74 protein-coding genes, 1 tRNA gene, 3 pseudogenes and 1 CRISPR repeat array are annotated in these 93720 nt (G+C 51.8%); of the genes and pseudogenes, 28 read left to right on the forward strand and 50 right to left on the reverse strand.

Annotated features, from left to right (window positions below):
* The first annotated feature begins 160 nt into the window (after positions 1-160).
* Entirely contained in the window at positions 161-1159 is a 999-nt protein-coding gene (locus EYB48_RS02790) for a helix-turn-helix domain-containing protein (protein WP_162018743.1), read from the forward strand.
* Positions 1160-1169: 10 nt separating this feature from the next.
* Here EYB48_RS02790 and EYB48_RS02795 read toward each other — a convergent pair whose 3' ends face one another.
* Both EYB48_RS02795 and EYB48_RS02800 read right to left on the reverse strand, forming a co-directional pair.
* Entirely contained in the window at positions 1170-1874 is a 705-nt protein-coding gene (locus tag EYB48_RS02795) for a hypothetical protein (RefSeq protein WP_162018744.1), read from the reverse strand.
* Positions 1871-2416 carry a hypothetical protein gene (locus tag EYB48_RS02800; RefSeq protein WP_162018745.1) on the reverse strand — a complete coding sequence of 182 codons (546 nt, stop codon included), beginning with the start codon at positions 2414-2416 and terminating at the stop codon, positions 1871-1873. The genes EYB48_RS02795 and EYB48_RS02800 overlap by 4 nt, the downstream gene beginning before the upstream one ends.
* A gap of 738 nt (positions 2417-3154) precedes the next feature.
* Between EYB48_RS02800 and EYB48_RS02805 the strand changes: the two genes are divergently transcribed.
* Complete coding sequence (locus tag EYB48_RS02805; RefSeq protein WP_162018746.1) at positions 3155-5707, forward strand: GGDEF domain-containing phosphodiesterase; 2553 nt, start codon at positions 3155-3157, stop codon at positions 5705-5707.
* 31 nt (positions 5708-5738) lie between these two features.
* Here the strand turns inward: EYB48_RS02805 and EYB48_RS02810 are convergent, their stop codons facing one another.
* Positions 5739-7703 (reverse strand): alkyl/aryl-sulfatase, encoded by a 1965-nt coding sequence (locus EYB48_RS02810; protein WP_162018747.1) that lies wholly within the window; start codon positions 7701-7703, stop codon positions 5739-5741.
* A gap of 241 nt (positions 7704-7944) precedes the next feature.
* Between EYB48_RS02810 and EYB48_RS02815 the strand changes: the two are divergent.
* A pseudogene (locus EYB48_RS02815) lies at positions 7945-8118 on the forward strand (helix-turn-helix domain-containing protein); the annotation flags it as partial.
* Between the two features lie 62 nt (positions 8119-8180).
* Positions 8181-12664: a CRISPR direct-repeat array (repeat unit 29 nt; unit sequence CGGTTCATCCCCATGGGCATGGGGAACGC).
* Positions 12665-12765: 101 nt separating this feature from the next.
* On the opposite strand, the gene cas2e reads toward EYB48_RS02815, so the two are convergent.
* The 9 genes from cas2e to cas3 all read right to left on the reverse strand — a co-directional run bounded on the left by cas2e (position 12766) and on the right by cas3 (position 22117).
* Positions 12766-13068: a type I-E CRISPR-associated endoribonuclease Cas2e gene (gene cas2e / locus EYB48_RS02820; protein ID WP_162018748.1), complete on the reverse strand. Its 303-nt coding sequence runs from the start codon at positions 13066-13068 to the stop codon at positions 12766-12768.
* Positions 13049-13960 carry a type I-E CRISPR-associated endonuclease Cas1e gene (gene cas1e / locus EYB48_RS02825; protein WP_162018749.1) on the reverse strand — a complete coding sequence of 304 codons (912 nt, stop codon included), beginning with the start codon at positions 13958-13960 and terminating at the stop codon, positions 13049-13051. The genes cas2e and cas1e overlap by 20 nt, the downstream gene beginning before the upstream one ends.
* Entirely contained in the window at positions 13960-14667 is a 708-nt protein-coding gene (gene cas6e, locus EYB48_RS02830; protein WP_162018750.1) for a type I-E CRISPR-associated protein Cas6/Cse3/CasE, read from the reverse strand. Before cas6e ends, cas1e begins: the two co-directional genes overlap by 1 nt.
* Positions 14664-15425: a type I-E CRISPR-associated protein Cas5/CasD gene (cas5e, locus tag EYB48_RS02835; RefSeq protein WP_162018751.1), complete on the reverse strand. Its 762-nt coding sequence runs from the start codon at positions 15423-15425 to the stop codon at positions 14664-14666. The genes cas6e and cas5e overlap by 4 nt, the downstream gene beginning before the upstream one ends.
* Before the next feature lie 3 nt (positions 15426-15428).
* Entirely contained in the window at positions 15429-16484 is a 1056-nt protein-coding gene (gene cas7e / locus EYB48_RS02840; RefSeq protein WP_162018752.1) for a type I-E CRISPR-associated protein Cas7/Cse4/CasC, read from the reverse strand.
* A 46-nt stretch (positions 16485-16530) separates the two neighbouring features.
* Positions 16531-17046, reverse strand: a complete 516-nt coding sequence (gene casB, locus EYB48_RS02845; protein WP_162018753.1) for a type I-E CRISPR-associated protein Cse2/CasB — start codon at positions 17044-17046, stop codon at positions 16531-16533.
* 137 nt (positions 17047-17183) lie between these two features.
* Positions 17184-18842: a type I-E CRISPR-associated protein Cse1/CasA gene (gene casA, locus EYB48_RS02850; RefSeq protein ID WP_328823219.1), complete on the reverse strand. Its 1659-nt coding sequence runs from the start codon at positions 18840-18842 to the stop codon at positions 17184-17186.
* Entirely contained in the window at positions 18839-19135 is a 297-nt protein-coding gene (locus EYB48_RS02855) for a hypothetical protein (protein ID WP_162018755.1), read from the reverse strand. Before EYB48_RS02855 ends, casA begins: the two co-directional genes overlap by 4 nt.
* Before the next feature lie 210 nt (positions 19136-19345).
* Positions 19346-22117 (reverse strand): CRISPR-associated helicase Cas3', encoded by a 2772-nt coding sequence (gene cas3 / locus EYB48_RS02860; RefSeq protein ID WP_162018756.1) that lies wholly within the window; start codon positions 22115-22117, stop codon positions 19346-19348.
* Between the two features lie 632 nt (positions 22118-22749).
* On the opposite strand from cas3, the gene EYB48_RS02865 reads away from it, so the two are divergent.
* Positions 22750-23493 carry a LemA family protein gene (locus tag EYB48_RS02865; RefSeq protein ID WP_162018757.1) on the forward strand — a complete coding sequence of 248 codons (744 nt, stop codon included), beginning with the start codon at positions 22750-22752 and terminating at the stop codon, positions 23491-23493.
* Positions 23490-25247: an MAG1210 family protein gene (locus tag EYB48_RS02870; protein WP_162018758.1), complete on the forward strand. Its 1758-nt coding sequence runs from the start codon at positions 23490-23492 to the stop codon at positions 25245-25247. Before EYB48_RS02865 ends, EYB48_RS02870 begins: the two co-directional genes overlap by 4 nt.
* 270 nt (positions 25248-25517) lie before the next feature.
* Here EYB48_RS02870 and EYB48_RS19410 read toward each other — a convergent pair whose 3' ends face one another.
* The 6 genes from EYB48_RS19410 to EYB48_RS19415 all read right to left on the reverse strand — a co-directional run bounded on the left by EYB48_RS19410 (position 25518) and on the right by EYB48_RS19415 (position 31663).
* Positions 25518-26414, reverse strand: coding sequence for a beta/gamma crystallin-related protein (locus tag EYB48_RS19410; protein ID WP_328823220.1), 897 nt, complete (start codon positions 26412-26414; stop codon positions 25518-25520).
* A 115-nt stretch (positions 26415-26529) separates the two neighbouring features.
* On the reverse strand, positions 26530-27075 hold the full coding sequence (locus EYB48_RS02880) for a hypothetical protein (RefSeq protein ID WP_162018759.1): 546 nt from the start codon (positions 27073-27075) through the stop codon (positions 26530-26532).
* A 647-nt stretch (positions 27076-27722) separates the two neighbouring features.
* Positions 27723-28127: a PRC-barrel domain-containing protein gene (locus EYB48_RS02885; protein WP_162018760.1), complete on the reverse strand. Its 405-nt coding sequence runs from the start codon at positions 28125-28127 to the stop codon at positions 27723-27725.
* Between the two features lie 733 nt (positions 28128-28860).
* The gene (locus tag EYB48_RS02890) at positions 28861-29331 is read right to left on the reverse strand and encodes a plasmid recombination protein (RefSeq protein ID WP_162018761.1); all 471 of its coding nucleotides are present in this window, start codon (positions 29329-29331) and stop codon (positions 28861-28863) included.
* A gap of 372 nt (positions 29332-29703) precedes the next feature.
* Positions 29704-29780: transfer RNA gene (locus tag EYB48_RS02895), tRNA-Pro, on the reverse strand.
* A 245-nt stretch (positions 29781-30025) separates the two neighbouring features.
* A complete protein-coding gene (locus EYB48_RS19415) occupies positions 30026-31663 on the reverse strand; it encodes a methyl-accepting chemotaxis protein (RefSeq protein WP_162018762.1) in 1638 nt (545 codons plus the stop codon).
* Positions 31664-31922: 259 nt separating this feature from the next.
* Here EYB48_RS19415 and EYB48_RS02905 point away from each other — a divergent pair, with 259 nt between their 5' ends.
* A complete protein-coding gene (locus tag EYB48_RS02905; RefSeq protein WP_162018763.1) occupies positions 31923-32858 on the forward strand; it encodes a histone deacetylase family protein in 936 nt (311 codons plus the stop codon).
* A gap of 33 nt (positions 32859-32891) precedes the next feature.
* Entirely contained in the window at positions 32892-35594 is a 2703-nt protein-coding gene (locus EYB48_RS02910) for a bifunctional acetate--CoA ligase family protein/GNAT family N-acetyltransferase (RefSeq protein WP_162018764.1), read from the forward strand.
* A gap of 68 nt (positions 35595-35662) precedes the next feature.
* Here the strand turns inward: EYB48_RS02910 and EYB48_RS02915 are convergent, their stop codons facing one another.
* From EYB48_RS02915 to EYB48_RS02930, 4 genes are all read right to left on the reverse strand, one after another.
* Positions 35663-36874: an SGNH/GDSL hydrolase family protein gene (locus EYB48_RS02915; protein WP_162018765.1), complete on the reverse strand. Its 1212-nt coding sequence runs from the start codon at positions 36872-36874 to the stop codon at positions 35663-35665.
* A 17-nt stretch (positions 36875-36891) separates the two neighbouring features.
* Positions 36892-38310 (reverse strand): SGNH/GDSL hydrolase family protein, encoded by a 1419-nt coding sequence (locus EYB48_RS02920; protein WP_162018766.1) that lies wholly within the window; start codon positions 38308-38310, stop codon positions 36892-36894.
* 5 nt (positions 38311-38315) lie between these two features.
* Positions 38316-39707 carry an MBOAT family O-acyltransferase gene (locus tag EYB48_RS02925; protein WP_162018767.1) on the reverse strand — a complete coding sequence of 464 codons (1392 nt, stop codon included), beginning with the start codon at positions 39705-39707 and terminating at the stop codon, positions 38316-38318.
* A gap of 221 nt (positions 39708-39928) precedes the next feature.
* Positions 39929-40912: a 2-hydroxyacid dehydrogenase gene (locus EYB48_RS02930; RefSeq protein ID WP_162018768.1), complete on the reverse strand. Its 984-nt coding sequence runs from the start codon at positions 40910-40912 to the stop codon at positions 39929-39931.
* Positions 40913-40997: 85 nt separating this feature from the next.
* On the opposite strand from EYB48_RS02930, the gene EYB48_RS02935 reads away from it, so the two are divergent.
* From EYB48_RS02935 to EYB48_RS02965, 7 genes are all read left to right on the forward strand, one after another.
* On the forward strand, positions 40998-41435 hold the full coding sequence (locus tag EYB48_RS02935; protein ID WP_162018769.1) for a ribonuclease HI family protein: 438 nt from the start codon (positions 40998-41000) through the stop codon (positions 41433-41435).
* A 119-nt stretch (positions 41436-41554) separates the two neighbouring features.
* Positions 41555-43894, forward strand: coding sequence for a YgiQ family radical SAM protein (locus EYB48_RS02940; RefSeq protein WP_162018770.1), 2340 nt, complete (start codon positions 41555-41557; stop codon positions 43892-43894).
* A 152-nt stretch (positions 43895-44046) separates the two neighbouring features.
* On the forward strand, positions 44047-44337 hold the full coding sequence (locus EYB48_RS02945) for a hypothetical protein (protein WP_162018771.1): 291 nt from the start codon (positions 44047-44049) through the stop codon (positions 44335-44337).
* A gap of 133 nt (positions 44338-44470) precedes the next feature.
* Positions 44471-45575, forward strand: a protein-coding gene (gene prfB / locus EYB48_RS02950) for a peptide chain release factor 2 (protein WP_162018772.1) whose coding sequence is annotated in 2 segments (ribosomal slippage) — positions 44471-44551 and positions 44553-45575 — 1104 coding nt in all. Because the reading frame shifts where the segments join, the coding sequence is not laid out codon by codon here.
* Positions 45576-45740: 165 nt separating this feature from the next.
* Positions 45741-47279, forward strand: coding sequence for a lysine--tRNA ligase (gene lysS, locus EYB48_RS02955; RefSeq protein ID WP_162018773.1), 1539 nt, complete (start codon positions 45741-45743; stop codon positions 47277-47279).
* Between the two features lie 194 nt (positions 47280-47473).
* Positions 47474-49252, forward strand: a complete 1779-nt coding sequence (locus EYB48_RS02960) for an ABC transporter ATP-binding protein (protein ID WP_162018774.1) — start codon at positions 47474-47476, stop codon at positions 49250-49252.
* A gap of 8 nt (positions 49253-49260) precedes the next feature.
* Complete coding sequence (locus EYB48_RS02965; protein WP_162018775.1) at positions 49261-49731, forward strand: cupin domain-containing protein; 471 nt, start codon at positions 49261-49263, stop codon at positions 49729-49731.
* Positions 49732-49780: 49 nt separating this feature from the next.
* On the opposite strand, the gene EYB48_RS02970 is transcribed toward EYB48_RS02965, so the two are convergent.
* Both EYB48_RS02970 and EYB48_RS02975 read right to left on the reverse strand, forming a co-directional pair.
* The gene (locus tag EYB48_RS02970) at positions 49781-50773 is read right to left on the reverse strand and encodes an NAD(P)/FAD-dependent oxidoreductase (RefSeq protein WP_162018776.1); all 993 of its coding nucleotides are present in this window, start codon (positions 50771-50773) and stop codon (positions 49781-49783) included.
* Between the two features lie 313 nt (positions 50774-51086).
* Positions 51087-51536 carry a CBS domain-containing protein gene (locus EYB48_RS02975; RefSeq protein ID WP_162018777.1) on the reverse strand — a complete coding sequence of 150 codons (450 nt, stop codon included), beginning with the start codon at positions 51534-51536 and terminating at the stop codon, positions 51087-51089.
* Here EYB48_RS02975 and EYB48_RS02980 point away from each other — a divergent pair.
* The 4 genes from EYB48_RS02980 (at position 51535) to EYB48_RS02995 (ending at position 54559) form a co-directional block, all read left to right on the forward strand.
* Entirely contained in the window at positions 51535-51738 is a 204-nt protein-coding gene (locus tag EYB48_RS02980) for a hypothetical protein (protein ID WP_162018778.1), read from the forward strand. The genes EYB48_RS02975 and EYB48_RS02980 overlap by 2 nt on opposite strands.
* 79 nt (positions 51739-51817) lie before the next feature.
* Positions 51818-53128 carry an O-acetylhomoserine aminocarboxypropyltransferase gene (locus EYB48_RS02985; RefSeq protein ID WP_162018779.1) on the forward strand — a complete coding sequence of 437 codons (1311 nt, stop codon included), beginning with the start codon at positions 51818-51820 and terminating at the stop codon, positions 53126-53128.
* 1 nt (position 53129) lies between these two features.
* The gene (locus EYB48_RS02990; protein ID WP_162018780.1) at positions 53130-53945 is read left to right on the forward strand and encodes an alpha/beta fold hydrolase; all 816 of its coding nucleotides are present in this window, start codon (positions 53130-53132) and stop codon (positions 53943-53945) included.
* Complete coding sequence (locus EYB48_RS02995) at positions 53942-54559, forward strand: LysE family translocator (protein WP_162018781.1); 618 nt, start codon at positions 53942-53944, stop codon at positions 54557-54559. The genes EYB48_RS02990 and EYB48_RS02995 overlap by 4 nt, the downstream gene beginning before the upstream one ends.
* A 70-nt stretch (positions 54560-54629) precedes the next feature.
* On the opposite strand, the gene EYB48_RS03000 is transcribed toward EYB48_RS02995, so the two are convergent.
* The 12 genes from EYB48_RS03000 to EYB48_RS03055 form a co-directional block, all read right to left on the reverse strand.
* Positions 54630-55694, reverse strand: a complete 1065-nt coding sequence (locus EYB48_RS03000) for a sulfotransferase (RefSeq protein ID WP_162018782.1) — start codon at positions 55692-55694, stop codon at positions 54630-54632.
* Positions 55695-55771: 77 nt separating this feature from the next.
* Positions 55772-56776, reverse strand: coding sequence for a hypothetical protein (locus EYB48_RS03005; RefSeq protein WP_202927638.1), 1005 nt, complete (start codon positions 56774-56776; stop codon positions 55772-55774).
* Positions 56777-56780: 4 nt separating this feature from the next.
* Positions 56781-57470, reverse strand: coding sequence for an adenylyl-sulfate kinase (gene cysC, locus EYB48_RS03010; RefSeq protein ID WP_162018783.1), 690 nt, complete (start codon positions 57468-57470; stop codon positions 56781-56783).
* 95 nt (positions 57471-57565) lie between these two features.
* Positions 57566-59329 (reverse strand): methyl-accepting chemotaxis protein, encoded by a 1764-nt coding sequence (locus EYB48_RS03015; protein WP_162018784.1) that lies wholly within the window; start codon positions 59327-59329, stop codon positions 57566-57568.
* A gap of 375 nt (positions 59330-59704) precedes the next feature.
* A complete protein-coding gene (locus EYB48_RS03020; RefSeq protein ID WP_162018785.1) occupies positions 59705-60130 on the reverse strand; it encodes a GNAT family N-acetyltransferase in 426 nt (141 codons plus the stop codon).
* A gap of 137 nt (positions 60131-60267) precedes the next feature.
* Complete coding sequence (locus tag EYB48_RS03025) at positions 60268-61176, reverse strand: alpha/beta fold hydrolase (RefSeq protein WP_162018786.1); 909 nt, start codon at positions 61174-61176, stop codon at positions 60268-60270.
* Between the two features lie 49 nt (positions 61177-61225).
* Positions 61226-62125: an SDR family oxidoreductase gene (locus EYB48_RS03030; protein ID WP_162018787.1), complete on the reverse strand. Its 900-nt coding sequence runs from the start codon at positions 62123-62125 to the stop codon at positions 61226-61228.
* Positions 62126-62182: 57 nt separating this feature from the next.
* The gene (locus EYB48_RS03035) at positions 62183-63178 is read right to left on the reverse strand and encodes an NADP-dependent oxidoreductase (protein ID WP_162018788.1); all 996 of its coding nucleotides are present in this window, start codon (positions 63176-63178) and stop codon (positions 62183-62185) included.
* A gap of 103 nt (positions 63179-63281) precedes the next feature.
* Positions 63282-63794, reverse strand: a complete 513-nt coding sequence (locus EYB48_RS03040; protein ID WP_162018789.1) for a PaaI family thioesterase — start codon at positions 63792-63794, stop codon at positions 63282-63284.
* A gap of 86 nt (positions 63795-63880) precedes the next feature.
* Positions 63881-64672: an SDR family oxidoreductase gene (locus EYB48_RS03045; protein ID WP_162018790.1), complete on the reverse strand. Its 792-nt coding sequence runs from the start codon at positions 64670-64672 to the stop codon at positions 63881-63883.
* 116 nt (positions 64673-64788) lie between these two features.
* Entirely contained in the window at positions 64789-66606 is a 1818-nt protein-coding gene (locus EYB48_RS03050) for an acyl-CoA dehydrogenase (protein ID WP_162018791.1), read from the reverse strand.
* Positions 66607-66642: 36 nt separating this feature from the next.
* Positions 66643-67821 (reverse strand): acetyl-CoA C-acyltransferase, encoded by a 1179-nt coding sequence (locus tag EYB48_RS03055; RefSeq protein ID WP_162018792.1) that lies wholly within the window; start codon positions 67819-67821, stop codon positions 66643-66645.
* Positions 67822-68162: 341 nt separating this feature from the next.
* Between EYB48_RS03055 and EYB48_RS03060 the strand changes: the two genes are divergently transcribed.
* The gene (locus tag EYB48_RS03060) at positions 68163-69827 is read left to right on the forward strand and encodes an MFS transporter (RefSeq protein WP_162018793.1); all 1665 of its coding nucleotides are present in this window, start codon (positions 68163-68165) and stop codon (positions 69825-69827) included.
* Between the two features lie 133 nt (positions 69828-69960).
* On the opposite strand, the gene EYB48_RS03065 is transcribed toward EYB48_RS03060, so the two are convergent.
* The 4 genes from EYB48_RS03065 to queE form a co-directional block, all read right to left on the reverse strand.
* Positions 69961-70872, reverse strand: coding sequence for an LD-carboxypeptidase (locus EYB48_RS03065; RefSeq protein ID WP_162018794.1), 912 nt, complete (start codon positions 70870-70872; stop codon positions 69961-69963).
* A gap of 84 nt (positions 70873-70956) precedes the next feature.
* A complete protein-coding gene (gene tadA, locus EYB48_RS03070; RefSeq protein WP_162018795.1) occupies positions 70957-71502 on the reverse strand; it encodes a tRNA adenosine(34) deaminase TadA in 546 nt (181 codons plus the stop codon).
* Positions 71502-71945 carry a 6-carboxytetrahydropterin synthase QueD gene (gene queD / locus EYB48_RS03075; protein ID WP_162018796.1) on the reverse strand — a complete coding sequence of 148 codons (444 nt, stop codon included), beginning with the start codon at positions 71943-71945 and terminating at the stop codon, positions 71502-71504. Before queD ends, tadA begins: the two co-directional genes overlap by 1 nt.
* Positions 71946-71952: 7 nt before the next feature.
* Entirely contained in the window at positions 71953-72588 is a 636-nt protein-coding gene (gene queE, locus EYB48_RS03080) for a 7-carboxy-7-deazaguanine synthase (protein WP_162018797.1), read from the reverse strand.
* A gap of 470 nt (positions 72589-73058) precedes the next feature.
* On the opposite strand from queE, the gene EYB48_RS03085 reads away from it, so the two are divergent.
* Positions 73059-74585 (forward strand): Fic family protein, encoded by a 1527-nt coding sequence (locus EYB48_RS03085; protein WP_162018798.1) that lies wholly within the window; start codon positions 73059-73061, stop codon positions 74583-74585.
* Positions 74586-74695: 110 nt separating this feature from the next.
* On the opposite strand, the gene EYB48_RS19485 is transcribed toward EYB48_RS03085, so the two are convergent.
* From EYB48_RS19485 to soxR, 4 genes and pseudogenes are all read right to left on the reverse strand, one after another.
* Positions 74696-74836: a transposase gene (locus EYB48_RS19485; RefSeq protein WP_408058247.1), complete on the reverse strand. Its 141-nt coding sequence runs from the start codon at positions 74834-74836 to the stop codon at positions 74696-74698.
* Between the two features lie 63 nt (positions 74837-74899).
* A complete protein-coding gene (locus tag EYB48_RS19490) occupies positions 74900-75214 on the reverse strand; it encodes a transposase (protein ID WP_408058251.1) in 315 nt (104 codons plus the stop codon).
* Positions 75187-75373: pseudogene (locus EYB48_RS19495) on the reverse strand (transposase); the annotation flags it as partial. The gene EYB48_RS19490 and the pseudogene EYB48_RS19495, both read right to left, overlap by 28 nt.
* A gap of 77 nt (positions 75374-75450) precedes the next feature.
* Positions 75451-75936, reverse strand: coding sequence for a redox-sensitive transcriptional activator SoxR (gene soxR / locus EYB48_RS03095; RefSeq protein ID WP_162018799.1), 486 nt, complete (start codon positions 75934-75936; stop codon positions 75451-75453).
* 80 nt (positions 75937-76016) lie between these two features.
* On the opposite strand from soxR, the gene EYB48_RS03100 reads away from it, so the two are divergent.
* The gene (locus EYB48_RS03100; RefSeq protein ID WP_162018800.1) at positions 76017-76520 is read left to right on the forward strand and encodes a flavodoxin family protein; all 504 of its coding nucleotides are present in this window, start codon (positions 76017-76019) and stop codon (positions 76518-76520) included.
* Positions 76521-76888: 368 nt separating this feature from the next.
* Here the strand turns inward: EYB48_RS03100 and guaA are convergent, their stop codons facing one another.
* Genes guaA through guaB form a run of 3 tightly spaced genes read right to left on the reverse strand, consistent with a single transcriptional unit; the run spans position 76889 to position 81021 of the window.
* Positions 76889-78481, reverse strand: coding sequence for a glutamine-hydrolyzing GMP synthase (guaA, locus tag EYB48_RS03105; protein WP_162018801.1), 1593 nt, complete (start codon positions 78479-78481; stop codon positions 76889-76891).
* Positions 78482-78484: 3 nt separating this feature from the next.
* Positions 78485-79534, reverse strand: a complete 1050-nt coding sequence (locus tag EYB48_RS03110) for a GGDEF domain-containing protein (protein WP_162018802.1) — start codon at positions 79532-79534, stop codon at positions 78485-78487.
* Between the two features lie 26 nt (positions 79535-79560).
* On the reverse strand, positions 79561-81021 hold the full coding sequence (gene guaB, locus EYB48_RS03115) for an IMP dehydrogenase (RefSeq protein ID WP_162018803.1): 1461 nt from the start codon (positions 81019-81021) through the stop codon (positions 79561-79563).
* Between the two features lie 109 nt (positions 81022-81130).
* Here guaB and EYB48_RS03120 point away from each other — a divergent pair, with 109 nt between their 5' ends.
* Positions 81131-81637, forward strand: a complete 507-nt coding sequence (locus EYB48_RS03120; protein ID WP_162018804.1) for a DUF4124 domain-containing protein — start codon at positions 81131-81133, stop codon at positions 81635-81637.
* 44 nt (positions 81638-81681) lie between these two features.
* Here the strand turns inward: EYB48_RS03120 and EYB48_RS03125 are convergent, their stop codons facing one another.
* Positions 81682-81999, reverse strand: coding sequence for an RnfH family protein (locus EYB48_RS03125; RefSeq protein WP_235934849.1), 318 nt, complete (start codon positions 81997-81999; stop codon positions 81682-81684).
* Positions 81992-82423, reverse strand: coding sequence for a type II toxin-antitoxin system RatA family toxin (locus EYB48_RS03130; protein ID WP_162018805.1), 432 nt, complete (start codon positions 82421-82423; stop codon positions 81992-81994). The genes EYB48_RS03125 and EYB48_RS03130 overlap by 8 nt, the downstream gene beginning before the upstream one ends.
* Before the next feature lie 102 nt (positions 82424-82525).
* Here EYB48_RS03130 and smpB point away from each other — a divergent pair.
* The 4 genes and pseudogenes from smpB to EYB48_RS03150 all read left to right on the forward strand — a co-directional run.
* A pseudogene (smpB, locus tag EYB48_RS03135) lies at positions 82526-82984 on the forward strand (SsrA-binding protein SmpB); the annotation flags it as partial.
* Between the two features lie 393 nt (positions 82985-83377).
* Positions 83378-83566 carry a hypothetical protein gene (locus EYB48_RS03140; protein WP_162018807.1) on the forward strand — a complete coding sequence of 63 codons (189 nt, stop codon included), beginning with the start codon at positions 83378-83380 and terminating at the stop codon, positions 83564-83566.
* A gap of 119 nt (positions 83567-83685) precedes the next feature.
* Positions 83686-84456, forward strand: a complete 771-nt coding sequence (ompR, locus tag EYB48_RS03145; protein WP_162018808.1) for an osmolarity response regulator transcription factor OmpR — start codon at positions 83686-83688, stop codon at positions 84454-84456.
* A 22-nt stretch (positions 84457-84478) separates the two neighbouring features.
* Entirely contained in the window at positions 84479-85840 is a 1362-nt protein-coding gene (locus EYB48_RS03150) for an ATP-binding protein (RefSeq protein WP_162018809.1), read from the forward strand.
* Between the two features lie 131 nt (positions 85841-85971).
* On the opposite strand, the gene EYB48_RS03155 is transcribed toward EYB48_RS03150, so the two are convergent.
* The gene (locus tag EYB48_RS03155; protein ID WP_162018810.1) at positions 85972-91437 is read right to left on the reverse strand and encodes a hypothetical protein; all 5466 of its coding nucleotides are present in this window, start codon (positions 91435-91437) and stop codon (positions 85972-85974) included.
* 219 nt (positions 91438-91656) lie between these two features.
* Between EYB48_RS03155 and upp the strand changes: the two genes are divergently transcribed.
* Together upp and EYB48_RS03165 are read left to right on the forward strand one after the other, a co-directional pair.
* The gene (gene upp / locus EYB48_RS03160) at positions 91657-92292 is read left to right on the forward strand and encodes a uracil phosphoribosyltransferase (protein ID WP_408058252.1); all 636 of its coding nucleotides are present in this window, start codon (positions 91657-91659) and stop codon (positions 92290-92292) included.
* 49 nt (positions 92293-92341) lie between these two features.
* A complete protein-coding gene (locus EYB48_RS03165) occupies positions 92342-93508 on the forward strand; it encodes a methionine aminotransferase (RefSeq protein WP_162018812.1) in 1167 nt (388 codons plus the stop codon).
* Positions 93509-93720 lie beyond the last annotated feature (212 nt).

The following is a 93720-nucleotide window of genomic DNA, read 5'->3' on the forward strand; positions in this document are numbered from 1 at the left end:
GCTTGTCGTGTATATGCCACTGATGCCGCGTATTGTTTACATCAGATTCAGCAAGAGCCTTCATTGTCAGTATCTGATCAGATAAAAAACAGGTACATTCAGGACAAAAAACCCTCAAAATAAGACATGATGTCTTCTTCAACCATACTGGATGATCTAATTGATCTCTGCTGCCAAGATATCGGATGCACCGCCCGCTGAATGGCGTCAAAGCCTGATTCACTCAACCTATTATCTGACCGGCGTAAGAATGGCAGAACGTATGGGCGTGGTTGTCGATAAGTCCTTCAACCCAGCGGCCAGAATGATGCCCTTGCTGGAGGCGCTGCCACTGATGGACGCAATGCAGGTGCAAACTGAACCTATGCTGGGTTGGCAACTGGGCAGCCTGATACCGGCAGCTGCACATGGCGCGGTTGGTTACGCCACTGTTTCAAGTGCGAATGTAGGACAGGCGATGCAGACCATTGCCAGATATATCCCGGTCAGGAATCGCTTATTCGATTATCGGTTTAGCGCAGACAGCAGCGAAGCAGTGCTGAGCCTGATTCCCACCATTCCATTGCGCGGCTATCAGGAATTTTGCGAAATCGCGACTGCCGTGTCCCTGTTTAAAATGGTACAAGATGTGGTCGACTCCAGCGTGTTACAGCAAATCCGGTTTGAAGCCACCTGGTCAGCATCCAGCCCGGTTCCGGCTAACATGAACATGCTCTATGATCGGGAAGTATCCGCTTTATTTGTGCCTGCCGGGGTCGCCAATATGCCCTTAATCACAGCAGACCCCAGGCTGTATGAATCAGCCTGCCGTAGCCTTGAGGAAGAACTGGCCTTGATAGACGGCAGTATGGCCGCGCGTATCCGCAAACTGATGCCCGATGAAAATCAACATTGGCCCAGTCTGTCGGAATGCGCCAGACGGATGTGCATTTCTGAGCGCACGCTGGCACGCAAACTTGCGCTGGAAGGCTATTCCTTTCAAACCCTGCTGGATGAATCCAAATGCGAGTTAGCCTGCTGGCTGCTCAGCTACTCGCCGCATTCCATCAGCGTCATCGCAGAACGGCTAGGCTACGATGACGATAGAAATTTCAGCCGCAGCTTCCGCCGCTGGCGCAACACAACACCGCGCGAATACCGGCAACAAAGAGCGCAGTGACGGGCAGGTGTCAGCGCAAGCTTGCCAGGCGCTGTAACTTGGCGACTAAATCCGGCGCTCTTTCCTGACTCGCGGCATCACCGGGAAGATGTCCAGGTAAGGCCTCTAAAAAAGCCGGTGCAGACAATAATTGAGTGAACTTTTCATGGAAATAATCCTTCACTTCTTTATCGCATGCGGCGCACTCGTCTATCAATGATTCTCGACCATCGACTACAGCCAATATATCTCCCAGATCATGGCTGAACAAATAGTCTGCATTACCGCGACCAGCAAACGCCTCTAATTTGGTAGCGATAAATAGCGGAGCTGAAATATGGCGTATGACCATGCCATTTGTCAGTGACTTAGTTTCTGCATAGACCAATGCAGCGCGATACCATCGGTTAGAAAAGCCCAAAATCTCATCAAGGGTTGGCATGATATCCACCTTGATCTGTGCAATCTGCCACCGACAAATTGGTGCATCGGCCTGCATATCTTGTGTAAAACCACGGGCGCGTAAATGTTGTTCGAGTTGATAATAGTCGGCGCGTGCCAGTACTTGCACAATTAAGTCAACGTCTTCGGTTGGCCGTATCTCGGGTTGGGCAGCATCCGTGATGAGTAAGCCGGCCACAGCACCGCCCACAAACACCAAGTCACGTAAGAGCGCTTCTCCTAAATGATGGGCGACCAGCTCTATCATGGCCATGTTGGGGTCGCGGTAATTCATGCGCTTAGCCTTTCATCGAGCATGGTAATAGCTAAGGCGCGCTCCCGCGGGCTACCACCCCGTATGGCGTCAAACAACACCAATAGTTCATACAAAGCAGGGTTACGACTCGCGGCTTGTGGCACGCTAGGATAGAGCGGATAAAATGCCACTCCGCGCACGCTTCCAGCCTTGTATGGCCACACAGGGAGCGGTGCAGAGCCCGGCACAATTTTATCTGCCAATGGCGCTGCTGCATAACTGGTTGGCATACCACGTGATTCACTGCCGCGTGTCGCTGGAAAAGCATAGCGTGCACCATGTTGCACAAATAAACGCAAGGCTTCACGTACCACAATCGCCTTATTATTTGCATCCTTACGCACCAACTGCGCCGCTTCTGCACGGCGGATACCCGCATGAATTTCCGATGCTGTTAAACATAATTCATCGGCCAAAACGGCATAAGTCGGTGCTGCGCCAGCCTCTAAAGACAGGCGCAATAGCACCACTAAGTCCTGTGGACGTAAGACGATTTGTGGGTTTGATTTGGCGGCAGACATAATAAAAATACTTACATTCTCCATTCGCAAATAGAGAATGTAAGTATTTTATTTTTTAAAGTCAAATACTTAATGCATTTATTTGCCATTTGCGAATAAAGAATATTTACTCATTATTAATTACGACCGCCCCAACCTGCTGCATTTGCAACTCTTTCAGCGCACTCCACTTGTATCTTTCCATTCAATCCGGCCTGCGTATCACATCGTAAAGCAGCCGTGTGAAAATCTTGTGGCGAGCCGGATCAGTGATTAACTGCAATAGGTACGCAATTCCAGGTATAGATTAGATTGATGAGCTCAAATATCGTCAAATCTAAGCCGTTCACAACAACGACAGCCGATCGGGCTTTCAATCGCTATCGATAAATTGATAGCTGTTCGTTTTAAAACACAACTCCTTATTAATAAAAACCAAAAAAATTAATTAAAGTTAAATCCAGGCAATAAACATAATTCCCAAGGGGAATTAACTATATTCTTAGGATTTGCGCAAAATTGTCCCGGCAAGGCTAAAAAGCCCTTTGCTGCTGTGGAAAGCATCGCTGGCAAGCGATGTTCGTTTCGCCAGCAGACAACACCATGGCGACGCAGGCAGTACAATTTGTACAGGGTGCGCAACCTGGAGCCATAACGCTGCTGGGGTGGCTTTGCGTAAATCCTGATTCTGTTCCATGCCGTTGCAATTGAATACTTTTGAGAGTGGATTTTCTCCAGCATTGGACAAGAGGTAAACAAATGAAAGCTGACACGGTAGCCTCGTTTTTATCCAAAGCTGGAAACATAGGGCGAAAAGCCTGGACTTGCCTGACTTATCCAAAATTCTTACATTTTAGTTTCAATGGCCGCGATACCAAGCCCAGTGATCCCGAGTTCTTCCAACTGAATAACGCGCTGGTGGAGCAAAAAGTGATGACTGCGCGGATCAGGGTCTTTGCCCGGCGGTCGTTTCAGGGTGCGCTGACAGCGCCGCTGGGTACTGCACTGCTCGCGTGGGTAGGAGGTGACGTCGCGGGATGGAAGCCAGCGATGATATGGTTTGTCATCTTCTGTGTAATCGAGTTTCTGATTGGCCGAACTGCCTATCTCTGCTGGCGCAAAGCGCCTCAGAAAATCGATATCTTAAACCAAGGCAGGCGTATCATCTTCCTCAGTTTTCTCATTGGCCTGGTTTGGGGCTCCTCCGTTTTTGTATTCTGGCTAGAAGGACAAATCCAGCATTACCTGCTCATTTTGACGATCTTGGTAGGTGTATCCGCAATTTCCATATCGATCATGTCGCCATTTCTGATGGCCTCGGTTAGCTTTTACGGTGGTCTGTTGCTATTACCCTTGATCCATGCACTGCAGATGCAAGATCCTATCAGCATGAAAATTGCAATCGGACTAGGCATTTTGTATTTGCTCATGTTGCAACATGCCAGTGTGGTCGGTGATCAGCTCGTCAACGATCTGGAGCTGACAGTTAGAAACGAAATGCTGGCTGAGCGTCTGCACCTGGCGCTTGATGCCGCGCACCAGGACTGGTTCGACCTGAATCCACAATCTGGCAAGATGGTTGCCAGTGTCAGATATACAAGAGCCCATGGTATCGTTAAGGAAAATGATGTGTACGATTTCCAGAGTTGGGTGGATGTCATACACCCGGATGACAGAGCCGCCATGCAATTGGCGTTCAGTACAGCTTTACAGGCTGGTGGTGATATCGAATCTGAGTACCGCATCCGCGCACTGAATAATGAATGGCTTTGGATACGATCCATTGGACACGTCGTTGACCGCGACATCCAAGGTAAGCCGATCAGAGTGATCGGCATCCATTCTGACATCACTGAAAGTAAGCGTGTCGACGGAAAGATCCGGAAGCTTGCCTTCTACGATCAGCTGACAAACCTGCCCAACCGCCGCCTCCTCAATGAGCGTATCCAACATGCGATTCATAACGCAAAGCGTCAACAGCGCTATGGTGCCATCCTGATGCTGGATATGGATGATTTCAAGGCACTGAATGATACCCAAGGGCATGACATCGGAGACAAATTTCTGGTGACTGTAGCGCGGCGCATTGAGTCCTGTGTTCGGGAAATTGATACCGTGGCTCGCCAGGGAGGTGACGAATTTGTGATCTTACTTGAATGTCTGGGCAAGCGGGACGAGGCAGCCGTTCGGGCAGAGGCCATCGCCCAAAAGATACTCGACGCAATCAAAAAACCCTACTTGCTTGAATTGACTGCGGTTGCGGGCAAGGGACATACCTACAACTATCATTGCAGCGCGAGTATCGGCGTCACCCTTTTTTCTGGTCACGTTAACTCAAGTGACGAATTGATGAAACGCGCTGACACGGCCATGTACCAGGCGAAGACGTCCGGGCGCAATTTAATTCGTTTTTTTGATATCGGCATGCAAGAGGAAGTGACAGCCAGAGCAATCCTTGGCAATGAATTACGTGAAGCCATGCTGAAGAACCAATTTGTCCTGCATTACCAACCCCAGATGAATGAGGCCGGATGCATGACAGGAGCCGAAACGCTCTTGCGCTGGATTCATCCCAGGCATGGCATGATGTCGCCGGACAGCTTCATTTCAGTGGCAGAAGACACGGGATTGATTTTGCCCATAGGTCGGTTCGTCATGGAAACGGCATGCGCCCAGTTGGTCGCCTGGGCTGCCCGTCCCGAAACCGCACACCTCACCCTGTCGATCAACGTCAGCGCGGTACAGTTTCGCGACCAGGAATTCATGGATCATACGCTGGCAACCGTTGAAAGCAGCGGCGTCAACCCGTGCAAAATCATACTGGAAATTACTGAGAGCCTGCTGTTGAACAGCCTGGAAGGCATCATTGAAAAGATGTTTGAGTTAAAAACCCGAGGAATTAGTTTTTCGCTCGACGATTTTGGCACCGGGTACTCCTCACTCGCCTATCTCAAGCACCTGCCTATCGACCAGTTAAAGATCGACAAATCATTCATCCGTGATGTTCTGAGCGATATGAATGATGCGGTCATCGTCCGCACTATCATCGCCCTTGCGAAAAGCATGGAACTCAACATCATCGCTGAGGGGGTAGAAACCGAAGAACAGCGTCAGTTATTGGCGGAAAATGGATGTTTTGCCTATCAGGGATATTTGTATGCCGGACCAATGTCGACTGAGGAGCTTGAGCAATATATGCAGCAACTGGTCGCAAAACTTGCGGACTGCGTAAACCCATCGGAAGGCAATGCATGCCAAGCTCCCCCTTGGATTGAACACTCTCAAACGCGAGAACCTGGCAGCCGTCACTGACACATTCCCTGCGAGCAGCGCCATCCGGATGTTATCTGGTGACGATTGCAAATGTCCCCGGTGCTTTATCGATCAGACTAAAAAAGCGGATCAGGTCGATGCGACTGCCATCGACACGCAGATCGTCACTCAGCAGGGTATCTTTCACGCCTGCGGTATTGGTCATCATTTTTAAAAACAGCGGCTTGGTCAAGGTGAGTGTGGCATTGGCATCCTTTGCCGCTACTGCCCGCTTGTGGTGTAGCACGGCGTTCTCTATCCATAACACGTAGGACTCTTTACTATCGCTGAGTACCAGATTGATTTTTAAATTTTTGTCTTCGGCAGACTCGCCATTCAAACTGGCTGCCATCGCCTCCAGAAATTTTTCTGTCGGCGTCTGCGCCAGCATTTCGATCAGAGAAGCACGGTTAATGCCCTTTTTCGGCGGGCCATTTCTTAGCTCGTCGACGGCAGTCAGATAGCTGTTACGCCAGGTTGCCGATTCTGCTGCATAGCCCATTTGCTCATAGGTTTTTGCCAGCAGTTCTTTCGCTGCCTGATTGCCGCTATCGGCAAATACCAGATGATTCAAGAGTTCCGCCACCCAACGATAATCCCCCTTATCGTAAGCCGCCTGCGCATTGGCGAGCGCCTTGTCTGCACCGCCAGCGAGCTCAATAATATGTTTAGCCGAGTCTTGCGGTGCGAGCGGATTCAGGTGTGCCGGGTTGCCATCGTAAGCGCCGAGGTAAAACTGATAGATCGCTTTGACATTGTGGCGCAGGTCGCCATAGTAGCCGCGGACCGCAAAAAAACTGGCCAGCGTTTTGGGCAATTTGATCTGGTCGGCGATCTCATACGGTGTCAGTCCTGCATTCATCAGGCGAACGGTTTGGTCATGCATGTATTGATAGCTGTCGCGTTGTTTACTAATGAACTCAGCAATGCGGGCATGTCCCCAGACCGGCCAGTTATGCTGGCCAAAATACACTTCTGCACTGGCACTGTGTTCCAGGGCCTGATCGAGATAGGCAGACCAGTGCTGGGCGTCGCGCACCTTAGCACCGCGGATAGGCAGCAGGTTGTGCATGGTCTGCGCGAGAATTTCGGCGCCGGCATAGGCTTTCTTTTCCGGCAGTAAAAACGTCAATTCGGCGGGTGCCTCCGCCCCGGGCACATTATAAAAAACGAAGCGCAAACCATCGATGCTGAGTTCCTGGCTTGCCTGCGTGATCTGCTGAGTTGGCGCGAGTATCCCTATACTGCCGTAGGCAACGCCTTTGCCAAGTCCGGTATCGACATTGCCTTTGACTGAGCGCGCTAAGTCTTTCCCAAATTGGTAAGCCGAACGGCGTGCCATTGCGGTGCCGACCAGAATATTTTCGCTGGTGGCTTCTTCCATAAAACCGTCGGGCGCTATCACTGGGATTTTTCTTGCCAAGGCATCTTCGGCACTCACTACGCCGAGTACGCCTCCAAAATGGTCAGCATGGCTGTGCGTGAAAATCACCGCAGATACGGGCTTATTGCCCAGATGCTCGCGTGCGAAAGCGATCGCAGCTGCCGCGCTTTCTTTGGCAGTCAGCGGATCGACGACGATCAACCCGGTTTTACCTTCAATCAGCGTCATATTGGCAATATCGAAGCCGCGTAGCTGGTAAATTCCATCGATAACTTTAAACAAGCCGATTTGCGCATTCAGCTTGGCATGTCGCCACAGACTGGGATTGACCGTAGCGGGTGCCGGGCCATCGACGAAGCGAAACGCATCAAAATCAACCAGTACATCGCCAGCCGTGTTTGTTATTTTTCCAGTGGGACGCGCAATCCAGCCCCGTTTTGCATCTTCAAAGTCTTGCTGATCATCGAGCGCGAGACTGGCTGCCATGTCCGCATTCGCTTTGATCGTTGTTGCGCTGACCTCGGCATTGCCGTTGACCTGAACCGGTTTTCCACACGCGGCCAACAGCAGGCAGACACTGAAGATAAGGCTAAAGGAAGCAAGCTGACGCATGGTATCTCCTAAAGGAAAAGAACAATTGGGTTGATGACGACATGACTGAGGGGGATCAGATAACCGGGTAAAAATAGTTTTTGGTACTGACAGAAAAACAAAAACAAAAACAAAAACCAGAAGTAAAGCGATGAAACTATGCTGCAATGCTGGCTAGTGTAGGGGCGAGTTCCTTATGCAGTCCAATGCAAATTTAAGATAAGATCAATGCATTCAATGCATAGCCTTATGGATGGGACTCATGGAATTAAAACGACTGCGACACCTGATTGCACTGGCCGATGAACGCAACTTCATCCGTGCTGCGCAGCGCGTCCATTTATCGCAATCGGCATTGAGTCGCAGCATACAGGCGGCGGAAAACGAATTTGGTGTGCGCCTGTTTGACCGCGGCACGACAGACGTCAGTACTACACGTGCCGGTGAGCAAAAGCATGGGGAACACACCCATGATGCCCCTCGATTAGTTCAGTGCGTCGGTTCATCCCCATAGGCATGGGGAACGCTCCTGCGCAGTGCCTGTCATACCCTCTAATATCGGTTCATCCCCATGGGCATGGGGAACGCGGTAAGCTGACTAATACAGTAGATCAATATATCGGTTCATCCCCATGGGCATGGGGAACGCTCATTAGTGAAGGCCAGGCGCAATGGATTGATCGGTTCATCCCCATGGGCATGGGGAACGCAACCGGCGCAATTCTCCCGCATGATTAACATCCGGTTCATCCCCATGGGCATGGGGAACGCCCCTGGCGGAAATGACCGGCTCAGAATATCTGCGGTTCATCCCCATGGGCATGGGGAACGCTGCTTGACGACGTAGAACCGCTAGAGCCCGAACGGTTCATCCCCATGGGCATGGGGAACGCAATCAACCCTTTTACCGTTTCTTTTTCTTCGCCGGTTCATCCCCATGGGCATGGGGAACGCTTACCTTTCAGGGTTTTCAACGCGCCTGCCATCGGTTCATCCCCATGGGCATGGGGAACGCTACACCGGACGAGTGCCTAACCACTTCGTAGGCGGTTCATCCCCATGGGCATGGGGAACGCAACTATTCTAAAAAAAATCCATCATCTTGTTTCGGTTCATCCCCATGGGCATGGGGAACGCTCCGTTCCGATTGTCCCTTTGCTACCTGTTACCGGTTCATCCCCATGGGCATGGGGAACGCTACCCCATCACAAAATTCGATGCGTTGTTTTGCGGTTCATCCCCATGGGCATGGGGAACGCCCCAGACGGCCATTTGCTCTGAATTGCTCATCACGGTTCATCCCCATGGGCATGGGGAACGCTATTCACGTGCGGTACCAGCAATCTCTTGCTGCGGTTCATCCCCATGGGCATGGGGAACGCTGGGAATGCTGCCGAGGACATTTGATCCATCGCGGTTCATCCCCATGGGCATGGGGAACGCACGATCTCACTAAGCAGTTTGAGGGATGTAAGCGGTTCATCCCCATGGGCATGGGGAACGCCTTTGCAATGTCCATGTTTTCCTGACTGCCCGCGGTTCATCCCCATGGGCATGGGGAACGCCGGGATATTCTGCCCAGGTATCACGCCGCAATCGGTTCATCCCCATGGGCATGGGGAACGCCGTTACCCAGCAAAAAAATCACAAGGTCAATGCGGTTCATCCCCATGGGCATGGGGAACGCGATTTGATGGTTATACACAAACGCCATTTTTTCGGGTCATCCCCCTGGGCATGGGGAACGCCGTTACCCAGCAAAAAAATCACAAGGTCAATGCGGTTCATCCCCATGGGCATGGGGAACGCGGTACAGCATTCACTAAGGCCAATATCACAAGCGGTTCATCCCCATGGGCATGGGGAACGCGTGATATTGAGCCAGTCGATAATGGCTAAGCGCGGTTCATCCCCATGGGCATGGGGAACGCTATTTGATGGTTATACACAAACCCCATTTTTTCGGTTCATCCCCATGGGCATGGGGAACGCGCCCTGGGTGATTTCTGGCTGAAATTGCCGTCAGGTTCATCCCCATGGGCATGGGGAACGCGCAGGTCACCGGTACCAATGTCAGCGGCACGCTGGTTCATCCCCATGGGCATGGGGAACGCCTGCAGGCCACCTGCCAGCGTGACCAGGCGATCGGTTCATCCCCATGGGCATGGGGAACGCGCAGGTCACCGGTACCAATGTCAGCGGCACGCTGGTTCATCCCCATGGGCATGGGGAACGCCTGCAGGCCACCTGCCAGCGTGACCAGGCGATCGGTTCATCCCCATGGGCATGGGGAACGCCAGAGCTTGTTTTGCGCCATTGGTCCAGTCACCGGTTCATCCCCATGGGCATGGGGAACGCGCGCGGCTGGCTTGTCTACTGCACAGGTATTTGCGGTTCATCCCCATGGGCATGGGGAACGCTCTTCTAGCATCATGAGGCAACTACCTCACCGCGGTTCATCCCCATGGGCATGGGGAACGCTGAAAGCGCAGGAGCTGAAAATCACTGCTGAGCGGTTCATCCCCATGGGCATGGGGAACGCTGCCAGCATATCGACCACAGCACCAACTACCACGGTTCATCCCCATGGGCATGGGGAACGCCGCCTGTTCCGACGACATGGCCTGTTCCTTGCCGGTTCATCCCCATGGGCATGGGGAACGCTCCTTGCGCCAGGTAATCAGGTAGCTCGGCGCCGGTTCATCCCCATGGGCATGGGGAACGCGTCCTCAGCATCCATGGTTTTAGTTCGCCCACTGGTTCATCCCCATGGGCATGGGGAACGCCTGCTCAGCCGCAAACCAAACGCTGGCACCTGCGGTTCATCCCCATGGGCATGGGGAACGCGTTCCTGCGCCTGTAGCGCCGCCGCTTCATCGCGGTTCATCCCCATGGGCATGGGGAACGCTGGATAGGGCGCGTCGCCAGTACCGGCTGCGGCGGTTCATCCCCATGGGCATGGGGAACGCCATTGCTGAGTAGTCCGCTGGTAATTGTCGGCCGGTTCATCCCCATGGGCATGGGGAACGCACCCGCTACTGGCAAGCCAAAACCGGCCAATACGGTTCATCCCCATGGGCATGGGGAACGCGCCTCATTGCTTGGCGCTGGCTTATCAATGCGCGGTTCATCCCCATGGGCATGGGGAACGCATCCTATCTTACCTATTTGCCCTGATATCAGGCGGTTCATCCCCATGGGCATGGGGAACGCACCAAAACCAACGAGCTAGACTATTAATTCAGCGGTTCATCCCCATGGGCATGGGGAACGCGATTTTTCAACGCCAGCTGAGGCGTTGCAGTACGGTTCATCCCCATGGGCATGGGGAACGCCATCTGGAAAACCTGCTCAGCAGCCTGCAGCGCGGTTCATCCCCATGGGCATGGGGAACGCAGCCGCAGCTTATTAGAGACAATGGCAGAAGACGGTTCATCCCCATGGGCATGGGGAACGCAGCCGCAGCTTATTAGAGACAATGGCAGAAGACGGTTCATCCCCATGGGCATGGGGAACGCAGCAAACAGCGCGTGTGTCCGCGGACGTTGCACGGTTCATCCCCATGGGCATGGGGAACGCTTTTCACCGCCCTTCAGCTCCTGGTCCTGCTGCGGTTCATCCCCATGGGCATGGGGAACGCTGCGTGTTTGGCTTGTTCTTTCATGGCATCTTCGGTTCATCCCCATGGGCATGGGGAACGCAGCCGCGCAAATGCAAATAGCGTTTCTTGTGGCGGTTCATCCCCATGGGCATGGGGAACGCTGTGTAGTAAGACTTTTGCTGCTGCCCTGAGCCGGTTCATCCCCATGGGCATGGGGAACGCTGATGAATACCACGTGCTAATGCGCCCGCTATCGGTTCATCCCCATGGGCATGGGGAACGCCATTAGCACGTTGATTTTCCATTTCTGTGTGACGGTTCATCCCCATGGGCATGGGGAACGCGGAACGCGTCCCCCTAGTGGTTTTGTAATGGGCGGTTCATCCCCATGGGCATGGGGAACGCTTGCGAATATTTCCTGAGTTGCCCCACGACGACGGTTCATCCCCATGGGCATGGGGAACGCTCTCTGCGTACTTTGTCAGCCGCCCGAACATTCGGTTCATCCCCATGGGCATGGGGAACGCTAGAACTGCGCGACATGCTGCAAGAGGGGCGCCGGTTCATCCCCATGGGCATGGGGAACGCTGAAACTGTCAGGAGTTAAGGATCATCCGTTACGGTTCATCCCCATGGGCATGGGGAACGCTTGGCAACATTGCGGTGAAAAAACATGGGTTGCGGTTCATCCCCATGGGCATGGGGAACGCAACGCGCCACGCACCGAACCCGCCGCCGCATGCGGTTCATCCCCATGGGCATGGGGAACGCGTTGAACTTACGACACCTATAATCATTTGAGTCGGTTCATCCCCATGGGCATGGGGAACGCCGATCTACGCCGCAAGGCGACATGGTTGGAAGCGGTTCATCCCCATGGGCATGGGGAACGCAGCGAAAAAGGCAATAACGTATTTGCGTATATCGGTTCATCCCCATGGGCATGGGGAACGCTTTTGCATTAATTGCGTTTTGGCTAGACGCAGCGGTTCATCCCCATGGGCATGGGGAACGCTTTTGCATTAATTGCGTTTTGGCTAGACGCAGCGGTTCATCCCCATGGGCATGGGGAACGCTTAGCCGCCAGCTCTAACAGTTCTCTATCAGTCGGTTCATCCCCATGGGCATGGGGAACGCTTGACTGGGTGGCAGCAGTAGCACCACGATGGCGGTTCATCCCCATGGGCATGGGGAACGCAGTGGGGTTTGCAGTATGTGAAATGCTGAAGCCGGTTCATCCCCATGGGCATGGGGAACGCTGGCACATTAATTCCATTAAGGAATGGAAATGCGGTTCATCCCCATGGGCATGGGGAACGCTCTGAAAACCTGGGCAGCCGTCGCCGTGGCCGCGGTTCATCCCCATGGGCATGGGGAACGCACCAAACATAATCGATTGATTATTAAGGATAAAAAAGGGCCCCGCAATTCTACCGAATTTTTCTGCGTTTTTTTTTGAATTTTTAAAGATCGCTGACTTACTTAATTTTGACGATTTACGTCACTTAGTTCAGGTAAAAATGAAACGAGTTTCGCACCATCCATTTCGACAGGAATTCGTCTGTTTCTACCGATTGTGACAAAATCGAATCCAGCTTCATTGTTAGTACGCCACGCCATCACCGCATTACCTTCTTCGATTCCTTCTGCGACCTGATTCCAGATGTGTTCGCGAAGACGCCGGGAATAATTGCCAACATAGACACCGGCACGAATTTCTAACAACCAAATAGCAAGCCTGCCACGCAAGCGTGGCGGCGCATTTTCAAGAACGATGACCAACATCTCCAATACTTTCTGGATTAGGAATTACAGGCGGAAGGGATTCCTCGGCTGGTTCTGGTGGCGTCAGCTGACCGGCGGAAAGGATAGTTTCGATATCTGGAATTATTCGTTCAAGTAGTCGGCTCTGTCGAAACGCATCGCGGCAGCGTATCCTCACCTCACGTTCAAGATTCTGGCTGGGCTTAGCAGCGACACTAAATGCGATTGGAACTACGGTATCAAATTTATATAAATCGGCAATATCGTAGACAAACGAGAGCGGTTTACCGCTATGGATAAAGCCAATTGCAGGTGCATAACCGGCAGCAAGAACCGCTGCTTCTGTCACGCCATACAAACACGAAGTCGCAGCAGAAAGACAGCGGTTGGGTATATCCGCCGCATCCCAATCCTGACGGTCGTAATTGCGTGCTTTCCAATCTACGCCATACTGCTGCGCAAGCAGTTGATATGATGCCCTTACTCTGGCACCTTCGATGCCACGCAATTGTTCTACGCTACGTCGTTGTGGGGGCTCTTCACCAAAACGTAATTTGTACATCGCCCTGACTACTTTCAGGCGCGCATCATCATCGAGCGCAAGTTTCGCCTGATACAGCAAGCGATCAGCACGTGCGCCACCCGGCTGCCCCGATGAGTAGACCCTGACGCCCCCTTCCCCTATCCATACCAGTAAGGTGCCAACACGTGCAGCCAGCGCGCAGGCTGAGTGGGAGACGCGGACACCCGGCTCCAGCATCAGGCAAGCAACGCCACCAACCGGGATATGCATACGCACACCTGTAACGTCTACCGCCACAAAGGCTCCGTCGAGTACGTCGAGCTGACATTTTTCAACGTACAGAACGGATAGCCGCTCTTTAATCGGAATGGGCTTTAATGGCGGAAGCATCAATCAGCTTTCAGCTTTTTCACGAGTAGCAAACCACAGCCAAATGCTTTGGCATGCCCTATACCGTGAAAAAGCGTGTGCTGAAATAGTTCATGGTCAGTAACGATCAATTCCCCGGAAAAATCCACTGTGCTAAAACGAATCTCTCGCTTATCCGCCCTGTGCTGCTGGTAAGCATCGACATTCGCCGCGACGATGCTAAAGCCGAGGCGGTCTGAACGACTTTGCAACCAATCGAGACAAGTCTGCTGTGTCAACTCGTAAAGCAGAGGCTTATCTTCGTCTTGCTTCAAATCTCGCCACGTCGCATCTTCAGTCAGTCCATGCTCAAGCAGAAAACGCTTCTTGGCGTCCATGACAACATCATGTCGCTGAGGTTTACCTTTGTCGTTTGTTTTGGTGATCACAGGATTAGCACGCAATTGAAACGATAAATGCAGGCCATCTGATAATTGCGGAGCGTAAGGCTGGCTCTGTACCTGCCATATGTCACTAAACGCAACAGGCTGACGCTTTGAGACGATATAAAAGCGGGGCGTCACTTCCTGATCATAGCGGCGAAAAATAAAATCACGTTGCTGATCCTGACTGCTGGGAAAAAACTTCCATAGCCATTGATGTTCGGCGTAGGCTGCTGACTGCGCCATTTCATGCGCAGCCTGTCGCAAGTTCACCGGGGTAATTACACTAAAATACATGAGGCTCATTCCTTCATTAAGGCGATGTGTTCGCTTCTGTCTGCAAATAGCCAGCCCTGACGGGTAATCAGCTGATCTTTGCGGATGATACTCAAACCCCGCTGCACCCCCATCGTCGCCAAATCATCCGCACCAAAATCATCTCCCCAGACAATTTTTTGGATAGTGATCTCATTGCCCCCAGGAGGTGCTACTGAGGTTTTCTGCCACAGTGCCATCAATTGTTGCTGATAAGCGGATAAAGCAGTTGCAATCGTTGTCGCATCTAAAATACAAGGATGCAGAGGTGCGGCAACAGGGCAGGACTTGCGTCCCAGGTACAGCACGAACTGGGGCTTACGCAATGCTTCGGCTAACTGGACTAATGTATAAGGCGCGTCTGCATATGCCTGAACTGCAACCAGGACATAAGCATCCTGACGATAATCACGGGTGGATAAAATCGTGTTGAGGTCTTGTTTGGGTAGCGACAACTCATCACGACGCGTGGCATGTGGCCGCTTTTTAAGGTCCGTGCGACTGGGGACTTGCGCGGTATGGTAATCACGCAATAATCGACCGGTATTCACTACACCAATCGCGACACGATAGTTATTACACAAAGCCATGTGCGCCGCATGATCATCCCTGTCTATGCCCAACGCGGCAGCGAGCAAACCATAGATAGCGGATTGACCTGGGTAATCAGCGCTGGGGCGATACTCGCCGACAGCCACCTCCCCCCAAGCCGCCATGGTACCTTGCAGCTGAAAAATCAAGGTCTCCATGATTTACTCAACAATAAATTCAGCGACTTCGCTCAGGCTGCCTGTTCCTGCTTCCACATTCAATTCCTTCACGGCGTCTGCACAGTCGCCGTACACGGTATTAAAGTTATTACGCTGCCGGTTCAATTCAGTCACTGCACGGTTTAAGGTATCAGTGTCTTTCACTGGTTTCAGAAAAGCCTGCGCCAGTGTACGTGGCTGTTGATCGCCTTTTTCAGCGAGTACATACCCGGCGTAAGCTCTTGAGGCAAAACTATTCTGTTTGCCAGTCGGTGATACTTTAGTGACAGCATGCAGCAATGCCTTGAGTGTCTGTTGTGTCAATACTGTATCGCCTCCAAGATTTTTCAATAACAAGGCGCGGTCAATGCAAAGGTATAAATAAAATACCCCTGCGCCAAATCCGGTTTCACCAATATGCGCTGCGCCTTGGTCTGTCTCGCCCTTATTCAGATCATCAACAGCCGTAAAATAATCATCCTCAATGGCTGCTTTGTGTACAGTGATCGCATGAGCGACTTGCACCGCTGCCTCTGAATTAAAGGCTGGCGATCCAGCCAGCATACGACCGAACATAGCGATATCGGCGGCGCTATGCTGCTTGCGCAATAATTTCAGATCTTCGTCGGTGGGCGCTTCCTGATTTGCCACCAGTTTATCCACTAAGGCAGCTATCGCCTGTTCTTCCTCAGGATTGAAGTGCACCAGTTGCTCAACATGCAGGTCTTCATTACCTTCATTCTTTTTGTCCGCTTTTAATTTTCCGAATTGGCTGGCTATGGTTTTTGCCCATTCGCGCGCATTTTTTTCGCTGACACCTTGCTTTTTGAGAGTCTGATAGACATGTACCCCCATTTCTTTGGTGCGTGTACCGATATTCCCTTTCAACACAGACTCAAAAATATCGGAAGTACGCCAGGCACGCTTGAGGCTTTGCGAAGAAATACGCAAGCGTGCAGAGTCTCCGACCACGGCTGTTTTTGGGCGACCGGTGTCATCACGGTTCAGATTGGATGGTGGGTAGCTGGTCAGGATATGCAATTGAATATAACGGGACATGTTTTTTCCTTGATATTAATATGTTGTTCGCAAATAACTTCTGAGATTAAGCATTCTGTTTGACAGGCCAGCGGTAGTCATATGCCCACCGTTTTTTTGTGATGTCATTCCACCAGTAGATATCGTGAGCCAACTGATAAACATTCACCTGATTTTTGATCAGCGGAAGCGTACGGCGCAAACTGACGAATAAATCATCCACATCCATATCGTCAATTTTCAACAAGCCCCGGAAACGAAGTTCTGAAACCAAGGGTTTATCGCCAGCCAAGACTGACATCCTTACCGCAACGGCGTCCTGATCATCAGTTGTCACATGCGCCAATAAACTCGCAATAGCGGCTAATTTATCTTTTTCTGTGCTTGTCGATTCAGCAGGCCAGCGATGTGCAAGCATGTAACGATAAAAACGCTGATAAGCCGGACTCAGACTCACTTCATCTAATGTGGCACAACGACGCAGCATGGCACGGCTGGCACGGTCATCTTTCAGATCAACCCACCATTGATGCAACGTCTGCCCTAAATGACTCTCAGGACTGAAACTGATTTTTTCTTGCATAGTTAATACTCCTGCAAACACGATTCCGTTTGTAAACTGGTCAATAATTCAGCACCGATCAAACCAAAGCACGTCACCGTCATTCACATTCAATTGGTATAAACGGTGCTGTCTGACTTTCACTATCTGCTTACCTGTTACTTCTTTGTTTTTGGATTTTTTTTCACGCTGCCTGATTTGCCCTGCTTGCCTGGGTCTTCTGATTGATTCGCTATTGGAATCTGCAGAATTGTTTTGATCGCTTTACCAGATAAATTTCTTTCCAGACCTTTATAGGCTTCCGCAATTCGCCGCGGATTTTGTTGTGCGATGGCGCCTGCACCAACAATATCAACGTCAAATAAGTGCAAAGATTTTTTAGCTAACACGCTAAGCCACACCTCGCCAAAACTGATGAGGAAATGACTGTCGTCTTCATTGATACCATTTTCAGAATGTGCTTGCCGGATCAATTTTTCCAGATTGCGATAAAAATCTGGCTCAGTACCATCCCAAAAAGCTTTATCTACGAAACTTAAATCACCCCGTAAATCGCTGTCCCCAAACCAAGCCAGCTTGACCGCCTGTCGTAAGTAAAAAATAGCTTGCTCTGCTGATTCAATCAGGCGTTTGACAAAATCATGAAAATTCTTCTGGGTAGCGCGATCGCAATCAGTAAGCTGATATAAAGGAAACCGGGTTTCATACCAACAGCGCGGTTTCATGTTGTCCATATCGTAGCCAAACACCCATAAACGCAAGGCTCCTGTTTTATTCCGGCGCTGCCCTTCAACATAATTCACGATGCTTGCTGCCTGCACATTTTTTTTATTGTGCGAACTACCCATCACCCAGGACAACCAATGTTTATAGCTGAATCCATCGGGCTGCGGATGCACGGGCAACCAGCCTTCCTTTGTCTCGTAGTAGGGGGAAAATGGATGGCGCCATGGACCTTTGTAATTCAAGCCCTGCGGCCTGGTCAGATAACGATGTATCAATTGCGTCGATTCGCGCTTGCATATATCGCACTGTCCCGTCTGGACACTAGCAAAATCAAGGCGGATACGGCGAGGCATCGCCCAGAACACATGATGAGGATGGGTTTGCAGCGGCTGGGTCTCACCACCTGCGGCCTGAATTTTGGCAATATCAGCCAGCCATGGAAATGTGAAGTGGGCTGCTGTTTTCTGTGCATCGCCGCCCTGCTCCAGAAACAGGCGTTGCGGCTTTACGTTCAGCCACAGGTCGTGCCACAGGCTGCGCGAAGGCGTTGCCACCACCAGCGTGGTTAATGGGCCACCGCCACGTAAGCTGGTACGGTTTCCCGCACCACCTGCCGGGGCATTGGTTTGCAAGGTCATCAAGGCCGTTGCAGCACAATGCGGGCACATCGTTTTAAAGATGTCACGCTTAACAAAGTGATCGGTATTTTTATCAATCGTCGAGCCACCTGCGGCATCAATCAAGAGTGCGTCAATCGCACATTCTGTGCCCGCTGTCAGACTGTAATCCTGCATAAAGCGTGCGCTATCACCATCCAGGATAAAGGCATCAGCAAACGGAGCAAACCATTTTTGCAGCAACTCAGCCTTTGGCGGCGAATCGACATACTCTTCCCAATCTCCCTCAGTATTTACGGGCGAAGTTGTCTGCAGCAGGCCAACCATCATCTGTGCCAGCGCACCATTAAAATCAGGCCGGTTAGCAGCAAAGGCAAGGATATCGTCCTCAACTATCTGACAAGGTGCAATCCAGTCAATGCGGCCAGTCTTGCGGCGAACTGGCAGCCATTTTTCTGTCATTAATGAAATCATTCTTTACTCACCCCAAACATGTCTTGCTGTCGACCACCAACAGACTTTGATAAATTAATTTCACCTATACGACCTCTCCAAAAATTACCCCGACCACCCCGCTCATCAGCATGATCAAATTCATGCAACGCCAACTGCCTATCTTTACAACTAAGGACAGCGATAATTTTCAGTCCATCTAAGTCTGTACGATCAACCAGCTCCTCAAAAGCAGCAAGTGCTGCCTTTTCACTGGCAGTAATGGTTTTTGAGCAGATACGTTGATCTGGTTTTTGTAAGTAAATTTTGTACATAGCACTCTCCTGATTGAGCAGTAAATCATTTGATTTCCGTAACCAAGATCAAGATTAGCACATTTTTTTTAAGTATATAACCCTTTTGATTTTAAATTTTTTTCATTTTACAAATTGCCGCCTATATAATGTGACTTTTGAGTTCCCTAAAGTTTAGGGATGAGCCGTATATAACCCTGTTGAAAGTCCCATTCCCCATTCTCATGGGGATTAATCCGGTGCAGCGTTTTCTGCACCGGCTCCCTCCACTCTCAATCCAAAATTCTCGTCATACAACCAGGTCAGCAGCTCTGTTTTTTTTCCCGACTTTTCATTTGCAGCTGTCCATGCCTGCCCTTTCCAGACACCATCGGCTTGCTGCGACAAAGCTAATAAGCCACACCACTTCCCTTCACCCGGCAATGTTTTATGTAATCGGTCATAAGCAATGCGCGCAGCAGGTTCTGAAGGCGGGTCGATCCGCGCCAATATGCGTGTGGCCACCTTCACCATGCTGTATGTCCAGACGCCACTCGACCACGGCTCCAGATTGTTACCTGCCCATTTTGCCAACATGATCTCTGTCGTTTCTTCGCCAAGACGGGAAGGTGTTTTCGCTTCACTCCACCAATCCCCGATCTCTCCGCGCTGGTAACCTGCCGCTATTTTGAGGGTGTTTTGCTGAGCCAGACTGGCTTCGGACATATCCTGACCTTGCGCCTTCAAGGAACTCATCGTCAGTGACGTGGGCAATACGGTATCTTTCGAAAACACATGCTCGATCATCGTCCGTGCATCAGTTGGCATCGTAAAACAGCCTTTCTGCAACACCTGTGCACTGAGCCATAATTGCCCATGGTTTTTGTATACGTATTGGCCGGTTTTAAATACAGCGCCATACCAGTCTGCTTTGGGCTGCACTGTCCATGTGGGCGCAAATACCCATAAGCATGCGGCGGGGCGACCATCCTTTGCATCCTCCCCACTGATGCGCATGCCCTGCGCATCACGTACATGACGTTGCAAGCGCCCTGCTCTTTGAAGTACGCGGTCTATAGGCGCAAGATCGCTGATGAGGACATCGAAATCCACATCCAACGACTGTTCTGCGACCTGAGTTGCTATCATCAAACGACCTTGCCTGTCTTCAGGTGTGCTGTTACCACCAAAAGACTGCAATACCTGGGCTTCTTTATTCAGCCTGTCCTGTAAAGAAAAGCGAGCGTGAAATAAGGTGATTTTGTCTGACGGGACACTGACTGCAAACCGCTCGTAAGCTGCCATCGCATCTGCGACCGTATTGCGAATCCATCCTACACATTGCCCTTGTCTTAACGCAGCATCTACATGCGCATAAACTGTATCAATATCGGATTCGTAATGTACCTGTACTGTCCGGGAAACATTCGCCCGCGAGGAAAGCGCGGTTTCACTGAGCCTCGGCTGACCGTCATACCAACAAGTCGCTAATGGATAATCGATGGAGTTAATAAGCGGAATGTTTGTCTGATGACGACCTCTGGCATAAGCGCTGATCAAGCTCTGCTTCATGTCCGCAGGCAAAGTGGCGGAAAGCAAAATCACAGAACCATTCGTCCGAGCATGAAAATTCAGCAGTACTTCTAATGCGCCTTGCATATAGGCGTCGCATGCATGAACCTCGTCAATAATCAATACTTTGTTATACAAGCCGAGCAAACGCAAAGACTGGTGCTTGCTATGGAGAACAGCAAGCAATGCCTGATCAATCGTGCCAACACCTGCGGATGCAAGTAAAGCCCGCTTGGTATGATCTGCCAGCCATGCCGTACAACGGGCAGTCGCCGTTTCATCTGACTGAGCAGGATCATGCTCTGGTTCGTCGTCAGGTAGAATAGAAATGGCAAATTTATCGACCAGAGTTTTGAAGCCATGTGCCAGCGTTAAATTCGCATTTCCCTCAAAGAGCATCCTGTAGACATCCGCTATCCGATGATACATGGCGTTCGCTGTTGCCATCGTCGGCAATCCAATGAAAAAGCCCTCTGCCGCACCTTGCGCCATTAAGCGATAGGCCAGCATGACCGCCGCCTCTGTTTTGCCTGCACCCGTAACGTCTTCTAATAAATAAATTTGTGGCGACTGCTGGATATCTACCGTTGCTGCCCAGTGCTGCAACGGCGATGGCTCATCGATATATGAGAAAAAGTCCCTGATCTGTTTCCCCGGCATGACCGGCACAGGCAACACACCGGAATGTGCTAACGCGTCCTCCGCCCTCTCCTGTGCTTTAGACCAGTATGTTTCTACATCTTGCGCTTGCTGCTGGTAAGAAAAAAATTTCGTATTCGACCCCAGCCAATCAGCCAATACGGTAACACCAGCAAACCACCATGACAGCATTTGACTATTCGTTTCAAAATCAGCCCCTGTCTGAAGCGGAATTCTCCTGGATTCGTCGCTTAATAGTAAGCTTGCCATTGCCTGCACAAAGTGACCGGCAGCGTACTTATCACCCCTGAGAAAAAACGAATTAACCTGACCACGCACTTTCGGTGGCATACCATGATGCCCGGTGACTGCCTGCATCCAACTACGCAATCCTCTCTGAGTGCGCGATGAGTTATCGATGCCAATTTTGAGTAAAATGCCTTCCTCAACCAGATCATCATCCCATAACCAGAAACCCAATGAGTCATGCCGCTCCGTGTATGACTTGCCTGGATTAGAATGGCGCTGCTGTAAAGTCCAAATCAAGTCATCTCGTTGCGACTGAAACGCTTCACTGAATTTACCCAGATCATGCAATGCCAGCAGAAAACCTGCCCACTCTAAAAACGCGGACTCAGAACAGTTCAATAACTGACTACCCGCCTTGAGAAAATTTGGAGATTTTTTTAAATACGTTACGCCCACTGCGGAAACATCCAATGAGTGGAAAACCAACAAATGAAATTTGTCAGCGCTATCGCCTACAGGCTTAGCCTTTCCCCAATATTTGTAGTAATCCGTCGTGTCTGTCATTGAGCAAAAACAGTTAAATTATGTATTGGCTACCCAATCAATACCTACCAACTTCAGATAATTAGCGCGACCTTTTAATTGCATCAACATTAATTATAAAAATTATATTTGTCAATATGCAACTAAATATTGACCTATCGCATAAATATCTGCGGTCATTTTAATTTTTTGCGGTGTGCCAAAAGGAAATCCAAGAGGGTGTGCGGCGAGATTCCGTCGCTTGCAATATCTAGTTCTATTAGACGAAACAACGACATCGTTTTCGCAAAGAACCGTAGCAATATCAAATAGTCGTATCTAAAACCGTTAGCGAACGCAAAGTTACTATGAATGATTTATTGAATAAAGCGTTCATAAACAGCCGTAAAAAAACCGAAACAACGACAAATACCGCCAAGCGCTGATCTCGAGTGAAATGCGAATTACGTTCCACGTTTTTGTTGAAAATTCAATCTGGACGTTTATCGTTTCTACCAGGAAATCGAATTCCAGCAGCAACTTCCTGCGTTAGCCAAGCCAGAACGCAACGTTGCACATCACACCAGTTCATCACATAACATTTGAAGTTCGTTTTATTGTCTACATTTTAATATTATGGGAGAATGCCCGATTTCAAACTAAAAGGTTAAATAATGTCAAATGAATTGGATGAAGTAACTGGCCCAGTTGATGCAAATGGCCGCGATATCAATGTTATTAACAAGCAAATACCAGTTACTGTGGGTACTGGCTCGCTTCTTTTTGAGATTGCACTATGGACGGTCATTCCGGCTTTAGGAATCCTTTTCCTGCTCGCCGGGGTACTCCCAAAAGAAGAAGCAATAAAAATGATTGTTGGTGGTGTATTGCCAGGTGCGATTTTTCAGTTCATGAAAGTCAAAGCACTATCTTATTTGCGAGCCCTTCAGCAAAAGATCCAAGCAGATGCTTCTCAAATCGATAATTACCTAGAGCAACGTGTAGTTATCCTGGAAAACGTGGTTGGTCTGGTGAAAAAATCGATTGATCTCGACACAGATGTGATGAAAACAGTCACAGCTTATCGTAGCGGTCACAACCTAGGTTCAGACGCCCAGCGCAATGAGGCATCACAGCAACTTGATGGCATTTTTTCCCGTATCCATGTTGCGGTTGAGTCCTATCCTGACCTTAAGTCACAGGCGGTAATCGCCGATGCCATGCGCCAAAACAGCTACCTTCAAAAAGAAATTACCGCTGCCCGTACGCTTTATAACGATACGGTCGCTATGTGGAATCAAGATATTTTTGCTTGGCCAACAAAGCAAATCGTTGCTGCCCGCGCAGCTTATACAACACGAATCCCATTCACCGCATCCGCCGAGACCAAAGCCGCAGCAAGGAGTAAATTCTTTTGATCGAGGACGTCCACGAGCCACTTGAGCTCTATAAAACACACTTCAAAGAAGCTCACGCCAGAAACACATCTGAGTTGTTCGAGGATCTGGTGCGTCAATCAGGTGTTGACGAAAACGCCAACATTGTAACTGTTAAGCAACTTCGCGAACTTGAAACGGGAGTCTCAAGTGAAAGCTCGGCGAGCAAGTGGTGGGGGATTTTGCGGGTTTGCACTATCGCTGCACTCGCCTTTTCCTTGCTCTATGTCTATGCAAACAATTACTCATTGATGTGGATGATTGTGCCAGCGGGCCTATTTGGTGCTGCCATCTACAAACTCAACAAATTAATTGCCGACGTTAATGCACGCCTAAAAAATCTGGAACAGCAACGGGATGCAAAACGTGAAGAAGCATGGCAGCAGATGGCACCGCTTAATCGCCTCTACAAATGGGACATCTTGGCAAAACTATTGGAAAAAACCGTTCCGCGCATTAACCTCGATCCCTATTTCTCCAATGGGCGTTTGGATGAGCTTCGCAACAGCTTTGGCTGGAATGATCAATTCAATCAAGGGCGCTCCATCGTTTTTTCTCATAGTGGAGTGATTAATGGCAATCCATTTATACTTGCCCAAACGCTAGAGCATTCGATGGGGACAAAAACCTATCATGGATCGCGCCAGATCAGTTGGACTGAACGTCAACGGGATTCAAGCGGAAGATGGACTACCGTTACACGTCACCAAACCTTGAATGCTTCGGTCGAGAAGCCATTTCCTGAATATGGTCATCGCTCATTTATTATTTATGGTAATGAAGCTGCACCAGACCTTTCTTTCAGTCGACAACCATCTAACCTCTCGACCTTAGGTGACGGGTGGATCGCAAACTGGAAAAAAGACCGCGCTGTTAAAAAGCTCGAAAATAAATCTCGCAACATTGAAAATGGTGGTGGATTCACTGTCATGGCCAATCGCGAATTCGACGCGATGTTTGGAGCAACTGATCGCGATCATGAAGTTCAGTTCCGACTATTATTTACCCCGCTTGCACAGCAGGAAATGCATAAATTACTAAAAGACAAAGAAGTCGGCTACGGGGATGATTTCGAATTTGAAAAAAGACGCATGATTAATTTAGTTGAGCCAGCACATATGGTGTCGACTGATATTAGTGCGCAACCTGAAAAATTTTATAGCTACGAATTGGCTTATGCACGGAGATTTTTCAACGATTATCATAATCATTTTTTCAAATCGTTCTTCTTCGGCATCGCACCTTTGTTGGCAATTCCGCTCTACCAACAACATCGCTCCCACAACGATATCTACAAAGGTGTCAATTCGAGTCATTCGTGTTTTTGGGAGCATGAAACTATCGCTAATCACTTTGGTGAAGCAGTATTTCAACACCCTGAATGCATTACAAGAAGCTTGTTAAAAACACGTTCTAAAGTTGAAGCAGATAACACGCAAACAGTTCAGGTTACAGCCTCCGGTTTTAAAGGAATTAATAGGACAGCTGTGGTCTCAGTGTACGGTGGAGATGGTCACTATCATGATGTTCGGGTTAACTGGGTCGAATATATCCCAGTTAAACATCAATCTCATATCATTGTTCGTGAAAAACAAAATTTTCCTGCAGAGGGAGAAGTAAAGCAGTCAGAGATTGATGATGGATCATGGCAAACCGCATTTAAGCAACGCGGAGTAGACCTTAGCAAAGCAGTTCTACGTCGCTCTGTGGTCTCCGCAGTCCTTCCTCAAGTCTGACAGCACGGACAAATTAGCGTAAAACTGCATTGATATTTTTAATTCTGAATGGTGAATATTGCACCTTCACCATTCAGAGTCGATCACTTTCAAATCAGCACGCAAAAAATATTGATGTCTGTCGGAATATGAAAATTAACCGCAGATGCTATATATACTGCTCCGACAGCATGCGATGGTATCGCCGTTGTTCTTTGACTCCACATAGACACAAGCAATACCTTTTCAACAACGATCAACCGTTAGGTTATTGAAAAGCTCAGTGCAATTTTATTGTCTAGGCTCACCTCTTTGATTAACATATATGGTTGCACCTGGCGCATGGCGTGTTTGCATATGGTGCTCATAACCACGAAAATTGTAGGTGACGTCCCATAAGTCGGGCTCTTGATTTGGCAGCGTCTGACAACGGCGTACGTCTTTTGAATAGCTGTCTCCAGATTTACCACCAAGGTTTGAACCAATAACCGCACCGGCCACTGCCCCACCTGCAGTGGCGATATCACGACCAGTTCCACCGCCGATCTGATGACCAAGCACACCGCCGAGGATGCTTCCAACGATTGCTGCACCGATATTGTTTTGGGAAGCATCATTAACCTGCTGACGCTCGATCCAGCATCGCTGTTCCGCATCACCATAAACGGCACGTACTGAGGTAACTTGTGCCTGAAAGATATCTTCATTCGGACGACGGCGATATTCATATGCCGGTTCTGTTTGTTGCGGCGCTTCATTGTCGTAGTGACCGCGAGGATTGACTGGCCTTACTGAAGAGACCCGGTCATTCATCCCCATGGATCTCAGCGATGAATAATTACCCTTTTGGAGAATCATGCATTTGCCGCCAAAACCTGCGTCGTCGCATACTTCCCACCGGCCTTTCTCAACAATGATCGAAGAGGCTTTATCATTGAAACCATATCGTTTCAGATCACCAACTTCGCGTGAAACTGAAAAGGTGCGTCCGCGCCATCCATCATCTTCGTAAAGTGTAATCTGCGCCATAGCATGAGCTGACAATGACATGGTAGCCACCGCAATGACCAATTTGAAAAGTAGGTTCATCGCCTTCTCCAAAGTATATTTATTAATGACAAAACAAATCTTGGGGCCTAAAACTATTACGTAATGCTGCCAGACGTTCAGGGAGTCGTTTGTCGTCATTTAAGTTGTGCACCACCTCAACGACGATACGTATCCAGGACTGAAAACATCGCTGCGCAGTACTCTTGATACCCAGATTTCAGCTGCTGCACTGCGATTTATTACTTCTATGCGATTATTGCCCGTATTTTTTTTTGGCAGAATCTATGCAAGTATTTTTACTTACGCCAGATAGTTCATCGCACTTCTCAAGCGCAACTTTGTAATTAGCTGTTTGTTTGTCGTCGCGTGCGTCGGTGCGGGCATCCATTACTTTTTTGTCGGCAGTCGCATCAGCTTTTGCAGCAGCCATGGTCGCCTTAGCCTGCTTTATGCACACGTCTTTTTGATTTCCGCCTTGGTTTTCGCATTTAGCTTTATCTACATCGTAGTTAGCATTTGCAATATCCTTGCGGGCGCTACTTCGTGCGCTAACAGTGCCTTTAAACTGCGCATGAGCATCGGCCTCGACTTTAATGCGCGCAGCCTTTGCTTCAGCAACACAAATATCTTTTGAATTACCCGCCATTCCATCGCAACGGGCACTTGCAATTTTAAAGTCAGCAGCGGCACTATTCTTGGCGGCGTCATAGGTTGTTTGGGCGTCGGCCGTTGCCGCGACTGCAGGCATAACAAAGGCAACTGAGGCCCCTATCAATAACATTTTGATTGCGCTTTTCATTTCAAATCCTTTAATGATGAGGAGTAGCATTTTTTAATCTAATTCGAACCGTCGGCAAAACGCGTCTTGTAATTCGAACCCCACGCAATCACTTATATATTTAGCGCGGCATTACTTCTGTTCGGCAATGCACATATTCAATTTCACATACTTCTTCAAAAAATAGATTTTTATTTGAGGCAAAAATATTTCATTTTGACCTCAATGGAGGTGAATAGGCTTGATAGCTCTCTGGTGAGAGGGCATAGATATGTCAGCGATCTTAATTATGCTATTGGCGTTACTTAGAGGCATTGGTTATTCACTAAGCTAGTGGATAACCAATTACTTGGAAAAATGACGTGCTGAACTTAGGTTCAATTGATGATTAAATAACTGTTGTGCACGACTTCGCACCCTGAAATACGGGCACAGTTGGACCTTGATTTTGAATCTTATTTTCGAAAGCTAACAATCCGTAACCAACCATGACTGAACAAGAGCATCTGATCACATCGGCACTAAGAAGACTCTCAAAAGAATTGCTTAGTCACAAAAGCCCATATCTTAGCCGACGCGCCCGAGCCTCTCGGATCACTGTATAAATTAGCGAGAATGACATTCTCTTTACAGACAACCGACAACCGTCATGTCTCGCCAAAAATTTATCAATGAGTTGCAGCTCCGTCGTAATACGTATGAATAGTATCCGTCCATGATTTGTCGGCCATGTCGGGCCAGTCATCCGAGTTGAAACCCGGTGCGTTGGCAAAGCGCTGTTTCTCAACGTCAAGCACAAAACGTTTATTTACGGTATCAAGCTTCAGTGCACTCCACGGCACAGCAAACAGCTTTTCGCCGATGGTAAAGACGCCACCAATCGAAAGAACTGCATAAGCGACTGTGCCAGAATACATGTCCAGCATGAATTCTTTGATATCGCCCAAGTGTTCGCCCTTCGTGTTATAGACATCTTCTCCACTCAGCGTATTCGCCCCCATCAATTCAGGGCCAGGGCCTTTGTGTCCACGGTCTTTATACATTCCGTAGGTATCGCGTGCTTCGTATGTCATGTTAATTCTCCCTTTGGTGTGAATGAGGGCTGAGAATGCACTACTAGTTAAAGACAGACTGTTCGGTCACACACATTTAAGATTTATTGGCGTTCGTACAATTAATTTCAAGGCATATTTTGGCAGTCCTGATTTTGGCATTGCAATCTGATTAGTGCTCCTGTTGTTTGGGCGGCCTGCTGAGGAATCCTGCTGAGGAAAGAGTGCCTGCTGCAGAATTGATTCATCTGCACTGATTCTTGCTGTTTTTGTTATTGATACTATTTTTTCACAACAAGCAAAAGCGAAAGGCTGTTTAAATCACGAGCAACGTGAACATGCGCCTAAAGGGAGGAGAGGAAAACAGTTCAGCCCTGGGACACACACGGGAAAGTGAACATTACCTCGCGTCCGACGTTAATCAAACGTATTGCAGTGACACCTTGATCGGCATCAGCTGCATGGCAAATCCTCACAGATCCTCGACTCAGTTTTGCCGAATGTAAATCCAAGAGCTTTCGGAGCTAACTTTCCTGCGCCAGCTTGGAACCATGTCTTTAGACGTAGGTACGCAAAACTGCACCCCCCATTTCTATGCGCACCATCTGCGCACCTTGGTTTTGCGTACCTTGCAGCGCCAGCAGCTGATGGGCTTACCAGGGTAAATAGGTCGACTCAAACACGCTGTTGTACTTGATCAGAAAAATGGCCCTCAACGTTATGAGGGCCATTTTTGCTTGCTGTGTTATGGGACTTATGCCGCCACAAAATCGGACTTTAAAGACTTCACCTTCTTCGTCATGACGCCAACGAAGGATTTGGCTTTGTGTCGCTTTGCACGTTTTCGCAGTTGATTGGCAAGTACTGACCGGAGTTTATCGGTGTTCTTAGCGAATATTTCAGAGAGCAACTGGCGTAAGCGGAGTTCGGTCAGTACAGCGGGTTCTGCGCGTATGTATTCAATCAACTCATTCGCAAATTCCAGATCGCGTTTTTTGTCATTCCCGGTTTTAGGTGTTTCGTTGACCAGGTTGTACTTCTTCCCAACCACTTCTACACAATTGCGGCGCAAGGCTTTTAAGGTGTTGGCATTCCCCATGATTTCACTACCGCGAAAATGCCCGTCTTTGATCGGCAGCAAAATCACGTGCACATGCGGGGCTGACTCATCCAAGTGCGCGACAGCGCAGGTGACGGGAATGCCTGATCCTTGCTTGGCCGCCACTGCGGAACAGGCAGCGCTTCAGGCTCAAGCAAACCAGCGCGTACAGGATTGGAGCCGTTCTTTCCATCACCAGCTTCGGCATTCCGTTTTTTCAGTAGCAGCTTAATAAACCCTAACAGTGCATAGGGGTTGACGCTATTTGATGGGCCGCTCACCTGCCCGCATTTGGGACTTCGTTGCCTCCTGCACCAGCGCGAAACTGCAAGTCCACAGTGCCGCAGGACAGGCGACAAATGGTCGCGAACGACAGCCTTTTGACGCTGCAAACCCAGCCATGCTGGCGCTGGAAACGAAGATAAGGAATTAAACGCTGGTAAATCTCCAGAAAGCAAAAAGGCCAATCTGTTGATTGGCCTAAGTCCTTGATTTTATTGGTCGGGGCGAGAGGATTCGAACCTCCGACCCCATGCACCCCATGCATGTACGCTACCAGGCTGCGCTACGCCCCGACTCGAGGCACAGATTATAGTAGATGATAAGCATTTTTGCCATGTATCCGGATAAAAATACCGGCAATCATTTTGCTGCCAGCGCGGCCCCTGACTTGATCTTACTCTATGTCGCTGACCACATAGCAACAGTAGCCTTAGGCTGCGCACTTTTTGTGATTTGCAGACACACCCTCAACTGCATTACTGATAAAAGTGCAAATGGCTGCATGCCCGGGGCCATGAATTGTTACGCAAGCAGGTGACTACGCAATCATTGCAGGCCTGGGGGCTGAACCTGCTATTTTCATCGTTTTTTGTTTTGTCAGTCTGGCTTGACTGGCAGCACGAATGACTTGAAATGCACCAACCAGCGCGGTCAGTTTTTCAGCTTGTTCGCGCATAGAAGCCGATGCATACGCAGCCTCCTCGACCAAGGCAGCATTCTGCTGAGTACCCTGGTCGATTCTGGCCATGGCAACGTTAATCTGCGTAATGCCCTGATTCTGTTCGCTGCTGGCGGCAGTAATTTCATTGACTACATCCACCACATTTTGCACACTGGACACGACCACATCCATGGTGCTGCCAGCACGCTTGACCAGTTCACTGCCTAGCCGGACTTTTTCATTTGAGTCATTGATCAAAGCCTTGATTTCTTTCGCCGAAATCGCACTGCGCTGCGCCAATTGCCGCACCTCACTCGCCACTACGGCAAAGCCACGCCCCTGCTCGCCAGCACGTGCTGCCTCCACTGCCGCATTCAGCGCCAGAATATTGGTCTGAAAAGCGATGCCGTCAATCACAGCGATAATATCCACGATTTTTACAGTCGCCTGGGTGATGGCATCCATATTTTCCATCACGTCGGCTACCATATTGCCACCTTGCGAGGCAACACTCTTTGCCTGATGCGCAAGCTGATTGGCCTGCTCTGCATGATTCACGTTTTGTTTGACGGTACTGGTCAGCTCCTCAAGTGAAGCTGCGGTTTCTTCGAGCGAGCTGGCCTGCTGCTCCGTCCTGACTGATAAATCATTATTGCCTACTGCGATTTGATCCGCCGCTGTCGAGATCGACTCTGTGCTGTCCCGGACTTCATTGACGATCAAAGCAAGGCTGTCGCGCATGGCTTTGATTGCATATAACAGACTGCGGCTGTCACCGTCCTGCAGATCAATTGCAGCGGTCAGATCCCCTTGCGCAATGAATTGCGTCACCGTTTTGGCATACGCTGGTTCACAACCAATTTCACCCATTAGCGAACGCCGGATACCGATCGCAATTGCGAGACCGAGTACAACTGCCACGCCACTACCGACGGACATCATCCATACGACTTCCTGATACTCGCTATCCGCAGCATGTTCGTCATCGAGACTTTTTTTACGCTGCAATTCAATAAAATCATGAATCGCCTGTTGCCAGGCGGCGGTGGCCGGAATCGCCTGTGTCATCAATAAACTCACCGCTTCTTCTTTACGTCCAGACATGCCCAATTCCAGGAATTGCAGATTGAGTTTACCTGCGACTTCGGTATCACGCATGATCTCTGACACAAATGCTTTACCTTTGGCATCGAGCGGCATTTTTGCCAGCTCCGCCAGCGCCTTGTCGTAACTCAGATTGGCAGCGGAGACTTTCTTTTTCTGCTCCAGCATCTCATTCATATCTGACAGCAAAGCGATAGTGCGTACTACGCGCGCCGTCACGTGCACGGCATCGCTCATATCCTCAAGTAAGGCCATCTTACGCACATTGACATCAACCACATGGTGCAAAGAATTGTTATTGACTTTGATACCATACAAGCCAAACCCCGCGACCAGGCCAAGAAAAAGCAGAATAACGCCGAAGCCTATAATCAGGCGGGTATTGAGACGCAATTGAGAGAACTTCATCATGACCTCCAAGCCTAGGCAAAGCAGCAATGAACGGATACCAATATGGTCGGGCTAAATGAAAAGCGATAGCATGCAAGCGCCCTAACATTTCCATGTGGAAATTTCTTTGATTATATTGAGCATTCTCTGTGTTTTCTGTTAATCATTGTTGCTTCAAAATTCCTAAGTCCGAATGCAGGCAATGCCGCCTTTGTAATTTTGTAAGCCTCGATTCAGACAGCGGGCTTATGATAGATGCATCAATGCGAAGGATGACCCAATGCTACCCGCCTACATTACGCATCACGACTGCCTCCTGCACGATATGGGAGAGCAGCATCCGGAATCCCCGGCCCGCCTGGGTGCAATCAATGATCAGTTACTGATGCATGGACTGCTCGATTACATGCATGCGTTTGATCCGCCGCTGGTCACACAGCAGCAACTGGCACAAGCGCACACTGAGGCTTATCTGGAGAATTTTGCTCAAACCGGAGCGAATGTACCGGAAGATGGCTATGTGCAGATCGATCCCGACACCCGCATCAATGCTTACTCTTACCGGGCTGCGCAAAGAGCGGCGGGGGCTGCGGTGATGGCGGCGGAGCTGGTCGCGAGCGGTAAAGCGCCGGTCGCGTTCTGTAATATCCGCCCGCCCGGCCACCATGCGGAACGCGCAGCGGCTGGCGGCTTCTGCTTTTTCAATAATGTCGCGGTGGCGATCCTGCATGCGCTGGACACGCAAGGCATTAGCCGGGTGGCGTTGATAGACTTTGATGTACATCACGGCAATGGCAGTGAAGATATTCTGGCGGGTGATCAGCGTGTTTTAATGTGCTCCAGCTTTGAAAAAGATATCTATCCATTTTGTGGTGATATTCCCAAAGCGACTAATATGATTAATGTCGGCCTGCCCTCACGCTCAGGCGGCAAGCTGTTCCGCGAGATGGTGGCGGCACACTGGCTGCCTGCGCTGGACGCGTTTGCACCGGAGATGATTTTTATCTCAGCCGGATTCGATGCACATCGTGAAGATGACATGGGTAATCTGGGGCTGGTGGAGGCCGACTTTGCCTGGGTCACTAAAGAAATCGTGGCAGTCGCCAATAAACATGCACGTGGCCGCATCGTGTCCTGCCTGGAAGGCGGCTATGAACTGTCGCCGCTGGGACGCAGTGTCGCCGCGCATGTACGGGTATTGATCGGCGCCGATTGAACTGCTGCGCCACACCACTTTACAAAGACGATTATGGACAAACACTACCTGTCATCCTTATTTTCTCCACAATCCATTGTGGTCTTTGCCGGACCACAGGAGTCGTCAGAACAGCCGCCTGAACAAGCCCTTGAACAACCCGGCAGCCTCGCCAGAGTATTGGTTGCGGACCTGCAGGCAAGTGGCTTTCAAGGGCCGGTCAGCTATCTGGACATCGGCATGACAGGTACACTGGGTGACCTGGCAGCCTCACGCGCCGATCTGGCATTAATCGCACTGCCGAATGCGCAATTAGCCGACGCACTCGAAGTGGTGGGACGCATACAATGCCGGGCCGCGGTTATCCTCTCCAATGGTGTCGACAGCCAGCTCGCGGCGCATTTGTACCAAATCGCACGTCAGCACAATATTCATTTACTGGGCCCGAATTGCATGGGATTCCAGCGACCTAAAAATCAGCTCAATGCCAGCGTGCTGGGCAAACTGGCGCGACCAGGCAGCATTGCAGTCGTGTCGCAATCGGGTGCCCTGGCCAGCTCTATACTGGACTGGGCAGCAAAAAGCGGTATCGGCTTTTCTGCTGTGGTATCGCTGGGTGCGAATACCGTGGTGGACATTGCCCAGGTACTGGATTTCCTGGCCGAAGACCGTCATACCCAGAGTATCGTGGTATATCTGGAAGGCATACGCCATGCGCGGCGCTTCATGAGTTCGCTGCGCGCTGCGGCCAATGCTAAACCTGTCATCGTACTCAAAGCTGGCCGTCAGCCGGATGGCTCGAAAGCGGCTTTAACCCATTCGGGTGCCATCGTCGGCAGCGATGCGATTTTCGATGCTGCCCTGCAGCGCGCCGGCGCGGTACGGGTGCGCTCTATGGTGCAGATGTTTGCTGCCATCAAATGCCTGTCGGCGCGCTATCTGCCTGTGGGACGGCGACTGGCAATCATCTCGAATGGCGGCGGACCTGCAGTGCTGGCAGCCGATGTGCTGAATGAACTGGGCCTGCAACTCGCCACCCTCACCTCATCCGATGCGGAGCAGCTGAAGGCACGCTTATCGCCGCTGGCCTGTGTACGCGACATACTGGATCTGGGCCAGGATGCCGATGCCAGCCATTTCCGCGCTGCGATTCAGGCTTGCGCCCATAGCCAGCAAGTCGATGGCATGCTGGTAATCCTGTCACCTACGCCCGGCATCGACACCGGTACCATTGCGCAGGCGCTGGCTGATGAACAGCCGAATGTGGGCAAAACCATGATCAGTTGCTGGATGGGCGATGAACAGGTCGCTGACGCACGCAAGATACTGTACCGTGCAGCGATACCGAGCTTCCGCACACCGGAAGCGGCAGTCGATGCCTTCCATCATATTTCTCTGTTCCACCAGAACCAGCAATTGCTGCGCCAGGTGCCCTCACCTTTATCACAGCTGGCCAAGCCAGACATAGAAGGGGCGCGCATCCTGATTGAAAGTGTGCTGGCCGAGCGCCGAAAAATTTTGACCGAAATGGAATCCAAGGCCTTGCTGGCGGCGTTTCATATCCCAGTCACCAAAACTATCCTGGCACGCTCTGCCACTGAGGCCATGCTGGTGGCGAATCAGCTGGGCTATCCGGTCGCACTCAAAATCGATTCGCCCGACATTCCGCACAAGTCCGATGTACAAGGGGTGGCGCTGAATATCGTCAATGCCGCGGCGGTACGCGATACCTGGCAGGATATGCAGACCCGCGTCAGCCGGCTGTGTCCGGATGCGAATATCCATGGGGTTACGGTACAGAATATGTCGGGCAAACCGGATGGACGCGAGTTATTCATCGGCGTATCGACCGATGAATTATTTGGTCCTGTGATTTCCTTCGGTGTGGGTGGCGTCATGATAGAACTGCTGACCGACCGTAGCCTGGAACTGCCGCCGCTGAATCAATTCCTGGCTCACAGACTGATAGAAAGAGTCAGGTCGTCCAGTATTTTGCAAGCCTGGCGCGGCGCGCCCGCCGTCGACCGGGAAGCACTGGAACAAATCCTGTTGCGTGTCTCGGAAATGGTATGCGCCTTGCCGCAACTGCGCGAAATGGATATCAACCCGGTCATCGTCGATGAGGACGGTGCGGTGGTGGTGGATGCACGTATCGTGATCGACAATGTGGCGCTCAAGCCCGGTAACTATGAGCATCTGGCGATTTCGCCCTACCCGTCCGACTCGGAAATGGAATTCCCTCTGCGCGATGGCAGCCGCTACATTGTGCGTCCCCTACATCCGCATGATGCCGATATGCTGCAAACCCTGGTGCGCGGGCTGTCAGATGAAAGCCGCTATTTCCGCTTTGTGTCTTCGATTAAGGAATTGTCTGACCGCATGCTGGCCAAATTTACCCTGATCGACTATGACAGGGAAATGGCGCTGGTGGCAATCTATCCGGAACGCACCGCCCTGCCCGATGGCGGCTTTGCTGAGACGGAAAAAATCATCGGTGTATCGCGCTATGTGACCAATCCCGATAAGAGCAGCTGTGAATTTTCTTTGCTGATCGCCGATGAATTCAGCGGTCAGGGTCTGGGCTCGCGCATGATGCTGTCCATCATAGAAGTGGCACGCAAGCGCGGCCTGAGCCAGATAGAAGGTTTGGTGCTGACTAAAAACGCATCCATGCTCAAGCTGATGCGCAGTCTGGATTTCCGGATACAGGCTTATGAAGATGATCCTGATTTCCGGCTGTGCGTGAAATCCTTATAAACTGCTGACGCTGTGATGCTGACAACCATCACAGCGTCAGGTTCAGCGTCAGGGTCGGCAATGAGAACTCAGCGCGACTTACGTCCACGCTGATACATATGGATAAATGACTCGTAAAAATCGGCACCGCTGCGTTCGTAACCTTCTTCGGTAAAATGGATCAGATCCTGTCCCGCCAGCGGCGGTGTGGCGGCCGCGTAGCGCTGTATCGAGCAGGCACCGCCCATGGCTTTTTCCCAGTCCCAGTACAACAGTTTTTCCTCGATCGCGATTTGCTTTTGTATAGTTTGCACATTCCTTAAGGCTGCAGGGATTTTATAACGGCAGCCGACTTGCTCGCCGGGGCCAGTTTTTCTGGCTGAATTCGGTGCACCGATCAGCAATATCGCGGCTTGCGGCGCAGCGGCACGCAGATTACGTACCGAAGTTTGCAGGTCGCTGTAATAGGCATCAAAGTCAGGTTTGGCATCAAAGGCTTCGTTAGTCCCATACGATAAAATCAGCAAATCGGGCTTACGCCAGCGCAGTTGATCACGCAGGGCTTCCGGTTGCCAGCGCAGGATCACACGCTGCATCGCACCGACGACACCCAGTGCATCCACCGTCACACCGGGAGCCAGCGTATCAATCACGATGCCGCCCAGCTCCGCCGGTGCTTCATCGGCACGCAGAAAAAAACTGTTCTGCTCATTACCGGCACCATATACATAACTGACTTGCCAATCCTGCGACAGCGGCGCGGCCAGTTCACGCTGTTCGCCATCTGGCATGACGATGCGCCAGCCACCCGCCGTAGCGTCACTGCTGCGGCGCGACCAGACACTGACGCGCAGCGGCCCATTGACCGGGAACTTGGGCTGGATCTCCATGTAAGCACCAGGGTCAGGCAGATTGGCGACGCCGCCTACCGGGAAATTCTCAGGATTGGCGCGCGCGATACGGGTTTTCCAGTTACCGGCCATTTTCATCAAGACCTGGGCTGAGCGTTGATTCTTGACGTAACCCGGCGTGATCCAGCCTATGCCGGCATTGCCAAAACGTTGCTGCATGCGGTCGCGAAACGCATGCGTGAAGTAATCGCCACCGGTATGCGAATCACCAAACTGCATAATCCTGAGCACATCCTTGCTTTCACCACGCTCCAGCGCTGCCAGTTGCCGCCAGACGCGATAGATGTTCGGATCGCCATAATCCACCACCTGCGCCAGCCCTGCCGCCTGACTCAGTGGGGGCAGTAGCAGGCACAGCACAGTTAAACAGCTTAGTGTGGATTTACGCATCAGTATCAATCAGTAGTTCAGGAAGAAGTGGTGGACGTCGCGGAGGTGGTGACCGGCGACGAGAGCTCGCGACGCTCTTTGCGGCGTGGATGAACAAGCGGATTGGAGACCGGATTTGCGACTGGATGTGCAGCCGGACTCAGGTTCTGCGCTGCACTGTCATTCTGTGCCTGTTCGGTGGCGGCGGGCTGTGGCAATACGAACTGGCGCATCACCAGTTGGGTAAGCAGTTTATGGCCATCGCGCGTGAAATGCACGCCATCGCCACTACGCACCACGATTTGCTCACCACTTTTACCGGTAATGGTGCGCTGATATTCATCGGCTTTATCGCTCAGGATTTCACGTGTGGACAGATAGCGCGAAGTACCGTCTTTCATCGCACCCGCATACAATTGATTCAGTACCGGTACGCCTTTCTGGATATTGTCCTTGCCCATATTCGGCGCGCCCAGCCAGATCACCCGTACATGCTGGGAATGCGCAAAGTTCAGGATACCAGCCACCCGCTCTGCGTATAAACGACGCCAGGTCTCGCTGCCGAAAGGCTCATATTTACCGCCCAATACCATGTCCCAGGTATCATTGGCTCCCATGAAGATCACCAGAATACTGATTTTTTCTTTTGGGATCAGCTCACGGATGCGACCCGGCCAGTCATAATAATTCGGATACGTCAGTCCTGTGCTTTGCTTACTCACGTCCAGCGCTTTGACCTGCACATTCTGCAAAGCGCGTGCCAGATGCGGCGCAACCCCTTGCATCATGGAGTCACCGACCAGCAATACGCGATCCGTCTTGGATAACACGATGCGGCCGTCTTCCGCCAGACGGGCAAACTGGGTCACAGCGGGCAGCTCTTCGCTATCGCCGCTGTCGGCCTGCGCCGACGTCGCCGATGCGGTATGTGACGCAGATACAGGTGCAGCTTCCGGATTGATGTTCGCAGCGCTGGCCGTCGCATCCGCGCCAGTTGTGCCATTTTCCTTTCTGCGCACCGCAGCGTCCGTTTGCACTGTACTCAAGGTACCTAATTGCTGTGCATGCGCCTTGAGCGACAGGCCAGCCTGTGCCGAGCTCTTGATGACCGGCTCAGACACTTGTGCGAGATCCTGATCCGAAAGAGCAGCTTTACCGTACAACAGCACATTCGCCGCCAGCACCATACGCTGCTGTAATTCCGCCGTACCGGATAGACGGCTTTGCAGTGCAGATTCCAGCTGTGCGCTGAGTACTGGTCCATGGCGCCACCAGGCATGTGGAATCGCAGTCGACAAACCCAGTTCCGCATGGCGGGTTTGCTGCCAATACAGGTCCAGCGCATCCTGACGCAACCAGGCTATCAGCGCCAGGCTGCAACCTAATAAACTCAATACCCGCAGCGCAGTTGTTGGCTGTGGTTTATGGTCGGGATGGTCACCAAAATACATATTCATTCTGTTCAGTACGAATAATACAAAAATGCAGGAACCCCGGATGGGCCCAGATAATTGATGAGTAAAACGGTCAGTGTAATCAGCAGCACTTGCAGCGGCAGCGGTGTTTTTTCCAGCCAGCGCACCGCCTGCCCCTGCCAGCGTTCATACCCCAGTGCTCCCGCAAAGAATACGCCTAGCAATAAGAAACCGGCCATCACATTCATTTGCAGCGGGCCATCGGCACGTGTCAGTCCAGCCAGATAGTGCAGCGCCTCCTGCCAGTTCTCAGCACGGAAAAACACCCAGGCCAGACAGACAAAGTGAAAGCTGAACACGGCACCAAGCATACCCTGTACCCGCTTGCCGGTAATACGTTCAAAACCATTTTGCAGCACCATGCCCAATCCGTGCAAAGCACCCCAGATCAGGTATTTGAGGCTGGCGCCATGCCACAGACCGCTAATCAGCATAGCGTTGAAAATCGTCATCTGGGTCAACCACCAGCCACCACGGTTACCACCCATAGGGATATACACATAATCACGTATCCAGGTCGACAGCGAGATATGCCAGCGCCGCCAGAACTCACGCAGACTGGTCGCCAGATAAGGTTGGTTAAAGTTGTCTGCCAGACGATAACCGAGCAGTAAAGCCAGCGCGATCACCAAATCGGAATAGCCGCTGAAGTCAAAATAAATCTGTATCGCAAATGCATACATACCGGCCAGCAGTTCCAGTCCCTGATAGGCATCCGGATTCGCAAACAGTGGCTTGACCCAGGCATCCGCCAGCCAGCTGGCCAGCCAGACTTTCTTGATCATTGCACTCAGTAGCAGACAAATCGCCAACGCCGGGCGCTGGATTTCGCGCTGTTCACGGACTTCGAGTTGACTTAATAAACCGGAGGGGCGGCAAATCGGCCCCGCAAACAAGGTAGGGAAAAAGGCCAGATACAGGCTGCCATCCAGCCAGGATGCGGGCTCACGCTCGCCGCGTGCCAGGGCAACCAGATAGGCGATCGACTGAAAAGTGTAGAACGAAATCCCGACCGGCAAAATGATATCGAGCGCCGGGATCGCCCATTGCCAGTGAAAAAATTCCACGAGGCCTTGCATGCCTTCGCGGAAAAAGTCGAAATACTTAAACACCGCCAGATTCGCCACTGACAGCGTGATTGCGATCGCTGGCAAACTACGTCTGAGCGTGGGCCGCCATACAAGCATCTGACTGGTCAGGCTGACAAAGGAAGAATAGACCGCAAGCACAGCGGCAAAACGCCAGTCTATCGAGGCATAGATGCCATAGCTGGCCGCCAGCAAAGTAAGCTTCTGTGCGACCGGCCATTTCACCAAAGACCAGTACAACACCAGAAACAGAAAAAAAACGAGCGCAAACTCAGGAGACAAATAACTCATACATGAACAACAAAATTGAGGATAGCGCTGACAACAAGCCGTAAGCAGTCAATGAATCATGCAGTTAAAGCCACGATGATCCCGATCAGCCGCAGCAAGCAGCATGGTCGGCAATTGCCTGGCTCATAGCTGAATCTCATCAGGAAAATAACGCTGCTTGCCGAGGCAAGCAGATTAGCATTTCCAATTTACATTATTCTAACATTGACTGGCATGTATGGTCAGTAAGCTTGTTGTCTGTCTACGCCTTTAGGCAACAAGCCCTGCTCGCGGTAACGCTTTACGTTGCCCGCAACGATATGCGCAGCGCTTTCTTTATCGGTCGGGGCTGAACAATGTGGCAGCACGGTCACGGCAGGATGTGTCCACTGCCAGCTGTCCGGTGGCAGCGGCTCAACCGCAAACACATCCAGCACCGCATGCTGTAAGTGCGCAGCATCCAGCGCTGCGCGCAAGTCCGGTTCGACCACGATGGGGCCACGCGCAAAGTTGATCAGACTGGCACCAGCGGGCAGCATAGCCAGGCGCTGCGCATTGATCAGGCCGGTGGTTGCTGCGGTGAGTGGCAGCAGGCATACCAGGATGTCGGTCTGCGCCAGCATCGCTGCCAGACCGGCTTCGCCACTATAACAATCGACGCCATCTAAGTGCTTCTGCGTACGGCTCCAGCCCAGCACAGGAAAACCCGCCTGCTGCAAACTGCGCGCAGCAGCTTCACCCAGCGCGCCCAGTCCCAGCAAACCTATCCTGCGCTGCGCAGCACGGCGATAAGGCAGAGGCTGCCAGCATTGTTCTTTTTGCTGCTGCAAATAACGCGGCATATCGCGATGCAAATACAGCACCCAGGCCAGCACCGCCTCTGCCATGGTGGCCGCCAGACGCGGATCGACCAGGCGCACAATATGGACCTGACTGTGCTGCATTTCAGCTAACAGGCGCTCTACCCCGGCCCACACTGAATGCAGCCAGACCAGATTCGGACAGGCGGCTAACTCAGCCGGATCAGGATTAGCGACAATCGCGACTGTCACGGCAGCTTGATCAGCCGGACTCAAAGCCGAAAATGGCACAATGCGCTCATCGGGCATGGCTGCCTGCAAAGCCGCCACCCAGGCATCGGTCGCGGCATAGCCAGGAGCCGCCAAAAAAGGAAGCGGAGGACGCAAGTCAGCAAGGGCATTGGGGGATGTAGCAGAATTCGGCATGATCAATCAATCGGGACGTCGGAAAAGCGCATAGCATAGAACTTTCCGCATAAAATTGCAGGTTTTTCAGCCTGCAATGATACCCATGTCCAAACCACGCACACCTGACTCCAGACCCGCCGACTGGATGGCCTGGTTCGATGGCTCTTGCAAGCCCAATCCGGGTGCCTGCCAGATCGCCTGTATTTTGCAGGGACCGGACGGACAGCGGATAGAGCACACGCAGACCGCTGGCCACGGTGACAGCAGTGATGCCGAATACCAGGCGCTGATCCATTGCCTGCAGCTCGCCCTGCGCCATGTCGCACCCGGCCAGTCGCTGCGCATTCATGGTGACAGCCAGGTGGTAATCGACGATGTGCTGGCGCGTTATGGCAAAACGTCAGCCCTGCTAGCGCATTACCGCGAGCACTGCCTGCAATTGCTGAATCAGTTAGCGAATAGTCAGTCGGCCTGTCACTTGCAATGGATACCGCGTCATAAGAATGGTGAAGCCGACCAGTTAATGCGCGCCCAGTCCTGATTGATGACGCGCATCAGTGAGCCCAGCGAACGCTGAAAAATGTCGCAAGCTTTTGATTATTCAGCAAAAAACCGCAGCGACTCCGGCAAGCGCCAGCACTTTCCGGTACAATCGCGCCCATGAATGCTCAGCCTAAAAATTTATTTTCTTTTCCGCGTTACCGCGCCGATGTCGGCGCTGGCCGTACTGCTCCGTTTTTACCCATGTCCCGCGCCGAAATGGATGCATTGGGCTGGGATAGTTGCGATGTGATCCTGGTCACCGGCGACGCCTATATCGATCATCCGAGTTTCGGCATGGCCCTGATAGGCCGTCTGCTGGAACACCACGGCTTCCGGGTCGGCATCATCAGCCAGCCAGACTGGCATTCGGCCGAGTCCTTCCGTGTGCTGGGCAAGCCGAATCTGTATTTCGGTGTCACCGCCGGGAATATGGATTCCATGGTCAATAAGTACACCGCTGACCGTAAAATTCGTTCCGAAGACGCTTACACACCGAACGGCGAAAAAGAAAAACGCCCTGACCGCGCGCTGACCGTGTATGCACAACGTGCACGCGAAGCCTATCCGGATGCGAATATCGTAGTGGGCAGTATTGAGGCCAGCCTGCGCCGTATTGCGCACTATGATTACTGGTCGGATAAAGTCAGACGTTCAGTGCTGCCTGATTCCAAGGCGGACATTCTGTTATTCGGCAATGCTGAACGTGCGCTGATCGACCTCAGCCACCGCCTGGCTGCAGGCGAACCGATCAAACAGATACGTGATTTGCGCGGCACCGCTTTCATGGCGCCGCGTGGCTGGTTGCCAGATGAAGACTGGACCGAAATTCAGTCGGTAAAAATCGACAAGCCGGGCAAGATCGATGCGCATACCGATCCGTATGCGATGACGCCGGAAAAAGACGCTAAATGCAAAACTGAAGGCGGCGCGAAGGACAGCGGCACCACAGCAGCCAGCACAGCTGCCGTCGAGGTAAAGCCCGACGTAGTTCAGCAACAGACGATCCGCATCATGAGCCGCGAAGAGCGCCAGCTGATGCTCAAAAACCGCCATCACAAGAGCGTGATTCGGCTGCCTTCTTTCGAAGAAGTCAAAGACGATCCTGTCATGTATGCGCATGCTTCACGCGTTTTCCATCTGGAAGCCAATCCCGGCAATGCCAAAGCCCTGGTGCAGGCGCATGACGGGCGCGATGTCTGGCTGAATCCGCCTCCGCTGCCGCTGGCCATGGATGAAATGGACGGCGTGTATGACCGTGCCTATGCACGTGCGCCCCACCCTTCCTATGGCAATGCACGCATACCAGCCTGGGAAATGATACGTTTCTCGGTCAACATCATGCGCGGCTGCTTTGGCGGCTGCACCTTCTGCTCTATCACCGAGCATGAGGGTCGCATCATCCAGAGCCGCTCCGAGCCATCCATCCTGCGCGAAATCGAAGAAATCCGCGACAAGGTCAAAGGCTTTACCGGCACCATTTCCGATCTGGGCGGCCCGACCGCGAATATGTACCGGCTTGCCTGTAAGGATAAAAAGATCGAGGAATCCTGCCGCCGTCTGTCCTGCGTTTATCCCGGCATTTGCTCAAATCTGGGCACCGATCACAGCAAACTGATTTCGATTTACCGCAAGGCGCGCGCGCTACCCGGCATCAAGAAAATCCTGATCAGCTCCGGCCTGCGCTACGACCTGGCGGTACGCTCACCCGAATATGTGAAAGAATTAGTCACCCATCACGTCGGTGGCTTGCTGAAAATCGCGCCGGAACACACCGAACAAAATACCTTGTCGAAGATGATGAAGCCCGGCATCGGGACTTACGACGAATTCAAGGAAATGTTCGACCGCTATTCGCGCGAGGCTGGCAAAGAACAGTATCTGATCCCCTACTTCATCGCCGCCCATCCGGGAACCACCGATGAAGACATGGTCAATCTGGCGCTGTGGCTGAAAGAAAAAGACTTTAAGCTGGATCAGGTGCAAACCTTTATGCCGACCCCAATGGCATTGGCAACCACCATGTACCACACGCGTAAGAATCCGCTTAAAAAAGTCAGTGGCGATTCTGAAGCAGTGGAAACCGCACGCTCCGGCAAGGTCAGGAAATTCCATAAGGCTTTATTGCGCTATCACGCACCGGAAAACTGGGAAGTCCTGCACGAAGGCTTGTTACGCATGGGACGGCGCGATCTGATCGGCAGTGGCCCACGTCATCTGATTCCGGCGCGTCAGCCATCGGTGGCGCTGACCGTGGAAAACAGCGGCGTGTTGAATGGCCGTCGCGTGGCCGCACCCAAGATCAACACCTTTGGCAAAAAACCAGCTGGCCGCACTGCAGCCGCCAGTGCCAAGCCAGCGGCGTCCGCTTCGCGCAATGGGCTTAGCTATAACAGTGCCAAACCGAAAGCCAAGCCAGCCCAGCCGGCTGGCAGCAATAAATCTGGACGGCGCGGATAAACGGCGAAGTTTCAAGCAGCCTCACCTGAAAGCCACATGCCTGACCCGCATGTGGCTTTTTTTTCGACTGAAGGCAAAGTCATCATCTTGCTGATGTACAATAAAATTGTCGGTACATCCCCTTTTCAACAACCTGGCAGTGCGGAGGAAGTATGAAACACATGAAAACCGTCTTAATCCTCGAACATACCGAAGAGGTATTCGATAAGCTGACCTGCGATGTATGTGGCACAGAGTCGCGCTGGGATGAAAACTGGAGTAACAATGAGCACGAAAAAGTGATCACCACGATTTCACTCGAAGAAGAAGACTCCCGTGCCAGCGGTGGCAATTCCAAACTGATACAGTACCACATCTGCCCCTCCTGCTTTAAAACTCAGCTCGCACAATGGCTGGAAAGTCATCGCAAAGCAGAACCCACCGTCACCACTTCGGTTTGGTAAGCGACTTTGATACTGTAAAGTCACTTCAAATACCGTTTTCACGCTTTTTTATACCAGTCCGGACGCGCCGATAAAACATCGCTGCGCGATCCGGTTATAATGCAAGGTTTTATTGCATTAGAAAAGCGACATTATGGAAGCCGAACGCCTCAATAGCCTATCCTCCCTGCTTGCCGACCTGACGGTCCGTGAAGCCGAACTTCGGAGGTATCTTTGACTTCGATATCAAGTCAGAGAAACTGGAACAAGTTAACGCCGAATTAGAAGATCCTAACGTCTGGAATGATCCAAAACGTGCTCAGGATCTGGGCAAAGAAAAGAAATCCCTGGAAGCTGTGGTCAATACCCTGACCGAGGCAGAAAGTGGCCTGCGCGATGCAAACGATTTGTTTGCCATGGCCAGGGAAGAAAACGACGACGACACTTTAGAATCCATCGAAGCCGATACGCAGCATTTGCGCGAACTGATCGAAGGCATGGAATTCCGTCGTATGTTCAACAATCCTATGGACCCGAACAACTGCTTTATCGATATCCAGGCCGGTGCTGGTGGTACCGAGGCGCAGGACTGGGCCTCCATGCTGCTGCGTCAGTATCTGCGTTATTGTGAGCGTAAAGGCTTCAAAGTCGAGATTCTGGAGCAATCCGATGGCGACGTGGCCGGTATCAAAACCGCGACACTGAAAGTGGAAGGCGAATATGCCTACGGCTTCCTGCGCACCGAAACCGGTGTGCACCGTCTGGTGCGTAAATCACCATTCGATTCCAACAATGGCCGCCATACTTCTTTCTCCAGTCTGTTTGTTTATCCTGAAGTCGATGAATCGTTTGAGATCGACATCAATCCGGCTGATGTGCGTACCGATACTTACCGCGCTTCCGGTGCCGGTGGTCAGCATATTAATAAAACTGACTCCGCGGTACGTCTGACCCACGGCCCTTCCGGCATTGTGGTGCAATGTCAGAATGACCGCAGCCAGCATCGTAACCGTGCAGAAGCCTGGGAAATGCTGAAAGCCAAACTGTTTGAATTAGAGTTACGCAAACGCATGAGCGAAAAGCAAAATCTGGAAGACTCCAAGACCGACGTCGGCTGGGGCCATCAGATCCGCTCTTATGTACTGGATCAGTCCCGCATCAAGGATTTGCGCACTGGCTTTGAAACAGGCAATACCAAAGCCGTACTGGATGGTGATATCGACGAATTTATCGCCGCCTCCTTAAAGCAAGGCGTCTGATCGCTGCCATGCAGCCTGCTTTCCATGTGAACGCGGGCTGCAAATCCGCAATATCTGTAACACCCGTAATTCCCGTAATTTCGCTGCTGTCGCACAGACAGCAGCCCATCCATCAGTCAGCCACTATTTAGCCGGGCCTGTGCCCGTTACACTGAGAGAAATCTTATGTCAGACATTCAAAATCAAACAGCCGCAAGCGAATTGCCGGTCGATGAAAACTCTATCATCGCTGAGCGCCGCGCTAAGCTGGATGCGATCCGCGCCAAAGGCGTCGCCTTCCCGAATGACTTCCGCCCTCAGCATAAGGCGGCGGATCTGCAGGCGCAATACGGCGAAGTCGGTCGCGAAGAACTGGAAGCCATGAATGTGGAAGTCAGCGTGGCTGGCCGCATGATGCTCAAACGTGAAGCAGGCAAAAAAGCGGCATTCGCCACCTTGCAAGACGCGTCCGGCATCAAAGCAGATGGCCGCATCCAGTTATATGTGACACTGGATAAAACCGGTGAAGAAGCGATGGAAGCCTTCCGTCATTATGATCTGGGCGATATCCTGGGCATAGAGGGCGTACTGTTTAAAACCAAGACTGACGAACTGACCGTCAAAGTCACTACCCTGCGCCTGCTGACCAAATCGCTGCGTCCGCTGCCGGATAAATTCCACGGCCTGGCCAATCAGGAAACCAAATACCGTCAACGCTATGTCGATCTGATCATGAGCGAAGACACCCGTCGCACCTTTAAGGCGCGGACTGCAGCGATGACATCGATCCGCAATTTCATGGCCAGCCATGAATTCATGGAAGTCGAAACACCGATGCTGCATGTAATTCCAGGCGGAGCGGCAGCTAAACCGTTCATCACGCATCACAATGCGCTGGACATGGAAATGTACCTGCGTATCGCGCCGGAACTGTATCTGAAGCGTCTGGTGGTCGGTGGCTTTAACCGTGTGTTTGAAGTCAACCGTAACTTCCGCAATGAAGGTGTATCACCGCGCCATAATCCTGAATTCACGATGATGGAATTCTATGCAGCCTATGTAGATTACAAATGGCTCATGGACTTCACTGAACAAGTCATCCGCAAAGCAGCAGAAGATGCGCATGGCACAGCAGTGCTGACTTATCAGGGTCGCGAGCTGGACCTGTCCAAACCGTTTGAGCGCCTGACTATCGTCGGTGCAATCAACAAATATGCACCGCACTATACGCATGAACAATTGCATGATGCAGATTTCATCCGCACTGAGTTGCTGAAGTTTGGTGTCAAGCCTTTCGCCACTTCCGGCCTCGGCGCGCTGCAACTGGCGCTGTTCGAAGAAACAGCAGAAGCACAGCTGTGGAACCCGACTTACATCATCGATTATCCAGTTGAAGTCTCGCCACTGGCACGTGCTTCCGACAGCGTGGCTGGCATTACCGAGCGCTTTGAGTTGTTCATGACTGGTCGCGAAATCGCCAACGGCTTCTCAGAGTTGAACGATGCAGAAGACCAGGCTGCGCGCTTCATGGCACAGGTCGCCGCTAAAGATGCAGGCGACGAAGAAGCGATGTACTTCGATGCTGACTATATCCGCGCATTGGAATATGGCCTGCCTCCAACCGGCGGCTGTGGTATCGGTATCGACCGTCTGATGATGTTGATCACCGATTCACCGAACATCCGAGACGTGATTCTGTTCCCGCATCTGCGTCGCGAAGACTAAATGAGCGGCAGATAACAGACAGCAAATCGGCCTGGTTTTGTGTATCATTCAACACGAATTGAAGTGCATAAATTCCATGCTGATTTGCCAGTCTGAATACTCGCACCTAGCTTATAGCAACCAGCTTGCTGATCACGCTAAGGTGTCACCCTGGGACTGTGTAAGCAGTCCCTTTTTCTTTTCCACCTGCCCTTATGTCCGCCCACCATCCGCTACGCAAACTGCTGACTTATGCCAGTGCCTATAAAACCGATTTCCGGCTGGCCACGCTGTATTCTGTACTGAATAAATTTTTTGATGTACTGCCCGAAGTCCTGATCGGTGTTGCGGTCGATATCGTGGTCAATGGTGAAAAAAGCTTCTTAGCGAAGCGGGTACTCGGAGGCTTCGGCATTACCGAAACCTGGCATCAGCTGGTTTTTCTTGGCGTGCTGAATGCCCTGATCTGGATGGGTGAATCCTGGTTTGAATACCTGCTGTCACTAAAATGGCGCAAGCTGGCCCAGAATCTGCAGCATGATTTGCGGCTGGACGCCTATGATCATGTACAAAAGCTGGACATGGCGTATTTTGAAAATCAGCGCACCGGCAATCTGATGTCCATCCTGAATGAAGACATCAATCAGATGGAGCGCTTCCTGAATGGCGGCGCGAATCAGATTATTCAGGTGATCTGCTCTTCCATCATGGTCAGTGCAGTCTTTTTTGCTTTGCAGCCCTCACTGGCAGTGATTGCGCTGTTGCCGGTTCCAGCCATCTTATTTGGTGCTTTCTGGTTCCAGAAACGGCTGGCACCTCGCTATGCAGAAGTACGCGAAGCCGCTGGCGATGTCAGTGCCCGCCTGAACAATAATCTGCTCGGCCTGGCCACCATCAAAGCCTTTGCAACCGAAGACTTTGAAAAGCAGCAGATCGGTGAAGCCAGCAATGCCTACCGCAGCGCGAATGCGCGCGCCATTGCAGTCAGTTCGGCGATTACGCCGGTGATACGCATGGCGATTCTGGCTGGTTTTACGGCGACACTGGTCTATGGTGGCTGGCTAACCCTGCATGATGAACTGGCGGTCGGCGCGTATTCGGTACTGGTCTACCTGACCCAGCGGCTGTTATGGCCGATGACAGGACTGGCTGAAGTCGCCGACATGTACCAACGTTCTATGTCAGCGATAGACCGCGCCATGAATTTGCTGGATACACCGATACAAATTCGCTACGACGGCAAGGCACTGCCGCAAGCACAAGTCAACGGCGATATCCGCTTTGAAGATGTGAGTTTTGCCTATGGTGAGCAAACCACACTGCATCACATCAATCTGCATATTCCTGCTGGTAAAACGGTGGCCTTTGTCGGTTCAACTGGATCAGGCAAGTCGACGCTGGTGAAGTTACTGTTACGTTTTTATACGCCTGCGTCCGGCCATATTTTGCTGGATGGTGTCGCCAGTGACAGCCTGAACCTGCAGGATCTGCGCCGCGTGATCGGCTATGTGGCCCAGGATAGTTTCCTGACCGATGGCACAATTGCAGACAATATCGCCTATGGCCTGGAGCAAGTCAGCGATGCAGACATCGCCGCTGCCGCACGTGCTGCAGAAGCGATGGAGTTTATAGAGAAACTGCCTTTAGGTTTTGCTACCCGCATCGGTGAACGCGGCCAGAAACTGTCTGGCGGCCAGCGCCAGCGCCTGGCATTGGCCAGGGCGATCCTGAAAAATCCACCGGTGCTGATACTGGATGAAGCCACCAGCGCAGTTGACAATGAGACCGAAGCTGCGATACAACGCAGTCTGGATATCGTGAGTAAAAACCGTACTACCATCGTGATTGCGCATCGTTTATCTACGGTCAGACAAGCCGACTGCATACACGTGATGGAGGCCGGACGCATCGTGGAAAGTGGCAGCCATGAACAGCTGTTGGCATACAATGGCAGTTATGCCGCATTGTGGCGTTTACAAACTGGTGAAAGATAATTTTGACTATGAAAAAAACCCTGATCTCCTGCGCCACTGGTGCCCTGCTCACCTTACTGGTGGTCGCCACCTATCAGACCGCACAACATGTCAATAGCATTGCACCTGCCAGTACGGAAACGGTAACACCGGTACTCAAGCCTTTAGCAGTCGATCCAACCTGGGTCAAACAAGGAACGCCAAATTTCCGCGCAACTGAATTTTTTAAATCCAGCGATGGCAAAACCAGCTCTGGTATTTTTGAATGCGACGCATCCACCTTTGAATGGCGTTATCAGCTGGACGAAGCAGTTTATATACTGGATGGCAGCGTGGAGCTGGATTATCAGGGCAAACGCTTTACCCTGAAAGCCGGTGATACGGCGTTCTTCCGCGCCGGCACCACTGCGATCTGGCATGTGCCATCCCATATCCGTAAGACCTGGACTTTGTACGACGCGGGAAAAGTCGCCCGTACCTTCGCCAAAGTCAGCAATTAATAAGCACATGGCGGGCTACAGCCTGTGCTGACAGCCCACCGATTCTGCATTAGCCTACCGCCGTGGCCAATGCCAGCCCGCTCAGAAACGCATTCTCGACCTTGCCGCCACCTTCCAGGCCGTTAGCAAACCAGTCACCACAAACACCGATACCCGCCTTCGCATCCCACAGGCAAGACTGCTGTAGCGGTTGCTGCGCTTGCGAATAGCGCCAGCGATGCACTACCGCATAAATCGGTTGTATCCAGGAGCCTGTCGCCTCATGGAAAGCCTTGAGCAATTTTTCTTTGGCACGTTCAGGTTCATCTTCCAGATGCTCCTCGCTCCAGGCACGTGTGGCATGCGCGACCCAGCGCTCCCCCGCGCGGTGCTGAGGCTTAGCGTTGTCCCTGGCAATCCAGCCCAGACGTGATTGCTGCACCCAGGCACCGTCATATGGCAGGTCCAGCGCATCCTGGAAGCCCAGCATCAGACACCAGCAAGGCGACAGCCGCGCCTGCTCAGCCTGTGCTGCAAAGGCAGGCAGCGGCTGCAATAAAGGAATCGCCTGATCGGATGGAATCGCCAGTATCACTGCATCAAATGGCCCTGCGCTGGCCGCCACACTGACCGTACTGGACTGAACTTTCAGCAGCCACTTGTCCTGATAGGCTTCCAGCGCCAGCACCTGCTGATCGGACCGCACATCGAGGCCATGTGCCAGATGCTTGCCTAAAGCGCTCATCCCGGGCACCGCTACATACGGCTTGGACTGACGTCCTGCAGTTTTCGCCACCCCCGCCTCCAGGTTCACGAGGCGCGCATCCCAAGCCTGCACCCAGCCGACTTTTTTCCAGTCGGCGACTTCTTTTTTGAAGCGATCTGTCGTCGCGGTGAAGTATTGCGCGCCATGATCGAAACCACCTAATTCGGTGTGACGGGTACTCATACGTCCGCTGACACCCAGACTTTTTTCATAGACCGTCACATGATGTCCCTGCATCTGCAAATGACGGGCGGCAGTTAAGCCGGATAAACCTGCACCAACCACGGCGATATGCATATTCATTTCCTTTTTTTCTGATTAGGGCTTACGCAAAACCGGCCCAGCGGCGTTATGGCTCCTTGTCGTACATGCGTACTGCCTGCGTCGCCAGGGTGTAGCCAGGGTTTCAGGCAACATGTTGCCTGCTGGTGTAACGGACATCGCTTACCAGCGATGTTTCCTATAGCACCAAAGGGGTTTTAGCCTTGCCGGGACAATTTTGCGTAAGTCCTACTGATAAATACCGCCATACAAAGACGGCAGCGATAAACAAAAACGCCCGCAACAAACATGGGCGGGCGTTATGCTAAGCGATTCTGGTGTGCTTTGCTCAGGACTCGTTATCTTCGACTGGCCAGTCGCGGATATAGGCCTTGAGCATTTTATTTTCAAAGCTTTGCGCTTCGAGTACTGCCCTGGCCACGTCATAAAAGGAAATCACACCCAGCAGGGTTTTGGCGTCCATCACCGGCAGGTAACGCGAGTGTTTTTCCAGCATCATGCGGCGTACTTCATTGACCTCAGTTTCCGGCGTGACCGTAATCGGATGATCATCCATGTACTTGCGCACGGTGCCATTGCCCAGTGAGCCGCCATTTTTATGAATCGCACGTATCACTTCACGGAAAGTCAGGATGCCAGCCAGATCGCCGTATTCCATGACGACCAGAGAACCGATATCTTTTTCTTCCATCACGCTGACCGCCTCCGTAATAGGCGTGTCTGGCGTAATCGTGAACAGGATATTGCCTTTTACCTGAAGAATTTCGGAAACTTTCATGGATGCGATCTCCTCTGATCTGGTTGTTTTCGGGCTGAGCTTGATGGTGGCACAAGATACCGAAGGACCCGGGCAGCCTCAGCAGCCATCAGGCGAACGGGTGCAAACCGGAGACACTCTTGCGTCAGCGCCATGTTTTTACTCTGCACACCAATGTATCTTAAGCGATGCAAAAAATCCAGCGCAACTGCGTTATTTTTAGAGCAAAAACCTGGAATTCGCATGACGCTGTATGGCGCGAGTGGTAGCATGGCGGCGTCACAAAATGGAGATACCAGTATATGAGCGGACCACGATATCCGGGCTTTGACACGCTGTCCCTGCATGCAGGTGCCAGCCCCGACCCCAGCACAGGCGCACGCGCCACCCCGATTTACCTGAGCTCGTCATTCAGTTTTCAAAATGCGGATCACGCTGCTGCCTTATTCAATATGGAAAAGGCGGGTCATGTGTATTCGCGCATTTCCAATCCCACCAATGCCGTGCTGGAAGAACGTATCGCGGCACTCGAAGGTGGCGTCGCCGGGCTGGCGGTCGCCAGCGGTCAGGCTGCACTGCATCTGGCGATTGCCACCATCGCCGGTGCCGGTTCGCATCTGGTCGCTTCGCGTGCCTTGTATGGTGGCTCGCATAACTTGCTGAGCTACACCATGAAGCGCTTCGGCATAGAAACCACCTTCGTCGATCCGCGTGACCCAGATGCCTGGGTCGCTGCGATTCGCCCTGAGACCAAGGCCTTGTTTGCTGAAACTTTGGGGAATCCCGGGCTCGATGTACTGAATATCCCAGTGCTTGCTGAGATTGCGCATCGCCATCATTTGCCATTGTTGGTGGATTCCACCTTCACCACGCCCTATCTGTTAAAACCGCTGGATCACGGTGCCGATCTGGTGTTCCACTCCGCCACCAAATTCCTGTGCGGACATGGCACTGCGATCGGCGGTGTATTGGTTGATGGCGGCAGCTTTGACTGGCAGGCTGCACATCAGCACACTGGCCGTTTTGCTGAATTATGCGAACCCTATGATGGTTTCCATGGCATGGTATTCGCAGAAGAATCCCCAGTCGCTGCATTTGCCTTACGCGCGCGGCGCGAAGGTTTGCGCGATTTCGGCGCCTGCATGAGTCCACATAATGCCTTCACCATTTTGCAGGGGGTGGAAACCCTGAGCCTGCGCATGGAAAAGCATGTTGCCAACACCAGACAGATCGTCGAATTCCTGCTCAGTCATCCGGCAGTGGACAGCATTTCCTACCCTGAACTTGAAAGCCATCCGGATTACGCGCTGGCTCAGCAATTGCTGCCTAAGGGTTGCGGCGCCGTATTCTCATTTAATCTCAAAGGTGACCGCGCAGCCGGTAAGCGCTTCGTTGAATCGCTACAGGTATTTTCTCACCTGGCCAATGTCGGTGATGCTAAGTCGCTGGTGATCCATCCCGCCTCCACCACCCATTTCCGGGTTCCGGCAGATCAGCTGGCAGCTTCAGGCATCAGCGAAGGCACCATGCGTTTATCGGTTGGACTGGAAGATGTCAGCGATCTCAAAGACGACCTCAACCGCGCCTTAAAAGCCGCACTGAAAGGAGCATGAGATGCAACTGAACATACACAATAGGACTGCTTACGCCTATACCGGTGGCAAGGTGTTGCGTGCGGAGTTACCGACACTGGTGCTGATCCACGGCGCGCAGAATGATCACTCGGTGTGGGCACTGCAAAGCCGCTACCTGGCCAATCATGGCTACAACCTGATTGCACTGGATTTACCGGGCCACGGCCTGAGTGCAGGCCCTGCCCTGAGCAGCGTGGAAGACATGGCTGACTGGGTACTCGCTTTTCTGCAACAGGCTGGCATAGAGCACGCTCATCTGGCCGGTCACAGTATGGGTTCGCTGATCGCACTGGAAGCCAGCTACCGTGCGCCTGCCTTAGTCAGCAGCCTGAGTCTGATCGGCACCGCTTATCCAATGAAGGTGTCGGACATATTACTGAATGCCGCGCGGGATGAGGAACAAAGCGCGATCGACATGGTGAATATCTGGTCGCACTCCGGCCTGGTCGCCCGTCCGTCCTGTCCGGCTCCGGGTATGTCGTTGCATGGCATGAGCCGTCGCCTGATGCAGCGAATCGCGGCCCGCAATCCTGCAGAAAAAGTTTTTCATATCGACTTCAGCGCCTGCAACGCCTATGCAAATGGTGAAGCGGCTGCTGCCGCAGTACGCTGTCCGGCACTGTTTGTGTTGGGTCAGCAGGATATGATGACGCCCGCCAAAGCAAGTAAGACATTGAGCAGCGCGATCCCACACAGCCAGATACGCCTGATCGCCAACAGCGGCCACTCGCTGATGAGTGAGCAAGGCGATGCAGTGTTGACGGCTATGCTGGCATTTTTGCAGGGTCAGCGATGAATTGGGAGAATCTGGCTTTATTTACCGCGACTGAGGCAGCAATGTCGCTGTCACCGGGACCAGCGGTAATGATGGTGGTTGCTTATGGCATCGCGCGCGGCTGGCGCACATCTTTGTTTGTGACTTTGGGTATCTTAAGTGGCAATGCGATTTTCTTTTTGCTGTCCGCCACTGGCCTGAGCGGCGTACTGCTGGCGTCGCCACAGCTATTTATGGGTATCAAATATCTGGGTGCAGCGTATCTGGTGTATCTGGGTCTGTCAGCCATCACGGGCAGACCTTCACCAATCACACTGTCGCAACTATCGGGAAATACGCTGAGCCCACGCCGGATTTATCTGAATGCACTGATGCTGCAATTGACGAATCCTAAAACGATGCTGACCTTCGTCGCCATCCTGCCGCAGTTTATCAACCTGCAGCAGCCGGTAGGCTGGCAAATGCTGATACTGGCAGTGTGTTCAATTGTTCCGGAGTTTTTCATCTTGCTGGCTTACGGCATGCTGGCGTCCAAAGCCAGTCATTTAGCGACGCAAGAACGTTATGCGCTGATCACAGAGCGCATCGCCGGTGCGCTGGTGCTGCTGGCAGGCGTGATGATCGCCATCGTCTGATCCGGCCTTGTTAGCTGCCAGCTGTCGCGCTTTGCATCCCGCTGCATATGGATGCAAAGCGCGACTTGCCTCAGGCACTGTTTTTTGTAGCCAGCTGCGCCAGATAATCGGCGCGAAAACGACGCAGGATAAAATCCTTGAAATTTGCTTCTTTGAGTTGCGCCCAGGCTTGCAGGCGCTTGACACGTGAGACTTCTCTCGCTTCTGCAAGCTGCGCCGGGTCCAGCGCACAACTGGCTGCTGTCATTCTTTCATAGCCATATTGCTGCATCCAGTCAGCGCAGATACTTTCTATGGCCTCGATTTCAGCCAGGGATAGCTGCTGCTTGAATTTATCTTTGTTGGCCATGAGTGGCGGAAAGCAATTGCTCTCCCACAGTGCAGACAATTGCGAAATCTGTTGTGCTTCGGCTGAATGGGTGACATCCAGCATTGCGGGCAAAAATGGAATGCCAAAGAAGCTGCAGACACGGCGTAATACCGCTTCCTGATTGCTCAGAAAATCTTCATAACGTATGCTCAGCACCCGATCCGGCCAGCGCTGCTGTACCTGCTGCGCCATTTCATGCGCTTCACGCCAGGCCAGCGCATTCAGACGCGAATCGTAGTCGTGAATAATGGCGCGGTTCATCGATGCAACCTGAGCGCGTGGATCGCGAATCACGTTCAGGAACAGCATGTCAGGAAACAAGTCCATCAACTCATCCGCATAGCGCACACTGTCCAGCGATTTATCCATGACGATACTGGCCTGATGCTGCTCACCTGTGCGCAACAGCAATTCCCATAAGATGCGGTGCACACTGCGTTTCTGTTCGCGTAAGGCCTCAAAAATCTCGACCGGATCAAACACCATATCCTTCCATTTGACCATGCTGGCGGCTTGCAGGCCTATCACATCGACCACCAGCCGGAAATAGTTTTCATCCTGCGACAAGTCGCCGTAGCCCGGCAGCAGCGGCATGAAATCGATGATGTGCAATGGGTAGGGAGAATAAAACGCAGGATTCTGATTCAGGCGCAAACGCAGCGCATGACTGCCGCAACGGCGCAGCGGTATCATCAGCACCGGGCGTGGCCGGCCTGATGTTTGGGTAAGAGTTGAATGTTCCTGAGTGACTTCTGGTGCATGCATGATCTGCCTCGTTTCCGTTCAGTTTCTATCACGGCTGGCAGACATGTATCCGAAGTGCTGATCAAATTACATCCACTTCAGAGCTGGGTGCCCGCTTTGGCCGGCTCAAAAAAATCAAAAAACCGCTGATAAAACAAGTCCTGCTGTTCCGCCTCCAGGACATTGATACCGGCTGCAATCCGGCGTCCGCCACCACCGGCGAACTGACTGCACAGGCGATCGGCTGGCAGCGTTTCCGGATGTGCCGAGCGCACACTGACCACGAATCCGCCCTGCTGCCTTGGCGTCAGCACAGCAAACGAATATTCCCTGCGCTCTTCCAACAGACGGTTGGCCAGCAAACCTGACAAGCGCCTCGCCCACGGCACATCCGGCAAGAGATAAATTTCACTGAGACCACGACTGGCTACCGGTTGCAATTCACTCAAAAAAATCGTCTCTTCTGCAAACGCATATTGCAAGGCCAAAAAGTGACTGGAGTTCTGAATAAAATCAAAGGGATTGACGAATTTATGCACTTCGCGATACAGCAATTGCGGGTGTACATGCAGATCTTCCGTGCTTTCCCCATAAGCGTTGTAATTCAGCAGACGTCCTAATTCCATCAATGCCGAACGGTCTTCACGGCTCAGACCATGCTGCATCGCGAGGCCATTGGCAGTATCGAGCAGGTTGTCACCAAACGCAGCAACGATGGCCCACATCACATAACGGCCTTCCAGATATTCATTGACCAGCAAACTGGTACAGACATCGCGTGCATCATTCCAATACAGCTGTAAATTCGGATGCGCAAAACGCTGATTGGCCGCGTGATGATCGAAATACTCGACTTCTGCGCCAGCCGTCAGATGCTTTTTGAGCGCCTCCACATTCGTGTCCAGAGAAATATCGAGTACGGTGATCCGGTCTCCGGCTTTGACATCTATCCGGCTCAGCAAAGCCACATCGCGCTTTACTCCGGTAATCTCGGTTGCCTCACGTGGAAACGCCAGCCTGAGCTGATGCAGGGCGCAAATCCCATCGGCGTCACCATTAAACACATCAAAACATGTCACATTGTCCGGGATTGCTGTAGTCATCAGTTCACCTCATCAAACATCGCTCCGCCAGATAGGCCAGTAACTGGTCTGCAGCAGTCTGCGTTGTTGTTAACTCGGTATCTATCGTGAAATCAGGGCTTTGCGGCTCCTCATAGGGAGCACTGACACCGGTGAACTGCGGAATCTCGCCTCTTCTGGCTTTGGCATACAAGCCTTTGGGATCACGCTGCTCACAGGTTTTACCTGATGCCTTGACGTATACCTCAACAAAATTGTCATGACCGATAATGTCGGCTGCCATCGCACGGTCTGCGCGTAAAGGCGAGATGAACGCAGTAATCACGATCATGCCAGCTTCATTAAACAGATGCGCGACTTCCGCTGCACGACGTAAATTCTCGCGCCGGTCAGCGACGGTAAAGCCTAAATCGCTATTGAGGTGATGCCGCAGGTTGTCTCCATCCAGCACATAACACAGCTGCCCGCGGTCCAGCAGCTGCTTTTCGAGTGCATAAGCCAGTGTGGATTTGCCAGCGGCGCTGAGCCCGGTCATCCATAAACATAGCGGACGCTGACCCAGTACCCTCTCCCTTACTGTAGCTGAGACATGACCGGAATGCCAGACTACATGCTGTGCGCGGGGCTGACTATCGGGCAAAAAGCGCCCAAGTGTCTCTTTCCTGTCGATAGCCAGCGGCGGCGCTGTCGGGACGGTTTGCACGAAGATTGGCATATGCCCTCCTGTTACTCTACTTCTCAATGACTCTGTGATGCAATGAATCAGAATCTAAACCTGCCAGCAATTGAAATGGCTGACTGCTTTACAGCTCAGAATTCTTCCCATTCCTGCTCAGTCGCGGCTTTGGTCTGGCGTGCAGGCTGGGCGTTAGCACTGATACGCTTGATCTGTTTGAGCGATGGCGCTGGCTGCGCATGCGGTGCAGCTTTTTTGACCAGAGGCACGACTTTAGCGGATTTCCCCGCTGCTACCGGGCTATTCAAATTAGGTGAAGCACTTTGGGCTGAGGACAGGATGAAAGTACTGACCAGGTCGCTCAGACTATCCGACTGATTTTGCAAAGAGGCCGCAGCTGCAGCCGCTTCTTCCACCAAAGCTGCATTCTGTTGGGTCACATCATCCATTTGAACGATTGCTTCGTTGATCTGTTCGATACCGGCAGTCTGTTCCTGGGTGGCCAGCATGATTTCATTCATGATGGTGGTCACGCTTTGTATGCTGCCGACGATTTCTTCCATCGTCGCACCAGCCTGATCGACCAGTTTGGCGCCAATCTCTACCTTGCTAACGGAATCATCGATGAGTTTTTTAATTTCACGTGCAGCCTCTGCAGAACGCTGTGCCAGATTGCGTACTTCAGTCGCTACCACGGCAAAACCACGCCCCTGCTCACCTGCCCGTGCCGCTTCAACGGCGGCATTCAGCGCCAAAATATTGGTCTGGAAAGCGATGCCATCGATAACACCGATAATATCGACGATCTTGCGTGAAGAATCATTGATCGAGCCCATCGTCTGTACCACTTCTCCGACCACGCTGCCCCCCTTCACTGCCACATCAGATGCAGACACAGCGAGCTGATTGGCCTGCCGTGCGCTGTCTGCATTTTGTTTCACCGTTGAGGTCAGTTCTTCCATCGAAGACGCGGTTTCTTCCAGCGAACCTGCCTGCTGTTCTGAGCGTGAAGATAAGTCCATATTGCCGGAAGCGATCTGGCGCGATGCGCTGGCAATCGTTTCGGTACCGGTTCTGACCATGCCAACGATATCCGCCAGGCCATTGCGCATATCGCGCATTGCGTGCATCAGACTGTGGCTGTCACCCTTGTCGACCCGGATGTCCATACTCAGGTCGCCAGAGGCAATTTTTTCAGCGATCTGCACCAGATAACGTGGTTCACCACCCAGTTGCGCCAGCAAACTGCGCACGATTAACCAGGCAGCGACAGCGCCTACCAGTAAGGCCACACAACCCAGCATAATCAAAGTACTGCGTGCCTGTTTATAGTCAGCCTCTGCTTTGACTACCGCGGCCTGATTCTGCTTTTCCTGCTCAACCATCTGTTCATTAATCATATCCCACCATTTGCGCTGCACGGGACGATATTCATAACGCAGGATGCGATAGGCTTCTTCGGTCTGTTTTTGTAAAGCCAGACCTGCCGCTTTTTCAATAAATGGCAGTGATAATTTAGATTGCTCTGCGATCTTATCCAGATTTGCGAGGTCTGCAGGTGAGGACTCAGGATCCGTCTTCAGCAATTGATATAGCTTGCTCTGTGCATCAGCGTATTTTTTATTTTGCGCTGCGATGCGGTCTACCTCTATCTGTATCTCTTTTTGCTCGGTCAGCAAAATCAGATTACGCAATGCCAGCGCGCGCTCGGTGACGGTCAGATACATGGTTTGTGCAGTACGGATTTCTTCGTCATTGAATTGAACGATTTGTTCCATGCGCTTATTCATCTGCTGCATATTAATAATCGCCATTGCCAGAATGACGAACATAAACACAAGCACCAGGCTGAAACCGCTGATGAGTCTGGTCGAAACTTTGGTATTTTGTATATTCATTTTTTCCTCCGCACGCGCACCATATCCATACTGCTACAAATTCAACACACAAAATGCCCTGGCTATAGCAAATGCCCGACTTTTCCAGACAGGCAAAGCGGACCCGCACTGCTGCCACATTCAACACTGTCTCCAGGTATTTCGGCATTCCATTACCAAAAGACTAAATGCAAAAAAATGTTACATAGATCTTACTGTAGTGCATATATTTCAAAAGTCACTATTTATTATTAACTTATCTATAGATGGAAAAATCATATGCTACATCGATATATAGCGATGAAAGGCTGTGTCGTGGACAGCTCAAAAACAGGAGGAAGCGGCCATAAAAAAAGCCAGCGCTGAGGCTGGCTGCTGCGGCAATCGCGGTAGCAATTACAAGGCGTGCTTCATCGCGACATGCGGGATGCCGGCTTCTTCAAAACTATCGCCCTCACGCACAAAGCCTTCACGCAGATAAAAACGCTCTGCCGTGTGCTGGGCATTCAGGCGCACTTCGGCATCACCACGGCGTCTGGCCTGGCTCATGAGTTCACGCAGAATTTCGGCACCGACCCCCAGATTGCGTGCCGAAGCCAGCACCGCCATGCGACCGATATGCCCATCGGGCAGCAAGCGTCCGGTACCGACAGCCTGTTGCTGTTCATTGTAGGCCACCGCGTGCAGGCATTGCGCATCCATCACATCCCATTCCAACTCTGCCGGGATATTCTGTTCGACGACAAAAACCTGATAACGAACCGCTTGCGCATCCTTCTGCAAGCTACTCCAATCTCCTAATACGACTCTGACTGTACTCATGGACGACTTCTCAGTGTTGAAGGGACTTGTAAAACCGGCGCATGCTACGCTATTACTCTGCAAGCTGTGCGGCCATCCCGGGTGGAAAAACGAACAATATACGCCTGCCAGCATGGTACTTGCAAGCCCTGTCAGACTCACTCAGAGCCTAGGAATTGCCGTAACAGCGCATTCACTCTTTGTGGCTGTTCATGGATCACCCAATGCCCGCCCTCAGGAATCCGTACGATCTGTAAGTCGGGGATAAAAGCTTCTATACCAAGCAGCAGACTGGCTGGCAAAGCCTGATCGGCTTCACCCCAAATGATGCGTACCGGTGGCTGCACACAGAAATCAGCGGGATTCAATTCCAGGCGCTGCGCACCAGCCGCCTGATTCGTCGGCGGGTGTAAGGGCGAAGCACGGTAGTAATTGACACCGCCATGCAAGCCGTGCTGCCAGCATGCGTGGTACTTGCTGCGGGTATCCGCATCAAACCAGACTGCAGGCGGCTGTCCCATGCCTTGAAAAAAACCTTCCATTAAAGCGAAGTTGTCTTTCGCCAGTGCCTGCTCAGAACCCGGCTGCCGTAACCAGTTCATATACGCACTGGACGCCTGCTGCGCCGGATCGTTTGCGAGTGCCTGCATGAACAGATAAGGATGCGGGGAATTAATGATGATCAGCTTTTCTACCAGCTGGGGCAAGGCAATCGCGAGATTCCAGCATATCGCGCCACCCCAGTCATGCGCAACGATGATCGCTTGCTGATAACCCAGCGTAGTAATCAGACCCTGCAAATCATCGACGATATGTCTGGCTTTGTAAGCAGCGGGATCAGTGGGCATATCGGATAAATTAAAGCCTCGCAAATCCGGCGCCACCGCGAAATAATCCGTGCCGAATTCTTCCAGCTGCGCTACCCATTCATACCAAAATTCGGGAAAGCCATGCACAAATAAAATCAGCGGCTGGCCAGGCTCACCGGCACTCGCATAATGCAGGCGCGTGCCATTCGGCAGTTGCGCAAATTGTCCGCTCTGTATCTGAACCTTTGCCGTACTCATACTACGCTCCTGTGCCTTGAATAAGAGGATGAAACGAGCCGGACCGCGCTCAGGATTTCAGTTTTTCACGCAGCATATCGCGTATATGCGGTGTTGCTTTGTAGGGATCGCCGGGATTACGTTGCTGCACGATGTCTTCCATTCTGTCCTGCACATTCGCCAGCGCTGCCGGATGCGAATAGATGTAAAACTGTGCATCAGCGATCGCCTTGAAAGTATTCTCAGCCACTTCCTGCGCCGTCACCTTGCCTGAACTGACTGCTTTATCAGACATCACCTGTGCTACCCGCTGACTGACGGTAGGCGCACTGCCAGCCACATCTTCGGGCCGGTTACGATGCGATTGCGCGATACCAGTTGGCACAAAATACGGGCAAAGCACCGAAGCACCTATCGGTGCTTCGACCAGTTGTAAGTCCTGATACAGCGATTCTGACAGCGACACCACCGCATGTTTGGACACGTTATACACGCCCATGGTCGGCGCATTGAGCAAGCCAGCCATTGATGCAGTATTGACGATGTGTCCTTCGTAGTCAGCATCCTGACGTGCACATGCCAGCATCAGCGGCGTGAATATCCTGACGCCATGAATCACGCCCCACAGATTCACACCGAGCACCCATTCCCAGTCGGCCTGGGTGTTTTCCCAGATCAGACCACCGGAGCCAACCCCGGCATTATTGAACAGCAGATGGACTGCGCCAAAGCGCGCCATTGCTGCATCGGCCAGTGCCTGCACCTGATCCGCATGGCGCACATCGCAGGTCTGCGCCAGCACCTGCACGCCCTGTGCACTGAGCTCAGCACTCAGCGCATCAAGCGCTTCTTTTTGCACATCGGCCAGTACCAGCTTCATCCCCAGCCTTGCACCTATCGATGCAAATTCACGTCCAAAGCCACTTGCAGCGCCGGTAATCACGGCCACCCGATTGGTAAAAGTCTTCATCTTGTCTCCTGTTTATTTTGTAATCGATGATGAATTGCTCAAGCTGGGCAGCTGGACTTAGATCAGCCTGACCAGTTGTTTGCCAAAATTACGGCCTTTTAACAAACCGATCAGTGCTTCCGGTGCCTGTGCCAGCCCTTGTGCGACAGACTCACGGAACTTGAGCTGGCCGCTGGCGACCTGTGCGCCCAGTTCCTGCAAGCCCTGTGGCCATAGATCCATATGCTCAGAAACAATGAAGCCACGCATAGTCAGGCGCATCGTCAGGAACACGCGTGAATTCTGGATAGGTACCGGTTCGCCGTTATAGCCAGCGATCATGCCGCACAAGGCAATGCGGCCAAACGGATTCATACGCGTCAGCGTCGCATCAAACACTGCGCCGCCTACATTTTCAAACAAGGCATCGACGCCATCCGGTGTGGCCGCTGTCAATGCAGCCTGCCAGTTTTCCGCTTTGTAATCGATACAGGCATCAAAGCCCAGTTCATCAACCACATAAGCGCATTTTTCCTGGCCACCGGCGATACCCACCACACGGCAGCCACGCTGCCGTGCGAGTTGACCGACTACGCTGCCCACCGCACCACTGGCGGCAGAAACGACTACGGTTTCACCGGCTTTAGGCTGCATGATATGGGTCAGGCCATACCAGGCCGTCAGGCCAGGCATGCCCACCGCCCCCAGATAGGCAGACAAAGGGATGTGAGTCGTATCGAGCTTACGTAACAGGCCGCCATCCGATACCGCCATTTCTGTCCAGCCGCTCATACTGATGACCTGATCACCCACTGCAAAACGCGGATTTTTTGTGGCGACGATTTCGCCGACGGTACCGCCTATCATGGTGGCATTCAAAGGCTGCGGCTCGGCATAGCTTTTACTGTCCTGCATACGGCCACGCATATACGGGTCGAGCGACAGATAGTGATTACGGATCAGGACTTCGCCATCCTGAATCTCAGGTACTGCCAGGGTCTCAAGCCGGAAATTATCCGGGCTGATTTCGCCCTGCGGACGGGATGCTAAAACGATGCGTTGATAGGTGTTCATACAGGTATTCCTTTCGGTCAGGATGGAGGCATGTCGCGTCAGCGTCGCTACGCCCGGCCGGATTCAGGCCTCTATCCTGGATTGATACAAAATTGGGCGCTGCTTAATCGCTGCCGCACAGCTTTTTCATGTTTTCTCCGGACTTCAGACGGCGCAGGTATTTAAAGGTGCCCATTGCCTTCGCAATCAGGCGCTCGCCATGCCAGACTTCAGCTTCGCAAAAGCACATGGTGGTGGATTGATGAAAGGCCTTACCACGTGCCTCGATGCGGCCTCCCGCAACGCCGCCGGGTTGCAGGAAACTGGTTTTCATCTCTACCGTCACCACACCCTTCAGATCTTCATGCAGTGAACGTCCGGCCATCGCCATCACCACATCCAGCATGCTCATCAGCACACCGCCATGGGTGATCATCCAGCTATTCATATGGCGGGTCTCCAGATCCAGTGCAATTTTGGCCTGGCCGTTAGCCATCTCCAGAAACTCCACCCCCAGATCATGCAGGAAGGGATTGAGTTCAGCGGTCGGTTGTACCAGCACAGAACCCGGCTTAGGTATCGCTGGTGTAGCTGGTGTCGCTGACACAGCTGCGTCGGAAATGGATAATTCTTTCATGGATTCATCAACAAACAGACTGGCTGCCGCAGCAGCCTCAGTCTTGAAAAAAAGGCGAACAAGCCTGAAACAATGCAGACGCTGTATCAGGCCACTGCAGACACGCCACCATCCACAGCCAGGGTCTGGCCGGTAATGTGCTTGCCTGCATCGGAGGCGAATAATACCGTGATTCCCTTTAAATCTTCGTCGTCCCCGATACGCTGCAAAGGTGCCATGCGCGACAAGTTCTTTTCGCCCAGATGTTCGAGTATGCCTTTCGTCATTTTGGACGGGAAGAAACCGGGAGCGATCGCGTTGACCGTAATGCCGTACTGACCCCATTCACCGGCCAGGGTGCGGGTAAAATTAATCACGGCTGCTTTCGAGGTGTTATATGCAATCGTCTGCATGGTGCCGGGCGCATTACCAGCCAAACCTGCGATGGACGCGACATTGATGATGCGGCCAGTCTGGCGCGGTATCATGCTGCGTTTGCCTACGATTTGCGACAGCAGGAAGATACTGCGCACATTCAGATCCATCACCTTATCCCAGGCTTCCAGCGGGTAATCCTGTGCCGGCGCACCCCAGGTTGCACCGGCATTATTGACCAGAATATCTATCTGCCCTGCCTGCGCCAAAGCCTGCTCCGCCAGTTGCTGCACAGCTGCTTCCTGCGCCAGATCCGCGGCTATCGCACTGGCAGCGATGCCACGCTCATGCAAATAAGCGACGGCCTGATCCAGCTCATCCTGCTTGCGCGCCGACAGGATGACGCGCGCGCCCTGTTCGCCCAGTGCTTCAGCCATTTGCAGCCCCAGCCCGCGTGAGCCGCCGGTAACCAGTGCTGTTTTACCCTGCAAATTCATCAGTTGTTGTACGCTGCGTGCGGTCATTGCATCTCCATCCTGTGTTGAGCTCAAGGCAGCAGCCAGCGCCACATCAGCGCCAGCCCTTGTATGAGTCTGAAATTGTTTTTCGGTTTGAATGTATTCGGCAGTTGGGTCTGGCCTCAGAACCAGCTGTCCTGCATATCGAGACTGGTGCGGTCAAGCTGCCCCAGGATGTCGAGTTGCGCATGAACTTTCGGTAATTCCCATTGAAAGAAATAGCGGCAGGCCTGCAATTTTCCTGCGTAAAAATCGGCATCGTGGCCCAGCTTTTGTTGAAGCGCACATAAAGCCTGCTCCAGCCAGATCCAGGAAACCACCGCATGTCCAAATACCTCCAGATACAAAGAGGCATTTGCCAGCGTCAGATTCTTATCCTCCTGGCTGTGCAAGAGCTTGGTGACCTGCGCCAGTCGTTGCAGCACCCTTGCCAGCGCTTTGCCATAGCCGACTAAGGGCTCGGTGTTGGCGGCCCGCAGCAGGGTTTTATGCATCAGTTCGCCCAGTGCTTCCAGCGCCGCGCCATCCTGCATGATGACCTTGCGTCCCAATAAATCCAGCCCCTGTATGCCATGCGTGCCTTCATGGATGGGATTGAGCCGGTTATCACGGTAAAACTGTTCGACATGGTATTCACGCGTATAGCCGTAACCACCATGGACCTGTATCGCGAGATTATTCGCCTCCAGACACCATTGTGATGGCCAGGATTTAGCAATCGGAGTCAGGATGTCGAGCAGCAGATTGGCATAGGTACGCGTAGCTGCATCGGGCGCCGTGCGCTCTTCATCCACCAGTCTGGCGCAGTAGAGATTCAGTGCCAGTCCGCCTTCGACATAGCTTTTCTGTGCCAGCAGCATGCGCTTCACATCGGTATGTTCAATGATGGGGATCTGCTTGCTGGCAGGGTCTTTATTCAGTGGTGCCCTGCCCTGAGGACGCTGACGCGCGTACTCCAGCGCATGCAGATAGCCGGTGTAACCCAGCATCACGGCACCAAGACCGACTCCTATGCGTGCCTCGTTCATCATGTGGAACATATTGGCCAAGCCCTGATGCAGATTACCGACCAGATAGCCGACAGCCCCGGCTTTCGCCTGCGGCTGGAATTTACCTTCACCGAAATTCAGCAGGCAGTTGGTGGTGCCGCGATAGCCCATTTTATGATTGAGGCCAGCCAGCACCACATCATTACGTTCACCCAGGCTGCCATCGTCCTGCACCAGAAACTTAGGCACGATAAACAGTGATATGCCTTTCACGCCGGGTATCAGCTTGCCGTGCTGGTCAGGTACTTTCGCCAGCACCAGATGAACGATGTTTTCAGCCAGCTCGTGTTCTCCGCCAGAGATCCACATTTTGTTGCCACTCAGGCGGTAAGTCCCATCCTGCTGCGGGATAGCCTTGCAAGTGATATCCGACAGACTGGAACCCGCCTGGGGTTCTGACAGGCACATGGTGCCGAAAAAACGGCCTTCCAGCATGGGCCTGACATAGCGTTCTATCTGCTCAGGCGTACCACAACGCAGCAAGGTATTGGCATTGCCTATGGTCAGAAACGGATAGGCGGCAGTACCCACATTAGCGGCTTTGAAATAGGCAAAACCCGCCTTTTCGACTACGCAGGGTAACTGCATCCCGCCATATTCGTAATCCTGGCCCGCGGCAAACAAACCTGCATTGCGAAAGGCCTGCAGCGCATGCCCGACTTCCGGAATCATGTGTACCGACGTGCCGTCAAACACCGGCTCATTTTCATCCGCTTTTTTATTATGGGTCGCGAATAAATCACTGGCGATCTGCTCACAGGTATCAAGTGCGGCACTGAAGGTTTCCCGACTGTGATCCGCATAGCGCGGGCGTTCTTGCAGCTGTTCTACCTGCAGCCACTCAAACAATAAAAAATCCAGATCACGGCGGGAGACAAGTTTAGATTGCATAAATCACTCACAAGAAGTCAGAACGCATATTAAAAATCAGACTACTTCAAACAAACCTGCCGCGCCCTGGCCGCCGCCTATACACATAGTCACGACCACATATTTCACGCCACGGCGCTTGCCCTCGATCAGCGCATGACCAGTCAGACGCGCACCCGATACGCCATAGGGATGGCCGACCGCGATTGAGCCGCCGTTCACGTTTAATCTGTCCATAGGGATGCCCAGTTTGTCGGCGCAATACAATACTTGTACTGCGAAGGCTTCGTTTAATTCCCACAGACCGATATCCTCAACGCGCAAGCCAGCCTTTTTCAAGAGCTTAGGGATCGCAAATACCGGGCCTATGCCCATCTCATCGGGTTCGCAACCCGCCACCGCAAAGCCTCTGAAAATACCCAGCGGTTGTAAGCCTTTGGCTTCAGCCACTTCCGAGCGCATCACAATCGCTACCGAGGCACCATCTGAGAACTGACTCGCATTGCCAGCGGTGATCACGCCACCAGGTAAGGCGCTACGGATTTTCGACACGCCTTCGAGTGTGGTATCAGCCCGAATTCCCTCATCAGCAGCGATCGTGACTTCACGGGTAATCAACATACCGGAGGCCTTATCCGCCACGCCCATGGTGGTGGTCATAGGGACGATTTCCGCATCAAACAAACCGGCTGCCTGTGCCGCTGCAGCACGCAGCTGACTTTGCACGCCATACTCATCCTGACGTTCACGCGAAATCTGATAACGCTTGGCCACCATTTCAGCGGTCTGCAACATAGGCCAGTACACTTCCGGCTTATGCGCCTTGAGCCAGGGCTCGACGATCATGTGTTTATTCGCCTCGTTTTGCACGCAAGAGATAGACTCGACACCGCCTGCCGCAAAAATATCGCCTTCACCGGCGATGATGCGCTGCGCTGCCATGGCTATCGTTTGCAAACCGGAAGAACAGAAACGGTTAATCGTGACACCGGCCGTCGTAACCGGGCAACCAGCCCGCAGCGCAATCTGGCGTGCGATATTGCTGCCGGTTGCACCTTCCGGTGTGGCACAGCCCATCACTACATCCTCAACCTCTGCTGCCTCGATACCGGCACGTTGTATGGCGGCCTGCAGCACATGTCCGCCCATGGTCGCACCATGGGTCATATTGAAAGCGCCTTTCCAGGACTTAGCTAAACCCGTGCGGGCGGTAGAAACGATGACTGCGTCTGACATAGGAGGTCTCCTGTTATAGGTATGGTTCAAACGGGGTTTTCTGACAGCAAGTCTGACACGCCTTAGGCTGACTTGCTTCAAGACAAATCAAACAATCCGCAGCAGAATAGCACAATTAAGCACGACCGTTCGATAATTGAAAATTTCTCTTCGATGTGTCTTTTTTTAACAAAAAACCCAACAAAATTGCCCTTGTGTAAGTTTCTGTAAGTTTCAAGAAAGCATGCCGTAAGCTTTCGCTCGCACACTCAAGCTGTGCAAAAAAGATCAGCTTGGCAATTGTATGTCGTCCAACTGATTGCATTGCCCAATTACTTTAATACATAAAACAGGAGACAAGCATGGCGACAGCACCTATTGCAACGTCAGGCGGCATGACAGCTGAAGAACGCAAAGTCATTTTTGCGTCCTCACTCGGTACCGTCTTTGAATGGTATGACTTTTATCTATATGGCTCACTGGCAGCCATCATCGCCAAGCAATTCTTTGCCGGCGCAGATCCAAATACCGCTTTTATTTTTGCTTTGCTGGCTTTTGCAGCTGGCTTTATCGTGCGTCCTTTCGGCGCGCTGGTGTTTGGTCGCCTGGGTGACATGATAGGTCGTAAATACACCTTCCTGGTCACCATCCTGATCATGGGCGGCTCGACTTTCTGCGTTGGCTTATTGCCGAATTACGAAGCATGGGGTGTCGTCGCTCCTATCATCCTGGTTTCCCTGCGTATCCTGCAAGGTCTGGCACTGGGCGGCGAATACGGCGGTGCCGCAACTTACGTCGCAGAACATGCGCCGCATGGCAAGCGTGGTGCTTACACAGCCTGGATTCAAACCACAGCGACTTTGGGCCTGTTCCTGTCGCTGATGGTGATTCTGGGTACACGTACCGCGATCGGTGAAGAAGAGTTCAATATCTGGGGCTGGCGCGTTCCTTTCCTGGTTTCTGTTTTCCTGCTGGCGATCTCGGTATGGATACGTTTGTCCATGAATGAATCCCCTGCTTTCGCGAAAATGAAAGCAGAAGGCAAAACGTCCAAAGCACCGCTGACCGAATCCTTCGGCCAATGGAAAAACCTGAAAATTGTGATCCTGGCGCTGGTAGGTCTGACTGCTGGTCAAGCCGTGGTCTGGTACACAGGTCAGTTCTATGCGCTGTTCTTCCTGCAGCAAACACTGAAGGTTGATGGTGCAACAGCTAACCTGCTGATCGCTGCTTCGCTGGTTATCGGTACACCTTTCTTTATCGTGTTCGGTTCCCTGTCCGATAAGATCGGTCGCAAACCGATTATCCTGGCTGGCTGCCTGATCGCTGCTGTGACTTACTTCCCGATTTTCAATGCTTTGACTCACTATGCAAATCCGGCACTGGAAGCTGCATTGAAAAACTCCCCGGTGGTCGTGACTGCTGATCCGGCTGACTGCCAGTTCCAGTTCAACCCAACCGGCACCAAGAAATTCACTTCTTCCTGCGATATCGTAAAAGCAAAACTGGCTGCAGCATCGGTCAACTATGCCAATGAAGTTGCACCGGCTGGCACAGTTGCGACAGTCAAAGTCGGCGACAAAGTCATCACTTCGTATGCTTCTACCGGTTTGCCAAAAGAAGAAGCTGCAGCCAAAGATAAAGCCTTCTCGAAAGAACTCAGCGAAGCGATCAAAGCAGCTGGCTATCCGGCCAAAGCAGATCCTAAGGCAATCGACAAACCTATGGTGCTGGTCTTGCTGGTGATCCTGGTGTTGTACGTCACCATGGTGTATGGCCCGATTGCTGCGATGCTGGTTGAAATGTTCCCAACCCGTATCCGCTACACGTCTATGTCCCTGCCTTACCACATCGGTAATGGCTGGTTCGGCGGTCTGTTGCCAACCACAGCATTCGCGCTGGTGGCATTCAAAGGCGATATTTACTACGGCCTGTGGTATCCGATCATCATCGCGCTGGCTACTTTTGTGATTGGTGCGCTGTTCATCCGTGAAACCAAAGACGTTGATATCTATGCCGGTGACTAAACCGGGCGTATCTGCCTCAGGCTTGCAACTGAGCTGAGGCAGTACAGATACCTGAAACGCAAAAAGAGAAAGCCACCTTCACGGTGGCTTTCTCTTTTTGCAAGCTGGCTGCAGCAATCAGTGCTGAATCAGCTTACCACTGCATAGCCAGTGTAGCCTGTTGCTGCGTAACCATGAGTTCCGCCTGGCTACCCACCATCAGACTGGCACGCATAGGCGTATGTCCAAATGGCAGCCCGGTCACCACCGGTACCGCGATGATGCTGCGCAGATAATCCAGCATCGCTTCCATGTCATAACCATTGTCATGCGGCGCCAGCTTGTAAGCCGAAAAATGTCCGAGCACGATCGCTTTTTGATTCGCTAAGGCACCTGCATAATGCAATTGCAGCAGCATGCGCTCTATGCGATACGGGTGCTCACCGATATCTTCGAGGAACAGTATGCCTTCCGGCTCATGGTGCCAGTAAGGCGTGCCGGCAGTATGCGTGAGCATGGCCAGATTGCCACCCCACAACTTACCCGACACTTGTAATTCGCTGCTGTATGCAGTTTCAAACTCTACGCGATGACTGTCAGCAGAAATACAGTGTATGAACTGGTCTATCGTATAGAGCGACTGCTGCTCACGTGTGTAATCATCACACAGCATGGGACCAGCCAGACTGCGACAGCCACGCTGCAACAAGCCCTGATGCACCAGCGTGAAATCACTGTAACCAACAAATAATTTGCCACTTTGTGCCAGCAAATCAAAATCGATTGCGGGTAGCAAACGTGACAGCCCATAGCTGCCGCGCAGCGCCAGCACAATATCTACTTCAGGGTCACTGGCAGCGGCATGAATTTGCGCGACGCGATGCGCATCTCTGCCACCAAAGCGCTGATATTTTTGTTCGGGATCGTAGTAGGAGTGCACCGTAAAACCCTGCTCTTGCAGGCGGGTCAGTCCTAATTTGACAGCAGCTTCATCCGGTGGCGCACCGCTGGGGGCGATCACTGCAATGTGCTTAGGGCTAGTGCTGAGTGCTGAGCCTGAATTCACAAGACACCTGCAAAAAAATAAACAGTTGCCAGAGTAACTGATTAATAGTTTTCCGGGCAATGCTTGGGAACAAAAAAACAGAGATTATGAGGCCTCTGGTGGTACCTGACCCTGCGCTTGGGCAAGCAGCTTTTTTTGAGCTGCGGCTAAACGCCGGCTACGGAAAAAATCCTGCAACAGCGCCGCGCATTCCTCAGCCAGCACACCGCGTGTCAGCTGCGTATGGTGATTGAGTTTAGGCTCATCAAAGATATTCAGCACTGAACCGGCGACACCGGTTTTATAGTCACTGGCACCGAAAATCACGCGCGCTATCCGCGCGTGCATCATAGCACCGGCGCACATCACACAAGGCTCCAGCGTGACATACAGCTCACAACCTGGCATGCGGTAGTTTTCCAGCAATGCGGCGGCTGCGCGCAGCGCCATCATTTCAGCATGGGCGCTGGGATCATGATCAACGATGGGACGATTGTAGCCCGCAGCGATGACCTGCCCGTCCTTGACCAGCACAGCGCCGACCGGGACTTCACCCTGCTCCCAGGCCAGCTTTGCCTGTGCCAATGCCAGGCGCATGAAACCCTCGTCTCTGTGCGCCTGCTCCGCAGCGGACAGTATTTCCGCTTTCATCAGCCGTCGATTTCTGCCCAGCAGTTAGGCGTTTCGTAGAGTGTGACTTTTTTCAGTTCCAGCGTACGGCCAAAACGATCATGGTAAACATCCTTCAGAATGTCGAAGGCGATCTTGGCCAGATTCTCCACGGTAGGCACGCGGTCTATCACTACCGTTTTATGTCCCGGCAGTTTTTCCAGGAAATTACGGATGATGTAGTCTTTCTCGTAGACGATGAAAGAGTGATCCCACAGATTGACCAGGTGCTCATTGGCAAGCGCCTTGATATCGCCAAAATCCATAATCATGCCATTATCGGATTCACCATCCTGCTGCACCACCTCACCAGTCAGGGTGATTTGCAGGGTATAGCGGTGACCGTGCAAATTACGACACTGGCTGCTGTGATCCGGAATACGATGACCGGCATCGAATTCCATTTTTCGGGTAATCGTTAACATGAAAAGCTTAAGGAATTTGTAGAAGTTTATGGGTTTGCAAGCTCAGCTTCCATTGCGGATTGGCTTTGCAAAACTCGATTGCGAGACGCAGATTATCATCCCGCAGCGGGCCATCCATGGCTTGCACGAAATAATGTTCAAAATCAAGATTAGCATATGTTGCCATATCCTGACCCAGTTGCGGGATCACCACCTTGATTTCATTGCCGCGCCTGACCTGCAAAGCCGAGCCCATTTTCGGACTGACGCAGACCCAGTCCACGCCTTCAGGCACAGGCAAGGTGCCATTGGTTTCAATCGCAATTTCAAAGCCGACCGCATGCATGGCAGCGATCAGTTCTGTATCCAGTTGCAATAAGGGCTCACCGCCAGTGAATACCACGTATTTACTATCCGGGTAAGACTGTGGCCACAAGGCGTTAATCGCCTGCGCCAGCTCCTGTGCAGATTTAAACTTGCCACCACCAACGCCGTCAGTACCGACAAAATCAGTATCGCAAAACTGACAAACCGCAGAGCTGCGATCCTCTTCCCTGCCCGACCACAGATTACAGCCTGAAAAACGGCAAAAAACCGCAGGGCGGCCAGCATGATTGCCTTCGCCCTGCAGTGTATAAAATATCTCTTTGACGCTATATGTCACGTCTTATTCCCATTCAATCGTAAATGGCATGCAAAGACCCAATACCGGCGCGGGTTTGCTGCAAACCTTTGATTGGAATACCATGATGAATACCATATGAAATTATTTTGCCTGATTTAAGAATAAATCAGCCGAACCGCGAATCATACCACAGCCACCGACTCAGGCTAAACCAACACATTATGGAATGCAACTTTAGTCAGAAGCCAGCGCTGCGGGTCAACCAGGATTGAGCTCGTGGTGCAGGCAAAAATAAGTTTCAATAATCTGCTTCAATAAGTCATTCAAGCTACTGTAATTGCAAGCTCAACATCACAGAACACATCCAACTGTATGCATTAGAGACTCTGCCTATGCTTAACTTGATTTAACGGAAGGTTCACATCAGCCAGTCCAAAGCACTCTGCTATAATCATTTTCATTAAAAAGTCGCGATTTATAACTGTTTTTATGACGGAGTAATCGATTTTATGGCTCAGATCGGGTATCAATGGCTTTCGCTGACTTATGATGTCCAGACCGTACGCCCATTAGCTGTACAGAGTGAAATCGGGCGCGGCCGCTCCACGACTAGCGATGATGACATACGCTTTGAAGTCTACCCGGAATCTTACCGCCCTCTTGGCACCTTTAGCGAGCAATTAGCTTTTGCATTCAAATATGAAGGTATCCATCTGGAATTTCTGGCCCGCCTTTTTTCACAGACTTTGGTCAAGCAAGAATTGGAACAATGGATTGCACGAGAACCAACTGGAAGTTATGCGCGCCGGGCCTGCTTTTTGTATGAATGGCTAATCAATGACACGTTGGCAGCCCCCAATCTGACGCGTGGCAATTACATTGATGCGCTGGACCCCGAACTGTATCTGGTCGGCACACCAATCAATTGCTCGCGCTGGCGTGTTCGTGACAATCTGCCGGGCAATCGTGATTACTGCCCTATCGTTCGACGAACCCCAGCCATTCAAGCCACTGAGACCTATGATTTACCAGCCAAACTAGCGGAATTAGAAAGCGATTTTGGCGTAGATCTGATCTTGCGCAGCACTGTCTGGCTCACGGTCAAAGAGAGTCGCGCCAGTTTTCTGATTGAACGTGAGCAGGATAAGGACGACCGCATACGCCGCTTCGCCACCATCATGGAAAACGAGTGCGGGCAAGACGACCACCCCCTCACACCCAAAACCCTTAGCCAATTGCAACGCGGCATACTGGGCGATATGGCGCTGCGCTACGGGCTGCGTCGCTCTCCAGTTTACGTTGGCCATTCGACGCACTATCAAGCGGTCGTTGATTACATCGCCCCGCATTGGGAACAAACCAACGCCCTTCTCGCTGGGCTTGCTTACTTTCTCGAACGTAGCCAAGGCGCATCGGCCATTCTGCGTGCAGCGGTGGCCTCTTTCGGCTTTGTCTATATTCATCCTATGGCAGATGGCAATGGCCGCATTTCGCGTTTTTTGATTAATGACATTTTGCGACGAGATGAGCTGATTTCCGCACCGATTATCTTACCTGTTTCAGCAACCATCACCGACAGCACTCAGGCGCGCGCCGCCTACGATAAAGTGCTTGAGCGTTTTTCTCGCCGCCTGATGCGCAAATATGCGGATCAATACTATTTTGGTGAACCGACCATCGCAGAAGATGGCGTTGAATACAATCTTTATTTCAACGCCTATGAAGATGCATTGCCGGCCTGGCGCTACCCCGACCTCACTGCGCACGCCGAGTATCTCGCCACAGTCATCGACACGACCTTGACCCATGAAATGCGCAAAGAAGCCCATTTCCTCAAGGCAAATGACCAAGCCCGTGCCGCCATCAAAGAATTTTTAGAAGCGCCCGATAATGAGCTCGACGGCATCATTCGCAGCATTCGACAAAATGGCAACGCGCTGTCTAATCAGCTATGCAAACGATATCCAATCTTTACCGAGAAACCAGCTATTGGTGAACGGATTGTTTGCGCGGTGGAGCAGGCGTTTCCTGATTAGGATGTAAATAAGCCGGGAAATTTGCCAGCTTACTTAATATATTCAGAAGCCAACTAATCAGCGAGCATCATTCCCATGCTATCGTAATTAACACAAGGGTCTATTAACATTCAAGCTATCCAAAGGTAAGCAAACACAAGATTGATGAAGGAACCGACGTTTCTATCCATTTTTTCATATCTTGTTGCGATCCTTCTGAGTTGCTTTATGCGGTTAAAAAAACGTTCAATAATATGTCGATCTTTGTACAAATGAAGGTCATATTCCCGCTACTCAAGCCTGTTTTTCTTAGGTGGAATAACCGCCTGCATACCCTAGGCGCCAAGGTATTCCACAAACGCATTCGCGTCATATCCTTTGTCGGTCAATAGTACTTTCGCCAGAAAGCCATCCACCAGCGGCTGACCTTGACTCATATCGGATTGCTCTCCTCCTGTCAGTAACCAACGCACAGGATTGCCAAGTTCATCCACCGCGACGTGCATTTTGCTCTTTAAGCCACCGCGTGAACGTTCTATCGCTTGGCGGCCTTCTTTTTTGCCGCACCTGCTAAGTGTAGATGCGCACGCTTGACCCCAACGCTTAAAACTTGTGTAGGTAGTATCCCAATTCCCAAGTTCTGCTGGCAAATCACGCCACGGCGAACTGGTTCGCACTATCCATAATACAGCCTCAATAAACTGACGGTTATCTTGCCCGGATCGCTCAGGATCACCTACTTTTCACGGCAATAAGGGTTCTATTTTCTCCCACTGATCATCTCGCAGTATCTTTCGAGTACTTTGCATGTCGGTATGCCGTTTTTCAAATACCGAATGTAAACACATTTCCCTGTATGTTAACAGGCGCTAGGTATCCCTACTGCTTATTCCTTTTCATTCTGAGTCTGTGATTCGAACCGCATTAGTCTCGGCCCAGAGCCTCGTTCAGATAACTCATCCAAAGGATTGCGAAGCTTGCAAGCCTCAAGAGATAAGCAACCGCATCCTATGCAGTCAGTTAGTTGTTCGCGTAGCTCGGTAAGGTTCGCAATTCTGTCGTCTAACTCTACTCTCCAGCGTGCCGATAATTTTTTCCAATCTGCAGCAGTCGGAGTTCGCCCCTCAGGTAACTCTGACAATGCAGTTTTGATTGATGCCAGTGAAATACCGATTCTTTGTGCCACCTTAATTACCGCAATTCGACGTAACACATCGCGAGAAAACCGCCGCTGATTGCCGGCACTACGCAAACTTTTTATAAATCCTTTGGACTCATAAAAATGCACAGCTGAAATTGCCACTCCACTGCGTTTAGCGACATCTCCAACTGTAAGACGATGGGAGGCATCGTCAGACAGAAATTTAGACATAAAAGCCTCTTGACCTAAAGTTAAGTTGAGGTTTTATACTAAATTTTGTTAATTTTCAACTTCATTTAAGGATGCTTGAAATGCGAGTAGCAATTATTTTAGGAACTGCGCGTAACCAGGGTAACACTCATCAATTAGCGACATACTTGCGAAACGGCGTTGCAGGAACTTTATTCAACCTAGCGGATTACAAAATAGGTACATACGATTACGAGCATCGCAACATCAACGATGATTTTCTGCCACTGATGAAAGAAATCCTGATGTTTGACCATATTATGCTGGCGTCACCAATCTATTGGTATGCCGCAAGTAGTGAAATGAAGGTGTTTCTTGATCGCCTTTCAGATTTAATGACGATTGAGAAGAATCTTGGCCGCCAGCTAAGGAGTAAAAGTGCGTCTTTGCTTGCTACGGGATGCGATATCGAGCCGCCGGTATGCTTTGAACAAATGTTTGAACTGACTTACCGCCATCTAGGTATTAACTATCTGGGAATGCTTTATTGTCCGTGCGTCGATCACCTCGAAATTGAGCAACATCAATTTGTCATTGATTCCTTTCTAAAGAATTTACATGCTTAATATTCTAATGGCCAGACAATGTCTAAAGAGCATCGACTTTAAAGACAACATAAACAATTAACTGCGATAAGCAGTCTTCTATTTATTTGACGAAATGGTGAAATAGGAATATTGAATGTGCCGCTCTTTGTTCGATATGGTGATTCGCTCTAAGCCTGCTATGCGCAGACTACAGGTAATGGCATGGTATCGGGCACCTTTGATGGACTCAAAAGTGATAGCGCCATCCGCCGTACTACAGGAAAAGCGTACTTGCCGGTGCCTGAAGATGCCAGCCAATGCCAGACCAAAAAACAAAAAAGCCCGCAGTGACGCGGGCTTACGAGTGTTTTGGTGCCATCAGCTGCCTGCTGATGCCAGACGTGTGATCATTCCCACTCTATCGTTGCCGGTGGTTTGCCAGAGATATCGTAAACCACGCGGTTGATGCCGCGTACTTCGTTGATAATCCGGTTGGAAACCTTGCCTAATAATTCGTGCGGCAGGTGGGCCCAGTGGGCGGTCATGAAGTCCTGGGTTTGCACAGCACGTAAAGCGACTACGTAGTCATAGGTGCGGCCATCGCCCATGACGCCTACCGATTTAACCGGCAGGAAAACGGCAAATGCCTGGCTGGTCGCGTCGTACCAGCTGACTGGTTTTTCTGCGTTAGGATCAACAAAGTTAGTGCGCAATTCTTCGATGAAAATCGCATCGGCTTTACGCAGCAGGTCGGCGAATTCTTTTTTGACTTCACCCAAAATGCGCACGCCCAGGCCAGGGCCAGGGAATGGATGGCGATACACCATGCCATGTGGCAGGCCCAGCGCGACGCCCAGCTTACGGACTTCATCCTTAAACAGTTCGCGCAATGGCTCCAGCAGTTTCAGGTTCAGGGTATCTGGCAAACCGCCGACATTGTGGTGGCTCTTGATGGTATGCGAACCCTTTTTACCTTTACCGGCGCTTTCGATGACGTCCGGATAAATGGTGCCCTGCGCCAGCCATTTTGCATTGCTGAGTTTGGCGGATTCGGCCTGGAATACCTCAACAAATTCGCGACCGATGATTTTGCGTTTTGCTTCAGGATCGGTAACGCCGGTCAGATGCCCCATGAACTGGGCAGTCGCATCGACATGGATCACTTTCACACCCAGATTATTGGCAAACATTTCCATGACCATCTTGCCTTCGTCCTGGCGCAACAGGCCATGATCGACGAATACGCAAGTCAGCTGATCACCGATGGCGCGATGGATCAGCGCTGCGGCAACACTGCTGTCTACACCACCAGACAAACCGAGTATCACTTCATCACTGCCTACCTGGGCGCGGATAGCGGCCACCGCTTCAGCGATATAGTCAGGCATATTCCAGTCAGACTGGCAGCCGCAGATCTCGTGCACAAAGCGACCGATAATTGCTTCACCCTGCACAGTGTGAGTGACTTCAGGATGGAACTGAACAGCATAAAAACGGCGCTCTTCATCAGCCATCGCCGCGATCGGGCAATTGTCGGTTGATGCCATCAGTTTGAAACCAGGCGGCATTTCATTGACCTTGTCGCCGTGACTCATCCAGACTTTGAGCATGCCATGGCCTTCCGGCGTCACAAAATCATGGATATCTTTGAGCAAAGCGGTATGGCTGCGCGCACGCACTTCAGCATAGCCGAATTCGCGTACCAGACCATTTTCCACTTTACCACCGAGCTGCTCGGCCATGGTTTGCATACCATAGCAAATCCCCAGTACCGGCACGCCAGCCTCAAACACTGCCAGCGGCGCACGTGGAGTGTCGCCTTCGGTCACGCTGTTCGGGCCACCAGACAGGATAATCCCGGCTGCGCCATAATTTTTAATGAATTCATCACTGACATCGTAAGGATGAACTTCAGAAAACACACCGGCATCGCGCACACGGCGGGCGATCAGTTGCGTGACTTGCGAACCGAAATCAAGTATCAGTATTTTGGAGTGCATAATTCAAATAATCATGTCTGGTTGTGCGGGCGCTGCCTGTACAACACTATTGTTTCCTGCTGTCCTCGCAGAGAGCAGGGCTTTTTCAGCGAGGCTGATCAAGGCTTCTGGATCTGCATCGGGGAAGGTGTCGGTCGACACCACCCCACTACAGACCGTCAAATTTTTTTCCGCGTCATCCACCCATTCAGGGTGCGTCATCACGGCGAGACGGATACGTTCCGCCACCGCGAATGCGACCAGATGCGACGCGCCGGGCAATACGATCAGCAACTGATCCGAACCAAACCGTCCCAGCGCATCAAAAGGACGGATGCAGGAACGTACCCGGCTAACTACACGTATCAGCAACTGATCAGTCGCCGCAAGACCATAAGCAGCGCGGATCTGATCAATCTGATCCGGATAAACAAACAGCAGCGATAAGGGCTTTTGCGCCTTGGCACAGCGCTCCATCTCTATACTCAGGGAGCGGAAAATTGCGCCCTTATTCCAGGTACCCAGCAAGGGATCTATCATCGCCTCGCGCTTCAATACCCGGTTTTGCTTAAGCAGTTCGTTATGGGTCTGCAGCATGACACCCAGTGCCAGCTCGCGCTCTATCAGTGCCGCCAGATCTGTCAGCAGCAAGCGCTGTGACTCATCCAACTGGCGCGGCTGATAATCAAGCAGACGCAAACATCCTGCCAATTGTCCATCTTGCGTATAGACCGGATGCGAAGCGAAAAATCGAATAAACGGTGGCCCGGCGACGTAGCGGCTTTCCGCAAGCTCAGTATGTTGATTGAGATCGGAGATGACCACGATCTCATCCTCGCAAGGAATCGCGTCACAAAACAAAGCTTCCATTTCGGTGATGGACTTTTCATTACCACCGGACCGCCCAGAGAGTTGGCCAAAGCTCACAAAGCAATTGGCCACAGAAAACAGCTGCAATCCCAGGCGCTCAAAACGGGCGATCCGGGTGTCGAATTTTTCACTCATCAGACGTTCGACACCTGCTTGCAGCTGCCGTATCCCCGTTGAATGAAATCCACCTACGCTTGCAGACATGCTTCCTCCCTCTGGTTCACTGATGATTAGTCAGCGCGGTAGTTCGGAGCTTCCTTGGTGATTTGCACATCATGTACATGCGATTCACGCATCCCGGCAGAAGTGATTTCTACAAATTCTGCCTTGGTATGCAAGTCATCGATAGAGCCGCAACCACAGTAACCCATGGAAGAGCGTACACCGCCGACCAGTTGATACAGGATGGCTAATACACTGCCTTTGTAAGGCACACGACCTTCAATACCTTCCGGCACCAGTTTGTCTGCATTATTGGCAGCATCCTGGAAGTAACGGTCAGCGGAACCGTCAGCCATCGCGCCCAGACTGCCCATACCGCGATACGATTTGTAGCTGCGGCCCTGGAACAGGATGACTTCGCCCGGTGCTTCTTCGGTACCGGCAAACATACTGCCCATCATGACCGTCGATGCGCCAGCAGCCAGTGCTTTGGAGACGTCGCCAGAGAAGCGTACACCACCGTCAGCGATACAAGGAACGCCAGTGCCTTTGAGCGCGTTGGCGACATTGGCAATCGCAGTAATCTGAGGCACACCCACACCGGCAACGATACGGGTAGTACAGATAGAACCAGGACCAATACCGACTTTCACCGCATCGGCACCATGTTCAACCAGTGCTAAGGCCGCAGCTGCGGTTGCGATATTGCCACCGATGACTTCGATATGTGGGTAGTTATCCTTAACCCAACGTACGCGATCCAGCACACCTTTGGAGTGACCATGCGCGGTATCGACCACGATGACGTCCACACCTGCTTTTGCCAGCAAGTCGATACGTTCTTCATTATCCGGACCGACGCCGACCGCAGCACCGACACGCAACTTACCGTGCACATCTTTGGATGCGAAAGGATGTTCGGTCGATTTTTGTATATCTTTGACGGTGATCAGACCACGCAATTCGAAGCTGTCATTGACCACCAGAACACGTTCCAGGCGGTGCTTATTCATCAGACGCTTGGCTTCAGACAGGTCAGCTGTTTCATTCACATACACCAGCTTTTCACGTGGCGTCATTTTGGAACGTGCTTCCGCATCGAGTTCTTCTTCGAAACGCAAATCGCGGTTGGTGATGATACCGACTACAGTATTGCCTTCCACCACAGGGAAGCCACTGATCCCGTATTGCTGGGACAAGGCAATCACCTCACGGATTTTCATGCTAGGCGGAATCGTGATCGGATCACGCAGCACACCGGACTCAAAGCGCTTGACCTTCGCGACTTCGCGGGCCTGCTCTTTAGCTGTGAGGTTTTTGTGGATGATACCGATACCGCCTTCCTGTGCCATGGCAATTGCCAGTCTGGCTTCAGTCACTGTATCCATAGCAGCGGATACCAACGGAATATTCAAATGAATATTGCGCGTCAATTTCGTCGCAAGAGAAGTGTCTTTAGGGAGGATGTTCGAGTAAGCTGGAACGAGTAGCACGTCATCGAAAGTGAGTGCTTTTTGGAGTAAACGCATAGTATTTCCTATAGGCGCAAAAGTGAATTATACAGAAAACTTGCGAACTCGTCTGCAGACGTGTAAAACTCACGTATCTTTTTATTGGCCGTTTATCAGAGAGTCCGCTATGTTACGTCGTCAGATTCAAATTATCTCCGCCCTTTTCGCCTTTGGCATTACCGGTCACGCGCTGGCTCAGTATGTATGGGTGGATGACAAGGGAAATAAACAGTACTCCGATACCGCGCCACCCGCCTCCGTACCAAAAAACCGCATCCTTAAAACACCGGGCAAATCGACGGAGCAAAGTGAGCCGGCAGCGCCAGCAAGGGAAGCCAGCGCAGCTGCGAATGCCGCCTCGGCCAACAAGCCAGTCACCACGGCCTCGCGCAATGAAGACTACAACAAGCGCCGCGCCGAGCAGGCTGAAAAAGATAAAAAAACCGCTGACGACCAGCAAGCCGCGTCGGAGAAAAGCAAAAACTGTGAACGCGCTAAAACCTATCAAAAGACCCTGGAGTCTGGCGTAAGAGTCGCCACCACCGATAAAAACGGCGAGCGCAATTATATGGATGATGCGCAAAGAGCCAAAGAAATCGCGGATACAAAAAAGGCAACCGCTGGCTGCCAGTAAGCTAATGCAGTACTACGCTACTACTCTGTGCTGAGGTGCAGGCTTCAGGATGAGGCCTGCTGGCGCGCCTGCTTTTTGGCACGGCGGCGGCGCGCTTCCATAGGATCTGCAGATAAGGGCCGGTAAATTTCTATCCGGTCCGCGTCATGCAAACCGGCGTCCAGTGCCCGCAATTTGCCGAACACACCGACTTTCATGACGCTGACATCGATGGCCGGGCACATTTTCACGATACCACTTTGCACAATGGCGTCATGCAGGGTCGCATCTGCAGCAAGCGTCGCCTGAGTACGGTAGATCGCATTCTGAGCCGCATACACAACTTGTACTGTAATCATCGCTGTAGTAACAGAATCAGGCATACACCACCTCAGCGCGCGCGCAAAAACAATCAACAAAACTATTGGCAATCTTGCCAAACACAGGACCAATCAAATGCTCCAATAATTTGCTGGAGAACTCGTAATTGAGATCAAACTCAATTTTGCAGGCGTCTGCGCGCAATTCTGTGAATTTCCATTGACCACTTAATTGCCGGAACGGCCCTTCCAGCAAATTCATTTGCATGCTGTGTGGTGGCTGATTGATGTTTTGTGTAGTAAAGCTTTGGCGGATACCGTGATAATTGATCGATAAAGTGGCGGTCAGACCAGTCGGCGTCCGTTCAGCCACGCTGACGCCACCGCACCAGGGCAGAAATTCCGGATATTTTTCGACCGCTTCAACCAGCGCAAACATCTGGGCTGCGCTAAAGCCAATGAAAACTGTTTTATGTACAACTGCCATCTAAGGGAACCATTTGGTAGAATCACAGGTTCGCATTTTAACCGAGTCATCACCATATCGAAATCGCCGCGGCCATTTCTGTGACGGCGACATCAAGAAAAACCACGATCAATGAGTATTGCTGATAATAGAAAAGCCTTCCACGATTACTTTATCGAGGAACAGTTCGAGGCTGGAGTTGTATTACAAGGCTGGGAAGTCAAGGCTATCCGCGCCGGCAGATTGCAGTTAAAAGAAGCCTATGTGATAGTACGTGACGGTGAGATCTTCCTGTTCGGCGCCCATATTGGCGCCTTGCCTACCGCATCCACGCACATACATCCTGACTCGGTCCGCACCCGTAAGCTGTTGCTGCATGCCGCAGAAATCAGCAAACTAATCGGCAAAGTAGAACGCTCAGGCTACACCATGGTTCCGCTGAATATGCATTTCAGCAAAGGCCGTATCAAATGCCAGATAGGCCTCGCCAAAGGTAAAAAGCAGCACGATAAACGCGACACAGAAAAAGAACGCGACTGGCAGCGCGAACAACAAAAAATCATGAAACAACATCGTCGCTGATGACTAAGCTTGACTGAGTGTGACCGGATTGGAGCGAACAAGAATATATCCGGTCAAAAACGATGTGCGCAACAGATTGAAAGAGATACGCAAGCATACAGAGTGAAGACGCTGCTCTGCATTACCATCAAGCCTGTCACCAAATTTCGCTTTGCTTTGCCCCTCCTCAAGCGCAGAAGCATCAGACAGATTGGTGCGCAAGGCAGATGGGTTAAAATTGAACAAACGTACAACAAACGTTCAATACGTTCAATACGTTCAATTTCTTTGCAAGACTAGCTGCTGGCAAATAAATCTGCGTCAGAGACCTCTGCCTTAATCAGCAATGCGCTAGCTTTGCTCGCATGACACTTTCCCTTCCCTGACGCTGGCAATGAATATCCAGCCATAGTCATGGCCTCTGACGACGATGCCGACTGGCGTTCAGACTGCAATTCCGCACACTTAATTCAAGACGACGGTCTTGATACCGCTCAACAAAAACTTGCCTTTACCTCTGGACAAGGTATACAGTGCAAACACGATAAGGTCAGAAAAGCCAGCCAGCAGTGGCTATTTTATTTTTTGACTGTTCTCATTTAAATGGCGAGTAACTTAAATGCCAACAGTCCATAGCAACTGGCCGGTAAACTGTGTAACTTTCTGTAAGCAGATCGGGCTAACGGTTTTCAAGCCACAGTGATGCAAGTACCATACGGGCTATGAATAATCTGAACATAAACAATGAATCCAGCTCTAACCCAGTGAGCAATCCACCCAAAGCCAAAATTCTGGTTGTTGATGACGACTTACGTCTGCGCGAGCTGCTGCGCCGCTACCTGACCGAACAAGGCTTTTACGTAGTGGGCGCTGAAAATGCCCAGGTCATGAATAAGCTCTGGATGCGTGAGCGTTACGACATGCTGGTACTTGATCTGATGCTACCAGGTGAAGATGGGCTTGCCATCTGCAGGCGCTTGCGCGGCGGCGGCGATCAGACACCTATCATCATGCTGACTGCAAAAGGTGAGGAAGTCGACCGCATCATAGGTCTGGAAATGGGCGCGGATGATTACCTGCCTAAACCCTTCAATCCTCGTGAACTGGTAGCACGTATCAATGCTGTATTGCGCAGAAAAGTGCCGGATGAACTGCCAGGCGCACCATCCGATGGCCCGCAAACTTTCAGCTTTGGGGAATTTGTACTCGATTTAGGTACCCGTACCCTGAAAAAAAATAATGAGACAATTTCACTGACCACGGGCGAATTTTCAGTTTTAAAAGTATTTGCCCGCCACGCACGTCAGCCTATGTCCAGAGAGAAGTTAATGGAACTGGCTCGCGGACGTGAGTATGAGGTGTTCGACCGTAGCCTGGACGTACAGATTTCCCGACTGCGCAAGCTGATAGAACCGGATCCATCCAGTCCGCTCTACATCCAGACAGTCTGGGGACTAGGCTACGTTTTCATTCCTGATGGTCAGAAAAACTAAGTTGCGAACTTAGTATCCTGTAATGCAATCCTATTTAAACAGCCCAGAATGGCTGCGTAGCGGTCTTTTCTGGCGTACCTTTATCATGCTGGCCACCTTGGTCATGACCAGCATGATAGTCTGGTTTGTCAGCTTCCGTAGCCTGGAACGCACCCCGAGAGCACAACAATTAAGCTCCCAGATCGTCTCTATCGTCACCATTACGCGTGCTGCCCTCACCCATTCTATTCCCGAAACCCGGCGTGAACTGCTGCTGGATCTGGCTCACGAAGAAGGGATACGGATAAATCTGGTCAGCGAAAACGATAAGGTTGAAGTGCAGGAAAATACCGCCTTCTTCAGTGAACTGAGTCAAATGCTGCGCGTCAAGCTCAGCAACTCTACCCGTTTTGCCAAATCCGTTAACGATATCAAGGGTTTCTGGATCAGTTTTGATATCGATGCGGAGCAATACTGGCTCAGGCTGGATACCGATCGCATAGAACCACCGATGACACTGCCTGTGATCAGTTGGGCCACTGCCTCATTGATATTGACCTTGCTGGGAGCCGCAGTGATTTCCAAACTGATCAATGATCCTTTATCTCGGGTCAGTCTGGCTGCGCGCCTGCTGGCACAAGGCAAACAACCAGATCCCTTACCAGAGCTGGGCCCCAAGGAAATCAGGGAAACCAATGCCAGCTTTAACAGCATGGTCGAAGATCTGGCGCGGATAGAAACAGACCGTACGATTATTCTGGCAGGGATCTCTCATGATCTGCGCACGCCATTAGCAAGGATGCAGCTGGAAGTGGAAATGTCCAATCTGGATCAGCATGCCCGCCTCGGCATGCAATCGGATCTGAGCCAGATGGATGCCATCATCAATCAATTTCTGGATTACGCCAAACCGCTGGATAGCCATGGTTTCGCCACCATTAATATCAGCGATTTACTGGCGCAGGTGATCTCAGAATATGCCAGGGTGAATCACTTACAAATCCGTACCGATATCGCGCCGGACCAACTCATGCTCGGCAATGCCACTGAGTTACACCGTATGTTTTCCAACCTGATAGAAAACGCGAGCCGCTACGGTAAAAATCCAGACAAGATTTCGACCATCATCGAAGTACAATGCAGCCGGAAAACCAAAGGGAAAAAGCAAGGCATATTGATCAGCTTCCGCGACTATGGTGACGGCGCACCGGTTGATGATATGGTCAGGCTGCTTCGCCCTTTTACCCGTGCTGACGCATCGCGTAGTCAGGCTAACGGCTCCGGTTTAGGGCTGGCAATTGTCGATCGCATTATCAAGCGCCATCGCGGACGATTACGTATTTATAACCACGAAGACCGTGGTTTTGTCGCCGTGATGATTTTCCCCGAATACAAGCCTGAATAAGTCAGTTCAGGTCTGTCTTCCCCCTACAAACAGTAGCATTTCAGCCTGTTTGAATAATAAAAAAAACCGGTGGACCTGCCACCGGTTTTCACCTATCCCCTGCAATTAACTCTTAGCCCTTCGCTGTTAGCTTATTTGGTTTTTACCATGGCCAGCTGTGTCGCTTCAGCTTCAGCAGTCTGAATGGCATTGTCCTCACGATCAGCGATCTTGTTTTTCTCTGCAGCCCCACCCAGTTGATAGCTCAATTGCAAACCAGTTGCGGTGACCTTCACAGCATGATTTTCAGCTTGATCAGCGGCCTGAATGACTGACTGATTGACTGATGAATACTCCGTTTTCACTGGCAACTGTTGTACGCCAGCCGCCTGCTTACCTTCGACTTTACCGGTTACTTGGCCGGATGCATGTACCACTGGCAGCAACTGAGAGAACCCGGCAGCCCCTATCATCCCTGCACACAACATCAAACCGGCAAGTATCGATGGGCGCAGACGCAGGCCAACCGGCGTTGCTGGCTCAGACTGAGTAAAGTCGGTATCCAGCGTGACAGGTGCCGACTCTAATACCTGCTGCACCTGTTCACGCCATACCACGTGATGTTGACGCTGATCACGCAAGCGCTGTATCAGTGTCTGTGCCAACACCTCTGCAGCCTGGTGTTCATGGGCGAGTTGCTGCTGCTCTTCCTGCGCTGCTGCCTGCAGTTTTTGCTCTTCATGTGCCCATTGCGCTTGCAAGGCAGTCAATTGCTGACGTTGTTGTTCACGCAAAGCAGCCAGTCTCTCATTTTGCACAGCCTGCCCTGCCAACAATTCCTGCAAAGACTGCTCTTCTGCGCTCAGCGCCAATTCCTGCTCACGCGCCTGCTCCAATGCCAGTTTTGCTGCCTGACGCTCTTCTCTCCTGCGCAAAATCAGATCAGCGAACGCAGCTTGTTGCTGCTCTTGCTCCTGTTCCTGTTGCTCCAGTTCCTGCAGTGCCGCCTGTTCCAATGCAAGTTGATTAGCCAGCTGCGTTGCCAGAGCTTGTTCTTTTTCGCGTCTTGCAGACGCCAGCTCGAGTAATTTCTGCTCAGCCGCGCAGCGTTCCTGCAACGCTGCGCTGGCTAAATTGTCTTCGGTCAGCGCTGTACTGAGCGCTGCTGCCAGTTGCGCTTCCAGCTCACGTTTCTGCTGCCCGGCTTGTATGGACTCCTGATGCAACGCCAAACGCTGCTGACTATCCGTTGCCAACTGCTCTTCAATTTGCAGGCGTTCTTGTGCAGCCTGTACCAATGCTTCTTCTGCCTGCATCTTCGCATCGATGACTTGCAAAGCCTGGTTTTTGAGTGCGATGGTTTGTTGCTCAAGTTGCTGATGTTCAGCCAGCTTCAGTAATTCCTGTTGTTCTGCATGAGCACGTTCGGCGGCCAGTTTTTGCAATGCCAGCATTTCTTCTGCTTTCACTTGCGCGAGACGACTGGCTTCCAATTCTGTTTCTGCATGCAAGGCAGCGAAGCGCGCAGCATCCTGTTCAGCCTCTGCTTTGGCCTGCATCGCAACTGCAGCTTCTTGCTCGGCTTTAGCGCGCTCTTGTGCTGCCTGCAGATAAGTCTGTTCGGCCTGCTCGGTTGCCACTGCAGCGGCCGCAGCGCTTTGTTCTGCCTGCAGTTTTTCACGTATCAGCACCAAGGTGTTCGCCTCTGTCGCAGCACGCTGATTTTCTGCATCTAACAGTTTCTGCGTCTCAGCCACACGCGCTTCCAAAGCCTGACTAGCCAGCTTCTGCGCATGCGCATGTTGGCTGGATTGCGCAAACAAGGCCTGCTCTGCCAGCAGCTGCGCCTGAGCGGCAGCTTCTGCTTCCTGTGCCAACACCTGACGTTGCGCTGCCAGTTCGCGGGCTTTTTCTTCTGCTGCCACTGTCGCTTGTTGCAGTGCCAGTTCCTGCTCTTGGAAAGCCAGTTTAGCGGCCAGTTCGATACTCAAAGCCTGCTCAGTGTGCAGGCGTGCCTGCTCAGCCTGTGCAGAAGCTGCCAACAGTGCTGATTTTTTCTCTAAAGCGGCGGCGGCTTCACGTTTAATCAAGGCTTCTTCGGCAGATTCTTGTAACCAGCGCTTTTCAGCGGCGTTGACCGTCTCTAAGGCAAGCCGTGCTTCCTGTTCTGCCTGCAGACCTTGCTGCGCCAGGGCTTGCTGTTCTGCTTCAGCCTGTTGGCGGCTGGCAGCCTCATTCAACAGCGCCTGTTCCGCTTCTTGTTTTTGCTGAAGCGTCACCATCAATGCCTGCTCGGCCTCTGCACGTTGCTGCTCCAGACTACGTAATTGAATTTCCGCCTGCAGTCGCTGTGCGACCAGATTTGCAGTCAATTGCTGAGCTTCAGCATGGGCGGCCAATTCCTGATGTAAAGCCTGTTCTGCTGCAAGTGTAGCGGCGGCGGCGGCATGAGCAATACGTTCTGCATCGGCATTGGCCTGGGCAAAACGTTGTGCCAGCTGCTCTTGTTCCAATTTAGCCTGGGTTGCGGACTGAGCCTGTTGTTCAGCCAACAAACGCGACTCGGTGGTCATTAATAAGGTGGCTTCCTGCTCTACACGTTGAGCGACAGCTTGCTCCAGCTCTGCCAGACGGCGGTTTTTCTCCTGCACTAACTGGTGCGCCTTGACCTGACTCGCAGCATAGGATTTTGCCTGCTGCTGCAACGCGACTTCCGCTTCCAGCTTAGCCTGAGCCATAGTCTGCGCTTCAGCTTCAGCAGCAGCACGCTCGGCCGCTGCGCGCGCTTGCGCCTGTTCCGTCTGAGCGCGGCACTGTGCTGCCGCATTGGCTTGCTGTTCGGCTTGCAGCTTTTCTTTTGCCGCCTGTTCCGCCACTTGTGCTGCAAGCGCAGCCTGCTCTGCCAGGCGAGCCTGCTCTTCCAGTGCAGCTGCTGCTGCCAGTTGTGACTGGGCCTTTTCCTGTTCCAAACGCTTTGCGCGGCTGGCTGCTCTCACGCGCTGTTCAGCTGCATTGGCTGCAGTCTGTTCAGCGTTGGCTTTCGCAGCCAGCTCTTCATGTAATTGTTTTTCCTGAGCCAGCTTAAACTCTAAAGCCTCACAGATCGCCTGCTCCGCTTGCAAACGTGCATGATGCTCGATCTTTTCCGCTTCTTCAAGGCGGGCTTTTTCGGCCAATTCAGCGGCTAACAGCTGTTCTGCATGCAGTTTTTCCTGTACCAGTGTCAGCGCTTTTTTTTCCGCTTCTGCGCGCAAACGCAAAGTTTTTCCCAATTGCTCGGCTTGCTGAACTTTTTCTTTTGCATCCTGCGCAGCCTGCTTTTGTAAGTCTGCATGTTCCTGGATTTTGATCAAGCGCTGCTGCTCGGCTTCTATCATGGCCTGGCGCGCCAGACGTGCTTCCTGCTCTTGCTGCTGACGTGCCTGCAATACCGCAACATGCTCACGATCAGCGCAGGCGCGGGCGATGATTTCTTCTGCGGTCAGCTTTTCGGCCTCTAATTTTTCTTGTGCGAGGTTGGCGGCTTGCTGCTCTGCTTTACTGCGAATTTGTTCTGCTTTGGTCAGTTCAGCAGCCTGTTGCTGCTGCAGAGCTGCAAATTGCGCAGCCTGTTGCTGCATCTCTTTTTGCTTTTCGGCTTCAATCAAAGCCTGTTGCTGTACCAGTGCCTGTTCTTCTGAAGCCTGGCGTGCAGCACGTTCTGCTGCTTCACGCGCCGCAGCAGCAGCTTTCGCCTGCTCCTCCGCAAAACGGGCCGCCTCAGCCTGTTCACGTGCAGCCTGTTCCAGTGCCAGTTTTTCTTCTGCCGCTGCTAACATCGCCTGTACCGCCACTGCGCGACGACGTTCTGCATCCAGTTTTTCATCCAGCAATGCCATCGCTTTCGCCTCATCGTTTGCCAACTGTTCCTGAACACGCAGCAGTTCATCTGCGTCGCGGGTTTTCTTTGCCATCATTTCTGCGCGGCGTTGCTGCAATTCCGCCTGTTTCATCGCTTTTTCCAACGCAATGCGTTCAGCGATCATTTCGCTTTCCTGCGCTAAACTGGCAGCCCGCGCTACTTCTTCCTGCATGCGTAACAGCTCGATATGTTCGCGCTCAGTCTGTGAACGCGCATGCGCTTGCTGGGTTTTGCTACGTTCTGCCTGTAATTTTTCCTCCAGCGCTAGTGCTGCCTTTTGCTCAGCGTCTGCACGCAGCTGTTCTGCTTGCAGCAACTCAGCGGTTTTTTGTGCTTTTAATTCTGACGCAGCCTGAGCCCGCTTCAGCAGCTCAGCCTGGAAGGCGGATGCACTCAGCGCCTGTTGCTCAGCATCTGCTTGTTCACGCGCCAGTTGTACGGCCTGGCGCTCTATCTCTATGCGCTCTTTGGCCAGCTCTGCGGCACGCTGCTCCTCCGCCGCACGTTGCTGTGCCAGCGCAGTCGCTTCCTGCTCGGCGATACGGCGCAATCTTGCTTCTTCGGTTGCTGCCGCCTCTGCTGCCAGGCGTTCACGCGCCTGGGCATCCGCTTGCTGTTCGTTTTCGATACGGGACAATGCTGTGCTCTGCAACTCGCGTTCAGCACGGATACGGGATTCCGTGACCTGACGGATTCTTTCTTCTGCATCTTTACGTGCCTGCGCGGTCGCGACGGCCATTAACTCAGCCTGCTCACGCTTTTGTGCTGCTGCGCGCAAGTCCTGTTCGGCCTGCATACGCATCTGAATCGCTTCCGCAGCACGTTGCTCGGACTCCATGCGAGCCTGCGCCATGGCCTCCTGTTCTTGTTCTATATGCAGACGTGCCATCGCATCTTCACGTGCGCGTATCTCCATCGGCGCACGGTTAATGGCAACTTCTAAGGCTTTTGCCTCGGCTTGCTCACGCTCTTTACTCGCCTGCAAAGCTTCATTGCGTACCTTGGCCAGCATTTCAGCATGTTGACGGGCTTCGCGATCAAGCTTCTCACGCTCACGAGCAAGTTCAACAATTTTTGCATCGGCTAATGCACGTTCACTGGCTTGTTGACGGGCGCTTTCTGATGCAGCAAAACGCTCAGCCGCGAAACTTTTAGCAACTTCTGTTTGTTCGGCGAGACGACTGGCTTCAGCATGGGCCTTGCTGCTTAAATCCGCTTCTGTCTTCCATTTTTGCTCGGCGCGCTGACGTGCTTCACGCTCCAGACGCTGGCGCAATTCGGACTGCTGACGGGCACGATGCTCCATCTCAGCACGTTGCTGCAATTCACGCGACTCCATCTCGTGAGCCGCAGCACGAGCGACGCTGGCTGCCTGCGATTCTTTCTCAGCGATGAGCCTGGCCTGGCTCTGTTTCGCAGCTTCTTCTTCCAGTTTCAGTTTAGCTTGCGCTAATTCTGCTGCTTCCGATTCAGCCTGGGCCCGGGTTTGCGCTAATTCACGTGCGGCTTCTTCCGCTTTCAAACGGGTTTCCGTCGCGACGGTGGCACGGGCTTCGGCTTCTACCCGCGCTATCGCTTCACGAATTCCTTTTACATCAATGCGAGAGTTAGACTCCAGTACATCAGGCGAAGACAACAAATCCTCCTTGCTATCGTCAAGGCGATCAAGGGAGTAAGCTCCCAAAGAAAATTTGTTTAACAGTGACTGGTTATCCATGCTTCGCTCCTGAATATATCCTTGTCTCTCCGCATCACCGGCCCGTGCGCGTGAAACCTCATATCAGAATTATCGGCGATGCAAAAATAAACAATCCTTGGAGTAAAGCGGGAAAAGCCCCTTATTTCCAGATTGTTGCATCCAATTTCTGCTCTGGCTCTCCCATAAAGCCTTACAGCAACGTAAAATAGCGGTCACACCAAAATTAGCAGGAGAATCATCTTGAATGAATTAGTCACAGAAATTAAGCATCCATTAGTTCAGCACAAGCTGTCCCTGATGCGCAGTAAAGATACGCCTACAGATAATTTCCGCCGTCTGTTACGTGAGATCAGCCAGATGCTGGCATATGAAGTGACGCGTGACCTGCCGATCGGATTCACTAAGATCGAAACACCAATCGAAACTATTGATGCACCAACCATTAGCGGCAAAAAACTGTGCGTTATTTCCGTTCTGCGTGCCGGCAATGGAATTCTGGATGGCATGCTGGATTTGTTGCCAAATGCACGTGTGGGTCATATCGGTCTGTACCGCGATCCAGAAACCCTGGAACCGGTTGAGTATTACTACAAAGTGCCGGAAGATATCGCTGACCGCCTGGTCATCGTGGTTGATCCTATGCTGGCAACGGGTAACTCCGCCGCTGCAGCGATAGAAAGACTGAAACTGGGTGGCGCAAAAACCATTAAGTTCGTTTGCCTGTTAGCTGCACCGGAAGGCATCCAGGTCATGCAAAAGGCACATCCTGATGTACCGGTGATTACCGCATCCATCGATAAATGCCTGAATGAACATGGCTACATCGTGCCTGGACTCGGTGATGCCGGTGACCGCTTATTCGGCACCAAATAATCCCTGTCATTCAAGCCCCGCCAGCCGGGGCTTTTTTACGCACTCTATCATGTCAAAATTTCAATTCTCTCCCAGTGACTCGAAATTTCCAGGTGAGGTCACCACCATCTTTTCCGTCATGTCCAAACTGGCGCAACAGCATCAGGCCATCAATCTGGGGCAAGGCTTTCCTGACTTTGACTGCGATCCCACCCTGATAGAGCGCGTCACTACTGCCATGCAGGCCGGGATCAATCAATACCCTCCTATGCCTGGACTGCCAACACTCAGAAATGCGATCGCAGACAAGATCCGCATAGCGTATGACAGTGTCTATGATGCAGAGTCCGAAATCACAGTGACGGCCGGAGCGACGCAGGCCCTGCTGACGGCCATCCTGACTTTCGTGCATGCAGGCGACGAAGTCATCATCATAGAGCCTGCTTACGACAGTTATCTGCCCTCCATCCATTTGGCTGGCGGCATCGCAAAGCCGGTACAAATGAAGTTAGATGGCAATCGTTACTTCATACCCTGGGATAAAGTCAAACAGTCCATCACTCCAAGAACCCGGATGCTGATCCTGAATTCACCGCATAATCCAACCGGAACTGTATTGACTCAGAATGACATCCAGGCACTCAAGGACTGCGTCAGAGATAGCCGCATCCTGATTTTGTCTGATGAAGTGTATGAACACATTATTTTCGATGGTCAGATCCATGCTTCGATGGCGAGCGACCCTGAGCTGAAAGCACGTAGTCTGATCGTGTCCAGCTTTGGCAAAACCTTCCATGTCACGGGCTGGAAAGTCGGCTACATCGCGGCACCTAAGATGCTGAGCACAGAGTTTCGCAAAGTCCATCAATACAATGTTTTTACCGTCAACTCCCCTATGCAGGCCGCATTAGCCGAACATATGTCGCACTCGCGGCAACATTGGGAGTTACCTGCGTTTTACCAGGAAAAGCGCGATTATTTTCGCGATGGATTACAGCAATCCCGTTTTGAGTTACTTCCTTGTCATGGCACTTATTTCCAAAGCGTACGTTATCTGAATATTTCAGACTTACCTGAAAGAGAATTTGCTGAGTGGATGACCAGAGAGGCCGGTGTCGCCTGCATACCAATGAGCGCCTTTTATCAACAGCAGCCAGACTCTGGCGTTGTACGTTTCTGCTTTGCGAAACGTCAACGTACGCTGGAACAGGCACTGCAACGCCTCCAGGCGCTGTAATCAATACGATTAACTACAGATACAGCAAAGGGAGAATGCGCGAGCGTTCTCCCTTTGTTTTTGGTTTCTGGTTTCTGGTTTATGTTTTTTGCTCTTTGACTTTTAGCTGCCCGCCGTCATGTGCAGTCTGGATACAGCCCTTCAAAGCCCAATCCTCAGACCTAAAAGCAAAGCGCAGAGCACATGAAGCAAAAGCAAAAGCAAATCACAAA

The organism is Cognatundibacterium crateris (genome assembly GCF_010078235.1).
In the GTDB taxonomy this organism is placed as follows: Bacteria; Pseudomonadota; Gammaproteobacteria; order Burkholderiales; family Burkholderiaceae_D; genus Undibacterium; species Undibacterium crateris.

Bases quoted from the DNA above. Each gene is read 5' to 3' on its own strand.
- cas5e (WP_162018751.1), bottom strand. From the start codon at position 15,425: ATGGAGACCTTGATTTTTCAGCTGCAAGGTACCATGGCGGCTTGGGGG.
- EYB48_RS02930 (WP_162018768.1), bottom strand. From the start codon at position 40,912: ATGCCGAATTCTGCTACATCCCCCAATGCCCTTGCTGACTTGCGTCCT.
- EYB48_RS02920 (WP_162018766.1), bottom strand. From the start codon at position 38,310: ATGAATATGTATTTTGGTGACCATCCCGACCATAAACCACAGCCAACA.
- guaA (WP_162018801.1), bottom strand. From the start codon at position 78,481: ATGCACTCCAAAATACTGATACTTGATTTCGGTTCGCAAGTCACGCAA.
- casA (WP_328823219.1), bottom strand. From the start codon at position 18,842: ATGATTTCATTAATGACAGAAAAATGGCTGCCAGTTCGCCGCAAGACT.
- EYB48_RS03020 (WP_162018785.1), bottom strand. From the start codon at position 60,130: ATGAGTACAGTCAGAGTCGTATTAGGAGATTGGAGTAGCTTGCAGAAG.
- EYB48_RS02965 (WP_162018775.1), top strand. From the start codon at position 49,261: ATGAAAAAAACCCTGATCTCCTGCGCCACTGGTGCCCTGCTCACCTTA.
- cas1e (WP_162018749.1), bottom strand. From the start codon at position 13,960: ATGCTTCCGCCATTAAAGCCCATTCCGATTAAAGAGCGGCTATCCGTT.
- EYB48_RS03005 (WP_202927638.1), bottom strand. From the start codon at position 56,776: ATGACTACAGCAATCCCGGACAATGTGACATGTTTTGATGTGTTTAAT.
- EYB48_RS03040 (WP_162018789.1), bottom strand. From the start codon at position 63,794: ATGAAAGAATTATCCATTTCCGACGCAGCTGTGTCAGCGACACCAGCT.
- cysC (WP_162018783.1), bottom strand. From the start codon at position 57,470: ATGCCAATCTTCGTGCAAACCGTCCCGACAGCGCCGCCGCTGGCTATC.
- EYB48_RS02800 (WP_162018745.1), bottom strand. From the start codon at position 2,416: ATGTCTGCCGCCAAATCAAACCCACAAATCGTCTTACGTCCACAGGAC.
- EYB48_RS03060 (WP_162018793.1), top strand. From the start codon at position 68,163: ATGGCGACAGCACCTATTGCAACGTCAGGCGGCATGACAGCTGAAGAA.
- EYB48_RS03050 (WP_162018791.1), bottom strand. From the start codon at position 66,606: ATGCAATCTAAACTTGTCTCCCGCCGTGATCTGGATTTTTTATTGTTT.
- EYB48_RS02880 (WP_162018759.1), bottom strand. From the start codon at position 27,075: ATGAAAAGCGCAATCAAAATGTTATTGATAGGGGCCTCAGTTGCCTTT.
- guaB (WP_162018803.1), bottom strand. From the start codon at position 81,021: ATGCGTTTACTCCAAAAAGCACTCACTTTCGATGACGTGCTACTCGTT.
- EYB48_RS03110 (WP_162018802.1), bottom strand. From the start codon at position 79,534: ATGTCTGCAAGCGTAGGTGGATTTCATTCAACGGGGATACGGCAGCTG.
- EYB48_RS03155 (WP_162018810.1), bottom strand. From the start codon at position 91,437: ATGGATAACCAGTCACTGTTAAACAAATTTTCTTTGGGAGCTTACTCC.
- EYB48_RS02805 (WP_162018746.1), top strand. From the start codon at position 3,155: ATGAAAGCTGACACGGTAGCCTCGTTTTTATCCAAAGCTGGAAACATA.
- EYB48_RS03085 (WP_162018798.1), top strand. From the start codon at position 73,059: ATGGCTCAGATCGGGTATCAATGGCTTTCGCTGACTTATGATGTCCAG.
- EYB48_RS19415 (WP_162018762.1), bottom strand. From the start codon at position 31,663: ATGATGAAGTTCTCTCAATTGCGTCTCAATACCCGCCTGATTATAGGC.
- EYB48_RS02990 (WP_162018780.1), top strand. From the start codon at position 53,130: ATGCAACTGAACATACACAATAGGACTGCTTACGCCTATACCGGTGGC.
- EYB48_RS02975 (WP_162018777.1), bottom strand. From the start codon at position 51,536: ATGAAAGTTTCCGAAATTCTTCAGGTAAAAGGCAATATCCTGTTCACG.
- EYB48_RS02925 (WP_162018767.1), bottom strand. From the start codon at position 39,707: ATGAGTTATTTGTCTCCTGAGTTTGCGCTCGTTTTTTTTCTGTTTCTG.
- EYB48_RS02970 (WP_162018776.1), bottom strand. From the start codon at position 50,773: ATGCATATCGCCGTGGTTGGTGCAGGTTTATCCGGCTTAACTGCCGCC.
- casB (WP_162018753.1), bottom strand. From the start codon at position 17,046: ATGCAAGAAAAAATCAGTTTCAGTCCTGAGAGTCATTTAGGGCAGACG.
- EYB48_RS03100 (WP_162018800.1), top strand. From the start codon at position 76,017: ATGCGAGTAGCAATTATTTTAGGAACTGCGCGTAACCAGGGTAACACT.
- soxR (WP_162018799.1), bottom strand. From the start codon at position 75,936: ATGTCTAAATTTCTGTCTGACGATGCCTCCCATCGTCTTACAGTTGGA.
- cas6e (WP_162018750.1), bottom strand. From the start codon at position 14,667: ATGAGCCTCATGTATTTTAGTGTAATTACCCCGGTGAACTTGCGACAG.
- cas2e (WP_162018748.1), bottom strand. From the start codon at position 13,068: ATGTTGGTCATCGTTCTTGAAAATGCGCCGCCACGCTTGCGTGGCAGG.
- EYB48_RS03120 (WP_162018804.1), top strand. From the start codon at position 81,131: ATGTTACGTCGTCAGATTCAAATTATCTCCGCCCTTTTCGCCTTTGGC.
- ompR (WP_162018808.1), top strand. From the start codon at position 83,686: ATGAATAATCTGAACATAAACAATGAATCCAGCTCTAACCCAGTGAGC.
- EYB48_RS02810 (WP_162018747.1), bottom strand. From the start codon at position 7,703: ATGCGTCAGCTTGCTTCCTTTAGCCTTATCTTCAGTGTCTGCCTGCTG.
- EYB48_RS03025 (WP_162018786.1), bottom strand. From the start codon at position 61,176: ATGAGTACGGCAAAGGTTCAGATACAGAGCGGACAATTTGCGCAACTG.
- EYB48_RS02795 (WP_162018744.1), bottom strand. From the start codon at position 1,874: ATGAATTACCGCGACCCCAACATGGCCATGATAGAGCTGGTCGCCCAT.
- EYB48_RS03035 (WP_162018788.1), bottom strand. From the start codon at position 63,178: ATGAACACCTATCAACGCATCGTTTTAGCATCCCGTCCGCAGGGCGAA.
- EYB48_RS03030 (WP_162018787.1), bottom strand. From the start codon at position 62,125: ATGAAGACTTTTACCAATCGGGTGGCCGTGATTACCGGCGCTGCAAGT.
- EYB48_RS02935 (WP_162018769.1), top strand. From the start codon at position 40,998: ATGTCCAAACCACGCACACCTGACTCCAGACCCGCCGACTGGATGGCC.
- EYB48_RS02995 (WP_162018781.1), top strand. From the start codon at position 53,942: ATGAATTGGGAGAATCTGGCTTTATTTACCGCGACTGAGGCAGCAATG.
- cas7e (WP_162018752.1), bottom strand. From the start codon at position 16,484: ATGTCCCGTTATATTCAATTGCATATCCTGACCAGCTACCCACCATCC.
- EYB48_RS02960 (WP_162018774.1), top strand. From the start codon at position 47,474: ATGTCCGCCCACCATCCGCTACGCAAACTGCTGACTTATGCCAGTGCC.
- EYB48_RS19410 (WP_328823220.1), bottom strand. From the start codon at position 26,414: ATGACGACAAACGACTCCCTGAACGTCTGGCAGCATTACGTAATAGTT.
- EYB48_RS03165 (WP_162018812.1), top strand. From the start codon at position 92,342: ATGTCAAAATTTCAATTCTCTCCCAGTGACTCGAAATTTCCAGGTGAG.
- EYB48_RS02945 (WP_162018771.1), top strand. From the start codon at position 44,047: ATGAAACACATGAAAACCGTCTTAATCCTCGAACATACCGAAGAGGTA.
- EYB48_RS03125 (WP_235934849.1), bottom strand. From the start codon at position 81,999: ATGCCTGATTCTGTTACTACAGCGATGATTACAGTACAAGTTGTGTAT.
- EYB48_RS02940 (WP_162018770.1), top strand. From the start codon at position 41,555: ATGAATGCTCAGCCTAAAAATTTATTTTCTTTTCCGCGTTACCGCGCC.
- EYB48_RS02985 (WP_162018779.1), top strand. From the start codon at position 51,818: ATGAGCGGACCACGATATCCGGGCTTTGACACGCTGTCCCTGCATGCA.
- EYB48_RS02910 (WP_162018764.1), top strand. From the start codon at position 32,892: ATGGACAAACACTACCTGTCATCCTTATTTTCTCCACAATCCATTGTG.
- EYB48_RS03000 (WP_162018782.1), bottom strand. From the start codon at position 55,694: ATGCATGCACCAGAAGTCACTCAGGAACATTCAACTCTTACCCAAACA.
- EYB48_RS03140 (WP_162018807.1), top strand. From the start codon at position 83,378: ATGGCCTCTGACGACGATGCCGACTGGCGTTCAGACTGCAATTCCGCA.
- EYB48_RS02855 (WP_162018755.1), bottom strand. From the start codon at position 19,135: ATGTACAAAATTTACTTACAAAAACCAGATCAACGTATCTGCTCAAAA.
- EYB48_RS03130 (WP_162018805.1), bottom strand. From the start codon at position 82,423: ATGGCAGTTGTACATAAAACAGTTTTCATTGGCTTTAGCGCAGCCCAG.
- lysS (WP_162018773.1), top strand. From the start codon at position 45,741: ATGTCAGACATTCAAAATCAAACAGCCGCAAGCGAATTGCCGGTCGAT.
- queD (WP_162018796.1), bottom strand. From the start codon at position 71,945: ATGTTAACGATTACCCGAAAAATGGAATTCGATGCCGGTCATCGTATT.
- EYB48_RS03055 (WP_162018792.1), bottom strand. From the start codon at position 67,821: ATGTCAGACGCAGTCATCGTTTCTACCGCCCGCACGGGTTTAGCTAAG.
- tadA (WP_162018795.1), bottom strand. From the start codon at position 71,502: ATGAAAGCGGAAATACTGTCCGCTGCGGAGCAGGCGCACAGAGACGAG.
- EYB48_RS02865 (WP_162018757.1), top strand. From the start codon at position 22,750: ATGTCAAATGAATTGGATGAAGTAACTGGCCCAGTTGATGCAAATGGC.
- EYB48_RS02905 (WP_162018763.1), top strand. From the start codon at position 31,923: ATGCTACCCGCCTACATTACGCATCACGACTGCCTCCTGCACGATATG.
- EYB48_RS02980 (WP_162018778.1), top strand. From the start codon at position 51,535: ATGGATGCGATCTCCTCTGATCTGGTTGTTTTCGGGCTGAGCTTGATG.
- cas3 (WP_162018756.1), bottom strand. From the start codon at position 22,117: ATGACAGACACGACGGATTACTACAAATATTGGGGAAAGGCTAAGCCT.
- EYB48_RS03045 (WP_162018790.1), bottom strand. From the start codon at position 64,672: ATGACCGCACGCAGCGTACAACAACTGATGAATTTGCAGGGTAAAACA.
- EYB48_RS03150 (WP_162018809.1), top strand. From the start codon at position 84,479: ATGCAATCCTATTTAAACAGCCCAGAATGGCTGCGTAGCGGTCTTTTC.
- EYB48_RS02915 (WP_162018765.1), bottom strand. From the start codon at position 36,874: ATGCGTAAATCCACACTAAGCTGTTTAACTGTGCTGTGCCTGCTACTG.
- EYB48_RS03015 (WP_162018784.1), bottom strand. From the start codon at position 59,329: ATGAATATACAAAATACCAAAGTTTCGACCAGACTCATCAGCGGTTTC.
- EYB48_RS02885 (WP_162018760.1), bottom strand. From the start codon at position 28,127: ATGACATACGAAGCACGCGATACCTACGGAATGTATAAAGACCGTGGA.